At 67.3% G+C, this 103,647-nt stretch carries 107 protein-coding genes, 2 pseudogenes and 2 riboswitches; of the genes and pseudogenes, 70 read left to right on the top strand and 39 right to left on the bottom strand.

Annotated features, from left to right (window positions below):
• Positions 1-9: 9 nt before the first annotated feature.
• Entirely contained in the window at positions 10-1,008 is a 999-nt protein-coding gene (gene bhcB / locus EZM81_RS14840) for a beta-hydroxyaspartate dehydratase BhcB (protein WP_136646247.1), read from the bottom strand.
• Between the two features lie 13 nt (positions 1,009-1,021).
• Positions 1,022-2,212 carry an L-aspartate--glyoxylate aminotransferase BhcA gene (bhcA, locus tag EZM81_RS14845; protein WP_136646248.1) on the bottom strand — a complete coding sequence of 397 codons (1,191 nt, stop codon included), beginning with the start codon at positions 2,210-2,212 and terminating at the stop codon, positions 1,022-1,024.
• 150 nt (positions 2,213-2,362) lie between these two features.
• On the opposite strand from bhcA, the gene bhcR reads away from it, so the two are divergent.
• Positions 2,363-3,172, top strand: a complete 810-nt coding sequence (bhcR, locus tag EZM81_RS14850) for an HTH-type transcriptional regulator BhcR (RefSeq protein ID WP_136646249.1) — start codon at positions 2,363-2,365, stop codon at positions 3,170-3,172.
• Between the two features lie 69 nt (positions 3,173-3,241).
• On the opposite strand, the gene EZM81_RS14855 is transcribed toward bhcR, so the two are convergent.
• From EZM81_RS14855 to EZM81_RS14870, 4 genes are all read right to left on the bottom strand, one after another.
• Positions 3,242-3,925, bottom strand: coding sequence for a tellurite resistance TerB family protein (locus tag EZM81_RS14855; RefSeq protein WP_167850915.1), 684 nt, complete (start codon positions 3,923-3,925; stop codon positions 3,242-3,244).
• A 63-nt stretch (positions 3,926-3,988) separates the two neighbouring features.
• Positions 3,989-7,555: a hydantoinase B/oxoprolinase family protein gene (locus EZM81_RS14860; protein WP_136646251.1), complete on the bottom strand. Its 3,567-nt coding sequence runs from the start codon at positions 7,553-7,555 to the stop codon at positions 3,989-3,991.
• A gap of 110 nt (positions 7,556-7,665) precedes the next feature.
• Positions 7,666-11,112 carry a DNA polymerase III subunit alpha gene (gene dnaE, locus EZM81_RS14865; RefSeq protein ID WP_136646252.1) on the bottom strand — a complete coding sequence of 1,149 codons (3,447 nt, stop codon included), beginning with the start codon at positions 11,110-11,112 and terminating at the stop codon, positions 7,666-7,668.
• Positions 11,113-11,153: 41 nt separating this feature from the next.
• Complete coding sequence (locus tag EZM81_RS14870; RefSeq protein WP_135448426.1) at positions 11,154-11,690, bottom strand: DUF2269 family protein; 537 nt, start codon at positions 11,688-11,690, stop codon at positions 11,154-11,156.
• 294 nt (positions 11,691-11,984) lie between these two features.
• Here EZM81_RS14870 and xdhA point away from each other — a divergent pair, with 294 nt between their 5' ends.
• From xdhA to EZM81_RS14920, 10 genes are all read left to right on the top strand, one after another.
• Positions 11,985-13,376, top strand: a complete 1,392-nt coding sequence (gene xdhA, locus EZM81_RS14875) for a xanthine dehydrogenase small subunit (protein WP_136646253.1) — start codon at positions 11,985-11,987, stop codon at positions 13,374-13,376.
• On the top strand, positions 13,373-15,664 hold the full coding sequence (xdhB, locus tag EZM81_RS14880) for a xanthine dehydrogenase molybdopterin binding subunit (protein ID WP_136646254.1): 2,292 nt from the start codon (positions 13,373-13,375) through the stop codon (positions 15,662-15,664). The genes xdhA and xdhB overlap by 4 nt, the downstream gene beginning before the upstream one ends.
• Complete coding sequence (xdhC, locus tag EZM81_RS14885) at positions 15,657-16,691, top strand: xanthine dehydrogenase accessory protein XdhC (RefSeq protein ID WP_136646255.1); 1,035 nt, start codon at positions 15,657-15,659, stop codon at positions 16,689-16,691. Before xdhB ends, xdhC begins: the two co-directional genes overlap by 8 nt.
• On the top strand, positions 16,688-18,208 hold the full coding sequence (locus EZM81_RS14890; protein WP_136646256.1) for an ABC transporter ATP-binding protein: 1,521 nt from the start codon (positions 16,688-16,690) through the stop codon (positions 18,206-18,208). Before xdhC ends, EZM81_RS14890 begins: the two co-directional genes overlap by 4 nt.
• Before the next feature lie 93 nt (positions 18,209-18,301).
• Positions 18,302-19,387 carry an ABC transporter permease gene (locus EZM81_RS14895; protein WP_136646257.1) on the top strand — a complete coding sequence of 362 codons (1,086 nt, stop codon included), beginning with the start codon at positions 18,302-18,304 and terminating at the stop codon, positions 19,385-19,387.
• Complete coding sequence (locus EZM81_RS14900; protein WP_136646258.1) at positions 19,387-20,316, top strand: ABC transporter permease; 930 nt, start codon at positions 19,387-19,389, stop codon at positions 20,314-20,316. The genes EZM81_RS14895 and EZM81_RS14900 overlap by 1 nt, the downstream gene beginning before the upstream one ends.
• Positions 20,317-20,370: 54 nt before the next feature.
• The gene (locus EZM81_RS14905; RefSeq protein WP_135448410.1) at positions 20,371-21,462 is read left to right on the top strand and encodes a BMP family ABC transporter substrate-binding protein; all 1,092 of its coding nucleotides are present in this window, start codon (positions 20,371-20,373) and stop codon (positions 21,460-21,462) included.
• A gap of 104 nt (positions 21,463-21,566) precedes the next feature.
• Complete coding sequence (locus tag EZM81_RS14910; RefSeq protein WP_135448408.1) at positions 21,567-22,643, top strand: FAD-binding oxidoreductase; 1,077 nt, start codon at positions 21,567-21,569, stop codon at positions 22,641-22,643.
• 61 nt (positions 22,644-22,704) lie between these two features.
• Positions 22,705-23,055, top strand: a complete 351-nt coding sequence (locus EZM81_RS14915; RefSeq protein WP_136646259.1) for a carboxymuconolactone decarboxylase family protein — start codon at positions 22,705-22,707, stop codon at positions 23,053-23,055.
• A gap of 67 nt (positions 23,056-23,122) precedes the next feature.
• On the top strand, positions 23,123-23,911 hold the full coding sequence (locus tag EZM81_RS14920) for a GH25 family lysozyme (protein ID WP_136646260.1): 789 nt from the start codon (positions 23,123-23,125) through the stop codon (positions 23,909-23,911).
• On the opposite strand, the gene EZM81_RS14925 is transcribed toward EZM81_RS14920, so the two are convergent.
• The 4 genes from EZM81_RS14925 to EZM81_RS14940 all read right to left on the bottom strand — a co-directional run bounded on the left by EZM81_RS14925 (position 23,908) and on the right by EZM81_RS14940 (position 28,033).
• Positions 23,908-24,219, bottom strand: coding sequence for a hypothetical protein (locus EZM81_RS14925; RefSeq protein ID WP_135448401.1), 312 nt, complete (start codon positions 24,217-24,219; stop codon positions 23,908-23,910). The two genes, EZM81_RS14920 and EZM81_RS14925, sit on opposite strands and share 4 nt — an antisense overlap.
• Positions 24,220-24,277: 58 nt before the next feature.
• A complete protein-coding gene (locus EZM81_RS14930) occupies positions 24,278-24,595 on the bottom strand; it encodes a hypothetical protein (RefSeq protein ID WP_136646261.1) in 318 nt (105 codons plus the stop codon).
• A gap of 110 nt (positions 24,596-24,705) precedes the next feature.
• Positions 24,706-27,204, bottom strand: coding sequence for an FAD-dependent oxidoreductase (locus EZM81_RS14935; protein WP_136646262.1), 2,499 nt, complete (start codon positions 27,202-27,204; stop codon positions 24,706-24,708).
• 214 nt (positions 27,205-27,418) lie between these two features.
• Positions 27,419-28,033 carry a TetR/AcrR family transcriptional regulator gene (locus EZM81_RS14940; protein ID WP_136646263.1) on the bottom strand — a complete coding sequence of 205 codons (615 nt, stop codon included), beginning with the start codon at positions 28,031-28,033 and terminating at the stop codon, positions 27,419-27,421.
• 102 nt (positions 28,034-28,135) lie between these two features.
• Between EZM81_RS14940 and EZM81_RS14945 the strand changes: the two genes are divergently transcribed.
• The 7 genes from EZM81_RS14945 (at position 28,136) to speB (ending at position 34,334) form a co-directional block, all read left to right on the top strand.
• Complete coding sequence (locus EZM81_RS14945) at positions 28,136-29,182, top strand: extracellular solute-binding protein (RefSeq protein ID WP_205909955.1); 1,047 nt, start codon at positions 28,136-28,138, stop codon at positions 29,180-29,182.
• Positions 29,179-30,033 (top strand): ABC transporter permease, encoded by an 855-nt coding sequence (locus EZM81_RS14950; protein WP_240783950.1) that lies wholly within the window; start codon positions 29,179-29,181, stop codon positions 30,031-30,033. The genes EZM81_RS14945 and EZM81_RS14950 overlap by 4 nt, the downstream gene beginning before the upstream one ends.
• 190 nt (positions 30,034-30,223) lie before the next feature.
• Complete coding sequence (locus tag EZM81_RS14955; RefSeq protein ID WP_135448391.1) at positions 30,224-30,991, top strand: ABC transporter permease; 768 nt, start codon at positions 30,224-30,226, stop codon at positions 30,989-30,991.
• Positions 30,988-31,986, top strand: coding sequence for an ABC transporter ATP-binding protein (locus EZM81_RS18785; RefSeq protein WP_136646264.1), 999 nt, complete (start codon positions 30,988-30,990; stop codon positions 31,984-31,986). Before EZM81_RS14955 ends, EZM81_RS18785 begins: the two co-directional genes overlap by 4 nt.
• On the top strand, positions 31,983-32,708 hold the full coding sequence (locus EZM81_RS14965; RefSeq protein ID WP_136646265.1) for an MBL fold metallo-hydrolase: 726 nt from the start codon (positions 31,983-31,985) through the stop codon (positions 32,706-32,708). Before EZM81_RS18785 ends, EZM81_RS14965 begins: the two co-directional genes overlap by 4 nt.
• Positions 32,705-33,352 (top strand): phosphoribosyltransferase, encoded by a 648-nt coding sequence (locus EZM81_RS14970; protein WP_136646266.1) that lies wholly within the window; start codon positions 32,705-32,707, stop codon positions 33,350-33,352. Before EZM81_RS14965 ends, EZM81_RS14970 begins: the two co-directional genes overlap by 4 nt.
• A gap of 7 nt (positions 33,353-33,359) precedes the next feature.
• Positions 33,360-34,334, top strand: a complete 975-nt coding sequence (gene speB / locus EZM81_RS14975) for an agmatinase (RefSeq protein ID WP_136646267.1) — start codon at positions 33,360-33,362, stop codon at positions 34,332-34,334.
• Positions 34,335-34,484: 150 nt separating this feature from the next.
• On the opposite strand, the gene EZM81_RS14980 is transcribed toward speB, so the two are convergent.
• The 4 genes from EZM81_RS14980 to EZM81_RS14995 form a co-directional block, all read right to left on the bottom strand.
• The gene (locus EZM81_RS14980) at positions 34,485-35,438 is read right to left on the bottom strand and encodes a hypothetical protein (RefSeq protein WP_136646268.1); all 954 of its coding nucleotides are present in this window, start codon (positions 35,436-35,438) and stop codon (positions 34,485-34,487) included.
• 85 nt (positions 35,439-35,523) lie between these two features.
• Positions 35,524-36,306, bottom strand: coding sequence for a metal ABC transporter permease (locus EZM81_RS14985; protein ID WP_135448473.1), 783 nt, complete (start codon positions 36,304-36,306; stop codon positions 35,524-35,526).
• Positions 36,299-37,063, bottom strand: coding sequence for a metal ABC transporter ATP-binding protein (locus EZM81_RS14990; protein ID WP_136646269.1), 765 nt, complete (start codon positions 37,061-37,063; stop codon positions 36,299-36,301). The genes EZM81_RS14985 and EZM81_RS14990 overlap by 8 nt, the downstream gene beginning before the upstream one ends.
• Positions 37,060-37,563, bottom strand: a complete 504-nt coding sequence (locus tag EZM81_RS14995; protein ID WP_136646270.1) for a transcriptional repressor — start codon at positions 37,561-37,563, stop codon at positions 37,060-37,062. The genes EZM81_RS14990 and EZM81_RS14995 overlap by 4 nt, the downstream gene beginning before the upstream one ends.
• Before the next feature lie 65 nt (positions 37,564-37,628).
• Here EZM81_RS14995 and EZM81_RS15000 point away from each other — a divergent pair, with 65 nt between their 5' ends.
• Together EZM81_RS15000 and EZM81_RS15005 are read left to right on the top strand one after the other, a co-directional pair.
• A complete protein-coding gene (locus tag EZM81_RS15000) occupies positions 37,629-38,549 on the top strand; it encodes a zinc ABC transporter substrate-binding protein (RefSeq protein ID WP_136646271.1) in 921 nt (306 codons plus the stop codon).
• A gap of 288 nt (positions 38,550-38,837) precedes the next feature.
• Positions 38,838-39,089 (top strand): hypothetical protein, encoded by a 252-nt coding sequence (locus EZM81_RS15005; protein WP_169052387.1) that lies wholly within the window; start codon positions 38,838-38,840, stop codon positions 39,087-39,089.
• 65 nt (positions 39,090-39,154) lie between these two features.
• Here the strand turns inward: EZM81_RS15005 and gndA are convergent, their stop codons facing one another.
• Both gndA and EZM81_RS15015 read right to left on the bottom strand, forming a co-directional pair.
• The gene (gene gndA / locus EZM81_RS15010; RefSeq protein WP_136646273.1) at positions 39,155-40,555 is read right to left on the bottom strand and encodes an NADP-dependent phosphogluconate dehydrogenase; all 1,401 of its coding nucleotides are present in this window, start codon (positions 40,553-40,555) and stop codon (positions 39,155-39,157) included.
• Entirely contained in the window at positions 40,546-41,448 is a 903-nt protein-coding gene (locus tag EZM81_RS15015) for an SMP-30/gluconolactonase/LRE family protein (RefSeq protein ID WP_135448367.1), read from the bottom strand. The genes gndA and EZM81_RS15015 overlap by 10 nt, the downstream gene beginning before the upstream one ends.
• An 83-nt stretch (positions 41,449-41,531) precedes the next feature.
• Between EZM81_RS15015 and EZM81_RS15020 the strand changes: the two genes are divergently transcribed.
• From EZM81_RS15020 to EZM81_RS15030, 3 genes are all read left to right on the top strand, one after another.
• On the top strand, positions 41,532-42,287 hold the full coding sequence (locus EZM81_RS15020; protein ID WP_136646274.1) for an SDR family oxidoreductase: 756 nt from the start codon (positions 41,532-41,534) through the stop codon (positions 42,285-42,287).
• A complete protein-coding gene (locus tag EZM81_RS15025) occupies positions 42,284-42,769 on the top strand; it encodes a gluconokinase (protein ID WP_248298237.1) in 486 nt (161 codons plus the stop codon). Before EZM81_RS15020 ends, EZM81_RS15025 begins: the two co-directional genes overlap by 4 nt.
• Positions 42,770-42,852: 83 nt before the next feature.
• Positions 42,853-44,289, top strand: coding sequence for a cobyric acid synthase (locus tag EZM81_RS15030; protein WP_136646275.1), 1,437 nt, complete (start codon positions 42,853-42,855; stop codon positions 44,287-44,289).
• A gap of 339 nt (positions 44,290-44,628) precedes the next feature.
• Here EZM81_RS15030 and cobO read toward each other — a convergent pair whose 3' ends face one another.
• Positions 44,629-45,261 carry a cob(I)yrinic acid a,c-diamide adenosyltransferase gene (cobO, locus tag EZM81_RS15035; protein ID WP_136646276.1) on the bottom strand — a complete coding sequence of 211 codons (633 nt, stop codon included), beginning with the start codon at positions 45,259-45,261 and terminating at the stop codon, positions 44,629-44,631.
• A gap of 36 nt (positions 45,262-45,297) precedes the next feature.
• Positions 45,298-45,496: riboswitch (cobalamin riboswitch) on the top strand.
• Positions 45,497-45,586: 90 nt separating this feature from the next.
• On the opposite strand from cobO, the gene EZM81_RS15040 reads away from it, so the two are divergent.
• From EZM81_RS15040 to cobJ, 8 genes and pseudogenes are all read left to right on the top strand, one after another.
• Positions 45,587-45,952, top strand: coding sequence for a DUF1636 domain-containing protein (locus EZM81_RS15040; RefSeq protein WP_136646277.1), 366 nt, complete (start codon positions 45,587-45,589; stop codon positions 45,950-45,952).
• A complete protein-coding gene (gene cobW / locus EZM81_RS15045) occupies positions 45,949-46,983 on the top strand; it encodes a cobalamin biosynthesis protein CobW (protein WP_135448356.1) in 1,035 nt (344 codons plus the stop codon). Before EZM81_RS15040 ends, cobW begins: the two co-directional genes overlap by 4 nt.
• Before the next feature lie 106 nt (positions 46,984-47,089).
• Positions 47,090-47,675, top strand: a pseudogene (cobN, locus tag EZM81_RS15050) (cobaltochelatase subunit CobN); the annotation flags it as partial.
• A gap of 126 nt (positions 47,676-47,801) precedes the next feature.
• Positions 47,802-50,477 carry a cobaltochelatase subunit CobN gene (cobN, locus tag EZM81_RS15055; RefSeq protein WP_136646278.1) on the top strand — a complete coding sequence of 892 codons (2,676 nt, stop codon included), beginning with the start codon at positions 47,802-47,804 and terminating at the stop codon, positions 50,475-50,477.
• A gap of 142 nt (positions 50,478-50,619) precedes the next feature.
• Positions 50,620-51,906: a precorrin-3B synthase gene (locus EZM81_RS15060; protein WP_136646279.1), complete on the top strand. Its 1,287-nt coding sequence runs from the start codon at positions 50,620-50,622 to the stop codon at positions 51,904-51,906.
• The gene (locus EZM81_RS15065) at positions 51,890-52,519 is read left to right on the top strand and encodes a precorrin-8X methylmutase (protein WP_135448351.1); all 630 of its coding nucleotides are present in this window, start codon (positions 51,890-51,892) and stop codon (positions 52,517-52,519) included. The genes EZM81_RS15060 and EZM81_RS15065 overlap by 17 nt, the downstream gene beginning before the upstream one ends.
• A gap of 202 nt (positions 52,520-52,721) precedes the next feature.
• Positions 52,722-53,453 carry a precorrin-2 C(20)-methyltransferase gene (locus EZM81_RS15070; RefSeq protein WP_135448348.1) on the top strand — a complete coding sequence of 244 codons (732 nt, stop codon included), beginning with the start codon at positions 52,722-52,724 and terminating at the stop codon, positions 53,451-53,453.
• Positions 53,450-54,184: a precorrin-3B C(17)-methyltransferase gene (cobJ, locus tag EZM81_RS15075; RefSeq protein WP_136646280.1), complete on the top strand. Its 735-nt coding sequence runs from the start codon at positions 53,450-53,452 to the stop codon at positions 54,182-54,184. The genes EZM81_RS15070 and cobJ overlap by 4 nt, the downstream gene beginning before the upstream one ends.
• Positions 54,185-54,261: 77 nt before the next feature.
• On the opposite strand, the gene EZM81_RS15080 is transcribed toward cobJ, so the two are convergent.
• Positions 54,262-55,014 carry a cobalt-precorrin-6A reductase gene (locus EZM81_RS15080; RefSeq protein ID WP_136646281.1) on the bottom strand — a complete coding sequence of 251 codons (753 nt, stop codon included), beginning with the start codon at positions 55,012-55,014 and terminating at the stop codon, positions 54,262-54,264.
• On the opposite strand from EZM81_RS15080, the gene cbiE reads away from it, so the two are divergent.
• From cbiE to EZM81_RS15120, 8 genes are all read left to right on the top strand, one after another.
• Positions 55,013-56,182 carry a precorrin-6y C5,15-methyltransferase (decarboxylating) subunit CbiE gene (gene cbiE / locus EZM81_RS15085; protein WP_136646282.1) on the top strand — a complete coding sequence of 390 codons (1,170 nt, stop codon included), beginning with the start codon at positions 55,013-55,015 and terminating at the stop codon, positions 56,180-56,182. The two genes, EZM81_RS15080 and cbiE, sit on opposite strands and share 2 nt — an antisense overlap.
• On the top strand, positions 56,179-56,538 hold the full coding sequence (locus EZM81_RS15090) for a cobalamin biosynthesis protein (RefSeq protein ID WP_136646312.1): 360 nt from the start codon (positions 56,179-56,181) through the stop codon (positions 56,536-56,538). Before cbiE ends, EZM81_RS15090 begins: the two co-directional genes overlap by 4 nt.
• 145 nt (positions 56,539-56,683) lie before the next feature.
• Complete coding sequence (cobM, locus tag EZM81_RS15095; protein WP_135448340.1) at positions 56,684-57,466, top strand: precorrin-4 C(11)-methyltransferase; 783 nt, start codon at positions 56,684-56,686, stop codon at positions 57,464-57,466.
• Positions 57,463-58,782 (top strand): cobyrinate a,c-diamide synthase, encoded by a 1,320-nt coding sequence (locus tag EZM81_RS15100; protein WP_211195424.1) that lies wholly within the window; start codon positions 57,463-57,465, stop codon positions 58,780-58,782. The genes cobM and EZM81_RS15100 overlap by 4 nt, the downstream gene beginning before the upstream one ends.
• Positions 58,779-59,507, top strand: a complete 729-nt coding sequence (gene cobA / locus EZM81_RS15105; RefSeq protein ID WP_136646283.1) for a uroporphyrinogen-III C-methyltransferase — start codon at positions 58,779-58,781, stop codon at positions 59,505-59,507. Before EZM81_RS15100 ends, cobA begins: the two co-directional genes overlap by 4 nt.
• A gap of 44 nt (positions 59,508-59,551) precedes the next feature.
• A riboswitch (cobalamin riboswitch) is annotated at positions 59,552-59,774 on the top strand.
• A gap of 32 nt (positions 59,775-59,806) precedes the next feature.
• The gene (locus EZM81_RS15110) at positions 59,807-60,481 is read left to right on the top strand and encodes an energy-coupling factor ABC transporter permease (RefSeq protein WP_136646284.1); all 675 of its coding nucleotides are present in this window, start codon (positions 59,807-59,809) and stop codon (positions 60,479-60,481) included.
• 53 nt (positions 60,482-60,534) lie between these two features.
• Positions 60,535-61,278, top strand: a complete 744-nt coding sequence (cobF, locus tag EZM81_RS15115; RefSeq protein ID WP_136646285.1) for a precorrin-6A synthase (deacetylating) — start codon at positions 60,535-60,537, stop codon at positions 61,276-61,278.
• Positions 61,271-62,221: a phosphotransferase enzyme family protein gene (locus tag EZM81_RS15120; RefSeq protein ID WP_136646286.1), complete on the top strand. Its 951-nt coding sequence runs from the start codon at positions 61,271-61,273 to the stop codon at positions 62,219-62,221. The genes cobF and EZM81_RS15120 overlap by 8 nt, the downstream gene beginning before the upstream one ends.
• Before the next feature lie 7 nt (positions 62,222-62,228).
• Here EZM81_RS15120 and EZM81_RS15125 read toward each other — a convergent pair whose 3' ends face one another.
• The gene (locus EZM81_RS15125; protein WP_256371632.1) at positions 62,229-63,104 is read right to left on the bottom strand and encodes a DMT family transporter; all 876 of its coding nucleotides are present in this window, start codon (positions 63,102-63,104) and stop codon (positions 62,229-62,231) included.
• Positions 63,105-63,213: 109 nt separating this feature from the next.
• Positions 63,214-64,098 carry a LysR family transcriptional regulator gene (locus EZM81_RS15130; protein ID WP_135448330.1) on the bottom strand — a complete coding sequence of 295 codons (885 nt, stop codon included), beginning with the start codon at positions 64,096-64,098 and terminating at the stop codon, positions 63,214-63,216.
• A gap of 138 nt (positions 64,099-64,236) precedes the next feature.
• On the opposite strand from EZM81_RS15130, the gene EZM81_RS15135 reads away from it, so the two are divergent.
• The 12 genes from EZM81_RS15135 to EZM81_RS15185 all read left to right on the top strand — a co-directional run bounded on the left by EZM81_RS15135 (position 64,237) and on the right by EZM81_RS15185 (position 72,492).
• On the top strand, positions 64,237-64,734 hold the full coding sequence (locus EZM81_RS15135; protein WP_135448328.1) for a hypothetical protein: 498 nt from the start codon (positions 64,237-64,239) through the stop codon (positions 64,732-64,734).
• Between the two features lie 175 nt (positions 64,735-64,909).
• Positions 64,910-66,421: a signal recognition particle protein gene (gene ffh / locus EZM81_RS15140; protein ID WP_135448326.1), complete on the top strand. Its 1,512-nt coding sequence runs from the start codon at positions 64,910-64,912 to the stop codon at positions 66,419-66,421.
• Positions 66,422-66,512: 91 nt separating this feature from the next.
• Positions 66,513-66,809, top strand: coding sequence for a chorismate mutase (locus EZM81_RS15145; protein ID WP_135448324.1), 297 nt, complete (start codon positions 66,513-66,515; stop codon positions 66,807-66,809).
• A 43-nt stretch (positions 66,810-66,852) separates the two neighbouring features.
• Entirely contained in the window at positions 66,853-67,206 is a 354-nt protein-coding gene (gene rpsP, locus EZM81_RS15150; protein WP_135448322.1) for a 30S ribosomal protein S16, read from the top strand.
• A gap of 7 nt (positions 67,207-67,213) precedes the next feature.
• Positions 67,214-67,846 (top strand): 5,6-dimethylbenzimidazole synthase, encoded by a 633-nt coding sequence (gene bluB / locus EZM81_RS15155; RefSeq protein ID WP_135448462.1) that lies wholly within the window; start codon positions 67,214-67,216, stop codon positions 67,844-67,846.
• Complete coding sequence (rimM, locus tag EZM81_RS15160; RefSeq protein WP_135448320.1) at positions 67,846-68,349, top strand: ribosome maturation factor RimM; 504 nt, start codon at positions 67,846-67,848, stop codon at positions 68,347-68,349. The genes bluB and rimM overlap by 1 nt, the downstream gene beginning before the upstream one ends.
• A gap of 45 nt (positions 68,350-68,394) precedes the next feature.
• Positions 68,395-69,369 carry a hypothetical protein gene (locus EZM81_RS15165; protein WP_136646287.1) on the top strand — a complete coding sequence of 325 codons (975 nt, stop codon included), beginning with the start codon at positions 68,395-68,397 and terminating at the stop codon, positions 69,367-69,369.
• 45 nt (positions 69,370-69,414) lie between these two features.
• Positions 69,415-70,269, top strand: coding sequence for a tRNA (guanosine(37)-N1)-methyltransferase TrmD (gene trmD, locus EZM81_RS15170; protein ID WP_135448316.1), 855 nt, complete (start codon positions 69,415-69,417; stop codon positions 70,267-70,269).
• Between the two features lie 443 nt (positions 70,270-70,712).
• Entirely contained in the window at positions 70,713-71,087 is a 375-nt protein-coding gene (gene rplS, locus EZM81_RS15175) for a 50S ribosomal protein L19 (protein WP_135448313.1), read from the top strand.
• Between the two features lie 11 nt (positions 71,088-71,098).
• Positions 71,099-71,320, top strand: coding sequence for a 50S ribosomal protein L31 (gene rpmE / locus EZM81_RS15180; RefSeq protein WP_135448311.1), 222 nt, complete (start codon positions 71,099-71,101; stop codon positions 71,318-71,320).
• Positions 71,321-71,471: 151 nt separating this feature from the next.
• The gene (locus EZM81_RS18685) at positions 71,472-71,597 is read left to right on the top strand and encodes a hypothetical protein (protein ID WP_256371629.1); all 126 of its coding nucleotides are present in this window, start codon (positions 71,472-71,474) and stop codon (positions 71,595-71,597) included.
• A gap of 94 nt (positions 71,598-71,691) precedes the next feature.
• Positions 71,692-72,492 carry a division plane positioning ATPase MipZ gene (locus tag EZM81_RS15185; protein ID WP_136646288.1) on the top strand — a complete coding sequence of 267 codons (801 nt, stop codon included), beginning with the start codon at positions 71,692-71,694 and terminating at the stop codon, positions 72,490-72,492.
• Here the strand turns inward: EZM81_RS15185 and EZM81_RS18340 are convergent.
• Both EZM81_RS18340 and EZM81_RS15190 read right to left on the bottom strand, forming a co-directional pair.
• Positions 72,461-72,637 carry a hypothetical protein gene (locus EZM81_RS18340; RefSeq protein WP_167850914.1) on the bottom strand — a complete coding sequence of 59 codons (177 nt, stop codon included), beginning with the start codon at positions 72,635-72,637 and terminating at the stop codon, positions 72,461-72,463. The genes EZM81_RS15185 and EZM81_RS18340 overlap by 32 nt on opposite strands.
• A gap of 161 nt (positions 72,638-72,798) precedes the next feature.
• On the bottom strand, positions 72,799-73,131 hold the full coding sequence (locus EZM81_RS15190) for a metalloregulator ArsR/SmtB family transcription factor (protein WP_135448307.1): 333 nt from the start codon (positions 73,129-73,131) through the stop codon (positions 72,799-72,801).
• 192 nt (positions 73,132-73,323) lie between these two features.
• Here EZM81_RS15190 and EZM81_RS15195 point away from each other — a divergent pair, with 192 nt between their 5' ends.
• From EZM81_RS15195 to EZM81_RS15215, 5 genes are all read left to right on the top strand, one after another.
• Positions 73,324-73,653 (top strand): AtpZ/AtpI family protein, encoded by a 330-nt coding sequence (locus EZM81_RS15195; RefSeq protein ID WP_135448305.1) that lies wholly within the window; start codon positions 73,324-73,326, stop codon positions 73,651-73,653.
• A gap of 2 nt (positions 73,654-73,655) precedes the next feature.
• Complete coding sequence (locus EZM81_RS15200) at positions 73,656-74,411, top strand: F0F1 ATP synthase subunit A (protein WP_136646289.1); 756 nt, start codon at positions 73,656-73,658, stop codon at positions 74,409-74,411.
• Positions 74,412-74,457: 46 nt separating this feature from the next.
• Positions 74,458-74,694 (top strand): F0F1 ATP synthase subunit C, encoded by a 237-nt coding sequence (locus EZM81_RS15205; protein ID WP_135448301.1) that lies wholly within the window; start codon positions 74,458-74,460, stop codon positions 74,692-74,694.
• A gap of 68 nt (positions 74,695-74,762) precedes the next feature.
• Positions 74,763-75,287 carry a F0F1 ATP synthase subunit B' gene (locus tag EZM81_RS15210; RefSeq protein WP_135448298.1) on the top strand — a complete coding sequence of 175 codons (525 nt, stop codon included), beginning with the start codon at positions 74,763-74,765 and terminating at the stop codon, positions 75,285-75,287.
• A gap of 4 nt (positions 75,288-75,291) precedes the next feature.
• Complete coding sequence (locus EZM81_RS15215; RefSeq protein WP_136646290.1) at positions 75,292-75,846, top strand: F0F1 ATP synthase subunit B; 555 nt, start codon at positions 75,292-75,294, stop codon at positions 75,844-75,846.
• A 102-nt stretch (positions 75,847-75,948) separates the two neighbouring features.
• Here the strand turns inward: EZM81_RS15215 and EZM81_RS15220 are convergent, their stop codons facing one another.
• The 3 genes from EZM81_RS15220 to EZM81_RS15230 form a co-directional block, all read right to left on the bottom strand.
• Positions 75,949-76,716 carry an FCD domain-containing protein gene (locus EZM81_RS15220; RefSeq protein WP_136646291.1) on the bottom strand — a complete coding sequence of 256 codons (768 nt, stop codon included), beginning with the start codon at positions 76,714-76,716 and terminating at the stop codon, positions 75,949-75,951.
• A 103-nt stretch (positions 76,717-76,819) separates the two neighbouring features.
• Positions 76,820-77,476 (bottom strand): OmpA family protein, encoded by a 657-nt coding sequence (locus tag EZM81_RS15225; RefSeq protein WP_135448292.1) that lies wholly within the window; start codon positions 77,474-77,476, stop codon positions 76,820-76,822.
• Between the two features lie 102 nt (positions 77,477-77,578).
• Complete coding sequence (locus EZM81_RS15230; RefSeq protein ID WP_136646292.1) at positions 77,579-78,409, bottom strand: methylated-DNA--[protein]-cysteine S-methyltransferase; 831 nt, start codon at positions 78,407-78,409, stop codon at positions 77,579-77,581.
• A 167-nt stretch (positions 78,410-78,576) separates the two neighbouring features.
• Between EZM81_RS15230 and nth the strand changes: the two genes are divergently transcribed.
• Positions 78,577-79,221 carry an endonuclease III gene (nth, locus tag EZM81_RS15235; RefSeq protein WP_135448288.1) on the top strand — a complete coding sequence of 215 codons (645 nt, stop codon included), beginning with the start codon at positions 78,577-78,579 and terminating at the stop codon, positions 79,219-79,221.
• Complete coding sequence (locus tag EZM81_RS15240) at positions 79,218-80,201, top strand: adenosine kinase (protein WP_135448286.1); 984 nt, start codon at positions 79,218-79,220, stop codon at positions 80,199-80,201. The genes nth and EZM81_RS15240 overlap by 4 nt, the downstream gene beginning before the upstream one ends.
• 10 nt (positions 80,202-80,211) lie before the next feature.
• On the opposite strand, the gene argE is transcribed toward EZM81_RS15240, so the two are convergent.
• Positions 80,212-81,366, bottom strand: a complete 1,155-nt coding sequence (gene argE, locus EZM81_RS15245; RefSeq protein WP_136646293.1) for an acetylornithine deacetylase — start codon at positions 81,364-81,366, stop codon at positions 80,212-80,214.
• A 68-nt stretch (positions 81,367-81,434) separates the two neighbouring features.
• Positions 81,435-81,800 carry a hypothetical protein gene (locus EZM81_RS15250; RefSeq protein WP_136646294.1) on the bottom strand — a complete coding sequence of 122 codons (366 nt, stop codon included), beginning with the start codon at positions 81,798-81,800 and terminating at the stop codon, positions 81,435-81,437.
• A gap of 37 nt (positions 81,801-81,837) precedes the next feature.
• Here EZM81_RS15250 and EZM81_RS15255 point away from each other — a divergent pair, with 37 nt between their 5' ends.
• From EZM81_RS15255 to EZM81_RS15265, 3 genes are all read left to right on the top strand, one after another.
• A complete protein-coding gene (locus EZM81_RS15255; protein WP_169052388.1) occupies positions 81,838-82,203 on the top strand; it encodes a hypothetical protein in 366 nt (121 codons plus the stop codon).
• A 113-nt stretch (positions 82,204-82,316) separates the two neighbouring features.
• A complete protein-coding gene (locus EZM81_RS15260) occupies positions 82,317-82,991 on the top strand; it encodes a hypothetical protein (protein WP_136646296.1) in 675 nt (224 codons plus the stop codon).
• A 16-nt stretch (positions 82,992-83,007) separates the two neighbouring features.
• Complete coding sequence (locus EZM81_RS15265) at positions 83,008-83,826, top strand: hypothetical protein (RefSeq protein WP_136646297.1); 819 nt, start codon at positions 83,008-83,010, stop codon at positions 83,824-83,826.
• Positions 83,827-83,950: 124 nt separating this feature from the next.
• On the opposite strand, the pseudogene EZM81_RS15275 reads toward EZM81_RS15265, so the two are convergent.
• The 5 genes and pseudogenes from EZM81_RS15275 to EZM81_RS15295 all read right to left on the bottom strand — a co-directional run bounded on the left by EZM81_RS15275 (position 83,951) and on the right by EZM81_RS15295 (position 88,737).
• Positions 83,951-84,766 (bottom strand): annotated as a pseudogene (locus EZM81_RS15275) (serine protease).
• 61 nt (positions 84,767-84,827) lie between these two features.
• Complete coding sequence (locus EZM81_RS15280) at positions 84,828-85,565, bottom strand: hypothetical protein (protein WP_169052389.1); 738 nt, start codon at positions 85,563-85,565, stop codon at positions 84,828-84,830.
• Positions 85,502-86,215: a hypothetical protein gene (locus EZM81_RS15285; protein ID WP_136646301.1), complete on the bottom strand. Its 714-nt coding sequence runs from the start codon at positions 86,213-86,215 to the stop codon at positions 85,502-85,504. The genes EZM81_RS15280 and EZM81_RS15285 overlap by 64 nt, the downstream gene beginning before the upstream one ends.
• Positions 86,158-86,643, bottom strand: a complete 486-nt coding sequence (locus EZM81_RS15290; protein WP_169052390.1) for a caspase family protein — start codon at positions 86,641-86,643, stop codon at positions 86,158-86,160. The genes EZM81_RS15285 and EZM81_RS15290 overlap by 58 nt, the downstream gene beginning before the upstream one ends.
• A 159-nt stretch (positions 86,644-86,802) precedes the next feature.
• Positions 86,803-88,737 (bottom strand): lytic transglycosylase domain-containing protein, encoded by a 1,935-nt coding sequence (locus EZM81_RS15295; protein WP_248298238.1) that lies wholly within the window; start codon positions 88,735-88,737, stop codon positions 86,803-86,805.
• A gap of 136 nt (positions 88,738-88,873) precedes the next feature.
• On the opposite strand from EZM81_RS15295, the gene dapA reads away from it, so the two are divergent.
• Positions 88,874-89,746, top strand: coding sequence for a 4-hydroxy-tetrahydrodipicolinate synthase (dapA, locus tag EZM81_RS15300; protein WP_136646303.1), 873 nt, complete (start codon positions 88,874-88,876; stop codon positions 89,744-89,746).
• Positions 89,747-89,818: 72 nt separating this feature from the next.
• On the opposite strand, the gene EZM81_RS15305 is transcribed toward dapA, so the two are convergent.
• Genes EZM81_RS15305 through EZM81_RS15315 form a run of 3 tightly spaced genes read right to left on the bottom strand, consistent with a single transcriptional unit; the run spans position 89,819 to position 91,811 of the window.
• Entirely contained in the window at positions 89,819-91,024 is a 1,206-nt protein-coding gene (locus EZM81_RS15305) for an MFS transporter (RefSeq protein ID WP_248298239.1), read from the bottom strand.
• Positions 91,025-91,061: 37 nt separating this feature from the next.
• On the bottom strand, positions 91,062-91,253 hold the full coding sequence (locus EZM81_RS15310) for a DUF1127 domain-containing protein (protein WP_135448260.1): 192 nt from the start codon (positions 91,251-91,253) through the stop codon (positions 91,062-91,064).
• 15 nt (positions 91,254-91,268) lie between these two features.
• Complete coding sequence (locus EZM81_RS15315) at positions 91,269-91,811, bottom strand: Chromate resistance protein ChrB (protein WP_136646304.1); 543 nt, start codon at positions 91,809-91,811, stop codon at positions 91,269-91,271.
• Between the two features lie 214 nt (positions 91,812-92,025).
• Between EZM81_RS15315 and EZM81_RS15320 the strand changes: the two genes are divergently transcribed.
• Together EZM81_RS15320 and EZM81_RS15325 are read left to right on the top strand one after the other, a co-directional pair.
• The gene (locus tag EZM81_RS15320) at positions 92,026-93,054 is read left to right on the top strand and encodes a proline racemase family protein (protein ID WP_136646305.1); all 1,029 of its coding nucleotides are present in this window, start codon (positions 92,026-92,028) and stop codon (positions 93,052-93,054) included.
• Positions 93,055-93,136: 82 nt separating this feature from the next.
• Complete coding sequence (locus EZM81_RS15325) at positions 93,137-93,997, top strand: DMT family transporter (RefSeq protein WP_256371630.1); 861 nt, start codon at positions 93,137-93,139, stop codon at positions 93,995-93,997.
• A gap of 21 nt (positions 93,998-94,018) precedes the next feature.
• Here the strand turns inward: EZM81_RS15325 and rlmH are convergent, their stop codons facing one another.
• The 3 genes from rlmH to EZM81_RS15340 all read right to left on the bottom strand — a co-directional run bounded on the left by rlmH (position 94,019) and on the right by EZM81_RS15340 (position 95,661).
• Positions 94,019-94,489, bottom strand: a complete 471-nt coding sequence (gene rlmH, locus EZM81_RS15330) for a 23S rRNA (pseudouridine(1915)-N(3))-methyltransferase RlmH (RefSeq protein WP_136646306.1) — start codon at positions 94,487-94,489, stop codon at positions 94,019-94,021.
• Entirely contained in the window at positions 94,489-94,818 is a 330-nt protein-coding gene (rsfS, locus tag EZM81_RS15335) for a ribosome silencing factor (RefSeq protein WP_135448454.1), read from the bottom strand. Before rsfS ends, rlmH begins: the two co-directional genes overlap by 1 nt.
• A 261-nt stretch (positions 94,819-95,079) precedes the next feature.
• Complete coding sequence (locus EZM81_RS15340) at positions 95,080-95,661, bottom strand: heme-binding protein (RefSeq protein ID WP_136646307.1); 582 nt, start codon at positions 95,659-95,661, stop codon at positions 95,080-95,082.
• Positions 95,662-95,895: 234 nt separating this feature from the next.
• Between EZM81_RS15340 and leuC the strand changes: the two genes are divergently transcribed.
• The 5 genes from leuC to leuB all read left to right on the top strand — a co-directional run bounded on the left by leuC (position 95,896) and on the right by leuB (position 101,478).
• Positions 95,896-97,311, top strand: coding sequence for a 3-isopropylmalate dehydratase large subunit (gene leuC, locus EZM81_RS15345; RefSeq protein WP_136646308.1), 1,416 nt, complete (start codon positions 95,896-95,898; stop codon positions 97,309-97,311).
• A gap of 95 nt (positions 97,312-97,406) precedes the next feature.
• Positions 97,407-98,012 carry a 3-isopropylmalate dehydratase small subunit gene (gene leuD / locus EZM81_RS15350; RefSeq protein WP_135448247.1) on the top strand — a complete coding sequence of 202 codons (606 nt, stop codon included), beginning with the start codon at positions 97,407-97,409 and terminating at the stop codon, positions 98,010-98,012.
• 424 nt (positions 98,013-98,436) lie between these two features.
• A complete protein-coding gene (locus EZM81_RS15355; RefSeq protein ID WP_135448452.1) occupies positions 98,437-99,246 on the top strand; it encodes a hypothetical protein in 810 nt (269 codons plus the stop codon).
• An 8-nt stretch (positions 99,247-99,254) separates the two neighbouring features.
• Positions 99,255-100,313, top strand: a complete 1,059-nt coding sequence (locus tag EZM81_RS15360) for an endonuclease/exonuclease/phosphatase family protein (protein ID WP_371685760.1) — start codon at positions 99,255-99,257, stop codon at positions 100,311-100,313.
• A gap of 58 nt (positions 100,314-100,371) precedes the next feature.
• Positions 100,372-101,478, top strand: coding sequence for a 3-isopropylmalate dehydrogenase (gene leuB / locus EZM81_RS15365; RefSeq protein ID WP_136646309.1), 1,107 nt, complete (start codon positions 100,372-100,374; stop codon positions 101,476-101,478).
• 95 nt (positions 101,479-101,573) lie between these two features.
• Here leuB and EZM81_RS15370 read toward each other — a convergent pair whose 3' ends face one another.
• Positions 101,574-103,130 (bottom strand): Na/Pi cotransporter family protein, encoded by a 1,557-nt coding sequence (locus EZM81_RS15370; protein WP_136646310.1) that lies wholly within the window; start codon positions 103,128-103,130, stop codon positions 101,574-101,576.
• Between the two features lie 132 nt (positions 103,131-103,262).
• Here EZM81_RS15370 and EZM81_RS15375 point away from each other — a divergent pair.
• The coding region (locus tag EZM81_RS15375) for an EamA family transporter (RefSeq protein ID WP_371685761.1) at positions 103,263-103,647 on the top strand (385 nt) is incomplete at its 3' end.

Genomic DNA, 103,647 nt, shown 5'->3' on the forward strand with positions numbered 1-103,647 from the left:
AAGCAGAACTCACGACAAACGGGAATCCCCAAATGCAAACCGACCCTGGTCCTTCATCCAGGGCAGCTTGTCGGGGTCCACATTGCCGCCGGTGATGATGACGCCCACCCTGCGTCCCCTGAAGGCCGCGGGGTTGGCAAGGATGGTGGCCAGCGGCACGGCGCAGGAGGGTTCCAGCACGATCTTCATCCGCTTCCAGGTCAGCTTCATCGCCGCGATGATCTGCTCTTCGGTTGCGGTGAAGATGTCCGTGACGTGCCGGGAAACGAAGTGCCAGGTCAGATCCTTCAGCGGAACCTTCAATCCGTCAGCCACGGTTTCCGGCGCGTCGTCGGCGTGAATCCGGCCCGTACGGAAGCTACGAAAGGTGCCGTCAGCATCCTTCGGTTCTGTGGCAAAGATATCTACGCCGGGGGCGATGGATGACACGGCAAGGCAGGTGCTGCTGACCATCCCGCCATCCCTTATGGGGGCGATGATGGCATCGAGCCCGTCAACCTGTTCAAGAAGTTCGCGCGCACAGGTGGCCTGCCCGGCGATCACGCGCGGGTCGTTGTAGGGGTGCACGAATTCTGCACCCGTCTGCGCCTGAACCTTGGCAAAGATCGCCTCGCGGCTGCTGGTCGAGCGGTCGCATTCGGTGATCATGCCGCCATAGCCGCGCACGGCATCCTTCTTTGCCTGCGGCGCGGTGCGGGGCATCACGACGGGGCAGGGGATACCCCGGCGGGCCGCGGCATAGGACAGCGACAGCGCGTGGTTCCCCGAAGAGTGGGTGCAGACCCCTCGCTGGGCCTGTTCTGCGGTCAGCCCGAAGACGGCGTTGCACGCCCCGCGCACCTTGAAGGCCCCGGCCTTCTGGAAGTTCTCGCACTTGAAAAACAGTTCTGCCCCCGAAAGCTCGGCGAAATGGCTGCAGGTCAGAACCGGGGTACGGTGAACATGGGGCGCGATGCGGGCGTGGGAGGCCAGAACGTCGTCAAAGCCCGGCAGCCGTATCAAGGCCATGTCCTTCACCGTCCTACTCCGCCGCCAGTGCCAGTGCGGGTACGCTGCCGCGATAGAACTCCTGCGCCGCGGCAACGCCCGACCCCAGCTTCACCGGCCAGCCCAGATCGGCCATGCACATCTCGGCCACGGCAAGGCCTGACAGCACCATCGCCTCCGTCAGCATTCCCAGATGTCCGATGCGAAACACCTTTCCGGCCACCTCGCCCAGACCGACGCCAAAGGCCACGCCGTATTTCGCCGCGGCAAGCTGAACGAGCTCGGTGCCGTTGCATCCCGGCGGCACCCTGACTGCAGTCACGGTGTCGGAATAAAGATCCGGCGAGGCGGCAAAGGGTGTCATGCCCCAGGCCAGAACCGCGCGGCGCACGCCTTCGGCAAGGCGGGTGTGGCGGGCATGGACGTTGTCCAGCCCTTCGGCCTCGAGCAGGTCGATCGCATGGGCCAGGCCGGCGATCAGCCCGACTGCCGGCGTGTAGGGATAGCCACCCCCCGCATAGGATGTCAGCATATCGCCGAAGTCGAAGAAGGTCCGCGGCAGGCGTGCCGTCTTGGTCGCAGCGATGGCCTTGGGCGATATGCCGATGATCGCCAGACCCGCAGGAAGCATGAACCCCTTCTGGCTGCCCGCCACGGCGATATCGACGCCCCAATCGGCAAAGTCGAACGGCATCGAGGCGATGGAGGACACCCCGTCCACGAACAGCATGGCCGGGTGACCCGCAGCATCCAGCGCCCGGCGGATGCCGGCGATGTCGGATTTCACGCCCGTCGCCGTTTCGTTGTGGGTGGCCAGGACCGCCTTGATCGTGCCTTCCGCATCTGCCCGCAGCGCGGCCTCGATGGCGGCCAGCGGGGCGCCTTCGCCCCACGGGCTGTCGATGACCCGCACGTTCAGCCCATGGCGTTGGCAAAGGTCGATCCAGCGGTGGCTGAACATGCCGAATCGCGCCGCAAGCACCGTGTCGCCAGGTGAAAGCGTGTTGCTGATCGCCGACTCCCAGCCGCCGGTCCCGGTGGAGGGGATCAGGACCACCTCGCCCTCTGCCATCTTCAGCACGCGCCGCACGCCCTCGACCGCCGGACGGAACAGCCGTGCGAAGGCAGGGCTGCGGTGGTCAAGCGTGGGCATGTCGCAGGCCTTGCGGATGCTGTCGGGAATATTCGTCGGGCCGGGAATGAAGACCGGGTTCTGGAATGACATCTGGGGTTCTCCCTTGAGCGATGGTTTGACCCTACGCCGGCGGCCATTGCAGGACAATTTTTTCGAAATGATTTTTCATTTCATGAAGTCTGGGCTATTTTGCATGTGCTACAGACACTTGTGATTTTTCACCGGGAAAGGATCAGGCACATGGCGCAGAAGGCGCGTGGCCGGCCGAAGGCTTTTCACGACAAGACCGACCAGAACACCGTGCAGGCGCTGGACCGGGCGCTGCACATTCTGGAGCATCTCGCCCGCTCGCCGGGCCGCACCCTTTCGGACCTCGCAGAGGAAACCGGCCAGGCCGTGGCCACCACCTTTCGCGCCATGCAGACCTTGCAGGCCCACGGCATGGTCGAGGTCGAGGAGCCGGGCCAGCTCTGGCACATCGGGTCAGGCGCCTTCCGGATCGGGACCGCCTTCCTGAGGCGGACCAAGGTCGTGGAGCGGGCGCGTCAGCCGATGGATGCGCTGATGCGCGAAACCGGCGAGACGGCAAATCTCGGGGTGGAAGTGCGGGGCGAGGTGCTGTTCCTTGCGCAGGTCGAAACGCACGAGGCTATCCGCGCCTTCTTCCCGCCCGGCACCAAGGGTCCGATGCATTCCAGCGGCATCGGCAAGGCGCTTCTGGCCTGGTATCCAGAGGACCGGGTGCAGTCGATCATCCTGAGGCAAGGCCTGCAAAAATTCACGACCCTGACCATCACCAGCGAAACGGCGCTGATGCGTGATCTTGCCCGCACGCGCGAGCGCGGATTTGCCATTGACGATCAGGAACGCGCCGAAGGCATGCGCTGCATCGCGGCCCCGATCTTCAATGCGTACGGGGAACCCGTGGCGGGCCTTTCGGTATCGGGCCCGGCCTTCCGGGTGGGTCTGTCTGACGCTGCACGGATTGGCGCCCTTGTCATGGCCGCTGCCGACCGGGTCACCGAGGCAACAGGCGGCGTCAGGCCCTAGCGCCCGCTCATCCAGCGTTGCGGCGGTCTTCCCTGTCCCCACCGTGACGAACGCGGCCTGCTGGCCGGATCATTCCACCCGCGCCGCCTGGACATGCAGCCGTTCGACCAGCGCAGGGTCAAGCTTCAGTCGCGCGGCCAGCATCGCCAGATAGCCCTTTTCAGCCGGCGCCTCCGGGTCCACGGCCAGAAGAGAGGCAGCATAGATCTGTGCCGCCTCGGCCTCGCTGGTGGCAAGCGCGGCGATCCGGCCCACATCCAGTGGCGCGTCAAGTTCCGCCGCGATCAACGCCGCAGCTTCGCCCTCCAGTCCGAGGTTTTCCAGCTGCGCGTCGATCCTTGCCCGCTCTTCCGCTGTCACATGGCCGTCAGCCTTCGCGGCCGCGATCATCGCCTGCAAGAGATGCGTCGCCATCTCGTCGGCACGCGCGGCGTCGGACGGCAGAAAATCCGTCTGCTCCGGGGGGGGCAGGGCTGTAGCCCCCTGGTCCTTTTTCCAGTCCTCATAGGCCTTGTAGGCCAGACCGCCGATCGCAGCCATGCCGCCGATCTTCAGCCCCGTGCCCAGCAACCGCCGCCCGCCCGAGGTGAGCAAGACCCCAAGCAGGCCCCCGGCAATCGCGCCCTTGCCAAGGGCCGACTGGTTGTTCCAGGCCTCCTTTGCCTTGTCGGCAAGACCCCTGGCACCCTGGCCCCCGGCTGTCTGGTTCACGCCGGCCAGAAGGGAATCAAGCAATGACTTCGCGTTCAGCATCCTGCCCTCCATCCGCTGGACGCCTGATATGGGCATGCGCAGGTCACGGCGCAATGACGCAGGTCAACCCCAGCCGCCACCGCCGGGGGTTCGCATCTCGAACACGGCGCCCGGAGGCAGGTCGCGTTCGTCGTTGCCCTCCAGCCGTTCGACCCGCCCGTCCGGCCAGTGCACCAGGTTCTCGCCCACTGCGCCAGGGCGGCCCCCCTGCATGCCGAAGGGCGGAACACGACGGCTGCCACAAAGCGTGGTCACCGTGACCGGGGCAAGGAAGCGCAACCGCCGCACCGCGCCGTCTCCGCCGCGCCATCTGCCCGCGCCGCCCGAGCCCCGCCGGATCGAGAATTCCTCCAGCCGCACGGGAAAACGCTGCTCCAGCACCTCGGGGTCTGTCATCCGGGTGTTCGTCATGTGGCTTTGCACCGCGTCGCAGCCGTCGAAGCCGGGGCCCGCCCCGGTGCCGCCTGCAATCGTTTCATAGTTCTGGAACTGCGCGTTGCCCCAGATGAAGTTGTTCATCGTGCCCTGCGCCGCGGCGACCACACCCAGCGCACCGTAAAGCGCGTTGCAGGCCGATTGGCTGACCTCGGTATTGCCAGCGATCACCGCGGCGGGCGGGCGGGGGTTCAGAAGGCTGCCTTCGGGCACGATGATCGTCAGCGGCTTCAGGCAACCCTCGTTCAGGGGAATCGCCTTTCCGACCAGCGTGCGGAACACGTAGAGCACGACTGCCCGGGTGACGGCTTGCGGCGCATTGTAGTTGCCGGAATGCTGCGGGCTGGTGCCGGAAAAGTCGATGATGGCCGACCGGTTCCGCCGATCCACCCGGACACTGACGCGAATGATCGTTCCGATATCCATCTCATACGTGAACGCCCCATCGTTAAGCCGGTCGATGACGGCGCGCACGCTTTCCTCGGCGTTCTTCTGCACATGGGCCATGTAGGCCGCAACCACCTCTGCCCCGTGTACTGCGACGACCCGAAGCAATTCGCGCCGGCCGGTCTCGTTCGCGGCGACCTGCGCCGCAAGGTCGGCCATGTTCTGGTCGATGGATCTGCACGGCCAGCGACCGCCGGAAAGCAGCGCACGGGTTTCATCCTCGCGCAGGCGGCCCGCCTCGACAAGGTGGAACAGGTCGATCACCACCCCTTCCTCGTCGATCGTCCGGCTGTCCGGCGGGCCGGATCCCGGGGTACGGCCGCCGATATCCGCATGATGCCCGCGCGAGCCAAGCCAGAAGGTAGCCTTGCCCCCGACAAAGACCGGCGTGATGACCGTGACATCCGGCAGATGCGTTCCCCCGTTCCACGGGGAGTTCAGCATCCAGGCGTCGCCCTCGCGAGCTGTTGCCCCGACCGCAGCGATCACCGTCTTCACTGCGTGCGACATGCTGCCCAGATGCACCGGGACATGGGGCGCATTGGCGACAAGATCCCCGGCCGCGTCAAAGATGGCACAGGAAAAATCCAGCCTTTCCTTGATGTTGACCGACCATGCCGTATTCGCCAGTGTCGCGCCCATCTGGTCGGCAATCGACATGAAAAGGTTGTTGAACACCTCCAGCAGCACGGGGTCTGCCTGGGTTCCTGCCGCTGCCGGGCGGTCCAGGGCAATGATCCGCCGCATAACGAGATTGGCCTGCGCATCGACCTGTGCCTCCCAGCCCGGTTCGACGATGATCGTGCCGGTGGGCTCGGAAATGACCGCCGGGCCGACGATCCTGGTCTCGGTCCCGCAGGCTTCCCGCCGGAACAGGGGCACCTCGCGCCAGCCACCGGCCCACAGCCGCAGGGTCGCCGCAGGCCTGCCCGCATCCGTGCCGATCTGCACGCCGGCAAGCCCGGCACCGCCGCCCTCGGCCTCGACCGCCAGCATCTCGAACAGGACCGCCCGCCCCGGCATCGTGAACCCGAAGCGCGCCCGGTGGGCCGCGGTGAATGCCGCTGCCATTTCGGCCGCAGTTCCGAAGGGCACCGGCAGCGACTGGTGCGACCCCTCGTAACGCAGATAGGCGGTGCGCGTCAGTTTCGGGTTCGGCACGCCCTGCTCGGCAAGCTCGGCCGCAGCTTCCGCTGCCAGGGTTGCGATCCGCCGATCCGCTTCGGAAAGTTCCGACAGCGGCGCGTCGAACTGGGCCTCGCGAAGGGCCCGCAGGTCGGCAAGCCCCATGCCGAAGGCGGACAGAACCCCCGCGAAGGGGTGCAGGAATACCGTCCGCATGCCAAGGGCATCGGCCACGGCGCAGGCATGCTGACCGCCGGCTCCCCCGAAGCATTGAAGGGTGTAGCCGGTGACATCATGGCCACGCTGGACCGAGATCTTCCGGATCGCATTGGCCATGTTGTCGATGGCGATGCGCAGGAACCCCTCGGCCACCACCTCGGGCGGGTCAAGACGCCCCGTGACGGCGGCGATCTCGGCGGCCAGGGCTGCGAACTTGCGCCGAACCACCTCTGCATCCAGTGGAAGGTTGCCCTCGGGGCCGAAGACGGCAGGGAAATGATCCGGGGACAGGCGCCCCAGCATCACGTTGCAGTCGGTGATCGTCAGTGGTCCGCCGCGACGGTAGCAGGCTGGGCCGGGGTCGGCCCCAGCGCTTTCCGGCCCGACCTGGAAACGCCCGTCACGGAACGAACAGATCGAGCCTCCCCCTGCCGCGACCGTGTGGATGTCCATCATCGGGGCGCGCATCCGCACGCCAGCGACCTCTGTTTCGAACGATCGTTCATATACACCTGCGTAATGGCTGACATCCGTCGATGTTCCGCCCATGTCGAAGCCGATCAGCCGGTCGAACCCGGCCGCGCGCGCGGTCTGCACCATTCCGACGATGCCGCCTGCCGGCCCCGAAAGGATGGCATCCTTGCCCTGGAAGCGATGCGCCTCGGTCAGCCCGCCGTTCGACTGCATGAAAAGCAGCCGCCCAGTGGCCCGCCCGATGTCGAGAGCCTCTTCCACCTGGGCCACATAGCGCCGCAGAAGCGGAGAGAGATAGGCATCCACCACGGTGGTATCGCCACGGGGAACGATCTTCGCAAGCCGGCTTACCCGATGCGAAAGCGAGATCTGGGTGAAGCCCACCTGACGGGCAAGTTCGCCCAGGCGGGTCTCATGCGCGGGATTGGTATGGCCATGCATGAGGGCAATCGCTACGGCGCGGATGCCGTCGGCATGCGCCTGTCTTAGGGCTGCAAGTGCGACGGCCTCGTCCAGTGGATGGATCTCGCGGCCCTCTGCATCAAGGCGTCCTGGGATTTCGGCCACCCGCTCATAAAGCAGTTCGGGACGGCGGATGTCGAGCGCAAAGAGATCGGGGCGCGCCTGCGTGCCGATCCGCAGGATGTCTGCAAGGCCCTGAGTGACCAGAAGAAGCACCCTTTCGCCCTTGCGTTCCAGAAGGGCATTCGTTGCAACCGTCGTCCCCATCTTGACCGCAGCGATTGCGCCATCGGGAATGGGCTGGCCTGCCGTCAGGCCCAGACAATCGCGGATGCCCTGGATGGCGGCATCGCGATAGCGCTCTGGGTTCTCCGACAGGAGTTTGGCCGTCACAAGCACGCCGTCCGGGCGCCTGGCGACGACATCCGTGAAGGTGCCGCCGCGGTCGATCCAGAATTCCCAGGCCATAGATCCCCCTTCGGCGCGCAGACTAGATGAGGTGCCCGATGCTGTGAAGCGGGCCATTGCCGGTTCTGGCTTCGGACGATCGGCCGCATGGCGGGCCCGTTTCCGGCCGATCAGACTTCCTCGACGGCAAGAACGCCCTGGATCGCCTTGATCGCCCCCTTGATCTGCGGGGTTACCGGATAGGTGTCGGGCAGGGTCACATCCACCTCGCGTCCCTCGGCGTCGGTGATGCAAAGCGTGATCTGCGCACGCGACCTGCCTTCCACCCTTGCCAGGAGCGAGGCGAGCGATGGCACGGCCTCTGGCCGGGCCAGGTGGATGCGGAGATCCTGTGCGCCGGCGGTGGCGGCCACGCTGTCGATGGGCGCAACGGACTGGGCAAGAATCTTCAGCGTCTCGCCTTCCAGTTCGGCCTTTACCGTCAGCACGACGTTCTGCCCCGGTTCCAGAAGATCGCGCGAGGCCTCCAGCACTTCGGAGAAGCAGGTGACCTCGTAAAGCCCGGTCGGATCGGAAAGCTGCACGAATGCAAAGCGGTTGCCGCGCGCCGACTTGCGTTCCTGACGTGCCGAGACCGACCCGGCCAGCCTGGCGATGCAGGGGCCGCGTTCGGCCTTGGCCGTGACTTCGGCAAGCGTCTCGACACCCTTGCGCTTCAGGGCCGAAATGTAGTCGTCAAGCGGGTGGCCCGACAGATAGAAGCCGACGGCCTGATGTTCCTGGGCCAGCCGTTCTGTGGGCAGCCAGTCGTCGCGGAACGGCAGACGGGGTTCGGGAATGTCCGCGCCCGCGGATCCGAAAAGCGAGACCTGCGAAGACGCAGCGGCCTCGTGGATCGCGGCGGAATAGGCAACCAGCGCATCCAGCGCCTCGAACACGCGCGCGCGGTTGCGATCGAGCGCGTCGAAACAGCCCGCGCGGGCCAGCATTTCCAGCGGGCGCTTGCCGATCCGCTTCAGGTCCACCCTGCGGGCGAAGTCGAAGAGGCTGGCGAAGGGCCGATCACCCCGCGCCTTGACGATCAGGTCCATCGCCTCGACGCCGACGTTCTTCAGCGCGCCGAGGCCATAGACGATGGCGCCGTCGCGCACGGTGAAGGTGGCAAGGCTGGCATTGACGCAGGGTGCGACGGTCCTGATCCCCAGCTTGTCCACCTCGCGCTTGTAGATCGCAAGCTTGTCGGTCAGGTGGATGTCGCAGTTCATCACCGCCGCCATGAACTCGGCCGGGTAGTTGGCCTTCAGATAGGCGGTCTGGTAGCTGACCACGGCATAGGCGGCGGCGTGCGACTTGTTGAAGCCGTAGTTGGCGAATTTTTCCAGAAGGTCGAAAACCTCGCCCGCCTTCTTCGCGTCGATGCCATGGGTCTTTGCGCAGCCCTCGATGAACTTGGGCCGTTCCTTGGCCATTTCCTCGGGGATCTTCTTGCCCATCGCCCGCCGCAACAGGTCGGCGCCGCCCAGGCTGTAGCCCGCCATGACCTGGGCGATCTGCATCACCTGTTCCTGGTAGACGATGATGCCCTGTGTTTCCTTCAGGATGTGGTCGATCGTCGGGTGGATCGATTCAATCTCGCGCAGGCCGTTCTTGACCTCGCAATAGACCGGGATGTTTTCCATCGGGCCCGGGCGATAGAGCGCCACCAGAGCCACGATGTCCTCGATGCAGGTGGGTTTCATGCGCCGCAGCGCATCCATCATGCCCGAGCTTTCGACCTGGAACACCGCCACCGTGCGGGCCGAGGCGTAAAGCTCGAAGGTGGCCTTGTCGTCGAGCGGGATCAGGTTGATGTCGAACTCGATCCCCCGCAGCTTCAAGAGATCCATCGCGTTCTGGATCACGGTCAGGGTCTTGAGGCCGAGGAAGTCGAACTTCACCAGACCCGCGGCTTCGACCCATTTCATGTTGAACTGGGTTGCGGGCATGTCCGACCGCGGGTCGCGGTAGAGCGGCACCAGCTGGTCAAGCGGGCGGTCGCCGATCACGACGCCGGCAGCATGGGTGGAGGCGTTGCGATACAGCCCCTCGATCTTTGCGGCATAGTCAAGCAGGCGGCCGACGACTTCCTCTTTCGCGGCCTCGCGCAGGCGGGGCTCGTCCGCGAGTGCCTTGGTGACGCTGACCGGCTTCACCCCTTCGACCGGGATCATCTTGGACAGCTTGTCCACCTGCCCATAGGACAGTTGCAGCACGCGGCCCACGTCGCGAACTGCCGCCTTGGACAGAAGTGCGCCGAAGGTGATGATCTGCGCCACCCGGTCGCGGCCGTACTTCTGCTGGACATAGGCGATGACTTCCTCGCGCCGGTCCATGCAGAAGTCGATGTCGAAGTCGGGCATGCTGACCCGTTCGGGATTCAGGAAGCGTTCGAACAGCAGCTGATAGCGCAGGGGGTCGAGGTCGGTGATCGTCAGCGCGTAGGCCACCAGCGACCCCGCGCCTGAACCCCGGCCCGGACCGACGGGGATCCCGTGGTCCTTGGCCCATTTGATGAAATCCGACACGATCAGGAAATAGCCGGGAAAGCCCATCTTCTCGATGATTCCCAGCTCGAAGTCGAGCCGGGCCTGGTATTCCTCGGGTGTGGCGGAATGGGGAATGACGGCAAGGCGCTTCTGCAGGCCCTCGTTCGCCTGGCGGCGCAGTTCCTGCACCTCGTCATCGGCAAAGCGCGGCAGGATCGGCTTGCGCTTCGCGGCAGCATAGGCGCAGCGGCGGGCGATCTCGACGGTGTTGTCGAGCGCCTCTGGCAGGTCGGCGAACAGCGCGACCATCTCGGCCTCGGACTTGAAATAGTGCTGCGGGGTCAGGCGGCGGCGGGGCTGGCTCTGATCCACATAGGCGCCCTCGGCGATGCAGATCAGCGCATCATGCGCTTCGTACATGTCGGGCTTGGGGAAATAGACATCATTGGTCGCAACCAGCGGCAGCCCCATGTCATAGGCCAGCTCGACCGCGCCGCGTTCGGCCAGCGCTTCGGCTTCCGGCAGCGCGCCGCCCGGGCCGGGGTGACGTTGCAGCTCGACATAAAGGCGGTCGGGGTAGATCGCGGCGAGGCGTTCGAGAACGGCACGGGCCTTTGCCTGCTGGCCCGCGGCATGGAAGCGGCCCAGCGGGCCTTCCGGGCCGCCGCTGAGGCAGATCAGGCCTTCGGAATGGCGGGCAAGCTCGTCGAACGTCACCTGGGGCAAGTTGGCGGCCCCCGTCATCGCCCCGTCGATGTAGAGCCGCGAGTTCAGCGCCATCAGGTTCAGGTAGCCCTGTTCGTTCTGGGCCAGAAGGACGACGGGTGCGGGCGGTCGGGGTTTCTCGCCCGGCTGGGCGGGGTCATGGGCAACCGAGATCTGGCAGCCAATGATCGGCTGCACCCCGGCCCCCATGGCTGTGACGGAAAACTCCAGCGCGGCGAACATGTTGTTCGTGTCGGTCACGGCCACGGCGGGCATTCCTTGTGCCGTGCAGAGGCCGACAAGCTTCTTCACTGGCACCGCGCCTTCCAGAAGCGAGTGTTCGGTGTGGGTGCGCAGATGAATGAAACGGGGGGTCGCGCCGGGCATGGGATAGTGTTACCCGGCCCGGCGCGACGGGGGAAGCCCCCTCAGGCCGTGCGCGGCAGCGGGCGCAGCGTGGCGAGGGCCGCCAGCGCGACCACGACGGCCAGGCCTGCGAGGACGCCGACATCCTGCCAGCCGGGCTTGACCACCATCAGGAAGACGATCGCGAACTGGATGGCATAGTCGATCGCTGCCAGCCGCTGTATGCGGCGCAGCAGCGGCAGCGCGGCGTCGGGACCGGCGGTTTCCTCCAGTTTCAGCGCCCGCTCGCAGGAAGGGCCGAGGACAATCGCGCCGAAGCCTGCGGTGAACAGGACCCCGGCCAGGCCGAGGACGGTGAAGGGTTGCCAGCCCCAGCCAGCCAGGAACAGCAGCGCCACACCCGAGGCAAGCGTGAACACGCTGACCGGGACGAACAGGCGCGGGGCCATCAATACCGCGGCGCGCACGACCGCCATCTGCGCCTGGGCGCCGGCATGGCGGGCCATGAGGGTGGTGGCAAGGATCATGGAAAAACCGCCGCCGACCCAGAGGACGGCGGCAATGACATGCGAAAACTTCAGAAGAGCGACAAGGTCCATGAAAAAGTCCGATACGAAAGTTCAAGTGTGCGGCGTGTAGGATGCCGGCACCGCGTGTTGAAGTCAGGGAAGCCTTACCCTGCGTCAGGGCCACCACTGCGGCCAGAGGTCGCCCGAATTTTCGGCAGATCCTTACAACAGCTTCGCCTTTTGGCGAAGAGTTTGTTCTTGCCTTGAATCAGACGCCAACGCTTGATCAAAGACAATCAGAACAAGGGGCGCGTGGGCCGCTTTACGCCGCATCGGGCGGCCACGCAAAATGCCCTAAACGGGGAGACCGCGGCGGACTGACGGATGACTGTAGCGTTTCTGTTGAACGGAACGCCGGTGCGCATCGAGGGAGAGCCCCCGACGCGGACCCTGCTGGATTGGCTGCGCGAGAGCCGCCGCCTGACCGGCACGAAAGAGGGTTGCAACGAGGGCGACTGCGGCGCCTGCACGGTCATGGTCACAGACCACAGCGGCAGTCGCGCGCTCAATGCCTGCATCCTGTTCCTGCCGCAGCTCGACGGCAAGGCGGTACGGACGGTCGAGGGCATTTCTGGCCCGAAGGTCAAGATGCATCCCGTGCAGGCCGCAATGGTGGCGCATCACGGCAGCCAGTGCGGCTTCTGCACGCCGGGGTTCGTCGTCAGCATGGCCGTGGCACATCTGAACGGGGCCACGGACCATGACGACCAGCTGGCCGGGAACCTCTGCCGCTGCACCGGCTACGCGCCGATTGTCCGCGCCGCGAAGGCGGCTGAGGGCGCCCCGGTGCCGGACTGGATGAAGGCCGACCGCGCCTTCCTCTCTGCCCAAATATCCCGGGGGTCCGGGGGCAGCGCCCCCGGCGCCTTCCAGCCGCAAAACAGCGACGAACTGGCCGAATGGTATCTGGCCAATCCCGGGGCGACCTTGATTGCCGGGGCCACGGATGTCGGCCTATGGGTTACCAAGCAGCTGCGCGAGCTGCAACCGGTGGCCTTCCTGAACGGCGTAAGCGACCTGCAAGGGATCGAGGCGCGCGGCGGGAATTTGCATGTGGGCGCCTGCGTGACGATCAGCGCGTTGCGCGCGGCGGTGGCCGGGCGGCTGCCCTCCTTCGCCGAGCTTCTGCGGCGATATGCCAGCCAGCAGGTCCGCAACGCCGCCACCATCGGCGGGAATATCGCCAACGGATCCCCCATCGGCGACGGGCCACCGGCGCTGATCGCCTTGGGTGCCACACTGCATCTGCGCTGCGGCGACGAGATGCGGTCGATGGCTCTGGAGGACTTCTTCCTGGACTATCGCAAGCAGGACCGGCGCCCGGGGGAGTTCGTGGCCGGGGTGTCCTTCCCCGAACAGGCGCCGAACCTGCGCTGCTACAAGATCTCCAAGCGGTTCGATCAGGACATCAGCGCCGTCTGCGGCTGTTTCAACGTGGTCGTGGAAGGTGGCGTGGTGACATCGGCCCGGATCGCCTTTGGCGGCATGGCGGGGGTGCCGAAGCGGGCCGCGCTGGCCGAGGCGGCGCTGCTGGGCAGGCCCTGGACAGAGGCCACGGTCGAGGCGGCCGCCGAGGCCATGGCGGGCGACTTCACGCCCCTGACCGACATGCGGGCCAGTGCGGCCTACCGGATGCTGACGGCGCAGAACCTGCTGCGCCGCTATTTCCACGACCTGAACGGTCTGCCGGTCCATGTGCTGGAGGTCGCGCCATGAGCATGGGCAAACCCCTGCCGCACGACGCGGCACCGCTGCATGTGACGGGCCAGGCGCGCTATGTGGACGATCTGCCGATCGCCGGGGCGCTGCATCTGGCCTTCGGCCTGTCCACTGTCGCGCATGGCGAGATCACCGCGATGGACCTGTCGGCGGTCCGCGCCGCGCCGGGCGTCGTCGCGGTCCTTTCGGCCGAGGATCTGCCGGAGATGCCGGACTGCTCGCCTTCCGCGCATGACGAGCCGCTTCTGGCGGTGGGCAAGGTGCATTACGTCGGCCAGCCGGTCTTTCTGGTCATCGCCGAAAGCCATCTGGCCGCGCGCAAGGCAGCGCGGCTGGGCAAGGTAAGCTATCGCGAGTTGCCGGCCATTCTGACGGTGGACGATGCGCTGGCCGCAAACAGCCGATTCGAGCAGGGGCCGGTCATCTGGCAGAAGGGCGATGCGGCAGGGGCGATCGCATCGGCCCCGCGGGTCATCGAAGGCGCCTTCGAGGTCGGCGGGCAGGAGCATTTCTATCTGGAAGGCCAGGTCGCCGCCGCGATTCCGCAGGAAGGCGGGGACATGGTGATCCATTCCTCGACCCAGCATCCGACCGAGGTGCAGCACAAGGCGGCGCATGCGCTGGGTCTGCCGATGTCTTCGGTTCGGGTCGAGGTGCGGCGGATGGGCGGCGGCTTCGGCGGCAAGGAGAGCCAGGGCAATGCGCTGGCCATCGCCTGCGCGGTGGCGGCGCGGGCGACCGGGCGGCCCTGCCGGATGCGCTATGATCGGGATGACGACATGGTCATCACCGGCAAGCGGCACGACCTGCGCATCCTTTACCGCGCCGGGGTGGACGAGGCGGGCCGCATCCTGGGGCTGGAGTTCACCCATCTGTTCCGCTGCGGCTGGAGCCAGGATCTGAGCCTGCCGGTCGCCGACCGGGCGATGCTGCATGCCGACAATTGCTATCACCTGCCCCATGTCCGCATCGAAAGCCACCGGCTGAAGACCAACACCCAAAGCGCAACCGCCTTCCGAGGCTTTGGCGGGCCGCAGGGCATGGTGGGGATCGAGCGGGTGATGGACCATGTGGCCCATGTCCTCGGGCGCGACCCGCTGGACGTGCGGAAGCTGAACTTCTACGCCCCGCAGGGCGCGCGCCCAGTGCAGACCACGCCCTATCACATGGCCGTGGAGGATTTTATCGCGCATGACCTGGTGGCGGAACTGGAGCGGACCAGCGACTTCGCCGCCCGAAAGGCCGAGATCGCCGCATGGAACCGGCAAAGCCCGATCCTGAAGCGCGGCATCGCCCTGACGCCGGTCAAGTTCGGGATCAGCTTCACGCTCACCTGGCTCAATCAGGCGGGGGCCCTGGTGCATGTCTATCAGGACGGTTCCATCGCCCTGAACCACGGCGGGACCGAAATGGGCCAGGGACTGTTCCAGAAGGTCGCGCAGGTGACGGCCCATGTCTTCGGGCTGGAGGTGGAGAGGATCAAGATCACCGCGACCGATACCGCCAAGGTGCCGAACACCTCGGCCACGGCCGCCTCCTCGGGCAGCGACCTGAACGGGATGGCGGCCAAGGCCGCGGCCGAGACGATCCGCGCCCGGCTGGCCGAGTTCATCGCCGAAAAGCATCAGGTGAAGCCCGCCGCCGTGAAGTTCGCCGGCGGCGAGGTGCGCGTCGCGGGCGAGGTCTATTCCTGGGAACAGGTCGTCGCCTGGGCCTATCAGGCGCGGATCTCGCTGTCCTCTACCGGCTTCTATGCCACGCCCAAGATCGTCTGGGACCGCGTGCGCGGCACCGGGCGGCCGTTCTTCTATTTCGCCTATGGCGCTGCGGTGACCGAGGTGGTGATCGACCGGCTGACCGGCGAAAACCGCATCCTGCGCGCCGACATCCTGCACGACACCGGCACCAGCCTGAACCCGGCCATCGACATTGGCCAGGTCGAGGGCGCCTATGTCCAGGGCGCCGGCTGGCTGACGACCGAGGAACTTGTGTGGGATGGCAAGGGGCGCCTGATGACCCATGCGCCTTCGACCTACAAGATCCCGGCCTGTTCCGACCGCCCGCCTGTGTTCAACGTCGCCCTGTGGGGCAAGCCCAACCGCGAGGATGCGGTGGGCAAGTCGAAGGCCGTGGGCGAACCCCCGTTCATGCTGGGTATCTCCGCGCTGATGGCCTTGTCGGATGCGGTGGCGGCCTGCGGCGACGGGTCGGTCTACCCTGCGCTGGATGCACCAGCGACGGCCGAAAGGGTGCTGATGGCGGTGCGGAGGGTGGAAGGTGTTTGATCTGTCCGCCCTGTCCGCCGCGCTGGCTGCGCATGGCCGGGTCGCCCGGGTGGTGATCGCGGGGGTCGAGGGATCGAGCCCGCGCGAGGTGGGCGCGGCGATGCTGGTCTGGCCGGGCGGGCAGTCGGGCACCATCGGCGGCGGCGCGCTGGAGTATGAGGCGGCGGCAAGGGCGCGGGACTTGCTGGCCCGCCCCGCCACACCCTCCCTTCCCCACGATGGGGGGAGGGGGCCTGTTGGCCCTGTAATCCAGCAGAACGCATCCCGGTTTGCGCCTCCCTCCCCCCGCGTGGGGGAGGGATGGGGTGGGGGGGCCACGGTCAATCGCATCGCGCTCGGCCCCGCGCTTGGCCAGTGCTGCGGCGGGGCGGTGACACTGTGGACCGAAGTCTTCGACCGCCTTCCCGAACCGATGGCCGGGGTGATCGCCCGGGGCCCGGGCGCAATGCCGCTGGCGGTGAAGCGGGTTATGGCGGCGGCCCGGGGGCAAGGGGTGAAACCGGCGCCCGACCTGGTGCAGGGCTGGCTGGTTGAACCCGTGGCGGCCCCGGCGCGGCAGGTCTGGGTCTGGGGCGCGGGCCATGTGGGCCGTGCTTTGGTCGGCGTTCTGGCACCCCTGCCGGGCATCTCGGTCACCTGGATTGACGTGGCGCCCGAACGCTTTCCCGAGGTGGTGCTGGATAGCGTGACGGTACTGCCAGCCGCCGATCCGGCGCTGCTGGCCGACCATGCCCCGCCAGAGGCCGAGCATCTGGTGCTGACCTTTTCCCATGCGCTTGACCTGGAACTGTGCCACCGTCTGCTGCACCGCGGCTTCCAGTCCTGCGGGCTCATCGGTTCGGCGACGAAATGGGCACGATTCCGGTTGCGGCTGGCGGCGCTGGGGCACGACCCTGCAGCCATAGCCCGGATCAGGTGCCCGATCGGCGATCCGTCTCTGGGCAAGCATCCGCAGGCGATTGCGGTAGGTGTGGTGGCCGACCTTCTGCGCGCCCCGGCGTTGCAACGTGGAGAGATGCGGGCATGACGGAACTTCTGCGCGTCGAGGGATTGACCAAGGCCTATCCGGGGGTGGTGGCCAACAGCGACGTGTCCTTTGCCATATCGGAAGGCGAGGTTCACGCGCTTCTGGGCGAGAACGGCGCGGGCAAATCAACGCTGGTCAAGATGATCTATGGTCTCGTCCGCCCCGACAGCGGCTCGATGACGCTGCGCGGCCAGCCCTACCAGCCCGCCAAACCGGCCGAGGCGCGGCGGGCGGGCGTGGCGATGGTTTTCCAGCACTTCAGCCTTTTCGAGGCGCTGAACGTGGCCGAGAACGTGGCACTGGGCATGGAAAACCCGCCGCCGATGCGGGAACTGGCCAGCCGGATCAGGGCAGTCAGCGAGGAATACGGCCTGCCGCTCGACCCGGCACGGATGGTGGGCGACCTGTCCGCCGGGGAACGCCAACGGGTCGAGATCATCCGCTGCCTGCTGCAGGATCCGAAGCTTCTGATCATGGACGAGCCGACCAGCGTGCTGACCCCGCAGGAGGTGGACATCCTGTTCAAGACGCTGCGGCAGCTTTCCGGCGAAGGAACGGCCATCCTCTACATCTCTCACAAGCTGGAAGAGATCCGCGCGCTCTGTGACGAGGCGACGATCCTGCGGCGCGGCAAGGTGGTCGCGACCTGCATCCCACGCGAACAGACGGCGCGCGAGATGGCGGAACTGATGGTCGGCACGGTCCTGACCCCACCTGCGCGCAGCGGCCGGGCCAAGGGCGCGGTCGCGCTGGAGGTTCAGGGCCTGTCGGTCGCCTCGCCCATCCCCTTCGGCACCGCGCTGAAGGAGGTCAGCTTCGCCGTCCGCAAGGGCGAGGTGCTGGGCATCGCCGGGGTTGCCGGAAACGGGCAGGACGAACTGCTGCTGGCGCTGTCTGGAGAACTGAAATCCGCGCCCGGGGCAGTGAGGATCGACGGGGCAGAGATGGGCGACAAGGGGCCGAACGACCGCCGGCGTGCCGGTCTGGTGGCCGCGCCAGAGGAACGGCTGGGCCATGCGGCGGCCCCCGACATGAGCCTGGTGGAGAACGCGCTGCTTTCGGGCGTGGTGCGCAGGGGGCTGGCGCACCGCGGCTTCATCGACTGGGCTGCGGCCGAGGCCTTTGCCCGAGAGATCGTGCAGACCTTCGACGTGCGGACGCCCGGCGTCCATGTCGCGGCGCGGGCGCTGTCGGGGGGCAATCTGCAGAAATTCGTCGTCGGGCGCGAGCTGAGCCAGTCGCCTTCGGTCATCGTCATCAACCAGCCGACCTGGGGCGTGGATGCGGCAGCGGCCGCGGCGATACGGCAGGCGATCCTGGACCGCGCGGCGGCGGGGGCGGCAGTGGTGGTGATCAGCCAGGATCTGGATGAACTTCTGGAAATCGCCGACGACTTTGCCGCGCTGAACGGCGGCCGGCTGAGCCCGACACGGCCGGTCGAAGGGCTGACGGTGGACGAGATCGGGCTGATGATGGGCGGAACCCACGGCATGGAGGTGGCGCATCATGGCCATTGAGATACGACCCGGCGGTACCACCCATCCCTTCGCCACCGGGGGGAGGGCAGGCGCGGGTTGCTTCGGCGCGCCCGGTAGCGGAGGGGCCGCGCCATGCTGAGGCTGGAGAAGCGTCCCTCGCCCTCGGCCTTCTGGCAGAAGGCCTCGCCCTTCCTGGCAGTGATACTGACAATGATCGCGGGCGGGATCATGTTCTGGATCCTGGGCAAGAACCCGGTCGAGGCAATCCGCACGATCTTCTGGGATCCGCTGTTCAACGCGCAATTCGCCAGCTATTCGCGCCCGCAGCTTCTGGTAAAGGCGGCGCCGCTGATCCTGATCGCCATCGGCCTGTCACTGGGCTTTCGCGCCGGCGTGTGGAACATCGGTGCCGAGGGCCAGTACATCATGGGTGCGATCTTCGGGGCGGCTGCAGGGCTGGCCGTCTATCCGGTGGAAAGCCGGCTGATCTTCCCGGCCATGCTGATGGCAGGCGCCTTGGGCGGCTGGCTCTGGGCGATGATCCCGGCGGTCCTTAAGACCGTGTTCCGCACCAACGAGATCCTTGTCTCGCTTCTGCTGGTCTATGTCGCGCAGAACATCCTGGCGATGATGGCGCTGGGGGCGTTGCGCAATCCGGACGGCGGCGGGTTCCCAGGCAGCCGGAACCTGAGCCAGATCCCCGCCATGGCCAACCCCGAGATGGTTGCGGGCACGGGCATGCACTGGGGCGTTGTCGCGGCCTTCACGGCGGTGATTGCGGGCCATGTGCTGTTGCAGCGCCACCTTCTGGGTTTCCAGATCAAGCTGGCCGGCCAGGCTCCGCGCGCTGCGCGTTTTGCCGGTGTGTCTCCGGCGCGGCTGGTGATCTTCTGCCTTGGCGTCTCGGGCCTTCTGGCGGGTCTTGCAGGGGTGTTCGAGGTGACCGGACCGGCAGGCCAGATCAGCATCGACTTTGCCTCGGGCTACGGGTTCACCGCGATCATCGTGGCCTTTCTTGGTCGGCTGAATCCGGTGGGCATCCTGTTCGCGGGCCTTCTGATGGCGCTGACCTACATCGGCGGCGAACTGGCGCAGTTCATGCTGAGTCTGCCTTCGGCCGCGATCCAGGCCTTCCAGGGAATGCTGCTGTTCTTTCTTCTGGCCACCGACATCCTGACCAACTATCGCATCCGACTGTCCCAAAGGGAGGCCGCCTGATGTTCGGCAGCATTGATCCGGCCCTGCTGCTCGCGGCGCTGATGGTGAATTCGGTTCCGATCATGCTGGCAGCCACGGGAGAGCTGGTGACGGAAAAGGCGGGTGTCCTGAACCTGGGCGTCGAGGGGATGATGATCATGGGGGCGATCTGCGGCTTTGCGACCGCAGTCGTGACCGGCAGCCCCCTGCTCGGTTTCCTTGGCGGGGCGCTGGGTGCGCTGGCGCTGTCACTGGTCTTCGGCGTACTGACGCAGCTTCTGCTGACCAATCAGGTGGCGACCGGCCTGGCCCTGACCCTGTTCGGACTGGGGCTGTCCAGCCTGATCGGGCAGGGCTACGTCGGCATCAAGCCGCCCGCGACCGGAAAGCTGGATCTGGGCCCGCTGGCCGAGATTCCCTTCCTCGGGCGGGCACTCTTTGCGCATGACTGGATGGTCTATGTCTCGATCCTGCTGGTGGCGGGGGTCTGGTGGATGCTGACCCATAGCCGCGCCGGCCTGATCCTGCGCGCGGTGGGCGAAAGCCACGAGGCGGCGCATGCGCTGGGCTACAAGGTCACGCGCATCCGGTTTCTTGCGATCCTGTTCGGCGGGGCGATGGCCGGCCTGGGCGGGGCCTACATCAGTCTGGTCCGCGTGCCGCAATGGACCGACGGGATCACCGCAGGTGCGGGCTGGATTGCCCTGGCGATCGTGGTCTTCGCCAGCTGGCGGCCCTGGCGGGTGCTGGCCGGTGCCTATCTTTTCGGCGGGGTCACCGTATTGCAGCTGAACCTTCAGGCCGCGGGTTCCGCCATTCCGGTGCAATACTTGTCCATGGCGCCGTATCTGATAACCATCCTGGTGCTGGTGATCATGTCATCCGGGCGTGGCAAGGCCGCGCTGAACGCGCCTGCGTGCCTGGGTCAGAATTTCCACGCCTCGCGCTGAGGCCTGACAAATCCGGGGGCGCATGGGCCCCCGCACAACGGGGAGAACGGAAGGATGAAACGCAGAAACCTGCTTGCAACGGCCGCGCTGGGCCTTGGGCTTGCGCTGGGCGGCGGCGCCTTCGCTCAAGGGATGGACAAGGTGAAGGCCTGCTTCGTCTATGTCGGCCCGATCGGTGATGGCGGCTGGACCTTCCAGCACCATCAGGGCGCCCTGGCCGTTCAGGAAGCCTATGGCGACAAGGTGGAAATCGCCTGGCAGGAAAACGTGCCCGAAGGCGCCGATGCCGAACGTGTGCTGACACAGATGGCGCTGTCGGGGTGCAACATCATCTTCACCACCTCGTTCGGCTACATGGACGCGACCAATGCCGTCGCAGCCAAGTTCCCCGACATCAAGTTCGAACATGCCACCGGCTACAAGCGCGAGCATCCGAACGTCTCGACCTACAACGCGCGATTCTACGAAGGGCGCGCCGTGCAGGGCCATATCGCGGGGAAGATGACGAAGTCGAACAAGATCGGCTACATCGCCTCGTTCCCGATCCCCGAGGTGATCATGGGGATCAACAGCTACTATCTGCATGCGAAGAAGGCGAACCCGAACGTCGAGCTTTCGGTCGTCTGGGCCTTCACCTGGTTCGACCCGGCCAAGGAGGCCGACGCCGCCAAGGCGCTGATCGACCAGGGCGTTGACGTGATCGCCAGCCACACCGATTCGACCGCTCCGCTGGCCGAGGCCGCCAAGACCAACGGCGCGGTGATCGGGTTCGGTCAGGCCAGCGACATGGCGGAATACAAGGACGGGCCCCGCGTCAGCTCGATCATCGACAACTGGGCGCCCTACTACGTCAAGCGCGTCGGCCAGCTGATGGATGGCACCTACGAACAGATCGACGCCTGGGAAGGAATCGCCGGCGGCGAGGTCGAGATCGGCGAGATCACCGACAAGGTTCCGGCCGAGGTGAAGGCCGAGGCCGAGGCGATGCGCGACGCCATCGCTGCTGGCACCTATCACCCGTTCACCGGGCCGATCAACAAGCAGGACGGTTCGCCCTGGCTGGCCGAGGGCGAGACCGCGCCTGACGGCGACCTTCTGGGGATGAGCTTCTACGTCGAAGGGATCGTCGGCGACATTCCCAAGTGATACCGTTCGGACCGGGGGTTTCACACCCCCGGACCCCCGTGGGATATTTGTGAACGGAAGAAGGGCATGGTCTCGCCATGCCCTTTCTTGTGGAGAGGTGGATCATGGACGCGGATTTTCTGATCGTCGGCGGAGGGATCGCCGGCATCTCGGCGGCGGCGCGGCTGTCGGAAATGGGCTCGGTCATCGTGCTGGAGGGCGAGGATGCGCTGGCGCATCATGCCTCGGGCAGGTCGGCCGCGCTGTATGAGCCGCGTTACGGGGCGCCGGCGGTGGTGGCCCTGTCGATGGCATCCGAGGCGCATTTCCGCAGCCTGCCGGGGGTGCTGTCGCCGCGCGGGCTGCTGCTGGTGGCCAAGGCCGAGGCGCGCGAGGCCTACGAGCAGGATCTTGCCGCGATGGAGTTCGACCGGATCAGCGTCGAGGAGGCCCGCGCGATCGTGCCGATCCTCAACCCTGATACGGTGGCGTTGGCGGGGTATGCCGCCCATGCAGAGGATGTGGATACCGACCTTCTGTTGCAGGGCTTCGCGCGCGAGGCGAAGGGGCGGGGCGCGCGGATCCTGACCAGGGCGCGCGTGACTGCGATCACGAAACAGGGCACCGGCTGGCGCGTTGACAGTGCAGCAGGCAGCTTCACCGCGCGGATGATCGTGAACGCCGCCGGGGCCTGGGTGGACGAGGTCGCGAAACTGGCCGGGGTTCGGCCGCTGGGCTTTGCCCCCTTCCGCCGGTCGATGGCACGCATCCCCGCGCCCGGCGGGCAGGACATCAGCCGCTGGCCGATGATCTTCGGGCCGGGCGAGGACTGGTATGCCAAGCCCGATGCTGGCGCCCTGATCGTCAGTCCGGCCGAGGAGGATCTGATGGAGCCGCACGACGCCTGGGCCGATGACATGGTCCTTGCCGAGGGGCTGGCGCGGTATGAGGAGATGGTGACCGAACCGGTGACACGGCTGATTTCCAGCTGGGCAGGCTTGCGCACCTTTGCGCCCGACCGGGTGCTGGTGATCGGCCCGGATGCACGCGAGCCCGGCTTCTTCTGGCTGGCCGGGCAGGGGGGCTATGGTTTCCAGACCTGCCCGGCGGCCAGCCGTCTGGCGGCCGACCTGATCGGCGGCCGTACCCCGGAGATCGGGAACGATCTGGTGGCGGCGTTGTCTGCGGCGCGCTTCGGTTGACCTGCGTCAAGGCACGGACCGGGCGGGCCGTGCGATCCGGGGCCCAGGAATGGAGGCCCCGATGCCGGAAACGACCTATCACGAGAAGATCACCGGGATGCGCCGTGAATTGCGGGCGCTGAATGCGCTGGTGCCGGAAACGGCCAAGGGCTTCGGCGCCCTTTCGAAAGCGGTCAAGGACAATGGCCCGCTGAGCGCGAAGGAAAAGGAATACATCGCGCTTGGCATGTCCGTCGTCCTGCGCTGCGAGCCCTGCATCAACTTTCACGTCGAGGCGCTGATGAAGGCCGGAGCCACCCGCGAGGAACTGGGCGATGTCCTGGCCATGGCGGTCCAGATGGGCGGCGGGCCGGGGCTGATGTATGCCGGCCACGCCTTGGCCTGCTGGGACGAATTGGCCGCCAGGGGCTGAGGGGACTTTCCGCCACACCGGGAAATTCGGGGGTGACAGGGCCGGCGTAGCTTGGCAGCATCAGGGGATGATCCGCCTTCTGCACGTCGCCCTTGCCCTGACCCTGTCGGCCTGCGTCGGCACGCAGCGGGACCGTGCCCCGGACCCGCAGGACACGGTCACGGTCACGTCGTCGAACTTTTCGGATGAGAGGCCGGTGGCCTGGCCCGACCGGTCGCCCGATCGCTATCCGGTGCATGGAATCGACATCTCGCGCTATCAGACCAGCATCGACTGGCCCACGGCCCGGGCAAACGGGGTGAACTTCGCCTTCATTAAGGCGACCGAGGGCGGCGACATGCTGGATCCGATGTTCCATGCCCATTGGCAGGGCGCCGGCGCTGCCGGGGTGAAACGCGGGGCCTATCACTTCTTCTACCACTGCCGCCCGGCAGAGGAGCAGGCGCGCTGGTTCATCCGGCATGTCCCGCGCACGCCCGGCGCGCTGCCGCCCGTTCTGGACATGGAATGGACGCCCTTCAGCCCGACCTGCACCATCCGGCGCGACGGGGCGACCATCCGTGAAGAGGCGCGCATCTTCCTGGATCTTGTGGAACGGCACTATGGCCAGCGCCCCCTGATCTACACCACAGTCGATTTCTTCAACGACAGCCAGTTGTGGCGCATGGAGGGGGAAGAGTTCTGGCTGCGATCGGTCGCCGATCATCCGCATGGTGTCTATGACGGCCGGGCCTGGCGGTTCTGGCAATATACCTCGACCGGGGTGGTGCCCGGGATTGCCGGGCAGGTCGACATCAACGTCTTCGGCGGCACGAAACAGGCCTGGGCCGACTGGCTGCGCGCGCGCCGGCTTTAACCCCGCCGGTCGCGCCAGCGGCGCAGCCAGCGTTTCACGTTGTATCGGCCACGGATGACAAGCGCCGAAATCGGACCACGCAGATGCGGCAGGTCCACGGCCAGCAACAGCAGCCCCGCAGGCAGCATCCACAGGCCGAAGACCGGCAGGAACCACAGCAAGCCGCCGAAGGTGAACAGGATCGCCAGCGGAAATCGGACCGGGAACCAGCTGCCCCGCCTGAGCCGCGACATCGGCACACGCAGGGGCGGGATCAACCGCTCCAGCGCGTCGAACTGCCGGTGAAATCTGCGCTCGCGCCGTGTCATGGTTCTGGGTCCGGGGGGATGGATCGCACGATGGTGCGACAGGGATGCAACAGGCGGATCACGGTTTGCCGCGGCCGGCTCGCCAGTGGCGCCGCCAGCGACGGAACCGGCGCCGGGCCCGGATGATCGCGGCCGAGATCGGCTCGCGCAGAACCGGCAGATCGACGGCCAGGAGCAGCAGACCCAGCGGCAGCATCCACAGGCCGAGGAAGGGCAGAAACGACAGAAGACTGCCGGCAATCAGCAGCAAGGCCAGTGGAAAGCGCACGGGGAACCAGCTGTCGCGCCGCAGACGGGACATGGGTTCCCGCAACGGCGGGATCAGACGTGCCAGCACATCGAACTGTCTTTGGAACCTGCGCTCGCGTCGGGTCATCCGTCCACTCCCGGCACCACGAAATGGAGATGCCGGGGCCAGGGTTCAAGCCGGGCGGCGAAGACTTGCCGATGGCCGCAATCCGCACGGATTGCGGCGCTGCAATCCCCTTAGCCGTCCACGCGGATGCGCGCGTTGGCCGGGTCGTAGGGGCTGTCTTCGGTCACCACTGCGTCCCATTCCTTCAGCTGGATCTTCACCTTCAGCTTCTGGCCGGGGGTGGCCAGGTCGGGGTGGACATAGCCCATGCCGATCTGCTTGCCGAAGGCGACCGACCAGCCGCCCGAGGTCAGGCGACCGACCTTGACCCCGTCGTGGAAGATCGCCTCCTTGCCCCAGGGATCGGTGTCCTCCGGGCCGTCGATCAGAAGCGTCACGCATTTGAAGCGGATGCCGGTCTCCAGCATCTTCGCCTTGCCGCGGAAGTCCTTCGACAGGTCCACGAACCGGTCGAGCCCACCTTCCAGCGGGGTGGCGTCGCGGCCAAGTTCGGACCCGAAGGCGCGATAGCTCTTTTCCTGCCGCAGCCAGTTCTGCGCCCGGGCGCCGACGCCCTTCAGCCCGTGCTTTTCGCCCACCGACCAGAGCAGATCCCAGAGATAGCGGCCGAATTCGATCGGATGGTGCAGTTCCCAGCCGAGTTCCCCGGTATAGGCCACGCGGACGGCGCGGACCGGGCACATGCCGAGTTCGATGTCGCGGTAGGAAAGCCAGGGGAAGCGCTTGTTGCCCAGCACCGTGTCGGGATCGGCGTCCTTGACGATTTCCTTCAAAAGCGCGCGGGAGTTGGGGCCGGCCAGGGCAAAGACGCCCCATTGCGTGGTCACGTCGTGGATGTCGATGTGCCCGCCGCCCTGCGCCATCCAGTCCTCGGCCGATTTCAGCAGGAAATCCGCGTCATAGGCCGTCCAGGCCCCGGCGGAGATCAGGTAGTATTCGTCCTGTTTCAGCCGGACGATGGTGTATTCGGTGCGCGTCGTGCCGTGGTCGGTCAGCGCGTAGGTCAGGTTGATCCGGCCCACGTTCGGCAGCTTGTTGCAGGTGAAGTGGTCGAGGAAGGCCGTGGCGCCCGGGCCGCGCACCAGATGCTTGGTGAAGGCCGAGGCGTCGATGATGCCGACCGCATTGCGGATCGCCTTCGCCTCTTCCACCGCATAGGGCCACCAGGTGCCGCGGCGGAAGCTGCGCCCGTCGTGGTCGAAGGTCTCGGGCGCGTCCTTGGGCCCATAGTAGTTGGGCCGTTCCCAGCCGTTCACCTGGCCGAACTGGGCGCCCATCTCCTTCTGCCGGTCATAGGCCGGGGCGGTGCGCAGGGGGCGGCAGGCTTCGCGTTCCTCGTCCGGGTGGTGCAGGATGAAGACGTGGGCATAGCATTCCTCGTTCTTGCGCGAAGCGTATTCCGTGGTCATCCATGACCCGTAGCGCTTGGGGTCGAGGGAGGCCATGTCGATTTCCGCCTCGCCCTCCGTCATCAGCTGGGCGAGATAATAGCCCGTGCCGCCCGCGGCGGTAATGCCGAAGCTGAAGCCTTCGGCCAGCCACATGTTGCGCAGTCCGGGGGCCGGGCCGACCAGCGGGTTGCCGTCGGGGGTATAGCAGATCGGGCCGTTGTAATCGTCCTTCAGTCCCACGGTTTCCGAAGACGGGATCCGGTGGATGAAGGACATGTATTCCTGCTCGATCCGTTCCAGGTCGAGCGGGAAGAGATCGGCGCGGAAGCTGTCGGGGACGCCGTACTGGAAGCGCGCGGGGGCGCCCTTTTCGTAGGGGCCAAGGATCCAGCCGCCGCGTTCCTCGCGCACATACCACTTGGCGTCGGCGTCGCGCAGGACCGGATGCTGGGGATTGGACTTGCGCCATTCGACAAGGGCCGGGTCGGGCTCGGTTACGATATACTGGTGTTCGACCGGGATCGCGGGGATCTTGATCCCGAGCAGCCGCGCGGTGCGCTGGGCATGGTTGCCGGTGGCGGTGACGACATGTTCGGCGCGGATCTCGAAGCGGTCGTCGGTCGGGATCAGCATCCCGCCCTTGTCTTCCAGCCGCGTGCAGGAGACGATCCATTCGCTGCCGGTCCAGCGGTAGCCATCGACCTGGATCTTGCGTTCGATCGTGGCACCCAACTGGCGCGCGCCCTTGGCCATGGCCTGCGTCACGTCGGCCGGGTTGATGTAGCCGTCCTGCGGGTGGTAGAGCGCGCCGACCAGATCCTCTGTCCTCACCAGCGGCCAGCGGTCCTTGATCTCTTTCGGCGTCAGGAATTCGTGATAGACCCCGGCGGTTTCAGCGACCGACGAATACAGCATGTATTCGTCCATCCGCGCCTGGGTCTGGGCCATGCGCAGGTTGCCGACGACATAGAAGCCGGGGTTCAGCCCGGTCTCGGCCTCAAGCCCCTTGTAGAAATCCACCGAATACTTGTGGATGTGGGTCGTAGCGTAGGACATGTTGAACAAAGGCAGCAGCCCGGCGGCATGCCAGGTGGAGCCCGCGGTCAGCTCGTCGCGTTCGACCAGCATGGTGTCCCAGCCGGCCTTGGCGAGGTGATAGGCGATCCCGGTGCCGACTGCGCCGCCGCCGACGACAAGGGCTTTGACATGGGTTTTCATTGGACGGACTCCCCAGAAGGTTTGCCCCTATCTGCCAGAGCGACGGGATTCCGGGCAAGTCCACCCGACCTTTGGCGTCAGAAAACGACATGGGGGCGGATTGCGACCTTTGCCCGCGCGACGAACGCGACGAAAGTGAAGGGCCGGGCCGCCCATGCCGTCGCCCTTCCCGCCAGCTGCGCGGGATGTGCGCAAGACCGGATGGCGGCCGGCGCTACCGTCGCATCAGCATGGCAAGAGCTGCAGTCTGGGCCGCGCTTGACCGGTGCAGGTCGGAAAGTGCCATCTCGTCCTGCTTGACGAATTCCATGAACAGCTGGTTCAGGCTACTGAAGATGATCTGCCCCATGGCCTGAACATCGAAATCCTCTCTTGCCAGGCCGCGCTGACGCAGCGCCGCGATCAGGGCGCAGACCTGCCCGGCCAGCAGACCGTCAAGCGCCGTATAGCGCTGCGAAAAGGGCGTGCCGGGCGCCCCGATCGACAGGGCCATGGCCGTGCGCCACATCGCCTTTGACAAGTAGTGCAGCGAATGGTTGTAATAGATGCGGATCAGCGCATCCAGCGCCTGCGCGATGTCGGGCGGCGGATCGGCGACAACGCTTTCTCCGGCTTCGACCACCTCTTCCACCTCCATCGAGACGATGGCCAGCAGGATGTCGCCCTTTGTCGAGAAGTAGTTGTAGCAGGTGCCGGACGATACCTCTGCCGCTGCCGCTATGTCCTCGATCCTGACGGCGTCATAGCCCTGCGCACGGAACAGCGTCGATGCCGCCTCGAGGATCCGGCGCGTGCGGTCAGCCTTCTGTCTTTCGCGCAGTCCGGTCATGTAACGTCCAGGATGCCCATAATTTGATGTTGACTTCAAAATTGAACGAACTCACTTCTTTTCTCAAGTGCCCGCGAGAGGCCCCCAGACATGGAGATGACAATGGCCCGCAATCTTCCCGCCACCTGCCTTGCCCTGCTTATGACCGCCACGCCCGGCCTGGCGCAGGAACTGAACGCGCTTGTGTGGTGTGACCACACCGACCCGGCCCTGATCAGGCCTTTCGAGGAAAAGTTCGGCGTCAAGGTAAACCTGAAGGAATACGAAGGCACCGCGGCGGGCCTTGCGATCCTGGAGCAGTCGCGCCCCGGCGACTGGGATGTGCTGGTGATCGACGCTGTCGACGTGAAGCGCGCGGTCGAGGCCGGGCATCTGGCCGAACTTCCCGCTGACCAGTTGCCGACGGCCGATTTCTTCCCCGAGCTGGTCATGGCCGAAAACAACGTGGTGGACGGCAAGACCTACGCGGTCACCGAGAAGTTCGGCTACAACACCATCTCCTACGACAAGTCGAAGGTCGATCCGGCCGACATGGAAGACATGGCAAGCCTGACTTCGGGCAAGTATGACGGGCGGATAGCGATCTACGACTATTATCTGCCGGTGCTGGGCCTGGTGGCGCTTGGCCAGGGGGTGAATACGGCCGATATCACTGCCGATACACTTGCCACGCTGCGCGAACCGCTGATGGCTTTGCGCAAGGCGTCGAAGCAGGTGTCCGAGGTGGTTGCGGCGCAGACGGCGCTTGCCACCGGAGAGGTCGATATCGTCGTGGGTGGCGGCGAATGGTTGACGGCTGTGCTGGCCTCGGAAAATCCGAACCTCGACTGGACGATCCCGAAACAGGGTGCGCTGCGCTGGGCGCAGTCGATCGGGGTGGTGGCGGGCTCGTCCCAGCCCGACCTCGCGCTGGAATTCGTGAAATACATCGTGTCGCCCGAAGGCCAGGCGGCGCTGGCGACCAGTTCGTGCTATTGGGGCATGCCGGCGAATGCCAAGGCCGGCGACCTGCTGGACGATGAGGCAAAGGCGATCCTGCGCTGGGACCGGCAGCCGGAATACCTGTCGCGTGCCCAGCTTTACCCGATCCCCGATGCCGCGCTTGACACCGCGATGCAGGATCTTTGGACAGAGATGCTGAACCAGTGAGCCTCGCCGCCCGTGACCGCCGCCTTGCCTGGGGCCTTCTGGCCCCGGCGCTGCTCTGGACGGCGGCCTTCTTCATCCTGCCGTTCCTCGGGATGGTTGCCCTTTCCTTCGCGCACATGGAAGGGCGGCAGATCGTGCACGGCTTTGATGCAGGCAACTATGTCCGCATCTTCACCGACTGGACGATGCTCAAGGCGCTGATCAACAGCCTCGAGATCACGGCGGTCGTGACGGTGATATCCATCGTTCTCGCCTATCCGCTTGCGGCAATCATCGCCTTCCGGGTGCCGGTCCGTTGGCAGAGACTGGCGCTTCTGCTGGCAGTCCTGCCGTTCTGGACCTCCTACGTCGTGCGGTCCTATTCCTGGCTTCTGGTGCTGGGGCAGAACGGGGTGGTGAATCAGACCTTGCTGGGCCTGGGGCTGATTGCAGAGCCATTGCAGATCGCATCAACCCGGGCCGCCACGGTGATCGGCTTCGTGCATTTCTTCGTCATGCTGCTGACGCTGACCATCTATGCGAACCTGATCCAGCTGTCGCCCAACTATGCCCGTGCCGCGCAGGACCTGGGGGCCGGTCGCTGGCAGACCTTTGCCCATGTCATCCTGCCGCTGACCCTGCCGGGGGTGGTGACCGGTGCCTTCCTGACCTTCGTGCTGTGCATCGGCGACTACATCACCCCGCAGATCCTGGGGGGTAACGCGGAACTGACCCTGCCGCAGCTGATCATGCTGCAACTGGGCCGCAGCGGGAACTTCCCGCTGGCTTCGGCCCTGTCCGTCATCCTGATGGCGGTGGTGACACTGGCCTATGTCACGAGCAGCCGCTGGTTGCGGCTGGACCGGGTATGATGGGCCATCCTGTCCATTCCCTCAACCCCATCCCCTCCCCACGCGGTGGAGGGGAGCCACATGTCTTTCCGGCCCTCCGCCCGCTGCCCGACACCACTGGTCTGTCAAGCTGTTGCTGTCCGCGCCTCCCCTCCACCTTCGTGGGGAGGGGATGGGGTTGGGGGGCACCCGGTCGGATGGGAGGATCGTGATGCGCCATCTCGCCTGGGCCTATCTCGCCGCGGCCTATGTGTTCGTGTTCCTGCCCGTCGTGGTGCTGGTCGTGTTCAGTTTTCAGGACGGTCGCCTGCCGGTTCCGCCGTTCCGGGGCGTTACGCTCGACTGGTATGCCAAGGTTCTTGCCGATGGCAAACTTATGGCCGCGCTGTGGAACTCGCTGGTGGTCGCGGTTGTCTCTTCGACAGTCGCCCTGATCCTCGGCTTCCTTGCCGCCCACGCGCTGGCCCGCGTCCGGTTGCCGGGTTCGGCCCTGATGCGCGGTGTCCTGATCGCGCCGCTGACCGTCAGCTATCTGATCATCGCGCTGGGCCTTCTGAACCTGTATACCCAGACCGGCATCCGTCTGTCACTCTGGACGGCCGGGATCGGCCATGTCGTCATCAACCTTCCGCTGTGCTTTGCCATCACCTACGCCGCGATGGGCGACCACCAGAAGGCCGCCGAACGCGCGGCCCGCGACCTTGGCGCGCCGGAATGGAAGGTGCTGCTGCTGATCTCTGCCCCCATGCTCTCTGCCCCCCTGGCCGCGGCCTTCTTCCTGTCGGTCACCTTCAGCTGGGACGAATTCATCATCGCCTTCCTCCTGACCCGCTTCGATGTCACCCTGCCGGTCGAGATCTGGTCGATGCTGCGATCCGGCCTTTCGCCGGCCACCAATGCCGTGGGCTCACTGGTGTTCCTCGTCTCGGTGACGCTGGTGATCCTTCTCGAACTGCTTGTCTTCAGAAGGGCCAAATGACCGCTTCCGTCTCGATCCAGTCCGTGTCGCAACGCTATGGCGCGGCGCTTGCCCTGAACGATGTCAGCCTGGAGATCGCGGCAGGCGAGTTCGTCGTGCTGCTGGGGCCGTCCGGCTGCGGCAAGACCACGCTTCTGAACATAATTGGCGGCTTTGCCGAGCCGACCTCGGGTCGCGTCCTGATCGGCGGGCGCGACATGACGGGCGCGGCGCCGAAGGACCGGCCCACGACGACCGTGTTCCAGGACTATGCGCTGTTTCCGCACATGAGCCTGCGCGACAACGTGGCCTTTGGTCTGCGCATGCGCGGCGTGCCCCGCGCTGATCGGGCGCGGAAGGCCGACGCCATGCTGGCGCTGGTCGGGCTAGAGGGGCGCGGCGATCGACGCCCGCATGAACTGTCGGGCGGGCAGCGGCAGCGTGTGGCACTTGCCCGTGCGCTGGCGGTGGAGCCGGACGTGCTGCTTCTGGACGAGCCGCTGGGTGCGCTGGACCTGAAGTTGCGCCGCCAGATGCAGGACGAGCTGAAGGCGATCCAGCGTCGGGTCGGGACGACCTTTGTCCATGTCACCCATGACCAGGAAGAGGCCATGGCCATCGCCGACCGGATCGTTGTGATGAACGGCGGTCGGATCGAGGATCACGGCCCCCCGCGCGAGGTCTATCTGCATCCGAAAACCCTGTTCACCGCCGGCTTCATGGGGGAAATCAACCGGATTCCCGTTCGTAACGGCCGCGCACCCTTTGGGCCCGTTCCTGTGGCCGACGGCATCCTGTGCATCCGACCCGAGGCGATGACCCCAACGGGTTCGCTGCATGTCGGGCCCTGCACGGTGCGGGACGCCGCCTTCTTCGGCACTCACGTCCGCGCCCATGTCAGCCCGCTTGCTGCGCCGGACTTGCGGCTGGTGGTACATCTGCCGCAATCTCAAATTGTCGAGGAGGGCAGGGTGCTCGACCTTGGCGCCGATAGTCATGTGGTGCTGACGGAATGAGGGCGAGGCCGGAAGACTGGTGGCGCGTGCGGTCGGTGGGTGATGGCGTCACCCATATCGACGAACCCCACATCCGCGAATTCTATCGCTGCAACGTCTGGCACGTTCGGGGCCGCGACAGCGACATGCTGGTTGACAGCGGCATGGGCGTGGTCAGCTTGCGCGACCAGGTCCCGCTGGTCACCGAACGCCCGCTTCAGGCAGTGGCCAGCCATACGCATTTCGACCATGTCGGCCTGCACCACGAATTTCCCTGCCGGCTGTGCCACGCCGCCGAGGCCCATCTTCTGCGTGCCCCCACACGGGAGAACACCTTGGCCGACAAGTATGTGACCGACGACATCTTCACGGCACTGCCGCCCGAACCCTACCGGTCGGAAACCTACACGGTTCAGGCCGCGCCGGTGAGCCGCATCCTGTGGGATGGTGACGTGATCGACCTGGGCGACCGGCAGTTCGAGGTGATCCACACCCCCGGCCATTCCCCCGGCGGGATTGCCTTGTGGGAGGCGGCGACGGGCATCCTGTTCTCGGGCGACATCGTCTATGACGGCGAGCTGATCGAGGGCACGAGCGACCTTGAACGCTGGCAGTACATCACCTCGATGGAGCGCCTTCTGCGTCTGCCGGTGCGCGTGGTGCATGGCGGACATTTCCCCAGCTATTCCGGCGAACGGCACCAAGAGATCATCACCGCCTGGCTGAAGGAAAAGGGACGATGACTGCCTTCGCCGACCGCCGCGCCGCAGGCCGCGCACTGGCCGAACGGCTGGCGCCCCTGGCCGGAACGGATGTGGTCGTCCTAGCCCTGCCGCGCGGTGGCCTGCCCGTCGCCGACGAGGTCGCCCGGGCGCTTGGGGCGCCGCTTGACCTCGTGCTGGTGCGCAAGATCGGCATGCCGGGCAACCCGGAACTGGCGCTGGGCGCGATTGCCGGGCCTGGCGGGCAGACGATGGTGCTGAACGAAGAACTGGTCGCAGCCTTCGGCATTGACCGCGACACGATCGAGGCGCAGGCCGCCCCGCAGCGGGTGGAACTGGAACGGCGGCGCAAGCTTTGGGGCGGGCGGCTCGCCCCCGGCGCGCTGAGGGGCAAGACCGTGGTGCTGGTCGATGACGGCATCGCAACCGGCGCCACGATGCGCGCGGCCATTGCGGCGGTCCGGGCGGACAAGCCCGCACAGGTGATCGTCGCCGCGCCAGTCGCGCCGCCCGATGTGGTTGCGGCGATGGAAACGCTGGCCGATCAGGTGGTGTGCCTGTACATGCCACGCGAATTCACCGCGGTCGGTCTGCACTATGCAAGCTTCCCGCAGCTTGATGATGAAGAGGTGCGCCGGATTCTGGCCGCTGCACCCAGGACGTGAGGACAGGATGACCCGCTTCAACCAACCCCTTGGCGGCAACGAGATGCCGCGCTTCGGCGGCCCGGCAACGATGATGCGCCTGCCAGCCGCGACCAGCGCGGAAGGGCTGGATGTGGCCTTCATCGGCGTGCCCATGGATCATGGCACATCGAACCGCCCCGGCACGCGGCTTGGCCCCCGTCAGATCCGCGACGAATCCCGCATGCTGCGCCCCTACAACATGGCCACCGGCGCGGCCCCCTTCGATCATCTGCAAGTCGCCGATCTGGGCGATGTGGCCATCAACACCTTCGATCTGAAGAAATCGGTCGACATCATCACTGCCCATTACCGCGGGGTCCTTTCGCACGGCGCCATCCCGCTGACGCTGGGCGGGGACCACACGCTGACCTGGCCGATCCTGCGCGCGATGAAGGAACGTCACGGCCCCGTCGCGCTGATCCACATCGATGCCCACGCCGACATCAACGAAACCATGTTCGGCGAAACCGTGGCCCACGGCTGCCCCTTCCGCCGCGCATGGGAGGACGGCTGCCTTCTGAACGACAAGGTGTTCCAGATCGGCCTGCGCGGCACCGGCTACGCGCCAGAGGATTTCGACTGGGCGCGCGGTCAGGGCTGGACAGTGGTGCAGGCCGAGGAATGTTGGCACAAATCCCTCACCCCCCTGATGCAGATCGTGCGGGAAAGGATCGGTGATGCGCCGGTCTACATTTCCTATGACATCGACAGCCTCGATTCCGCCTTCGCCCCAGGCACCGGTACGGTGGAACCGGGCGGGCTGACCACCTGGCAGGCGCTGGAGATCATCCGGGGCTGCGCTGGGCTGAACATTGTCGGCGGCGATCTGGTCGAGGTCTCGCCGCCATACGATCCCAGTGGCAACACCGCGCTGATCGGGGCGAACATCCTGTATGAAATGCTCTGTGTGCTGCCAGGGGTGCCGCAGAACCCGTCGCGCTTTTCAGGGCTGACCTTCTAGCTCTGCGGCCCGCATCTGCCGTGGGCCGCCAAGGTGAAACGCCGCCTTCCTTGCGGGGCGGCGGCTTCGGCGCATGACGACGTGATCGAAGATCGGGGGGCGGACCCGCGGGCGTGTCAGGCCGCCCCGGCAGGATGCCGTCTGCGCCCGCTAGTCGCCCGAGGCGACGCTGCACCGCTTGATGCCGCCCGCGCCCTTGGTGCAGTCGGCAGCAAAGCCTTCTGTCGGTTTGGCGGCCGGTTTCCTGACTGACCCGGCCCTTGCGGCATCTGCCTCGCGCAGGCTGCGGGCCAGCATCACCGCTTCCTCCGACCGCCGGGCGCGGTCGGCCTCGTAGGCTTCGCGTTCGTTGGCCTTCATCGCCGAGACCAGCAGGATCACCGGCACCTCCCCCAGCCCCTCCACCTTGTCGACGACCGCGGCATTCATCGCCTGCACATGCAGCGTTTCGAAGAAGGGGATCAGCTCCTTGTCCTTCATGCGCTTGGTCGCAAGTACCCGGATCTGGATCTGTCCGCCGACATTGGCCGAGAAGTAGCGGGCCCGGATTCCCTCGCCCGGGAATTCCTCGGCGATATCAAGGCCGCGAACCGTCATGAACGGGCGGCCGCGACGCTCTGCCGCTTCGATGCGCAGGCGGAACCTTTCTTCGGCGGCATCGGGATCGGTGAAGATCCGGTCGGGGTAGCGGATCGCCTGGATCACGACCCGGCGATCACCGCGCTCGTAGGTGCGGATCACGACCTCGGCGCCGTTCACGGCCTTCGTGCTGCCGACGGCGGCAACCTGATCGCGCGCCTTCCTGTCGACCTTCGCCCCCTTCTTCGGAAGGAAGTCGGCCAGATCCTCGGTGGCGGCGGCGCGGACGGTCCAGCCGTCGGGCGCAGCCGGCAGCATCTGTTCCAGCGAGCGCGACATGCCGGCGACCCCGGCGAGGGCCGTTGCGTTGCCGATGCGATCGGTGACCGTTTCCAGATATGCCGCAAGGGTCAACGCCTGGTCGCCCCGGGCCGCCGCGGCATTGCGGGCATTGTTGTAGTCGATGAACAACAGCCCCCCGCCGCCCACCGCCACGAACAGCAGAAAACCCAACAGCCGAAGCACCGGACATCCCCTTGCATCACCTTCGTCCGGGCCTAACCGGGAAATGCGGCAGGCTTCGGGCAGTCGGGGGGAAAATTTCTGCCGGTCAGGCCCGGCGGACCAGGGCCCCGACCGCAAACAGCCCTGTCGCCATCACCACGATCGATGGCCCGGTCGGTGTGTCCTGCCACAGCGAAAGCCCCAGGCCACCCAGCCCGGCGATTGCGCCGATCAGGACGGCAAGGCCCGCCATCGCCTCGGGCGTGCGGGCCAGGCTGCGGGCGGCGGCGGCAGGGATGATCAGCATGGCCGCGATCAGCAACGCGCCGACGATCTTCAGCGCGACGGCCACGACCAGGGCCAGCGCCACGACCAGGACCAGACGCTCTCGGTCGGGGCGCAGGCCGGCGGCATGGGCGAGGTCTTCGGAAAGCGTGCTGGTCAGAAGCGCCGACCAGCGCCAGACCAGCAGGGCCAGCACCGCCAGCGACCCCAGCCAGACGAGGCCCAGTTCCGCCTTGCTGACCGCCAGGATGTCGCCGAACAGGTAGGCCGACAGATCGGTACGCACCGTAGGAAAGAAGCTGACCGCAACCAGACCGAAGGCCAGCGCCGAATGCGCAAGCACGCCGAGCGTCGTGTCCATCGCCCAGCCTCGCGCCGAAAGCCCCGCCACTGTGACCGCCATCGCCAGCGCCACAACCAGCGTACCCAGCCCGATGGGCAGGTCGATCGCCAGGGCCAGAGCCACGCCCAGCACGGCGGCATGGGCGGTCGCGTCGCCGAAATAGGCCATCCGCCGCCACACGACGAAGGCGCCCAGCGGGCCGGTCGCCAGCGACAGACCCACCGCAGCAAGCCCTGCCCGAACCAGGAAATCGTCAAGCATGGTGATGGCCGTGGTCGTGGGGGTGATGGTGGTGGCCGTCCTCGGGCCGGTGTTCGTGATCGTGTTCGTGGCGATAGAGCGCAAGCGCCCCCTGTGTGCCCAACCCGAACAGTGCCCGGTATTCCGGCGCGGTGGACACGACGCGCGGCGCACCTTCGCAGCAGATATGGCCGTTCAGGCAGATTACGCGGTCGCTGGCAGCCATCACCACATGCAGGTCATGGCTGACCATCAGCACCGCGGCACCAGTCTCGCGGCGGACCTGCTCGATCAGCCGGTAGAAGGCGGCTTCGCCCGGCTGGTCCAGACCCTGCGTGGGTTCGTCCAGCATCAGGACCTGTGGCTTGCCCAGCAGGGCACGGGCCAGAAGCACCCGTTGCAACTGCCCGCCTGACAGCGCGATCATCTGGTCCTGTCCATGCCCGGCCATGCCCACGCGCACCAGGGCGGCATCTGCCTCGGCATCCGTCACCCGCACCGGCAGCGACAGGAAACGGCGCACGGTGATCGGCATGGTCCGGTCGATGGTCAGCCGTTGCGGCACATAGCCCACGCGCAGCCCAGCCTGCCGAAGGATGCGCCCCTCGGCCACCGGAACAATACCCAGAAGCGCCCGCAAAAGCGTGGACTTGCCCGACCCGTTTGGCCCGAGAATCGTCACGATCTCGCCCGGAGAGATCTGGAGGCTGACATCATGCAGCACCTCGTCCTCGCCAAAGCGGACACAGATACGATCTGCGGCGATCAGGCTGCTCATGCTGCGGCACTCCGGCAGGCTGGGCAGAGGCCCAGTGCCTCGATGGTGGACATTTCGACGACAAAGCCCTGTTCGTCGGCCGCCGCGTCCAGTGCGGTGCGGATCGCGCCGGCGGCGGCCTCGGCCACGGTCGAACAGCTGCGGCAGATCAGGAAGGCGGGCGAATGCGCCTTGCCGATATGGGTGCAGGCGGTAAAGGCGTTCAGCCGCTGGATGCGGTGGGCAAGCCCATGTGCGACAAGGAATTCCAGCGCGCGATAGGCGACGGGGGGCTGGTTGCCGAAGCCTTCCCCAGCCAGCCGGTTCAGCACGTCATAGGCGCCCAGCGCACGGTGGTCTTCGAGCAGGATCTCAAGCGCCCGGCGGCGCACGGGCGTCAGCCGCGCTCCGGCCGCCGTGGTGATCGCCTCGGCCCGGGCCAGCGCATCGCGCGAACAATGGCCGTGGTCATGGGCCGCAAAGGCGTGAAGGGGGTCGGCGGGTTTCCGGGCAAGGGCCATGATCGGGGTTGACCTGTTATAATATAACATACATAGAGGCGGCCAGACGAAGTGAAAGGCCCGACATGCGTTATATCATGACATTCGCCTTGGCCAGCGCCCCGGCCCTTGCCGAAGTGCCGTCGGTGGTGACCGACATACCACCCGTTCATGCTCTGGTGGCCCAGGTCATGGGCGAGCTCGGGCAGCCTGAGCTTCTTCTGGCGCGTGGCGCGGATGAACACGATTTCCAGTTGCGCCCCAGTCAGGCGGCGTCGGTGGCGGGCGCCGATCTGGTGGTGTGGATCGGGCCGGAGCTGACACCGTGGCTGGACAGTGCCCTGATGACCCGGCCCGAGGGCGCGGCGGTTCTGGGCCTGCTTGACGCGCCGGGCACCTTTGCCCGCGCATACGGCGATCCGGCTGGGGGACATGATCATGGGCATGACCACGATCACGATGATCACGGCCATGCCCATGACGGCATCGACCCGCATGCCTGGCTGGATCCCGCCAACGGGCGGCACTGGCTGGGCCTTATCGCGGAGGACCTGTCGCGGCTGGACCCCGGCAACGCCGCGACCTATGCCGCGAATGCGTCGGCCGCGGCAGAGCAGATCGTCGCGCTGGATGCCGAGGTTGCCGCGATCCTCGCGCCGGTGAAGGACCGCCCCATCGTGACCTTTCACGCGGCATACGACTATTTTGCCGATCATTACGGGCTTGCCCTGGCTGGCAGCATTGCGCTGGGTGACGCGGCCTCGCCAGGGGCGCAGCGGCTGAAGCAGTTGCGCGCCACACTGGAGGCGGGCGGCGCGCTGTGCATCTTCCCCGAGGCGCAGCATGACCCCGCGCTGGTGACGCAGATGGCCGAGGGGACGGGCGTGCGTGTGGGGGGGGCGCTCGATCCCGTGGGTTCGACCCTGGAGCCGGGGCCGGATGCCTATGCCGCCCTGTTGCGCGGCATGGCCGAAACCATCGCCGACTGCCTGTCCGAAGGATCCTGATCCGGCCGCAGCCCGTGACAGGACCCTGCGCCGCGCGTTGTGTCGGGGTTGTCACGGCCAGGGCGGACCGCGTGCCGATCAACCGCGGCATCGTGGGCGGGGACTTGCGCCGGGGTATGCTGATGGCGGCGCGGGAACCGGGCCAGAACCGCATCCTGCCTGCCAGTCACCTGCGGACCCATGAAGTTCTGGCCCGGGCGGAACGTCCCTTCGTGGCCCGGATGGCAGTGGAAATTCCGGCGTCTGGTGCGACTTCCGGACAGCTGGATCGCCATTCAGCGCATCCTGATGAACGACGGCACCCCCGCCGCCATCGGTGCCGCCACGCGACGCTTGCCCCTTGGTGCGGTGATCATGGGCGCCCCGGACGCCCCCCTTATCCAAGCGTCGCTTGCCGACCTCGCCTGCGGCGGGCGCCCGGTCGTGACCATCCTTCCCGATGTGCCGGGTGTGGCCCGCCTGGCCTGCGACGGCAGCGACCACCTGGCCCGAGGTCGTGCGGGCAAGCGCGGCGTGATGGGAGGACGAAGGCAGACCTGATACCAGCCCCGGCGATGGTGCCCTACGGGCCCGAGAACCTGCCCGGCATCCCGCCAGAACAGGGTTCAGCCTTCCGCCCAGGGGCCGTGCGGGCGGTCCAGGCCGTCGCGCCGCTGGAAGCCATGCAGACCGAAGTAATCTCGTTGGGCCTGGATCATGTCGGCGGTGCCGCGCGCCGTGCGCATCATGTCGAACCAGGCCAGACCTGCCGAAAGGGCAGGCAGGCCCTGGCCATGCAGCGCGCCGGCTGCAACGACACGGCGCAGGGCCGGCAGGCCGCGGCGCAGGGTGTTGGCGAAGAAGGGTGCCAGGATCAGGTTGCGACCGGGGTCTTCGGCCAGGGCTTCGGCCATGTCGTTCAGCATGGCCGAGCGGATGATGCAGCCAGCGCGCCAGACCCGGGCGATCGCCGGCATGTCCAGCGCCCAGCCGAAGCTTTCCGCCGCCGCCCGCATCATGGCAAAGCCCTGCGCATAACACAGGATCTTGCCGGCGATCAGTGCCTGTTCCAGATCCTCCAGCGGCACGACCGCCGGTTCGGGTGCGGGGCCGTAAAGCGCCTCGCCCACCGCCCGCTCGGCCCGGCGGGCCGAGACGTTGCGCGCCATGACGGCGGCCTCGATCACCGGGATCGGGGCGCCCAGATGCTGGGCCTCGATCGCGGTCCACCGCCCGGTGCCCTTCTGCCCCGCCGCGTCCACGATCATGTCCAGCATCGGCCCGCCCGTGACCGGATCGCGCGCCGCCGCGACCGCGGCCGAGATCTCGACCAGATAGGACCGCAGCACCCCTTCGTTCCAGCGGGCAAAGACCGGCGCGATTTCGGGCGCAGCCATTGCCAGGCCGTCGCGCATGATGCCGTAGACCTCGGCGATCATCTGCATGTCGGCATATTCTATGCCGTTGTGTACCATCTTGACGAAATGGCCCGCGCCCCCTTCGCCCATGTGATCGGCGCAGGGTGTGCCGTCCTCGGCCCTTGCAGCAATCGCCCGCAGCACCGGTGCCATTCGCGCCCAGTCCTCGGGCTTGCCCCCGGCCATGATCGCCGGCCCGTGGCGCGCGCCTGCCTCGCCGCCCGATACGCCGATGCCCATGAAGCGGAAGGGCCATCCCGCCGCGGCGCGGCGGTCGGTATCGTGGAAATTCGCATTGCCTGCGTCGATGACCAGATCCTGCGGACCCAGAAGCGGGGCCAGGGCGGAAAGCTGGGCATCGACGGTTTCTCCGGCGGGAACCATCAGGATGATTGCCCTTGGCGCGGCCATTGCGGCGACCAGATCGGCCAGGGTCTCGGCCGGCACGATCCGTTCTGCCAGCGCCCCCGCCGCAGAATGGAAGCGGCGCGTCACGCTGGCAGTGCGGTTCCAGACTGCGATCGGAAAGCCCTTTTCGGCGATGTTCAGCGCCAGGGCCGCACCCATGGTGCCAAGGCCGATCAGGCCGAGCTGCGGTTTCACGGCCATTGAACCCCCCTGCGGTTCAGCACGACCGAGTAGAGCCCGGTCGTCGCGGTGATGAACAGCCGATGCTTCGCCCGGCCCCCGAAGCAGAGGTTCGACACGGTCTCGGGCACGAGGATCCTGCCCATCAGATGCCCGTCCGGGTGGATGCAATGCACCCCGTCCCGGGCCGAGGACCAGAGGTTGCCATCCGAATCAACCCGGATGCCGTCGGCGCAGCCCGGCTCGATCTTGTGGAACACCCGCCCGCCCCGCGGTCGCCCCGACGACATGTCGAACACCAGGATGTGCTGCGGATCGCCGCTGAACGCACGACCGGTATCGGCGACGTAAAGCAGGCCTTCGTCCGGGCTGAACGCCAGCCCGTTCGGGCAGGCCATGTCGGTGATCACCGCCTCGATGCTGCCGTCGGGATCGACGCGATAGACCGAACAGGGCAGTTCCTGTTCGCCCCGGAAGCCTTCGTAATCGGTGATGATCCCGTAATGCGGGTCTGTGAACCAGATCGCCCCGTCGCGGGCCACGACCACATCGTTCGGGCTGTTCAGCGGCTTGCCCCGGTAGCTGTCGGCGATGACGGTGATGGAACCATCCCATTCGGTCCGCGTCACGCGCCGCAGCCCGTGCTCGCAGGAAATCAGACGCCCTTCGCGGTCGCGCGTATGGCCATTGGCGTAATTCGACGGCGCGCGGAAGGTGGTCAGGCCGCCCTCGCTCCAGCGCAGGATGCGGTTGTTCGGGATGTCAGAGAACAACAGACACTGGTGATCGCCGAACCAGACCGGACCTTCCGCCCAGTCGAAGCCCTCGGCCAGCTTCTTCAGGGGGGCGTTGAACAGCACATAGGACGAAAAGACCGGATCAACGGCCTGATACCAGCTTGGGCTTGCGGTCATGGGGCACCTCCGTTAGCGCTAGCTTCATCCTGACAGCGCCCCGGTCAAGCCGAAACCTGGCGCTGACCATGCCCGGAGGCACCATGTCCCATCCGCTGTTCGATCTGACTGGCTGCCGCGCCCTGGTAACCGGGGCATCGCAAGGGATCGGCTTTGCCCTGGCACAGGGTCTTGCCGAGGCCGGGGCGCAGGTTGTGATCAACGGACGCGATCCAGACCGCGCACGGGCTGCGGCCGCGCGCCTTCCGGGGGCCGAGGCTCTGGTCTTCGATGTGACCGACCATGCCGCCGTGCGCGCGGCGGTGGACGGATTCGAGGCCGCAGGAAAGCCCATTGACATTCTGGTAAACAACGCTGGCATCCAGCACCGCGCGCCGCTGGAGGATTTCCCGCCCGAGGCCTTTGAGCGGCTGATGCAGACGAACATCGCCTCTGTCTTTTATGTCGGACAAGCCGTCGCCAGGCACATGATCGCGCGCGGGCGGGGACGGATCATCAACATCGCATCCGTGCAGACCGCGCTGGCACGGCCAGGAATTGCACCCTACACCGCAACCAAGGGGGCCGTGGGCAACCTGACCAAGGGCATGGCGACCGACTGGGCGCGGCACGGCCTGACCTGCAATGCCATCGCCCCAGGCTATTTCGACACGCCGCTCAATGCCGCGCTGGTGGCCGACCCGGCGTTTTCCGACTGGCTGGTGAAGCGCACCCCTGCCGGACGCTGGGGCAGGGTGGAAGAGCTGAAGGGTGCCTGCATCTTCCTGGCGTCGGATGCGGCAAGCTTCGTCAACGGCCACATCCTTTATGTCGATGGCGGGATATCGGTGTCGCTGTGAGGCGAATCGTCATCATGGGTGTTTCGGGCTGCGGCAAGACCTCGGTCGGAAGGGCGTTGGCGGCCCGGTTGGGCATGCCCTACCGCGACGGGGATGACCTGCATCCCCAGCAAAACGTGGACAGGATGCGCGCCGGCATTCCGCTGACCGATGCCGACCGCTGGCCCTGGCTGGATCGGGTGACCGCGGTGCTGCGACATCAGGCACCGGTGATCGTGGGTTGCTCTGCCCTGAAACGGGCCTATCGCGACCGGATCCGCGCAGGGGCGGGCGGGCCGGTAACCTTTGTCCATCTGACGGGCGATCCCGACCTGATAGCCGCGCGAATGGCAGCCCGGACTGGCCATTACATGCCGCCCGCGCTGCTCGACAGCCAGTTCGCCGCGTTGGAGCCGCCCGGACCCGACGAGGCGATCACGCTGGACATCGCCGGCCCCGTCGAAGATCTGGTGGCGCAGGCGGCCGCACGCATCGCGCCTTGACCTTTCCGCAGCACGCGCCGAAGCATCGCCGGGTCATGGAGTGACCGAAAGTGCAGGACATCCGGAAGCGATCCGCGCGGATCATGATTCAGGGGGCAGGCTCGAACGTGGGCAAGTCGCTTCTTGTCGCCGGGCTGTGTCGCCATTTCACCCGCCAGGGCCTGACCGTGCGGCCCTTCAAGCCGCAGAACATGTCGAACAACGCCGCCGTTGCGGTTGGGGGCGAGATCGGCCGCGCCCAGGCCCTGCAGGCCCGCGCCTGCGGGGTCCGCCCCCATGTGGACATGAACCCGGTCCTCCTGAAGCCCGAATCGGAGACCGGCGCCCAGGTCATCGTGCAGGGTCGCCGCCTGACCACGGTCAAGGCGCGCGACTATGCCGCGCTGAAGCCGCAGCTGATGGCCCCGGTGCTGGACAGCTTCAACCGCCTGCAGGCCGAGGCTGACCTCGTGATCGTCGAAGGCGCTGGCAGCCCGGCCGAAGTCAACCTGCGCGCGGGCGACATCGCCAACATGGGCTTTGCCCGCGCCGCCGACGTGCCGGTGGTGCTGGCCGGCGACATCGACCGCGGTGGCGTCATCGCCCAGCTTGTGGGCACCCAGGCCGTGCTCGACCCCGCCGATGCCGCGATGATCCGGGGCTTTCTGATCAACAAGTTCCGTGGCGACCCGCGGCTCTTCGACGACGGCTACCGCCTGATCGAGACCCGCACCGGCTGGCCCGGCCTGGGTGTCGTGCCCTGGTTCCCGGATGCCCACCGCCTGCCCGCCGAGGACGCCGCGGATCTGGGCGGAACACGGGGAAGCGGCGACTTTCTCATCGCCGTCCCGCATCTCAACCGCATTGCCAATTTCGACGACCTCGACCCGCTGGCGCAGGAGCCCGGCGTCACCCTGCGGATCGTCAGTCCCGGCCAGCCCCTTCCGGTCGAGGCCGACCTGATCATCCTGCCCGGATCGAAGGCCACCATCGCCGACCTGACCCATTTCCGTTCTCAAGGCTGGGACATCGACCTTGCCGCCGCCCTGCGCCGGGGGGCACGGGTGCTGGGTCTTTGCGGCGGCTATCAGATGCTGGGGCGCGAAATCGCCGACCCCGAGGGCATCGAGGGCAAACCGGCGTGCGTTGCGGGCCTGGGACTTCTGGATGTGACGACCACCATGACCCCAGACAAGCGCGTCACGGAAACCGCTGCGGTCCACCCCGCTTCGGGCACCGAGGTGCGGGGCTATGAAATCCACCTGGGCTGTACCGAGGGGCCCGACCGTGCCCGGCCCATGTTCACTGTGCAGGGCCAACCTGAAGGTGCCATGCGCGCCGACGGCAGGGTAATGGGCAGTTACCTGCACGGGATGTTCAGCGCCGACGCCTTCCGTCGCGCATTTCTTGCCAGCCTCGGCGCGGTGCCAGGGGGGGGCAGCTATGACCAGAACCTCGCAGAGACGCTTGATGCGCTCGCAGACCACCTTGCGGCGCATCTGGATTGTGCGGCCCTGCTGCGGCTGGCCGGCTCGCGCTAGCCCGGCGCATTGCCTGCGATCGACAGCGCAGGGGGGCCGTCTGCCCCCTCGGCGCTGCGCGCCTCACCCCCCGAGGATATTTGTGCAGAGAGGAAGACCTTGGCATTGATGGTCCGTTTATCCGAATCGGCAATTGCCTTTCCTGCGGTACAGGCGGGGACGCCGATGACCGTCAGAGGGGAAGACACCCCACCGGCAGGATAGCCTGGCAGTGGGGTTTCCGACCTGCCTTCTGCTTCCTGTCTGCACAACTATCGCCGGGGGTTCGGGGGCAGGTGGCCCCCGGTCCGCAACGCGGATGCCCGCGATCGGCATCCGTTCCCACAATGACGACCGCGGCTAGAACTCCACTCCCGGCTGGCCCTTGATGCCCGCCCGGAACGGATGCTTGACCAAGGTCATTTCCGTTACCAGGTCGGCGGCCTCGATCAGTTCGTCCGTCGCGTTGCGTCCGGTCAGGACCACATGGGTCAGCGGCGGCTTCTCCGTCCTCAGGAACTCCAGCACCTCGCCGATGTCCAGGTAATCATAGCGCAGCGCGATGTTTATCTCGTCCAGCAGGACCATGCGGATCTTCGGGTCGCGGATCAGCTCCTTCGCCTTGTCCCACCCTGCCCGGGCCGCCGCGATGTCCCGCGCCTTGTCCTGGGTTTCCCAGGTGAAGCCCTCACCCATCGCGTGGAACTGGCAGAGGTCGGAGAAATGCGTCGTCAGGAGCCGCCGTTCGCCCGTGTCCCAGGCGCCCTTGATGAACTGCACGACCGCGCAGGGCATCCCGTGCGCGATGCAGCGCAGGATCATCCCGAAGCCGCTGGATGACTTGCCCTTCCCCGCCCCGGTATGGACGATGATCAGCCCCTTTTCGCCTGCCTTTCCTGCCATCATCCGGTCGCGCGCGGCCTTCTTCTTGGCCATCTTCTGCGCGTGGCGGGCAAGCTCGTCAGCCGCGGGTGTCGCATCAGCTTCGGTCATGGTCGGTCGTGTCCTTGACATTGGGGGCCCATCTGCCACAGGTGGACGGGCGCTGGTTCCTGTCTATGACAGGCGAAGAGGGAATGCGACAGGTCGGAAGCGACCCAGGCAGCCGCCCCCGCGACCGTGACCGGAGAGGTTCCATGGCCACTGGCGATCAGCCGGGAAGGCGGGGACCGCTGGGGAAACCCTGTATCCGCAAGCCGGGAGACCTGCCAGCGCGGGAAGGTAACCGGCGGACGGGGTGTTCCGCGACCGGTGATTGGCGGTCCCAGGTTCGGGGTCGCCCCTCGCTGGCCCACCCCATTCGCCTGAAGGACGGGCAATGACGGGCGCGACCCTTTACGTCTGCACCACCTGCAAGGCCGGGGAACCGGTGCCCGAGGGCGCCCCCCGCCCCGGATCGCGGCTTCATGCCGCGCTTCTGGCTGCCGGTGCGCCCGAGGGCGTGCGCATCGTCGCGGTCGAATGTCTTTCGGCCTGCGACAACGGCTGTACCGTTTCGCTCAGCAAGCCCGGCGCCTGGTCCTACGTCTATGGCCGCCTGGCCCTTGACGATGTGCCTGCAATCCTGGAAGGCGCCCGCAGATATGCCGCCACCGCCGATGGAATCGTGCCCTGGCGCGACCGCCCAACCGTGTTTCGCAAGCAGAGCATCGCCCGCATCCCGCCTCTGGAGCCCAATCCATGACCGACCTTACCAAGATTCCCGTCACCGTGATCACCGGCTTCCTTGGCGCGGGGAAGACCACGCTGATCCGCCACCTGATGCAGAACCCGCAAGGCAGGCGGCTGGCGATCCTGGTGAACGAATTCGGCACCGTGGGCGTGGACGGGGACATCCTGAAATCCTGCGCGGATGAGATGTGCCCGGCGGAAAACATTGTCGAGCTTGCCAACGGCTGCATCTGCTGCACCGTCGCCGACGACTTCATCCCGACGATCGAGCAGCTGATGGCCCTGCCGCAGCGGCCCGACCACATCCTGATCGAGACCTCGGGCCTTGCCCTGCCCAAGCCCCTGCTGAAGGCCTTCGACTGGCCCGCGATCCGCAGCCGCATCACGGTGGACGGGGTCATCGCCCTTGCCGATGCCGAGGCGGTGGCCGCCGGGCGCTTTGCTCCTGATGTCGCGGCGGTCGAGGCCCAGCGCGCCGCCGATCCCAGCCTCGACCACGAAACGCCCTTGTCCGAAGTCTTCGAGGACCAGATCCTTTGTGCTGACCTGATCCTTTTGTCCAAGGCCGACCTGGCCGGAGAAGCGGGGCTTGCCGCGGCGAAAGAGGTGATCGCGGCGGAACTGAACCGCCCGGTACCGATGCTGCCGATGACCGAAGGCGTTATCGACCCGCGTGTTGTGCTGGGCCTGAACGCTGCGGCCGAAGACGACCTGGCCGCCCGCCCGTCGCATCATGATGGCGCCGACGATCACGAACACGAGGATTTCGACAGCGTGGTGATCGACCTGCCGGAGATCGCCGACCCCGAGGCCATGGCCGCCGCGATCCGCCGCCTGGCCGAGGAGCTGAACATCCTGCGCGTCAAGGGCCATGTCGCGGTGGCCGGCAAACCCTTGCGCCTTCTGGTGCAGGCCGTCGGCGCCCGCGTTCGCCTGCAATACGACCGCCCCTGGGGCGATGCGCCCCGCCGGTCGCAGCTGGTGGTGATCGCCGAGCATGACGACATTGACGAAGCCGCGATCCGCAGGGTTCTGGGGGCCTGACACTATGGATCGCCCTATCCCATGCCTCGGGCACCTGGCAGCTCCCTCCCCCTGCCGTGTGGGAGGCGCAGGGTGGGGGGGCTCGCCCCTATCGGAGGCCTGAGCGATGCATGTCGTCTTCCGCGAAAGCCACGGGCTGGAGGAAACCGAGACGCCCTTCGACCTTGGCCAGGAACCGGCCGATCTGGTGGTGCTGTCCTTCTCCGACAGCGACCTCGGCGCCTTCGCGGCGGGCTATGAACGCATGTCGCGCGCGGGCGACGCGCCTTCGGTGCGGCTGGCCAACCTTGTCGCGCTGAAACATCCCGTCTCGGTCGATACCTACGCCGAACGCACGCTGTCCGGCGCGAAGGCGGTGCTGGTGCGCCTGATCGGGGGCGAGGCCTACTGGTCCTATGGACTGGCTACGTTGCAGGATCTGGCCCGCCGCAACGGCATGGCGCTGGCGGTTCTGCCCGCCGACGGCCGCCTCGACCCGCGCCTGGACGAACTGTCCACCCTGCCCGTATCGACCCTGCGCCGGCTGCAGGCGCTCTGCGACGAGGGGGGCGCCGTCGCCGCCCATGCCGCGCTGGCTCAACTGGCGCTGGCCGCCGGCATCTACGCCGCCCCGGTGATGGGCGACAAGACCGTGCCGCAGATGGGGTTCTACGATCCCGAGCGCGGGGTCATTCCCGCGCCGGAGGCCCCCCACCCCCATCCCCTCCCCACAGAGGGGGAGGGGAGGCACCAGGCCGCCGACGCTCCTCCCCAGACGCCGCCACAGGACCATCGCGACACCGCCATCCGCGGCTTTCTCCCCCCCGCGTTCGGGCGGGATGGGGAGGGGGGGGGGGCCTGCCAAAGGCTCCGTCCTCGTCACCTTCTACCGCAGCTATCTGACCGCGGGTGACACCGGCCCGGTGGATGCGCTGATCCGGGCCTTCCGCGAGGCAGGCTTTGCCGCCCTCGGCGCCTTCGTCCCCAGCCTGAAGGCGCCCGGCGTGGCCGACTGGCTGTCGGCGCATCTGTCGCAATGCGCGCCTGTGGCGATCGTGAACGCCACGGCCTTTTCGGCCCGCGACGATGCGGGCCGCACGCCCTTCGACGCGGCATCCTGCCCGGTGTTCCAGGTTGCCCTGTCCACCGCCCGCCGCCGCGACTGGGCCGCATCCGAGCGGGGCCTGTCGCCCGCCGATCTGGCGATGCATGTGGTGCTGCCCGAAGTCGATGGCCGGCTGTTCGCCGGGATCGTCAGCCACAAGAGCCCGGGCAAGCGCCACCCGGCGCTTCAGTTCTCGCGCTTTGCCCACCGTGCCGATGCCGGCCGCATCAGTGCGGTGGTGGACCGGGTGACGCATTGGCACCGCCTGGCCGCCACCCCCGCTGCCGACCGGCAGCTGGCGATCATCCTGTCCACCTACCCCGGCCGGGCGCATCAGATGGCCCATGCGGTGGGCCTCGACGCGCTGGCCTCGACCGAGCGGGTGCTGGAAACACTGGCCGCGCATGGCTATGCCACCGCCCCCGGCGCCCCGCTGCCGCAGGCGCTGGGCGAGACGCTGTCCTGGCCGCTGGTCGATTACCTGGCGTCGCTGCAAAGCCTGCCCGAATCGCTGCGCGACGACCTGCATCGCGCCTGGGGCGACCCCGCCGCCGACCCCTTGGTCCGTGATGGCGCCTTCCACTTCGCTGCGACCCGCCGCGGTCACGTGCTTGTGGGCCTGCAACCCGAACGCGGCGAGGTCGCGACGCGGGACAGCGACTATCACGACCTCTCGCGCACGCCGCGCCACGGTTATGTCGCCTTCTATCTCTGGCTGCGGTCGGAGCGCCTGCATGCCCTGATCCATATGGGCGCGCATGGCACGCTGGAATGGCTGCCGGGCAAGTCCGTCGCGCTGTCCGACACGTGCTGGCCCGAGGCGCTGCTTGGACCCACCCCGGTCATCTACCCGTTCATCGTCAACGACCCCGGCGAGGCCGCGCAGGCGAAACGCCGGATCGGCGCCGTCACGCTGGGCCACCTGCCGCCGTCGCTGGCACAGTCCTGCCTGCCACCGGAACTGCATCGGCTGGAGCGGCTGCTGGATGAGTATTCCACCGCCGACGGGCTGGATCCCGCCCGGCGCAACCGTTTGATCTCGGCAATCCGCGATGAGGCTGCGGCCTCCGGTGTTGCGGCCGACCTCGGCCTGCCGGTCCACGCTACCCCGGCCGAGGCGATCACCCGAATCGACCGCTTCGTCTGCGACCTGAAGGAAAGCCAGTACGGTGCAGGCCTGCATGTCTTCGGCAAGGGAGAGGGCGAAATCGAAGGATTGCTCGCATCTCTCGACGGGCGTCGCGTGGCTCCTGGTCCGGCGGGCTCTCCCTGGCGTGGGCGACAGGATGTGCTGCCCACCGGGCGCAACCTGTTCAGTGTCGATCCCCGCGCCGTGCCCAGCCGCAACGCCCATGCCCAGGGCGTCAAGCTGGCCGAAGAACTGATCCGACGCCACCTGCAGGACCACGGCGACTATCCGCGCGGGCTGGTCGTCGACCTCTGGGGCAGCGCCACCATGCGCACGGCGGGCGAGGAATTCGCGATGGCCCTGCACCTCGCGGGCCTCGCGCCCAGATGGGACGACGGCTCGGCCAGGGTCTCGGGCTTCGAGGTGATTCCCCTGGCGCTGCTCGGCCGGCCGAGGATCGACGTGACCCTCCGCGTCTCCGGCCTCTTCCGCGACGTCTTCCCCGGCCTCGCGCAACTCTTCGAAGCCGGCGCCGAGGCCCTTTCCGGCCGCGACGAACCGCCGGAGGACAACCCCTACATCACCCGCACCGCGCGGGTCTTCGGCCCGAAGCCCGGCCTCTACGGCCTGGGCATGGGCACCGCCGCCGACACCTTCACCGACGAGGCCCGCGCCGCTGCGGGCGAAGCCTGGCTCACCGCGTCCTCCTGGGCCATCGGTCCCGACGGCCAGTCCCATGAGGCCCGCGCCGCGCTCGAAGCCCGCGTCCTCGCCGCCGACAGCTTCGTCCATGCCCAGGATCTGCCCGAAACCGATGTCCTGATCGCCGCCGACTACGCCGCGCACGAGGCCGGCTTCGCGGCCGCCGTGGCCAGGCTGGGCGGCGCGAAACCCACCCTCTACCACATCGACGCGACCCGTCCTGACACGCCGCAAGCCCGCACCCTCACCGAGGAAATCGCGCGGGTCGTGCGCGCCCGCGCCGCCAATCCGCACTGGGCGGAAGGCATGATGCACCACGGCTTCCGGGGCGGCGCTGAGATCGCCGCCACCCTCGACCACATGGCGGCCTTCGCGCATCTGGCCCAAGTCGTCCCCCCGCACCTCTTCGACCTCTACCACGACGCCACCCTGGGCCGCGACGAGGTCCGCGACTTCCTCCAGCGCGAGAACCCCGCGGCACTTGCCGCCATGGAGGACCTCTTCCGCCGCCTGCGCGATGCGGGTCTATGGCAGACGCGCCGCAACTCCATCGCTGCCCGGCTGGATGGTGCCGCATGACCCCGGCATTTCTTCCGTTCGCAAATATCCCCGCCGGAGGCCACCCGAGCCGGTTGCGCGCCCTTCGCGCGCAGAGGCGAGACAAAAGGCGCGCGCGGAACGCGCTCCTTTCAACAACTGCCCGAACCCGAGGGGCCGCCGCATGACCGCCTGGGAGATCAAGGGCTGGTGCCCCGGGGCCCTCCGCCCGATGCAATCCGGCGACGGCCTCGTCGTGCGCATCCGTCCGCCTATGGGCCGCCTGACCCCGGAGCAAGCCGCAGCCATAGCGACAGCGTCCGAAACCCACGGCAACGGCATCACCGACCTCTCTGCCCGCGCCAACCTGCAACTGCGCGGCGTGACCGAGGCCTCGCACCCGCACCTCATCGACGACCTCCGCGCCCAGGGCCTGATCGACCCCGACGTCGAGACCGAAACCCTCCGCAACCTCATCGTCACGCCCTTCCGGACCAGCCCCCCCTCCCCATACCTCCCTCCCCACGCGGGGGAGGGGAGCCATCCGGCCAGACAGGTCTGCGCAACGCCCGCCCCGGGGGCCTCCCTCCCCCCAGGGTGGAGGAGGGATGGGGAGGGGGGGCACCCGTCCGGATCAGAAGCCGACACCGACAGCCTTGCGACAACCCTGACGGCCGCCCTTGCCCGTATGCCGAAACTGCCCGGCAAGTTCGGTTTCGCGCTGGACACCGGCCCGCGCCCCGTCCTGACGGGTGCCTCCGCCGACATCCGCGTCGAGCGCAGCGCAGACGGCAGCCTGATCCTCCGCCCCGAAGGCCATCCCTTGGGCCAACCGGTCACCGACCTCGCCCGGGACGCGATCGAGATGGCCGAATGGTTCGTGCGGAAAGGCGGGATCACGGGCGGACGTGGCCGGATGTCCGCCCTCATCGCCAAGGGCTGCATCCCGCCCGACTGCACCATCGCCCCCGCCGAACCCGTGCCGACGCCCGGCCCGGGCCTCCACCCCGAAGGAACCCTTGTCGCTTTTGCCTTCGGCCAGATGCAGGCCGAAACCCTTCGCGCCCTCGCCGCCCTTGGCCACGAGATCCGCCCGACGCCCTGGCGCATGCTCCTGATCGCCGGCGCGACCGAACTTCCGGCCGTCCCCGGCCTCATCACCGACACCTCGGAACCGCTCTTGCGGATCACTGCCTGCACCGGCGCCCCGGCCTGCCCGCAGGCGCTGGGCGATACCCGCACCCTCGCCCGCCAGCTCGCCCCACATCTTGCGCCCGGCCAGACCCTGCACATCTCCGGCTGCGCCAAGGGTTGCGCCCATCCCGGCCCCGCGCCCCTGACCCTCACCGCCACCGGCCAGGGCTACGACCTGATCCGGAACGGCACCGCCCATGACACGCCCAGCCTGCGCAACCTTCCTGCGCAGGCGATCCCAGACCACCTGAAGGCCACCCATGCCCCACGTCTATGAAACCGATGGCGCCGCAATCTATCTTCAAAGCTTCGCCATGATCCGGGCCGAGGCCGACCTCGCCCGCTTCACACCCGAGGAAGAGGTGGTCGCCGTCCGCATGATCCACGCCGCCGGGATGGTTGAACTTGCCCCGCACATCCGCTTCACCCCCGGCATGGCCATCGCCGCCCGGGCCGCGCTTGAAGACGGCGCGCCGATCCTTTGCGACGCGCGCATGGTCAGCGAGGGCATCACCCGCGCCCGCCTTCCAAAGGACAACCCGGTGATCTGCACCCTGCACGACCCCAAGGTTCCCACGCTGGCGAAAGAGATGCAGAACACCCGCTCCGCCGCCGCCCTGGAACTGTGGCGACCGCATCTGGCCGGGGCGGTGGTCGCCATCGGCAATGCGCCCACCGCGCTGTTCCACCTTCTGAACATGCTGGAAGACCCCGCCTGCCCCCGCCCCGCCGCGATCATCGGCTGCCCCGTGGGCTTCGTCGGCGCCGCCGAGTCGAAGGATGCGCTGATGGCGGCCCCTCCGGCCCCCAGCCTCATCGTCAAGGGCCGCCTCGGTGGCAGCGCGATCACCGTGGCGGCCGTCAATGCCTTGGCATCGAGAAAGGAATGACCATGGCCGTCATGCCTGATCCATGCCGTGCCCCCCACCCCTCTCCCCTCCCCACGGGGGGGAGGGGAAATGCCCCGGGCAACCCGCGCGCACAAACCCGATCGTCCATGGCCCGGACTTCGCCGACTCCGCGCCTCCCCTCCCCCCTGTGGGGAGGGGATGGGGGTGGGGGGCTCAACCGCGCTCGGAAAGGGGGCCGCACATGGGCCGCGTGATCTGTGCGGGCCTCGGCCCCGGCGACCCGGAGCTGATGAGCCTCAAGGCCGCCCGCACCATCGGCGCGGCGAAACATGTCGCCTATTTCCGCAAGGAAGGCCGCGCCGGTCAGGCGCGCCGGATCGTCGAGGGGATGCTCCCCCCCGATGCCATCGAATACCCGATGGAATACCCCGTCACCACGGAACTTCCCTTCGACAGCCCCGGCTACATCGAGGCGCTGGCGCATTTCTACGACGACTGGGCGAACCGCCTCGCCGCGCTGGCAGAGACCGAGGATGTCGTCGTGCTCTGCGAGGGTGATCCGTTCTTCTACGGCAGCTTCATGCACCTCCATTCGCGCCTGCAGGGCCGGGTGCCGGTCGAGGTGATCCCCGGCATCACCGGCATGACCGGCTGCTGGACCGCCACCGACACGCCGATCACCTGGGGTGACGATGTGCTGACGGTCCTGATGGGCACGCTGCCCGAAGACGACCTCGTCCGCCACATGGAACAGGCCGATGCGCTGGTCATCATGAAGACCGGCCGCAACCTGCCCCGCGTCCGCCGCGCGCTGGAACGGGCGGGCCGGCTGCACGCCGCCTGGCTGGTGGAACGCGGCACCATGCCGAACCAGCGCGTCGCGCGGCTTGCCGAGGTCGATCCCGCCGACTGTCCCTATTTCGCTATCGTGATCGTCCACGGCCACGGCCGCCGCCCGGAGCTGCCGGAATGAGCGGCTGGCTGGCCATCGCGGGCCTCGGCCCCGGGGATGACAGGCTGGTGACGCCCGAAGTCTCGGCCGCCCTGGCCGAAGCGACGGATGTGGTCGGCTACATTCCCTACGTCGCCCGTGTCGCCCCGCGTGCGGGGCTGACGCTGCATCCCTCCGACAATCGCGTCGAACTTGACCGCGCCCGCGCCGCGCTGGCGATGGCCGCCGAAGGCCGCCGCGTCGTCGTCGTTTCCTCCGGCGATCCCGGCGTCTTCGCCATGGCCTCGGCCGTGTTCGAGGCGCTGGAGGGCCGGGCGGACTGGCAGGCGCTCGACATCCGCGTCCTGCCCGGGATCACCGCGATGCTGGCCGCCGCCGCCGCTGCCGGGGCCCCCCTGGGCCACGATTTCTGCTGCATCAACCTGTCCGACAACCTGAAACCCTGGGAGGTGATCGAGACCCGCCTCCGCCACGCCGCCCGCGCCGATTTCGCCATGGCCTTCTACAACCCCCGTTCGGCCAGCCGCCCGGAGGGGTTCGTGAAGGCTCTCGCCACCCTGCGCGAGGAATGCGGGCCGAACCGCCTCATCACCTTCGCCCGCGCCGTCTCCACCCCCGACCAGCGCCTGACCACCGTCACCCTGGGCGAAGCGACGCCCGAGATGGCCGACATGCGCACCGTGGTGATCCTCGGCAATTCCGCCACCCGCCGCGTCGGGCCGTGGGTCTATTCGCCGCGGAGCGCGAAATGACCCGCGAAATCCTCGTCGTGCCCTTCGGTTCCTACTCGGAGCCCACTCGCGAGGAGTGCCCGAAGGGCTCGACGAGCCTACCCCTGGAGACCCAGCCAGCCCATGACCTCGGCCACGGTCCGTGCCACCCGGCGATCCGGCACCGCTGGCCGGTCGATCAGGATGACCGGCAGGCCCAGGTCACGCGCCGCGATCAGCTTGGCCTCTGCCCCCGCGCCGCCCGCGTTCTTGGCGACGATCATCTCGATCCGGTGGTCCGCAAGCAACGCGCGGTCGCTCGCCACCGTGAAGGGCCCCCGCGCGATCACCGCCTGGGCCCGGGGCAGGGGCAGCGGTTCGGTCGGCGGGTCCACCAGCCGCAAGAGGTAATGGTGCTGCGGAGCCGCCGCGAAGGCGTCGAGGGTCTGGCGGCCGATGGCGAGGAACACCCGTCGCGGGGCCTGTCCGAGGGCCGCAACCGCCCCGGCGACATCGGGGACATGGGTCCAGCGGTCGCCCTCGCCAGCCTGCCAGGGCTCACGCTCCAGCGCGATCAGCGGGGTTTGCGTGGCCGCGCAGGCTTCCGCCGCGTTCCGGCTCATCCGCGCGGCGAAGGGATGGGTGGCGTCGATGAGATGCGTGATCCGCTCGGCCCGAAGATAGGCCGCCAGCCCCTCGGCCCCGCCGAAGCCGCCGATGCGGACGGGCAGGGGCTGCGCCACGGGGGCCTCGGTCCGTCCGGCGTAGGAATAGACCGCCTCCACCCCGGCCTCGGCGAGCGCGCGCGCCATGGCGGCGGCCTCGGTGGTGCCGCCGAGGAGAAGGACGCGCGGCGGAAGGAGGGGGGGCATGGCTGATCCCTGGCTGACGATCATCGGTCTGGGCGAGGATGGACCGGACAGCCTGTTGCCCGCAAGCCGTGCCGCCCTGGCGGCGGCCGAGGTCGTGTTCGGCGGCCCGCGGCATCTGGCGCTGGTCGGGGCGGGGGACAGGGGCCGCCCCTGGCCCGTGCCCTTCGACGTCGCCCCCGTGCTGGAGCATTGCGGGCGTCGGGTGGTCGTCCTCGCCTCGGGCGATCCGTTCTGGTTCGGCGCCGGTGGCAGCCTGATGGCGCATCTGTCGCCCGGCGAGTGGGTTTCGCATCCCGCGCCTTCCAGCTTCCAGCTGGCGGCGAACCGGCTGGGCTGGCGGCTGGAGGAGGTGCAGTGCCTTGGCCTGCATGCGGCGCCCTTCGACCGGCTGCGCCCGGTGCTGGGGCGGGGGGTGCGGGTGATCTGCACCCTGCGCGACGGGGCGGCGGTGGCGGAGCTGGCGGCCTGGCTGGCGGCGAACGGCCATCCGAACGCCCGGCTGACCGTGCTGGAACGGCTGGGCGGCCCGCTGGAACGGATCACGCAGGGGCTGCCGAAGGGCCCGGTCGGGGCCCCGGTCTCGGCGGCCATCGAGGCCACCGATCCCGGGCTGCCGCGGGCCGGCGGCCTGCCCGATGCGTTTTTTGCCCATGACGGCCAGATTACCAAGCGCCCGGTCCGCGCGCTGACGCTGTCCGCCCTGGCGCCGCGGGCCGGCGAGCTGCTCTGGGACATCGGGGCGGGGTCGGGGTCGGTCGGCATCGAATGGCTGCTGGCCGGGGGCGCGCGGGTCGAGGCGCTGGAGGCCGATCCGGCGCGGGCCGAACGCGCCCGGGGCAATGCCGCGGCCTTCGGCCTGTCGCACCGCCACCGGCTGACCGAGGCCCGTGCGCCCGAGGGGCTGGAACGCCTGCCGCCGCCCGATGCGGTCTTTGTCGGCGGCGGGGCGTCGGAGGCCTTGCTGGCGCGGCTGTGGGAGATGATGCCCGAAGGTGCCCGGCTGGTCCTGAACGCAGTGACGCTGGAGACCGAGGCGCTGGTGCTGGACTGGTCGGCGCGGGTGGGCGGCAGCCTGTTGCGGATCGAACTGTCCGAGCCCGCCGCCATCGGTCGCAAGCGCGGCTGGCGCGCGGCGCTGCCGATCCTGCAATGGAGCGTCGTGCGATGATCGTGGCGGGCTTCGGGTTCCGGTCGGGGGTGACGCTGGCCGCCCTGCGCGACGCGCTTTCCGGCGCTGGGGGGCCTGCGGGCGTGACGCATCTTGCGACAGTGGAGGGCAAGGCCGGGGGGCTGGCGGATCTGGGCCGGGAGCTGGGGCTGCCCGTGGTCGCCGTGCCGGAGGAGGCGCTGCTTGGCCTGGCGACGGTCACGCGGTCGCAGCGGGTGGCGGCACGGTTCGGGACGGGCTCGCTGGCCGAGGCGGCGGCGCTGGCGGCGGCAGGGCCGGGCGCGCGGCTGCGCGGGCCGCGGGCGGTGTCCGCAGACGGGATGGCGACGGCGGCGATCGCCGAGGGTGGGGCATGAGGCAGGGGGGCAGAATGGAGCACCTTGCGGCGCAAGCCCATGTCTCGCCTCTGCGCGGCCCGGGGGCCGCGCAACCGGCTCGGACCTGCCTCCGGCGGGAGTATTTGGGAAAAGGGCAAATGCCGGGACACGCGAGGGGTTTGAAATGACCGTCCATTTCATCGGGGCGGGGCCGGGGGCGGCGGATCTGCTGACGATCCGGGGGCGCGACCTGATCGCGGCCTCGCCCGTCTGTCTTTATGCCGGGTCGCTGGTGCCGGAAGGCGTGCTGGCGCATTGTCCGCCCGGCTGCCGGATCGTGAACACCGCGCCGATGAGCCTGGACGAGATCATGGCCGAGATCGCCGCGGCGCATGCGGCGGGTCTGGACGTGGCGCGGCTGCATTCGGGCGATCTGTCGGTCTGGTCGGCGATGGGCGAGCAGCTGCGGCGCTTGCGCGCGCTGGGCATCCCTTATGACGTGACGCCGGGGGTGCCGTCCTTTGCCGCCGCTGCCGCCGCGCTGGGGGCAGAGCTGACCCTGCCGGGGCTGGCGCAATCGGTGGTGCTGACCCGCACCTCGGGCCGGGCCTCGCCCATGCCCGAGGGCGAGAGTCTGGAGGCCTTCGCCCGCACGGGGGCGACGCTGGCGATCCATCTGTCGGTGCATGTGCTGGGCGACGTGGTGGCGCGGCTGATGCCCTTCTACGGGCCGGACTGTCCGGTGGCGGTGGTGTTCCGCGCCTCATGGCCCGAGGAGAGGGTGCTGCGGGCGACGCTGGCCACGCTAGATGCCTCGATCGGCAAGGGCGAGCGGACGGCGCTGATCCTGGTCGGGCGGGCGCTGGCGCAGGAGGGGTTCGCGGAAAGCCGGCTTTACGCGGGCGACTACGACCGGCGCTATCGCCCGGTGGGCACCGATCCGCGATTCCCGGAGACGGGGCGATGATTCCCGGCCTGATGGTCTCGGCCCCGGCCAGCGGCACGGGCAAGACCACGGTGATGCTGGGCCTTCTGGCCGCGCTGCGGGAGCGCGGGCTGGTGGTCCAGCCGTTCAAGAACGGGCCGGATTACATCGATCCGGCCTTTCACCGCGCGGCCTCGGGGCGGGAATCGGTGAACCTTGACAGCTGGGCCATGCCGGGGGCGATGCTGGACGGGCTGGTGGGGCTGGCCGAGGGCGCCGACCTGGTGCTGGCCGAGGGGTCGATGGGCCTTTACGACGGGGTGGCGGCGCCGGGGGCCTGCGGCAATGGCGCGGCGGCGGACCTGGCCCTGCGCATGGGTTGGCCGGTGGTGCTGGTGATCGACGCGAGCGGTCAGGCGCAGACGGCGGCGGCGGTGGCGCAGGGGCTGGCACGCTTCCGGCCGGGGCTGCGGCTGGCGGGGGTGATCCTGAACCGCGTCGCCTCGCCCCGACACGAGGCGCTGTTGCGCTCCGGGATGGAGGAGGCAGGCCTGCCGGTCCTGGGTGCCCTGCCCAAGCGCGGGGTGATCGCGATGCCGGAGCGGCATCTGGGCCTGGTGCAGGCCGAGGAGCTGCCCGCGCTGACCGACCTGCTGCGCGCGGTGGGCGATCTGGTGCGCGAGGCTGTGGACCTCGACGCCCTGATCGCCGCGGCCGACAGTGCCGTGCGTCCGGCCCCGCCCCTGCCGATCCCCCCGCCTGGCCAGCGCATCGCCCTGGCGCGGGATGCGGCCTTCAGCTTTGTCTATCCGCATCTTCTCGACGCCTGGCGCCGGGCGGGGGCCGAGGTGCTGCCCTTTTCACCGCTGGCCGATCAGGCCCCGGACCCTTCGGCCGATGTGTGCTGGCTGCCGGGCGGCTACCCGGAGCTGCACGGGGCCACGCTGGCCGGGGCCACGCGCTTTCGCGAGGAGCTGCGCGGCTTTGCCGACCGCAAGCCCGTGCATGGCGAATGCGGCGGCTACATGGCCATGGGCGAGGCGATCATCGACAAGGACGGCGCCCGCTGGCCGATGGCGGGGCTTCTGGGTCTGGTCACCAGTTTCGAGAAACGCCGGATGCATCTGGGCTATCGCCTCGCACGGCTGGCGCAGGGCATCCCCGGCCATGCACCGGGCAGCACCCTGCGCGGGCACGAGTTCCACTATTCCACCATCCTCGCCCAGCCCGATGCGCCGCTGGGCGAGGTGACCGACGCCACCGGCGCCCCGGTCGAGGAGACCGGGAGCACTCGACTCCAGCCCGGCGGCGGGCTATCGACCGGCACCTTCTTTCACCTGATCGCACCTGCCCAATGACCGGATTTGTCCATTTCGTCTCTGCCGGACCCGGCGACCCAGACCTGTTGACCGTCAAGGCGGTCAGGGCGCTCGAGGCAGCGGATGCGGTGCTGTTCGACGACCTGTCCTCGGGTCCGATCCTTGCGTTGGCCAAGCCGGGGGCGGATATGGTCGGTGTGGGCAAGCGGGCCGGGCGGGCCTCGCCCAAGCAGGACCACGTCAGCCGGCTTCTGGTGGACTATGCCCGGACCGGCGCCCGGGTGGTGCGGCTGAAATCGGGCGATTCGGGCATCTTCGGCCGGCTGGAGGAAGAGCTGGCCGCCGTCCGCGCCGCCGGCATCCCCTGCGAGATCATTCCGGGCGTCACCTCCGCTTCGGCGGCGGCGGCGGCGGCGGGGATCCCGCTGACCCGGCGCCAGCACGCCCAGCGCATCCAGTTCATCACCGCCGCCGATGTCACCGGGAACCTGCCGCCGGGGCTGAACCTGCCCGCGCTGGCCGATCCCGGCGCCACCACCGTGGTCTATATGGGCAAGCGCACCTTCCCCGCGCTCGCTGCGGCGCTGATCGCCCACGGCCTGCCGCCCGACACGCCCGCGCTTCTGGCCGAAGCCGTCAGCACCCCGGACCAGCGCCTGCACCGGACCACCGTCGCAGCCCTGGCCGAGGCCCTGGCCAGCGACCGCTCGCCCCTGCCCGGCCTGATCCTCTATGGCCGGCTGGCCGAAGGCGTCGCGGATTGATCGCGGCCGGTCGCCTTCTTCCTTGACCGAAACGCAGCAGAGGCGCAGACAGGAAGCTGCAAGGTGTCCCACAAGGCGCAAAGCGCCGGGACTGAAACGGGAATGAGGAGCGGGCCTACCCAACAGGGGGTCCGTGACATCAGCCGCCCCCGCGACTGTCAGCGGTGAGCGGGTTCCGAGTACGCCACTGCCCCCGAGGGGACGGGAAGGCAAGGAACCCGCCGCGATCCGCCAGCCAGGAGACCGGCCCTGCACGGAAGCAACAACCGCCGTCGGGTGTGACGGCAGGAGGGACAGACATGCATATCGAACCGGGCCTCGTCGATGGGGCCAAGATCGCGCTGGGCTACGCCACCGCCGCCGCTGCGGGCGGCACGGCGCTCTACCATGTGGCAAAGGCTACCCGCGAAAGCGGCATCGCCTCGGTCGCGCTGCGGTCGCTGGTGGCGACCGTTGGCGTCTTTACCTTCTTCGAGATCCTGCCGCATTTCCCGGTGGGCGTGTCGGAGGTCCACTTCATCCTCGGCTCGACCCTCTTCCTGATCCTCGGCGCGGGGCCGGCGGCGATCGGGCTGGCCATGGGCCTTCTGATCCAGGGCCTGTTCTTCGCGCCCTTCGACCTGCCGCAATACGGCATGAACCTGACCACGCTCCTCGTGCCGCTCTTCGCCCTGCACGAGATGGCCAGGCGCGTCATCGCCCCCGGCACCGCCTACGTCGATCTGGAATACCGGCAGGTCCTGGCGCTTTCGACCGTCTATCAGGGCGGCGTCGTGGCCTGGGTGGCCTTCTGGGCGATCTACGGCCAGGGCTTCGGGGCCGAGAACCTGGGCTCGATCCTGTCCTTCGGCGCGGCCTACATGCTGGTCGTGCTGATCGAGCCCATCGCCGACCTGGCCGTGCTGGCCACGGCCAAGGCGCTGCGGGGGCAGGGCTCGGCCCTGGTGACGCCGCGGCTCTATTCCGCCGCCTGACGCGATGCGGCGCGGCCTTGCAGAGGGCCGCGCCCACCCGTAAAGCCCGGGCCATGACCACGCTTTCCCTGATCGGCATCGGCACCGGCAATCCCGACCATGTGACCGGACAGGCCATCCGCGCGCTGAACGCGGCGGACCTGATCCTGATCCCGCGCAAGGGGCAGGCCAAGTCCGACCTGGCCGACCTGCGCCGCCAGATCCTGACGCAGGTTCTGACCCGCCCCGTTCCCGTCGCCGAATACGACGTGCCCCAGCGCGCCGATCAGGACGACTACCTCGGCGCCGTGAACGACTGGCACGACGCCATCGCCCGGGTCTGGGCCGAGTGCATCGCCGCCCATCCCGGCGCCCGCGATGTCGCGCTGATGGTCTGGGGCGACCCCTCGCTTTACGACAGCACGCTGCGCATCGCGGCCCGGCTTCCGGGCGTGACCGTCAGGGTCGTGCCCGGCATCACCTCGCTTCAGGCGCTGACGGCGGCGCATGCGATCCCGCTGAACACGCTGGCCGCCCCCGTCACCATCACCACCGGCCGCCAGCTGCGCGATCACGGCTGGCCCGAGGGCGCGACGACCCTGGCCGTGATGCTGGACAAGGGCGGCGCCTTCACCGCGATCGACCCCGAGGGTGTGACGATTTGGTGGGGCGCCTATGTCGGGATGCCCGAGGAATGCCTGATCCACGGCCCCCTTGCCGAGGTGGCCGAGAAGATCCTTGCCACCCGCGCCCGGCTGCGGGCCGAGCATGGCTGGATCATGGACATCTACCTTCTGCGCCGGGGCGGCGATGTCTGACCTGATCGCCCGCGCGCTGCCGCTTTACGGGCTGCCGCCCGACACGCCGCTGACCCTGCTGAACCGGTCCGAGAACGAGACCTGGGCCGCCGGCGATCTGGTCCTGCGGCTGCACCGCGCGGGCTATCACACGAAGGCCGAGATCGCCTCGGAACTCGCCTGGCTGGGCGCGCTGCAGGATCTGCCGGGGCTGAACGCCGTCCGCCCCGTTCCGGGCCGGCAGGGTCTCGTCAGCGAGATCGACGGCCGACTCCTCGTCGCCTTCGCCCGCCTGCCGGGGCAGGAGTTGCAGCCCGGCGACGACCTTTCGCGCTGGTTCGCGCCTCTGGGAGAGATCACCGCCCGCCTGCACCTCCACGCCCGCGCCTGGACCCCGCCGCCCGGCTTCACCCGCAAGCGGTGGGATGTGGAGACCATCCTCGGGCCCCGGCCGCATTGGGGCCACTGGCGGCAGGCGCAGGGGCTGGACGGCCCGGGCGAGGCGCTGCTCGCGCGCGCCACCGACGCCCTGGCCACGCGGCTGGCCGCCTATGGCACGGGGCCGGAGCGTTTCGGCCTGATCCATGCCGATCTGCGGCTGGCGAACCTGATGGTGTCGGGCGAGAGCCTGACCGCCATCGACTTCGACGACTGCGGCTTCGGCTGGTGGGCCTATGACCTGGCCGCCGCCCTTTCGTTCATCGAGACCGACCCGCGCTTGCCCGACCTGATCGCCCGCTGGCTGGAGGGCTATGCCCGCGTGAGCCCCCTGGGGCGCGAGGACCGGGCGATGATCCCCTCGCTGATCTTCCTGCGTCGGGTGCTCTTGACCGCCTGGCTGGCCACCCGTGCCGACAGCGACACCGCGCAAGGTTTCGGCGGGCCGGGTTACACGGCCGGAACATTGGAGCTGGCCGAAGGCTATCTGACCAACGGTCTGAGATGTTTCGTCGAAAAAGCCTAGATTTGCGCTATTCCTTCAGCAACAGCCCCAGGGCCAGTATGGTCAGCCCCACGCCCACCAGCACCAGACCGGGTGGCACGGCGCCGTGCAGCGCGACTTCCCACAGGATCACCCAACTGGGCACCAGGTAGGTATAGGCCATGACCTTGGCAGCCGGCAGCCGCAGGGTGGCGTATTGCAGTAGGACGAAGGTCAGCGCGCTGGCCGCAACCGCCACATAGGCCAGCGTCACCCAGACAATCCCCGGCAGGGCCGCCCAGTCGGTCGCCATAAGCGCGGGCCAGGCCCAAAGCGTCAGAACCGCCGTTCCCGCCACCATCATCCCGAAGGTGAAGACCACCGCAGGCTCGCCCCGGTTCAGCCTGCGCACCATCGGGGTGTATAGTGCATGGGCCACACAGCCCCAGAAATAGGTCACTTCGCCCGGGCCGATCCGCAACGCCATGAGAGCGGCCAGGTCGGCCCGGAAGATCACCCACAGGGCGCCTGCCGCACCGATTGTCAGCGCCAGCGCCATCCGCCCGGTCAGACGCTGGCGCAGCAGCAGCCAGCCGAACCCCGCTGCCATCACGGGTGTCAGCGTGAAGACCGCCGCAGCCGGAACCGGGTCGGCCGTCTTCAGGCCCTCGAACATCAGCACGAAATAGGCTGCAAGCAGCGCCCCCAGCACCAGATAGCGCCAAGGCGCGACCCAGGCACTGCGCGGCAGGCCCGTGGTTGTCAGCGCCGCGATACCGACCAGAAGACCCGCCAGCAGGAAGCGCAGTGCCGAAAGCGCGCCCGGATCGACGAAAGGTGCCGCCAGCGCGCCCAGCGAGAACGACCCCGCCACCAGCGCCGAGAAGGCCAGCATCGCCAGATGCCCGCGATGCGACTGGCTCAGGCGCACGATCCACCCGACCGGATCGAATCCGCCCCTGGCGCCTCCTCTCCCCCTCGGGGGGTGGGGATGGGGGTTGGGTGCTTCCGCAGAGGACCGGCTGCTTCCGGCATCAGCCGCAGAACTTCCACGACTTCGCTGCCTCTTTCAGGTGGGTGAGAAAGGCCTGCACCTTCAGCGTCCGGTGCAGATCGACATGGGTTACGATGCGCAGGGGGGTCTCCCATTCCGCCCGCGGGGGCAGGATTTCGATCAGATCCGCGTCGTTCGCCGCGCGATGCACCGCCATGAACCCGATGCCGGCCCCCTGCTTCACGGCATCTTCCAGCGCGGCGGGCTCGGTCGCGGCATAGACCACCTGCTCGGGCTGGACCATCGACCGCAGCCAGCGATGGAAGGGGGCCTTTGTCGTTTCGGCATCGGTGCAGACGAAGCGGTGGCCCTGAAAGCCGGCTTCGCTGCCAGGGTGGCCATGGCGGTCCACATAGGCCCGGGTGGCGTAAAGCGCCCAGCGGATCCGGGTCAGGGGCTGCACCACGTTGTCCGGCTCCTCTGGCCCCGTGCCGGCGCGGATCGCCACATGCGCCTCGCCATAGTCCAGCCGGAACACCCGCATGTCGGTCAGAAACCGCACTCGCACCTCGGGCCAGGCATCCTGAAAGCTGACCATGACCGGGGTCAGCAGGTCCGAAACCCCCGCGATCGAGGTCACCACCAGCTCTCCCGAGACCGTCTCGCCCTGACCCTTGATGCGGCTGGCAAGGTGGGCGAACTGTTCTTCGGTTGTCTGGGCCACCGCCAGCAGGTCGCGCCCCGCCTCGGTTGCCGTATAACCCCGCGCGTGGCGCTGGAACAGCTTGGCCCCCAGCCGCTTTTCCAGCGCGTCGATATGGCGGATCACCGTCGCATGATGCACGCCCAGCACCTCGGCCGCGCCCGAGACGGTGCCGAGGCGGGCCACCTGATAGGCCGTGCGGATCTCGTCCCAGTTTTCCATGCTGCGCCCTTTTCTCGCTGTGCAGGGATGCACAGAAAACGCCGGCCGCGCCGCCAATGCAAGGGGCTTGGCCGTATCGCTTGACGCAGTGGGCGACAGGTCCAACACTGGCCCGGTAGCCTTGCCGGACCAATTCCGATGCGCATCGCCGAGATCACGCCTGACCGCCTGACGCTCGACTCCCGCCCCTGGGCGCTGGGACTGATCCTGATCCTCGCCATCCTTTTCTTCCTTGGCGTGGCCCTGTTCACCCTGCGGGATGAGCCCTGGCTTGCATTCGGCATGACCCTTGGCGCGGCATTGATGGGGGTCATGTTCGTCATCTTCGTCCGCCGGGTGCTGGTGATCTTCGACCGCCCCACCGGTGTTGTGGTGATCCGTACCGCCACCCTGCTGGGCCGGGCCCACCGCAGCCTTCGTCTGGCCGACATCATGGCGGCCGGTGTCGAGACGACGCTCAGCCACTCCAGCACTGACGCGAGTTCGGGATCGACTGCCACTTACACCCACCGTCCCATCCTGAAGACCACGACTGGCGATGTGCCGCTGACCCAGATCCATTCCAGCGGCGACGGCGCTGCCCGCACGGCCGAGGCGATCAACCGCTGGCTGGCCGGAGCGGGCGGCACGGCTTGACTCGGGCGGGCGATGGGCGTATCCGCCCCCAATCCCCGGAGGCCAAGGCTTCCGGTCCCTAGGGCATGGCCCGGGATCGCCATCCGTCAGCGCGTTGCGCCCACGGGTGCCGTTCCGCTTTGCATCAGGGTTCCGCCGCCCCATATCGGGGCAGACGCAACGAAAGGGTGACGCGATGTTCGAAAGCCTGTCAGAACGCCTTGGCGGCGTGTTCGATCGTCTCACCAAGCAGGGGGCGCTGACCGAGGCCGACGTGACCACCGCGCTGCGCGAGGTTCGTGTCGCGCTGCTGGAGGCCGACGTCTCGCTGCCCGTCGTGCGCGATTTCATCAGGCGCGTGACTGAAAAGGCCACCGGCGCGGCCGTCACCAAGTCGGTCACCCCCGGCCAGATGGTGGTGAAGATCGTCCATGACGAGCTGATCCGCGTGCTGTCCGGCGACGGCCCGGCCGAGGCGCTGAAGATCGACAACCCGCCTGCGACCATCCTGATGGTCGGCCTTCAGGGTTCGGGCAAGACCACGACCACCGCAAAGCTTGCCAAGCGGCTGAAGGAGAAGAACGGCAAGAAGGTTCTGCTGGCTTCTCTCGACACCAACCGCCCTGCGGCGATGGAGCAGCTGGCGATCCTGGGCGCGCAGATCGGTGTCGATACGCTGCCCATCGTCAAGGGCGAGACGGCGGTGCAGATCGCGAAGCGTGCCAAGACCCAGGCATCCCTGGGCGGCTATGACGTGCTGTTCCTCGACACCGCCGGGCGGCTGCACATCGACGAAGTCCTGATGGACGAGGTCAAGGCCGTGCGCGACATCGCCCAACCGCGCGAGACGCTCCTTGTGGTCGACGGCCTGACCGGCCAGGACGCGGTGAACGTCGCCACCGAATTCGACGGCAAGGTGGGGATCACCGGCGTGGTCCTGACCCGGATGGACGGTGACGGCCGCGGCGGTGCTGCGCTGTCGATGCGGGCGATCACCGGCAAGCCGATCCGCTTTGTCGGCCTCGGCGAGAAAATGGACGCGATCGAGCCCTTCGAGGCCGAACGTGTCGCCGGCCGCATCCTGGGCATGGGCGACATCGTGGCGCTGGTCGAGAAGGCGCAGGAGACCTTCGAGGCCGAACAGGCCGAACGCATGGCCAAGCGTTTTGCCAAGGGTCTGTTCAACATGAACGACCTGAAGATGCAGCTGGAACAGATGCTGAAGATGGGCGGGATGCAGGGCCTCATGGGCATGATGCCCGGGATGTCCAAGATGCAGGCCCAGGCCGAGGCGGCAGGGCTGAACGACCAGATGCTGCGCCGCCAGATCGCGCTGATCAACTCGATGACCAAGAAGGAACGCGCGAACCCCGACCTTCTGCAGGCCAGCCGCAAGAAGCGCATCGCGGCCGGGGCCGGGCTGGATGTGGCCGACCTGAACCGGCTTCTGAAACAGCATCGGCAGATGGCCGACATGATGAAGAAGATGGGCAAGGGCGGCATGATGAAGCAGATGATCCGCCAGTTCCTCGGCAAGGGCGGCATGCCCGATCCGTCGAAGATGTCGCCCGAAGAACTGGCTGAGCTGGCCAGGGGCATGCAGCAGGGCGCGGGTGGGGCAGGCGGCGCGCTGCCGCCCGGCATCGGCGGTCTGCCGCGCGGCATCACCCTGCCTGCGGGCCTTTCGGGGCTGATGCGGAAGAAATGATGATCCGCCACGCCCGCCAGATCGCCCTGCACCATACCCGGTTCGCTGCGCTGGACCGCTGCCCCCGCCACCCTGCATCGGAGCTGGTCGCATGACCGACGCCACCACCCGCGCAGCCAGTCTGCTGAAAGAGCATCGACAATCGATCGACCGGCTGGATGCGATTCTGGTCTACACCCTGGCCGAACGCTTCAAGCACACCCAGGCCGTGGGGCGGCTGAAGGCAGAACATGGCCTGCCGCCTTCTGACCCCGACCGCGAGGCACGGCAGATGGCGCGGCTGGACCAGCTGGCGAAAGAGGCCGACCTCGACCCCGACCTCGCGAAGAAATTCCTGGCCTTCATCATCGGTGAAGTCATCAGGCACCACGAGAAGCTTCAGAAATGACCGGGGCTTGCCCCGTTACCAGCCATCGAGAAGGAGATACACCATGGCTATGAAAATCCGTCTGGCGCGCGGCGGTTCCAAGAAGCGCCCGTTCTATTCGATCGTTGCCGCCGATTCGCGCATGCCGCGCGACGGCCGCTTCATCGAGAAGCTCGGCACCTACAACCCGCTTCTGGCCAAGGACGACGAAAAGCGCGTCGTGATGAACATGGACCGCGTGCAGCACTGGCTGAGCCAGGGCGCCCAGCCCACCGACCGCATCGCGCGCTTCCTCGAGGCCGCTGGTGCCCTGCCGAAGAAGGCGCGCAACAACCCCAAGGCCGGCGTTCCCGGCAAGGCGATGGCCGAGCGTGCCGCCAAGAAGGCCGCCCGCGCCGCCGAACCCGCCGCCGAGTGATCCGGTGCTGCCGGGCCGGTTCAGCCCCGATTTCCGGGAAGATCTGGCCCGGCTCATGCGGTGGCGGCGCGATGTGCGCCGCTTCCGTACAGACCCGGTGGACGAGGCGATCCTCGCCCGCTGTCTGAAAGCCTTTTCCCTGGCCCCTTCCGTCGGCCTGTCCGAGCCCTGGCGCCTGATCCGGGTGAAGGGGGCTGTGGCCCGTGCCGCCTGTCTTGACAACTTCCGCTGTGCCAATGCCGCCGCACTGGCCGGCCAACAGGGCGATCGGGCGCGCGATTATGGCCGGCTGAAATTGTCGGGGATGGCCGAGGCGCCGGTCCAGCTGGCCGTCTTCTGCGACGACGCGACGCCCAAGGGCCATGGCCTGGGCGCCGCAACCATGCCGGAAACCCGCGCCTATTCCGTCGTCGGCGCGATCACGCTGTTCTGGCTGGCACTGCGCGCCGAGGGCCTTGGCCTCGGCTGGGTCTCGATCCTTGATCCGGGCCGGCTCATGCGTGATCTTGACGCGCCGGCCCACTGGCGTTTCATCGGCTATCTCTGCATCGGCTGGCCTGAGGACGAGGACGACATGCCCGAACTGGAACGTGAAGGCTGGGAAACCCGCTCCCCCGATCTTCACCTGGAGACGCGCTGATGGCGGATCTCATCTGCATCGGCGCGATTGCAGGCGCCTTCGGCGTGAACGGCGAGGTGCGGCTGAAAAGCTTCTGCTCGGTGCCGACCGACATCGCCTCCTACGGCCCGCTTCTGACCGAGGACGGCAGCCGCAGCTTTCGTGTCACCCTTACCCGTCCGATAGCCGGCGGACTTGGTGCCCGCCTGTCGGGTGTTGCCTCCCGCGAGCAGGCCGAGGCACTGCGCGGCACGGGGCTTTTCGTCCCGCGCGACCGGCTGCCTGCCCTGCCGGACGATGAATTCTACCATGCCGACCTGATCGGGCTGTCTGCCTACGACACCGGGGGCCAACTTCTGGGAAAGGTCACCGCCATACACAATCACGGGGCGGGCGACATCATCGAAATATCTCCTGCCAGTCACAAATCGGCCCTGCTTTTGCCCTTTACCAAGGCAATCGTGCCCAATGTTGACCTGACTGCTGGTCGTTTGATTGTCGATTTGCCCGAGGATGTCGAATAGGGGCTGCCGCTGCTGTCATGGCGGGCCCCGGGGAAGGCACATGAGATGACAACCCGACTTCGCCTGCTGAAAGTTGCAGCAGTGCTGTTGTACAGCGGGCCACTGTTCGCCGGACTCAGCGGGTTCGGGTGGGGGACCGTGGCCCCCTTCGTGGCCATGTTCGTCGTCTGGCTGATAATGCTCAGACCTGAACAGTGGCCTTCGACAGCGCAGGAATGGGCAACGCCGGCGGCCTGGCTTTCGGCCCTGATCCAGGTTCTGTCGCAGGTTCTGCTTGTCGTCATCCTCATGGCGACCGGCCGCGGAATCGGCGCCCTTGCGGGCTTTCTGCCGGTTTTGAACCCGATCTTCCCGCTTGCGGTCTCGTTCATGGCGCTCCCGCTCTGCCGGATGCTCTGGAATGCGTACGAGGCGGCTGATCGGGGCATCTTCCTGGATGACGAGGCAGAGGCCGCCCAGGCACCCCGTGCCGCAGCCCAGGCGGCAGCCGCCATCGTGCCGCTGCTCAACCTGCCGGACACTGCGCCCGATGCAGAGGTGGCTGCCCTTGTGAACCGGGTCATGCAGGTGCCCGGCGCCGCGCTGCGGCTGAAGGCGCTGACCGCCGCACTTGCGAGACCCGACCGCAGCCATGCTGCCCTGCGCCGCGCCCTTGTCGTGTGGGCCTCCGAGCCCGAGGTCGTTGCGCCGGGCCTGGTGCCCGATTCCATGCGCCGGGCCTTTTCCATTGCCGATGGCAACGCGGATCTGCTGCGGCTTTACCTGCCGCGTGCGGTGGCACTGATCGCAGCTTTTCCCGACAGAGCCCCCGATTTTCCGACGCCAGAGCGCCTGCGCGAGGCGGCTGAACAGGATCTTGGCGCTGACCCCGCGTCTGATCTGCCTGCCCACCTGCGCGCCGATCTGCGCGACGGTCTGCGCGCCCTGGCGCAAGCGGTCGAGACGGCGCTGAGACCGGGTGCCGCCCCGGCCGAGGCGCATGCCGGGGCGATGGCGGCACCCTCTGCCCGCATTGCCTGAGTGTCGGGGCTTCCGCCCCACGGCGTTTGCCTGTAATTCCGCCGCATGTCCGAACCCAAGACCCCGAAAAGCCACGGTCGCCTGGCGATCCGCGCCAGCCTGACACCGCGCGACCTGATGGAGGAGCCGCGGGTGGTTTCGGGGGCGTGGACGGCAAGGGTCATCACCCTCTTCCCCGAGGCATTCCCGGGCACGCTTGGCCTGTCTCTGACCGGCAAGGCGCTGGATTTCGGGCTGTGGCAGCTTGAGACCATCGACCTGCGGGCCTTCGGCCAGGGTAGGCACCGCAATGTGGACGACACGCCCGCAGGCGGCGGTGCGGGCATGGTCCTGCGCCCGGATGTCGTGGATGCGGCCATCCGCCAGGCCCGCATCGGCACGCCTGTCGACCGTGCGCGGTGGCCGGTGATCTATTTGTCGCCGCGTGGCCGCCCCTTCACGCAGGCTGCGGCCCGGCGCCTGGCGGGCTGTGCGGGTGTGACCCTGCTTTGCGGCCGTTTCGAAGGGGTGGACCAGCGCGTGCTGGATCACCACCAGGTGGAAGAGATCAGCCTTGGCGATTTCATCCTGACCGGGGGCGAGATCGCCGCGCAGGCCGTGCTGGACGCCACAGTACGGCTTTTGCCCGGCGTTCTGGGCAATGCCGCCTCGACCGAGGAAGAAAGCTTTTCCGACGGCCTGCTGGAGCATCCGCATTACACCCGGCCGGCTGTCTGGGAAGGTCACGAGATCCCGGCGGTCCTGCAATCCGGAAACCATGCCGAGATCGCCCGCTGGCGCCGGGCAGAGGCCGAGCGCCTGACCCGAGAGCGTCGGCCGGATCTGTGGGCAAGGCGCGGCAGCCGGGCGGACGGACCCGCCGCGGATGGCGCTGACGATCCGGCAGGCACCGATTCGTGACGGCGGGCCGACCGCAGGCTGCCCTTGCGTGGGCAGAGCCGGAAGAAAGACGCATGACAGGCGGGCCGGTATCCTGCGGATCGAAGGATCAAGTCAGCGAATGCAATGACTTGCGGCAACATCGCCCCGTTGTGCCGGCCCTCGCCATTTCCGGTTCCCCCATCCTGACTGCATCGCTTTGCCTTCGCCGATCAGCCGCCCCCTTGACCGGACCGCGCCTTCCCCCTATACGCGCTCGGTCCGGGGCGATGCGCCCGTCGGACGCTTTTTCCTTTGCCTGCCTGCCTTCTTCCGCAGGGCCATCGCAAGGGAAAAGGCCCACAAGAAGCAGGCGCCACCTGCGGCGGGCTCTCTGGCCATCAGGGGGGACCCGGGCGAAGACCGGAAGCTCTGGCGCGGCATCACCTCTGCGGATCCACCGCAGGCAAATGGAGACGAAGCGCATGAACCTCATCGCGCAACTTGAGGCCGAGCAGATCGCTGCGCTCGGCAAGAAGATCCCGGATTTCAAGGCCGGCGACACGATCCGTGTCGGCTACAAGGTGACCGAAGGCTCGCGTTCGCGCGTGCAGGCCTATGAAGGCGTCTGCATCGGGCGCAAGGGTGGGCTGACGCTGGGTGCCTCGTTCACCGTGCGCAAGATCTCGTTCGGCGAAGGCGTCGAGCGGGTGTTCCCCCTTTATTCGACCAATATCGACTCGATCGAGGTCGTCCGCCGTGGCCGTGTCCGCCGCGCCAAGCTGTATTATCTGCGCGCGCGCCGCGGCAAGTCGGCCCGGATCGCGGAAGTCGCGAACTACAAAGAGAAATCGGAATAAGGACCGGGACGATGAAAGCCGATATCCACCCCGATTACCACACGATCACCATCAAGATGACGGACGGGACGACCTACACCACCCGTTCGACCTGGGGCAAGGAAGGCGACACCATGTCGCTGGACATCGACCCGCTGGCGCACCCGGCCTGGACCGGGCAGCAGGCCAAGCTGATGGACACCGGCGGTCGCGTGTCGAAGTTCAAGAACAAATACGCCGGCCTCGGGTTCTGATACCCGCCACCTTGCAGGCCTTGTGGGGCGCGCAGCGATGCGCGCCCTTTTGCTTGCGGGCGCGGCCGCATTGCCAGTGCCTTGGCAGACCGGCAGGCTGGCATGTTGCCACCCGCTCAAGGGCCTGTTGGGCCTTGAACGGGTCGGGGTCATGACCTGCGCGGCATCTCCCGTGCGGATCGGCCTGTCCGATCACGGGCGCATCTACTTCCGGCATGACGCAGGTGATCGGGACGACCGCAGCCGCCCTGATCTTGGCGGCGACCCGGCCGGCTGATGGCCTGCCTGATTTCCCGGCCCGACCTTCCCTTCCGTCTTCCCCCTCGCGGCGACTGCGCATATGAGATGCCCGGCAAGCGGAAGGGGCGGCCATGGCGCACATCATCGTTGTTGGAAACGAAAAGGGCGGTTCGGGCAAATCGACCACCTGCATGCATGTGGCGACGGCACTGGCGCGCCTGGGTCACCGGGTCGGCGCGCTGGACCTTGACCTGCGCCAGCGGTCCTTCGGCCGCTATATCGAGAACCGCCGCGCCTACATGGCGCAGGCCGGCCTGGCCCTGCCCACCCCCGACTATCGCGACCTGCCCGCTGTTCCCGTGACGAACGGCGAGAATGCCCAGGACGAACGCCTGGCCAGTGCGATCGAGGCGATGCATGGCGAGAAGGATTTCATCGTCATCGACTGCCCCGGTAGCCACACCCGGTTAAGCCAGGTGGCCCATACCCTGGCCGATACACTGATCACGCCGATGAACGACAGCTTCGTGGACTTCGATCTGCTGGCCCGCGTAGATCCGATGACCGGCAAGGTCAGGGGGCCGTCAATCTATGCCGAAATGGTCTGGGCGGCGCGGCAGATGCGGGCACAGGCCGGGCTGAAGCCGATCGACTGGATCGTGGTGCGCAACCGCCTGGGCGCCCAGCAGATGCACAACAAGAAAAAGGTCGGCGCGGCGCTAGAGGATCTTTCGCGCCGCATCGGCTTTCGTGTGCTGCCAGGCTTTTCCGAAAGGGTGATCTTCCGCGAGCTGTTCCCGCGTGGCCTGACACTGCTTGACCTGAAGGATACCGGCGTCGACCAGCTGAACCTGTCCAACATCGCCGCGCGCCAGGAATTGCGCGACCTGATGACCGGGCTCAGGCTTCCGGCTCTGACGGTCGGCTTCTGAACACCGGGCCACCCAGACCCTGCTGGTTCACCAGTCTTGCCCGGTTGACCTTCTTCAGGCGCCGTTCGAACTGGGTAAGTGCCTCTGCATCGGTCTTGCGCCGAAGCAGGCCAAACTTTTGCAGGAGCGCGAGTGTTTTCTTCATTTTCCGCCAGTCCCTTTCCGCTTTAGCCACGATCCCCGGCAAGCAGGGCAGGACTGTGGCGCACTGCGGGTGGCCTTGCGGCGGCGCGACAGGGCGACCTGGACAGACTGTTTCAGATTGCGGAACGCTTGCCGCAATCCTGCCCTGACCGTCTGGCGCGATCAGCCCGCCTCGTCCTGAAGTTCGCGTTCCAGAAATCGCTCGAAGGCGTCCAGGTCCACCGGCTCGAACTGGCCGAAGCCCTGCATCCAGACCGATGCGGCGCGCAGGGCGTCGGGTTCCAGCTTGCACCAGATCACCCGGCCGCGCCTTTCTCGGCTGATCAGTCCGGCATCGGCCAGCACGCTCAGGTGCTTCGAGATGGCGGCCAGGCTCATCGCGAAGGGTTCGGCAACGTCGGTCACGGCCATGTCGTCTTCCAGAAGCATCGTCAGGATCGCCCGGCGGGTCGGGTCGGCAAGGGCGGCAAAGACGGCATCCAGACGATCATGCATGGGCCGCTTATCCCGCGCATGGCGGCAATCGTCAACCGCGGGGTTGAATATGCCTGCGGGTGCTCAGCACCCGCCACCTGCCAGAAGCGCGCAGAAAAAACCATATTAGTCAATAGCTTGCAAGAAATGCCTACGGCTTGACTCTCTCGCGCCCGATCCGTAGGTTCCGCCCGACTGTATAGGGGTCTTGTCATGGCGTCCGATCCCGATCCCGACCGGCTACGTGCGCTGGAGGCGCGGCTTGAACAGGTGAAGGGGGCGCCGAAGGCAGAGGACTCTGCCACGGCAAAGGGTTTCTCGCAGGGCGAGGTGGCCTGGAGGATGGTGATCGAGCTGGCGACCGGCATCGTGCTGGGGTCTGCCATCGGTTACGGGATCGACGTGCTGGCCGGCACGCTGCCCATCTTCCTGATCGTCTTCTCGCTCTTCGGCTTCGCCGCCGGCATCCGCACGATGCTGGGCACGGCGAAGGAATTGGGACGGAAAAGCGCGGCCGCTGCCGCGAGGGACGAAGGAAGCTGAGGATGGCGACGGAAGGGCACGGCGGCGGGTTGCAGATCCACCCGATGGATCAGTTCATCGTCAAGCCGCTGTTCGGCGATGGCCCGATCGAATGGTACACACCGACCAATGTCACGCTCTGGATGGCGATCGCGATCCTGGCGATGACGGCGCTTCTGGTCCTGTCCACCCGTCGCAGGGCCATCGTGCCGTCGCGCGGGCAGTCGGTGGCCGAACTGTTCTACGGCTTCATTCACAAGATGGTCGAGGACGTGGCTGGCCACGAGGGGCTGAAATTCTTCCCCTACATCATGACGTTGTTCATGTTCGTCTTCCTGTCTAACATCCTGGGTCTGATCCCGATGTCTTTCACCACCACCTCGCACATTGCGGTGACGGCGGTGCTGGCGCTGCTGGTCTTCCTGACGGTCACGCTGGTGGGCTTTTACCGGAAGGGGATCGGTTTCCTTGCGATGTTCTGGGTCTCGTCGGCGCCGCTGGTGCTGCGGCCGATCCTGGCCGTGATCGAACTGATCTCCTACTTCGTGCGTCCGCTCAGCCATTCGATCCGTCTTGGCGGCAACCTGATGGCTGGCCATGCCGTGATCAAGGTGTTTGCCGGCTTCGCCGGCGCCATGGGGATCGCCTCGGTCGTGCCGATTGCCGCCATCGTGGCGATCTACGGGCTGGAACTGCTGGTTGCCAGCGTTCAGGCCTATGTCTTCACCATTCTGACCTGCGTGTATCTGCGCGACGCCGTTGGCGACGCCCACCACTAGGGTCTGGACAACCAATCAACAGCATTCCATCCATAGGAGAGACATCATGGAAGGCGAACTCGCTCTGCTCGGCAAATACATCGGTGCCGGTCTGGCCACCATCGGCCTCGGCGGCGCCGGTATCGGCGTGGGCCACATCGCCGGCAACTTCCTGGCCGGCGCGCTGCGCAACCCGTCGGCCGCCCCCGGCCAGATGGCCAACCTCTTCGTCGGCATCGCCTTTGCGGAAGCTCTCGGGATCTTCTCGTTCCTGATCGCTCTTCTGCTGATGTTCGCCGTCTGATCTTTCGAACCTGATGTCCGGGCCAGGCTGGCGCCTGGCCCTGGTTCCAAGGATTTGGGAGAGACGACATGGCAACCGAAGCACATGGCGGGGCGGGACAGGCGGCTGGGATGCCCCAGCTCGACTTCTCTACCTGGCCGAACCAGATCTTCTGGCTTCTGGTCACGCTGGTCGTGATCTATCTCATTCTTTCGCGCGTAGCCCTGCCCCGCATCGGCGCAGTGCTGGCCGACCGGAAGAGCACGATCACCAACGACCTTGCCGCAGCCGAAGAGCTGAAGCAGAAGGCAGTGGCAGCCGAAAAGGCCTATAACGAGGCGCTGGCCAATGCCCGTGCCGAGGCGGCCAAGATCATCGCCCAGGCGAAGGCCGAGATCCAGAAGGATCTGGACGCCGCAACCGCCAGGGCCGATGCCGAGATTGCCGCGAAGACGGCCGAGTCGGAAAAGACGATCGCTGCGATCCGTGACGGTGCCGCCGCTGCGGTTGCCGAAGTGGCCCGCGATACGGCGGCCGAACTCGTGGCCGCGCTTGGCGGGACCGCAGATGCCAGGACCGTAAGCGAGGCCGTGGCCGCGCGGCTGAAAGGATAAGACGATGACACGCCTTTCCCTCCTTCTGTCGCTACTGGCCAGCCCCGCGCTGGCGGCCTCGGGCCCGTTCTTTTCGCTGCAGAACACCGATTTCGTGGTGCTGCTTGGCTTTCTGGCCTTCGTGGGTCTGCTGGTCTATCTGAAGGTTCCGGCCAAGCTGACCGGCATGCTTGATGCGCGTGCCGCAGCCATCAAGGCCGAACTCGACGAGGCGCGTGCCTTGCGCGAAGAGGCCAAGTCGATCCTTGCGACCTACGAGCGCCGCCAGAAGGAAGTGCAGGAACAGGCCGAACGGATCGTGACCTCGGCCCGCGACGAAGCCTTGGCCGCGGCCGAACAGGCAAAGGCCGAACTTCAGCGATCGATTGCGCGGCGCATGGCCGCCGCGACGGAACAGATCGCCTCGGCGGAAGCGGCAGCGATCCGTCAGGTCCGCGAGCAGGCGATTTCCGTGGCGGTCGCTGCGGCTGGCGACGTGCTTGCCAGCCAGATGACGGCGGATGCTGCGGCAAAGTCGATCGACGAGGCCATCGATCAGGTCGCGGCGCGGCTGCACTGATCGGAAAGTCCACCGAAATCAGGAACCGGCGGCCCGGAACGGCCGCCGGTTCTGCCTTTCTTCGGATGCCCCCGCAAGCCCCGAACGGCCAGAAAAAGCCCGTTACCGGCTTGCTTCGTGTTCCAGCCGCTGACGCGCGATGGTTTCGTGCTTTTCCGCGCGCATCTGATCGACATAGGCCTGTTCGACAAAGCTGAGATGCGCCTCGACCGCAGCCCGCGCAGCCACCGGATCGCGGGCCTGGATCGCCGTGTTCATCGCTCGGTGCTGGTCCAGAAGCTGGCCGCGCGTCATCCGATTCCGGAACATCACCTGACGGTTATAGAACACCCCCTGCCGCAGCAGATCGAACATCGACCGCAACATGTGCAGCATGATCACGTTGTGGCTGGCCTCAATGATCGACATGTGAAATTCGGCGTCCAGCTGCGCCTCGTCCGAAGGGTCGCGCTTCTGATGCGCGGCCTCCATCTTGCGAAAGATCGTGTCGATCAGCCGCAGGTCGGTTTCGGATCCCAGACGCGCGGCACGTTCGGCGGCAAGACCCTCCATGTCGCGACGGAAGGCGATATAGTCGAAGACCGCCTCGTCATGCGTGGCAAACAGCTGGATCAGCGCCGGGGAAAAGGCCGAACCCAATACCTCGGCCACGAAGACGCCAGAGCCCGCGCGGCTGACCAACAGGCCCCGTTCTGCCAGTTCGCTGATGGCATCGCGCAACGAGGGGCGGGATACATCCAGCTTTTCGGCCAGATCGCGTTCCGAAGGAAGGCGTTCCCCCGGTCGAAGGATACCGCGAAGGATCAGCTGCTCGATCTGCCGGACGACAGATTGCGACAGCTTTTCGGGTGTTACCTTCTGAAACGGCATATTCCGATCCGTCAATTGGTCGGAAATTATGACCAATGCCTGTGCCGCGCAACGAAAAAAGGGCCGGAGACGATCCGGCCCCTGTTCCTTGCGGCTGACGCTCTCAGCGCGTCGGGCGGATGATGATTTCGACCCGGCGGTTCTTGGCGCGGCCTTCCGGTGTCAGGTTCGAGGCGATGGGCTGGTCCTCGCCACGGCCGATGGCAACGATCCGCGATGCGGGAACGCCGTTCTCGCGCAGGATATTCGCCACGGCGACGGCACGGCGCTGCGAAAGATCCTGGTTGTAGGCGGCGGCGCCGGTGTTGTCGGTATGGCCGATCACCTCGATCCGGCTGTTGGGGTATTTCAGCAGGCTGGACGACACGGCCTGCAGGTCGCGGCGCAGGTCGGGGCGCACGGCGGCGCTGTCCACAGCGAACAGCAGATCCTGCGGCATGTTGACGATCAGGTATTCGCCCGTGTTGGTCACCGAAATGTTCGAGTTCAGCGAACTGCGCAGCTCGGCGGCCTGACGGTCAAGGTCGGCCCCAATGATCGCGCCGGTGCCTGCGCCCAGCACGCCACCGACGATCGCGCCCTTCAGACGGTCGCTGTCCGAGGAAACCGCCGCGCCTGCAATCGCGCCGGTAACACCGCCGATGATCGCACCCTGCCGCTGGCGGGCGTTCGGGTCATCAGGATAGGCGTTCGGGTCCACGCAGGCCGTCAGGGCCAAGGTGCTGGCGACGGCCAGGATCAGTGGGGTTTTCGTCATCATGTGCTCTGCCTCGTTACTGGGCCCGTTCAGGGCTCAGGCGATCTTATATCAGCCTGCGGCGAAGACTTACAGTCCTGCGTCCGCTCGGCAGGGTTTTGCCCATCAAAGTCCCGTGCGTGCCGATTCCCAGGCCAGCATGGCGCGCTTGCGCGGCAGACCCCAGTGATATCCGCCAAGGCCGCCATCGCGCCGCAGCGCACGATGGCAGGGGATCAGGAACGAGATCGGGTTGCGCCCGACCGCCGTGCCGACGGCCCGGTAGGACGAAGGGTGGCCGATCGCGCCTGCGATGTCGGCATAAGTGGTCACATGGCCTGTCGGGATTGCCAGAAGCGCCTCCCAGACCTTGATCTGGAAGGGCGCGCCGATCAGGTGCAGCGCGGTTGCACGCCCCCCGAACGCACCCTCGACCAGGGAGCCCAGCGCGGCCGGATCCTCGATGAATGTGGCACGAGGCCAGCGAACGGCCAGATCCTTCAGCGCTGCCTCTTCGCCCCCTTCATCAGCAAAGGCCATCCCGCAGATGCCCCTGCCGGTCGCCATCACAACGGCCGGGCCGAAGGGGCTGCCGAACCGGCCCCAGCGAATTTCCAGCCCTTCGCCGCCCTTCGCATAATCGCCGGGCGACATCGCCTCCCAGGTCAGGAACAGGTCGTGCAGCCGCCCGGTGCCCGAAAGGCCGGTCTCTAGCGCCGTGCCAAGCAGCGTGCGCCGCTCTGCCAGCAGCCGCCGGGCATGGCCCAGCGTCAGGTATTGCTGGTATCGTTTCGGGCTGACCCCGACCCACTGGCTGAAGACCCGCTGGAAATGCGACGGGCTCATCTGCATCCGTGCGGCCAGGATCTCCAGCGACAGGCAGGGGCCTTCGGCGTCAATGATCTGCAGCGCGCGGGCAATCACCTGGTAATGATAGGCGGGGGACTGGTCGGTCATGTGGCTTCCTCGGGTCGGATCCTCCGGCGACGGCGCCTTCTCCTGGCCGGGTCGGCAAGAAGTGACGAAGTCATCGACGCGCCATTCCGATGTAATCGCCCCTGTCCGCCGCCGCGACCCGATTCCTGCGGCTTGTCGCGGGGCGGCTTTCGTGCTGCAACAGGCGCATGGTCCAGCAGCTTCCCTACGCCACCCTGAAGCGGATCTTCGCGCGCTTCGCCGAGATCGAGCCCCATCCGAGGGGCGAGCTTGAACACGTAAATGCCTTCACCCTGCTGGTCGCCGTGGCCCTGTCGGCACAGGCGACGGATGCGGGTGTGAACAAGGCCACGCGCCGGCTGTTCCAGATCGCCGACACACCGGAAAAGATGCTGGCCCTGGGCGAAGAGGGACTGATCGAACACATCAAGACGATCGGCCTTTACCGGAACAAGGCGAAGAACATCATGCGCCTGTCCCGCCTGCTGATCGAGAACTTCGGCGGCGAGGTGCCGTCCTCGCGCGCGGCGCTGACCACATTGCCGGGTGTAGGCCGCAAGACGGCGAACGTGGTGCTGAACATGTGGTTCCACCACCCCGCTCAGGCCGTGGATACGCATATCTTCCGAGTCGGAAACCGCACAGGCATCTGCCCCGGAAAGGATGAATTGGCCGTCGAACGCGCGATCGAGGACAACGTGCCGGTCGAATACCAGGCCCATGCCCACCACTGGCTGATCCTGCACGGGCGGTATATCTGCACAGCGCGCAAGCCGAAATGCGGCATCTGTCCGATCCGCGACTGGTGCCAATACGAGGAAAAGACTGAATGAAAACCTATCAGGTCGTGGGCATCGGCAACGCCATCGTCGATGTGTTCTGTTCTGCAGATGACAGTTTTCTGGACCTGATGGGCATTCAGAAGGGCATCATGCAGCTGGTCGAACGCGAGAGGGGCGAACTTCTTTACGGCGCGATGACCAACCGCCAGCAGGCGCCCGGCGGGTCGGTGGCCAACACGCTGGCCGGTCTTGGCAACCTTGGCCTGACCACCGCCTTTATCGGCCGCGTCCACGACGATGCCCTGGGCCGTTTCTACGCCCGCACCATGGCCGAGGAGGGCACGGATTTCGTCAACCCGCCCGTGCCGGGCGGGGAACTGCCCACTTCGCGCAGCATGATCTTCGTCAGCCCCGACGGCGAGCGGTCGATGAACACCTATCTCGGCATCTCCTCCGAACTCGGCCCCGAGGATGTGTCGGACGAGGTGGCCGGCCGGGCCGAGATCCTGTTCCTGGAAGGCTATCTTTATGACAAGCCCAAGGGAAAGCAGGCCTTCGAACGCGCGGTGCAGCTTTGCCGCGCTGGCGGCGGCAAGGCCGGCATCGCACTCAGCGACCCGTTCTGCGTCGATCGCCACCGCGACGATTTTCGCCGCCTGGTCAGGACGCTGGATTATGTGATCGGCAACGAACACGAATGGTGTTCGCTGTATCAGGCCGATCTGTCCACCGCCCTGGAACAGGCCGCAGCAGATGCCGGGCTGGTCGTCTGCACCAGGTCCGGCCACGATGTCATCGTTGTGCGCGGGGATGAGGAAGCCGTGGTGCCGGTCAACCGCGTGGTGCCGGTCGATGCAACCGGCGCGGGCGACCAGTTCGCCGCCGGCTTCCTTTATGGCCTGGCCACCGGGCAGTCGCTGGCCACGGCCGGCCGGATGGGCTGTGTCGCCGCCGCCGAGGTCATCAGCCATTTCGGCGCCCGACCAGAGACTGACCTGAAGGCGCTGTTCAGGAAAGAGGGCCTCATCTGACCGTTTCGGGTCAGATGCCCGCCTCAAGCCGTCCGATCAGGGTGCCCAGCATCGCCCGACAGCGATCAAGCTGTTCCATTGTCACGAATTCGTCGGGCTTGTGACCCTGCGCCATCGAGCCGGGCCCGCAGATCACCGTGGGGATACCAAGGCGCTGGTCGAAAAGCCCGCCTTCGGTGCCGAAGGCCACCTTGATCGTGCCGTTCGCCCCGGTCAGCCCCTTGACGAAATTGACCACCGCCGCATCCGAGGGCGTGCCGAGGCCGGGGTAATCCCAAAGCCGCTCGATCCGGATCGCGGCCTCGGGGAAGTCGGCCCGCAGGGGCGCGACGATCGCTTCGGCCTCGGCCTCCAGCCGGGCAATCAGCGCGCCCACGTCCTCTCCCGCCAGAGACCGGATCTCGAAATCCAGTGTGGCTTGGTTCGGCACGATGTTCACCTGCACGCCACCCGCCATCTTGCCGACATGCAGGGTCGTGTAGGGCACGTCATAGTCGCCATCGCGCAGGCCCGTCGCCGCCACCTCGGCCTGCACCCGCCGCACCGCGCCCAGGAAATCCGCCGCCAGATGCAGCGCGTTCAAGGCCAGCGGCGCCAGCGCCGAATGCCCCTCGCGCCCCGTGCAAGTAGCCCGCAGGGCGACCTTGCCCTTGTGGCCGGTGGCGACCTGCATCCCCGTCGGCTCGCCCACGATGCAGAACCGGGGCTTCACCGGCGCCGCCGCCAGCATGTCGATCAGGCTGCGCACGCCCATGCAGCCGATTTCCTCGTCATATGACAGGGCCAGATGCAGCGGCACCTTCAGCGGGCGCTTCGCGGCCAGAAGCATCGCCTCTACCGCGCAGGCAACGAATCCCTTCATGTCCGCAGTGCCGCGCCCGTAAAGCCGGCCGTTGGCCTCGGTCAGGGCGAAGGGCGGATGCGTCCACGCCTGACCCTCGACCGGGACCACGTCGGTATGACCCGACAGCATCACGCCACCCATTCCCTCTGGCCCCACGGTGGCATGAAGATTCGCCTTCCCGCCCAAGGCATCGGGGATCAGAACGGCCGGCACACCCGCCCCGGCCAGCAGATCCTTCACATAGCCCATCAGCGCCATGTTGGGCTTCGCGCTTACCGTGTCGAAGCCGATCAGTCGGTCGAGGATATCTTTGCTTTGCATGGGCGCCTCCTGTGCCCTGCTAGCGCGAAGTCCCCTGCGACGGAAGGGGCAGGAGGCTTGCCCGGCCGCTACCCGGGACAAACCGATCCCGGCAACATGCCGTCAGTGTCATTGCCAAGCAGTCTGTTTCGATGCCCGATTTCCCGCAGCTGGCCATTGCACTTCCGGCAGCCATGCCGATCATGCTGCCTGCCCCGGCACATGCCGAAGACCCTGCCATGCCCGGCCCCGTGGCGACGGTTGACCTTGCGACACGGCTTCATGCCCATGCGTTTGCTGCCGATGACGCGCTTGCGGTCGTGGTGGTCTTCCACCTTGCGCAGGCCGTCGCTTTGCGGGAGGCCCCCGATTGGCACCGCACCACCGAGGATGCCGACGGCACCCAGACAGTCTTTGCCCGACTGCCACCCGCAAAGCAGCACGAGATCGCGCAAGACGCGAGCCGCCCCTGGAAAGCCGAATTTTCGCTGATTGATCTCTGGAGTCTGGACGGGCAGCATCGAGACTTTCGCCTGCGATCTTGCCGGCGATGGCCCCCTCTTGCCGGTTCTGATCAGCGGCGCCTTGGCAGAAGCCACGCGGGGCAGGATCGGCGGGTCGAACCGGCACGTCGTGAGGATCGGTCCGCCAAGGCATGATATCTGGCGGATTCCCTTCGCCGGGCAGGCGCGCGCCGAGGTCGGAGCGTTCGGCGACGGCATGGGCGCGCTGGTCTGGAAGGTGACCGATGCCGAGGGCTTCCCGATCTGCATGGACATCTTGTCGGAAGGTCCGCTCCACTGCGGTTTTGACCTGCCAGAGGATGCCCTCCATTTCGGCACGGTGATTGCAGGGTGAACATGGAAAGCGGCTATCTTCTTGTCACGAACCGACATCCTGGTGCCTGAAAATTCCAGGCAGGCGGCGTTCCCGCCTTGCCGCCGTGCGCCCGCTTTGCGACAGTCGCGACCATGCCGCGCCGCCTCTTTCCTGTCCTTCTGCTTCTGGCCCAACCTGCGCTTGCCGAGGGGCCGAACCTCTCGTCCGCTGCGCAGGGCGAACCGGGCAGTGCTGCGCAACTGGTGCTGGCGCAGCGCCTGCATGACCATGCCATGCAGCATGGCGATGTTCTGGCCCTGATCGCCGCGATCCGGCTTGCGCGGGGGGTAAGCCTGCGCCCCGCGACCGGCTGGGAAATGGCCCCCGCCCCCGAGATTGCGCCCGATGCCCCACAGGGTGCTCTGGCGGCGCCGGATCCGGGTGGAGAGGCCGCCTTGAGCATCGCGCGCAACCTGGCGATCGACGATCCGGATTTGCAGGATCTGGTCTATGACCTCGATGCCCAGTTGCCGCGGGCCGCGCCACATACGGCCGTCGAGGCGCGCGCCAACCTTGGCCCCGGTCAGACGCAGGACTGGCGCCTGCCCCTGTTCGGAGAAGTTGCAGCCGAAATCGCGCTGATCGGTGACGGCGATGGCGTGCTGTCGCTGACCATCGCAGACGAAGACGGCGCCACGGTCTGCGTTTATCCCCCGAGCCATGAGCCGCTGCTCTGCCGCCTGACCCCAGCGCGCAACGGGTTCTTCACCGCCACCATTCGCAACGCCGGCGACACGGTGAACAGCTACCGGCTTGTCGGGAACTGAAGCGCGTGACGCAAAGATGACACTGAAATTCCTTTACGCTGCCCTTGCCGCCACCGCGCTTGTCGCGCTGGCCGTGCCAACGATCGCCCAGGACAAGACCGGCACGAACGCCGGTCCGGCCGCCGAAGGCGCCGTCCCCGGCGCTGCTGCCACAATGGCCCTTGCGCAGGAGCTCTATGTCGTTGGCGTCGCACAGGGCGACGCAGTGACCGTGCTTGCCGCGGCAAAGCTCGCTGCCTCGGTGGAGGTGACAACTACAGAGGCCGGCACCCTTGACCCTGCCGCCATCACTTTCCGCGAGGGTGATCAGAGCACCTTCCGCAAGAAGGCCGCGCCCGCCGCCCCGGCCGCCCCGGCGCCGATGATGAACGACGAGATGCGCCGCGCGGCCAAGGCCAGCTTCTTCAGCGCCACCACCGATGATGACGGCGCCGCCGATGCCCCGGTGACCGCCGATGCCATGTTCGCCAAGGCCAGGGCACTCGCCGGCGACGACGAGGCGATGCAGCGCCTGATCGATGCCGCCATGGCCGAGGGCTCGCGCGGGCGGATCGGCGGGGCGGTGCAGTGGCTGTCGCGCCTGCCCGCTGGCATGACCGATGTCTGGGAGATTCCGTTCTATGGCAATTCCTACGCCGAGGTGGCGGTCGTGGGCGATGGCGATGCGAACCTCGATGTGGCGATCACCGACGAGAACGGCAACGTGATCTGCTATGATGTCAGCTGGTCTGACAAGCTTTACTGCGACTGGACGCCGGCCTGGGACGGGTATTTCTACATCACCGTCCAGAACGGCGGCCGGGTGCGCAACAGCTATTACCTGATGACGAACTGATCAGCCCCGCCGTGCTTGGCGCGCTGCCCTCAGGCGGGCGGGTCGGGGGTTCGCTGCGATCACCTCGTTCAGCCGGGACACGAACTTCGATACGTCCGTATAGGCCGACAACAGCGCCGTCTCGTCACAGCCGCGGCCGGTTGCGGCGGTCAGGCCCCAGCTGACGATCCCGGCCTGGATGTAGTACCCATCCTCCAGCGGGAACGAACAGCGGGCCTCCGGAATCGCCGCTGCAGCTGGTCCTGCCGCCTTCGAACGTGCCCAAGCAGATCAGGTTCTCGCTCATCGGTTAAGGGGCTTGCGCCAGCAGTTCGTCCCAGACCGCATAGGCATCGTCCTCGCCCACACCAAGGGTCTGTGCGGCGAAGGCAAAGCCGCCCGTCGCTTCCTCGGCCCTCGCCTCCAGCAGGGCCGCATTGCAGAGGTTGCGGTGCAGGATCTGGATCTGCGCCTGCCGCAGCTCGGGCGAGGGGCGGGCACCCTCCTGCAGGCCCCAGCCGGTGACGATGGTCGTCACGCCCTGCCGGTTCAGCAGGCTGCCATATTCGGCATCTGGCACCTCGATGGTCTTGTCGGGCACGCCGGGCGCCCGGGCCAGCTTGATCAGCGCGATGTCGAAGTCGAATATGTCCGGCGCATACGAGGGATGGCGGAACTCCGCCTCGACCGGAATCGGATCGCCCTTGCCGGGCGCCAGTGCGCTGGTGCCGGCAAGCACAGAAAACTCGTCCGGCCGCAGGTCGGAAAAACCTCCGTCTCGTTCCTGAATGTGGATGCAATGGGCAGCGGTCAGCACCCACTGGTCCAGCACCAGGCTGCCGCCGCAGAACTGGCTTTCCGCCCCGACCGCGTCGGCGACGATCAGCGCCACCTGCCAGGGCCAGGCGCCTTCGGCTGCCACTTCGCCGCCGATCACCTTGGCGCCGGAAGCGTCCTGCATCGTTGCGCGCGTCGCCTTGCCGCCTTACTTTGCAAAGGCATAGGGCGAGACAGTCACGTCTTCATCCGGCGACGGGAAGGGCGCGTCCCCGGCCCGGAGTGCGGTTGCGGTTGTCGGGTTCCAGCCGATCCTCCAGCCACAGTGTCAGGGCGTCGGCACCGGCAAGGTCGCGCGTCGCGCCGGGCGCGGCCAGATGCGTCAGGTCAACGCGCGGGGCATCGGGATCGACCGGGACAGCCAGAACCCAGATCTCCTCGAGCCCCGGGGTGCTGCCGGGTTCGATCATCAGGCTGACGCGGCAGCTTTCGCCGGGGGCCAGACGGTTGACCGGATTGCGCACCGGCCAGATCGGTCGCACCAAGAAGTCGGCAGAGAAATAGAGTACCGTCACGTCCTGTGCCTTGCCGCCGGTGTTGGTCAGCGTCAGCCACAGCTGGTCGCAGGGTGCCACGCCCTGTGCCGGGTCGTGCGGGGTGGGGGCGGCAACCGTGCCGCAGTCGCCTGCATCCGCGCGGCGTTCGATGGCAGTGGTCACCGGCACCGTTCCGGTCAGGCTGCGGCCGGCAGCCCCGCCCAGCAGCTTTCGCAGGCGCAACCCGTGCGCAGCCCGATCCTGCATCCGCGCCATGGCTTGTGCCGGGGTTTCGCCATCCAGCGCTACCATCCGGGGGGACGATCCCGCCCTGGCCGGGTCCAGCACGCCATCGGCCCCGGCCAGGGCAACGGCGCCCCCGGTCAGGATCGGCACCAGGTCGGGCGCAGGCCCCGGGGAGATGGTGCGGCGACAAGATCGGTCCATAGGGCGCCCTCCGGCGCCTCACCCGTCAGCCGGGCTGCGCGGGCCGAGACCCCGGTCACCAACATCACCGCCAGCGGCTTTCCCCCCGCCGGGCCAGCGTAAAGCGCGACCTCGGCACCCTCGGCCAACCCGTCCAGCAGGTCTGCGGCCAGTGCATCGCCCGCGCCCCTCCATCGCGCAGCGCCCAGCCCCTGGCCGAAGACCTGCGCTTCCAGCAGCGGGCCCTCGCCTTCGGGCATCTGCCGGGCCGGTCTCCGCACCATCCCCTCGCGCGTGGCGGCCAGCACCTGGGCCCAGCTGGCCTCGGGCACCTCGCGCAGGGTTCGGGCCAGTTGCAGGGTGAACTCGCCATGCCAGGTGACGCCATCTGCCAGCGGGTATTCGTAAGACCGCTGGTCGGATTGCGATGAGTCAAGGACGCCGAACTCTCCGCTCAGCGGTGGCAGGGGTCGGCCGGGTGCGGGCACTGCATCGTCCGGGATGCCAAGCTGCGCCTCGTCAACAAACCGCGTCACACCCGCACCGCCGACGGCCCGAAAGCCGGTGCCCGAATGGCGCGCGTCGATCAGGCCGATGACCCGCACCCCCTGGCTCAGCGCGGCCTGTGCCCAGGTCTGCAACTCGTCGTCCAGAATCGCGTTTTCGACCATGCCGAGCGCCCCCTTCCAGCCCGCGGCGTCAGCGGACAGCAGGATCTTTCAGGGCCGCCGCCTTCGTCACCCGACATGTCTGGCGCCTGGGCGCCGTGGCCCGAGAAATGGAAGACCAGCGTATCACCCGGGCCGGATTCGGCAGCAGCGGCATCGAGTGCGGCCATGATCTCAGACCTGGTTGCCGCGCCGACCACTTCGCCCCGGGGCAGGCCGGTCGGATCGGTGGGCAGCATACGTGTCGCCCCCGGGGCGACGCCGCGCGCGATCAGTGTCTCGGCCATCAGGCGCACATCATTGGGTGGGCCCCGCAGATCGGCATCGAGCAGGGCATGGTCGCCAACCCCGGACAGCACCGCGCGTATCTCGGCAAGGGCCGGAGAGGCCAGAAACAAGGGCAGGATCAGGCCGGTTGCGCGCGCCAACATGGCTGGGCAGGGTAGCCCTGCGGCCCCACCCCGCATACCCTGCGATGCGGATGGCTGAATTTGTCGGGCCTGCGCCCTGAACGCGGAATTCTGGAAGAATTCCGCCCGGAGCCTGCACAGGCTCCAGCCCGATTTCTTCGAAGAAATCGGCGCCCGGCCCTAGCCTTTCAGTTCGGACGTGATCCTGACCGGCCCGACCGCGCCCTTCAGCTTGGCGCGGTAGATGACCACGCCTTCGGCCACCCGCATCACATAGGTCCGCGTCTCGGCGAAGGGGATCGACTCCACCCAGTCGACCACATCGACATCCGGCCTGCGGGGATCGCCGAATTCCTGGATCCAGCGGCGCGGGCGGCCAGGACCGGCATTGTAGCCCGCAGCGATCAGGGCAATCGACGGCCCGAACTCGGCCACCATCTCGGCCAGATATGCCGCGCCCACAGTCACGTTGTAGGCCGGATCGCTGGTAAGCTTGCCGTCCTTGTGTTCCAGCCCCAGCTTTCCGGCCATCAGCCTGGCGGTGCCGGGCAGCACCTGCATCAACCCCCGCGCATCGGCGGCGGACCGCGCCAGAGGGTCGAACTCGCTTTCCCGCCGCGCGATTGCCAGTGCCAGTGCCCGGCTGACCTTCAGCCCGTCGGGCACGAAGGCCGGAATGGGGTAATAGGCGCGTGGCAGGATCAGCCCGCGTTCCGCGGCCGCCTTGCCGACCAGCACCGCAAGATGCGGCTCGCCCCAGTCGGTTACCATGTCGGCCATCTGCGCCAGCCCCGTGGCGTCCTGGCTTTCGGCAAGATGCAGCAGGAACCGCTTGGCAAGGCCCAGCTCGCCCGCCTTGCGCAAGAGCTCGGCCGCCTCCATGACCGAGGACTTGCGGAACCCGGCTTCATTCCAGTCGGGTGCGCGGCCATTTGACAACAGGCCCGCATCAAGGCTGAGCCCCAGCCGTTCCGCCGCCAGAAGCCCGTAATAGGCCGTCTGATGCGCCGCAGCCGCACGGTAGCTCGCGCTGCCGTCCTGTCCTGCGGCCTCTTTGGCGCGACCGATCCAGTAATGCGCGCGGGCCAGGCTGATCGGGGTCTTCACGCCCGCCAGAAGATGTTCGAAATGCCGCAGCGCGGTTTCGGGGTCGTTCAGCCTGCGCAGCGCGATGAAGCCCGACAGGAATTCCAGGTCGGCATAGGCCGAACTGCCCGCCCCCTGCGGCAGCCAGTGGCGCGAGGCCACCTTGTAGGCCTCGGCCGGGCGGCCCTGCCGCATCAGCCAGCGCGTCAGGATCGCGCGGCGTTCGGCCCAGGCTTCGGGGCGACCCAGGGCCTCGGCACTTGCCGAGCGTTCCAGGATCAGCGGCAGCGCGTCATCGTAAAGGTCTCGCTTCATCCGCCAGATGAAGCGGTCGAAGGCCAGTCCCGCGTCGCCCTTTCGCGCGGCGGGCACGGCCTCGATCACCTGCGTCACACCTGGCGTTTCTGCCTGAAGCGCGATCCGTGCCCTTGCCAGTGCCTGCAGATCCTTGCCAACGCGGGGCAGCATCCGTTCCGCCTCGCCCCGCCTGCCCGCCCACAGCAGGTTGTCCAGCCGCAACTCATGCGTGAAGCCCACCGCTTCGGGTGCAAGGGCCAGCAGTGCGGCCTCGTCCTCGGCCGAAAAGGGCAGCTCTGCCCAGGCGCGCATCGCCTCGGTCTCGGCATCGGCCATCCGGCCCTGCGACTGGAGCGCGCGCACATAGGCCAGCGCGCCCTTGCCGGTGCGGGGCGGGTTCCCCTTGAACCAGCCGATCACACGGCCAGCGTCCTGGGACCGCGCCACGGCCTCTTCGCCCTTCTCGCGCAGCAGCGCGAGGCCGGGCCAGTCCGGCCGGCGGGCCAGGAAATCCTCATACTCGCCCAGTCGCCCTTCGCCTGCGCGCAGCCTCTGCCACAGGATCACGTCGCGCCCGACGCCCAAGGGCGCCACGGCCAGCGCGCCGTCCCAGTCCTTGCTTGCGGCGACCTGCAAGGCGGTGCGCATGGCCTGCACGCTGTCGGCTTGCGCCGGCATGGCCAGAAGCGCCAGCGCCAGAAGCGCCGCGCCAAGGTGTTTCTTGCCTGTCATGGTCTGGAATCTGCCTGATCGGGCCGCAGCCGACAACCCACGACTGCGTCAGCGGGCGGAGTCTTGGCTTTGACCCGGCCAGCGGCTATGAGTCGCGCGCAGTCGGGCAATTCCGCCCCATCACAGGAGAAGCGTCATGATCAGAGGGTCCCTTCCAGCCCTGGTGACGCCGTTCAAGAACGGCGAACTCGATCTGGTGACGCTGAAGAAACTGGTGGACTGGCACATTGCCGAAGGGTCGCACGGGATCGTTCCGGTGGGAACCACGGGGGAAAGCCCGACGCTCAGCCATGCCGAGCACCAGAAGGTGATCGAGGAAGTCGTGGCTGCCGTTGCCGGCCGGGTGCCAGTGATCGCGGGGGCGGGGTCGAACAACACGGTGGAAGGGATCAGCCTGATCCGCCATGCCGAGAAGGTGGGCGCCGATGCGGCCCTGGTTGTCACGCCCTATTACAACAAGCCCACCCAGGCCGGCCTGATTGCGCATTACACCGCGCTGCATGATTGCTGCACCCTGCCCATCATCATCTACAACATCCCCGGCCGGTCGGTCATCGACATGACACCCGAGACGATGGGCCAGCTGGCGAAGCTGCCGCGGATCATCGGCGTCAAGGATGCGACCGGCAAGATCGAGCGCGTCAGCCAGCAGCGCGCCGCCTGTGGCAAGGACTTCATCCAGCTGTCGGGCGAGGACGCGACCGCGCTGGGATTCAACGCCCATGGCGGGGTGGGCTGCATCAGCGTCACCGCGAACGTGGCTCCGAAACTCTGCGCCGAGTTCCAGGAGGCGACGCTGCGTGGGGACTATGCCAAGGCGCTGGAATACCAGGACCGGCTGATGCCGCTGCACGAGGCGATCTTCATCGAACCCGGTCTTGTCGGCGCGAAATATGCGCTGTCGGTGCTGGGGCTGTGCAGCGAAGAGGTGCGCCTGCCGCTTGTGGGCCTGACCGACGGGACCAAGGCGAAGATCAAGGCCGCGATGAAGCACGCCGGGCTGATCTGACCTGTCGCCGGCAGTGCCCGGTCAGCCTTCGCCTGTCGCGCGTCTGTCGGGCATCTGCGGGCGCAGTCAGGGTCAGTGCAGCCTGTTGCGCAGGGGAACAAGGCCAAGCGCGGCGATCAGGGCGAAGGCCGCGCCCGCAAGGAAGGTAGCCTCTGATCCCAGGCCCTGCCACAAGGCCCCCGCGATCACGCTGGCCATAAGCAGCGCGCCACCGGTGATCAGATTGAACAGGCCGTAGGCCGTGCCGCGCAGTTCGGCCGGAACGGCCTCGGCCACCAGCGCCGACAGCAGCCCCTGCGTCAGCCCCATGTGCAGCCCCCAAAGCGCAATGCCCAGACTAAGGGCCACAAAGCCGGAAGCCAGCGCCAGAACCAGATCGGCCGCGATCAGCAGGGCAAGCCCTGCCATCAGCAGGGTCGGACGGCTCATCCGGTCCGACAGAACCCCGGCCGGCCAGGCCGACAGTGCATAGACCGCGTTCATCCCGACCAGAACCAGCGGAATCAGCATCAGCGACAGACCCAGTTCTTCCGCCCGCAGAATCAGGAATGCCTCGGAAAATCGCGCCAGGGTGAAGACCGTCGCCACCGCGACGACCGCCCAGTACATCCCGCCCAGAAGCCGCAATTCGGCCCGCGAAAGGGGGTTGCGCACCTTGCGCAGCCCTTCGGGCCGCGCAGGCTCCTGCACGGCAAACAGGATCAGGCCAAGCGCCAGGAAGGCCGGAACCACCGCCACCCAGAAGACGGACTGGAAGTCGTTGGCAAAGACCCACATCAGGGCGATGGCCAGAAGCGGGCCCAGAAAGGCGCCAAGCGTATCCAGAGATTGGCGCAGGCCGAAGGCGGCCCCGCGGCGTCCTTCCGGCGCCAGGTCGGCCACCAGCGCATCGCGCGGCGCCCCTCGGATGCCCTTGCCCACGCGGTCGATGAACCGGGCCGCCACCACCCAGCCGATCGAGGGCGCAAGGGGAAAGACCGGCTTGGTCACGGCGGCCAGACCGTATCCGATCGCTGCCAGTTCCTTGCGGCGGCCGATGCGATCGGACAGGGCGCCGGAAAATACCTTGGTGATTGCCGCCGTCGCCTCGGCGATGCCTTCGATCACCCCCACCGTCAACGCCGTCGCGCCAAGGCCCACGGTCAGATAGACCGGAAGAAGCGCGTGGATCATCTCGGACGAGACATCCATGAGCAGCGACACGAAGCCCAGGGCCCAGATGCCCGCCGGCAACCCCCGCCAGGGAGAGGGGGACTTGTCTGCCATCGTCTCTGCCATTGCGGCCTCCTGCGTCTGGATGTCCCGCCGGGGAAGATCAGTTATGCCGCCGGGCTTCTGCCTCGGCGCGGCTTACGCCGATATCTGCGAGCATCCGGTCTTCCAGCCGGGCCAACGCCGCCCGCTGGCGCTGGCGGTCGGCCCAGGCCAGCAGGCCGGATGGCACAGGCTTGAACAGCTCTGGCGGAAAATGCGGAAAGAAGGCACCGGGGGATCTGGTCGTCTGCATGCCCATCTTCCTTCGTCAGCCGTTTTCGCCCTTCGCGTCGAAGACACGCCGGGCATAGTCGTCCAGCGCCGCTTCGCAGCCTTTCAGCCGTGCGGCTGCCTCTTCGGCGCGCGCGGCCCCGTAGAAATCAAGCTTCGCGATCTTCTCGAGCCAGCCCTGAAGCTTTTTCAGATCGACGTCATTTTCTTCCAGTTCGGCATAGCTGTAGTGGCCGGCAGCTATTTCCTTGGCCACCTCGCGCTCGAAGTCGTCGCACTTGTCGATGAATTCGGCATAGGCTTCGTCGCGTTCGGCCCTGAAGCGCGCCACGACCTTTGCCTCTTGCGCGTGGTCCAGGGCCGCAGTCTGCAGGATCACGCTTTCGCCCCCGGCTTCGGCGATGTCGTTCTCGACAATCTTCAGCCGACGGACATGATCATCTGTGCGCGGCAGGACGCAGACACCGTTCTGAAGATATACCGCGCCCATTCCCTTCAGCTTCCGCCAGATCGCGATCCGCCTTGCCGAGGGTTCGGCGGGAACCTTGTAGGTCATCAGGAGCCAGGTGATCGCATTCATGCGCACGTTCATAATGTAGCGATGGTTACAAAGCAAGAGTGCGCCTTGACTGCCACGATCCAGACCCGCTTCCCTTGCCGGTCAGGCAGAGGAACCGGCGGCCCGGGCCACGGCAGCGCCGCTTGCGATATATGATGGCGCATCGCAGGCAACGTGCCGGTGCTTGCGAATTCCGCCCCGCCCGCGCACCTTGTGCGCCACCAAGGGGGGCACCATGCGCAGCAGCAAGACGATTCACGTGATTTCGGCCCATGCCGAGGGCGAGGTCGGCGATGTCATCGTGGGCGGTGTCGCCCCGCCGGCTGGCGCGACGCTATGGGAAATGCGCGAAGCGCTGTGGCGCGACCAGAGCCTGCGCAACTTCGTTCTGAACGAACCGCGCGGCGGGGTGTTCCGGCATGTGAACCTTCTGGTGCCACCAAAGGATCCGCGCGCGCAGATGGGCTTCATCATCATGGAACCCGAGGACAACCCGCCCATGTCAGGGTCCAACTCCATCTGCGTCTCCACGGTGCTTCTTGACAGCGGCATCCTGCCGATGACCGAGCCTGTGGCGCACATCACGCTGGAGGCGCCGGGCGGCCTTGTCACCGTCCGCGCCGATTGCCGGAACGGCAAGGCCGAACGAATCCATGTCCGCAACCTGCCGTCCTTTGCCGACCGGCTGGGCGTGCCGCTGGAGGTGCCGGGCCTGGGCCGGCTGACGGTGGACACCGCCTATGGTGGCGACAGTTTCGTGGTCGTGGACGCGGCCGCGCTTGGCTTTTCCCATGCGCCCGAGGAAGCCCATGCCATGGCGAAACTGGGGGTAGAGATCACCCGGGCCGCCGACGCGCAGCTTGGCTTCTGCCACCCCGAGAACCCGGACTGGCGGCATTTCTCCTTCTGCCTGTTCGCCGGACCTCTGACCCGCGTTGCCGATGGGTGGGAGACGAGCCATGCCGTCTCGATCCGGCCGGGCAAGATCGACCGCTCGCCCACCGGGACGGCGGTTTCGGCGCGGCTGGCGATCCTGGCCGCGCGCGGGCAGATCGGGGCGGGAGAGGTCTTGCGCGCGCGCTCGCTGATCGGCGGGCAGTTCGAGGGGCGAATCGTCGGCGCGGCGAAGGTCGGCGATCTGGACGCCATCCTGCCCGAGATTTCGGGCCGCGCCTGGATCACGGGGACACACCAGCACATGCTGGATCCCGCAGACCCCTGGCCTGAAGGCTATCGGCTGTCCGACACCTGGGGCGCGCGGTGACCTCGTCGGCAAGGCGAGCCGAATCCGTCATCTACCAGTTGCATGCCGCCGACGGGGGCAGGCCGCGTCCAAGGGGGTGTCCTTGCCTCTGACCGACAATCAGCGCGGCGCACTGTTCATGACGGCCTCGATGGCGGGTTTCGCCGTCGAGGACGTCTTCGTGAAGGCTGCCGCGCAAAGCCTGCCGCTGGGCCAGGTTCTGCTGACCATGGGTCTTGCGGGCATGGTCGTCTTCGCGGCCATGGCCCGGCTCCAGGGCGAGACGTTTCTGCCGCGGGCCTTCCTGTCGCGCGCGATGCTGATCCGTTCGGCCTTCGAGGTGACGGGGCGGCTGTTCTACGGCCTTGCGATCACGCTGACGGCTCTTTCGACCACCTCTGCCATCCTGCAGGCCGCGCCGCTTGTGGTGGTTGCAGGGGCTGCACTGTTCTTTGGTGAAAGGGTGGGCTGGCAGCGCTGGGTTGCGGTGCTGACCGGCTTTGCCGGTGTGCTGATCATCCTGCGGCCGGGAACCGGCTTCTCGGCCCTCTCCCTTCTGGCGGTGGTCGGGCTTCTGGGGTTTGCCGGGCGCGACCTTGCCACGCGGGCAGCCCCCAGGGGATTGTCAAACCGCCAGCTTGGCGCGCTGGGCTTTGCCATGCTCGCGGTGGCAGGCGCAGTCCTGCTGGCGATTTCGGGCGGGGCAAGGTTGCCCGACCCGGCAACGGCCGGGCAACTGGCTGCGGGCTCTGCCTTCGGCGTCCTCGGCTACCATGCCCTGACCCACGCCATGCGCACCGGCGAGGTATCCGCCGTCACGCCCTTCCGCTACACGCGCCTTGTCTTCGCCATGCTGCTGTCCATGGCCCTGTTTGGTGAACGCCCCGACCTTGCCACATGGGTCGGCACGGGGCTGGTCGTGGGCTCGGGCCTGTTTGCGCTGGCCCGCAGGCAGGGGGCCTAGGTCGGACAGCCTGCGCCAGTTTCACGCCCGGTGATAGGGAAGCCCCGCCATAATTGTGGCCGCCCGATACAGCTGCTCTGCCAGCATCACGCGGACCAGCATGTGCGGCCAGACCATGCGACCAAAGCTGATCACAAGGTCCGCGCGTGTGCGAAGCGCAGGGTCCACGCCGTCCGCCCCGCCGATCACGAAGGCCACGTCCTGCCGCCCGCCATCGCGCCAGCTGGCAAGTGCCTGCGCGAACTCCGGACTGGAGAGCAGCTTCCCGCGCTCGTCCAGCACGCAGAGGGCGGCTCCATCGGGAATCGCCCGGGCCAGAAGCGTCGCCTCTGCCGCCATGCCGCCGCCGCGCCTGTCCTCCACCTCGTGCTCGGCGACCGGCCCAAGTCCCAGGGGGCGGCCCGTGCGCTCCAGCCGTTCCACGTAATCGTCGACCAGACTACGCTCTGGCCCCGTCCGCAGACGGCCCACGGCGCAAAGGTGCAGCTTCATCAGGCCTGCGCGCTGCGGGTGGCGCCGGCGGGCAGCCACATCTTTTCCAGCTGGTAGAACTCGCGCACTTCGGGGCGGAAGACATGGACGATCACGTCGCCCGCATCGATCAGCACCCAGTCGCCTGTCTCTTTCCCTTCCATGCGGACGGAAATCCGCATTTCCTGCTTCAGCCGGTCGGCCAGCTTTTCGGAGATCGAGGCCACCTGACGCGAGGACCGGCCCGAACAGATTACCATGTAGTCGGCCACATCGGACCGGCCGCGCAGATCGATCTGCACGATGTCTTCGGCCTTGTCGTCGTCAACGGATTTCAGGACCAGGGCCAGCACGTCTTCGGATGCTGGCCTTTCGGCGGCAGGCGGGGCGGCGGGCGCCGGGCGCGGGCCGACCGGCAGGCCGGTGGCAGGATCGGAATGCGACAGGACAGGGTCCTCCAGAATGCGCGCGGTCCATCAGGCCCCCGCGCCGGGCCATGGCAAAAGACTAGCACCGCAAGGGCGCAATCTCAACCGAAGGCGCGCGCCTACGCCCTATTCCGCCGCAGCGCAAGGCCCTTTGCCGCTTTCCGCCCCGATCGGGAGTCTGGGTCAGCGGATGGTGAAGGCCACCTCGTTCCGCCGCTTCCACGGCAGGGTCATGGGCGCGTCGTAGAAATAGTAGTGCGGCCCGGCCAGGATGGTGAGGCCCGCGCCCTCGATCCAGGCCCGCAGCGCCTTGGCCCGGGCGGCAAGGTCGTCGGTGCCGGGCACGCCCGAGAACCGTTCCACCACCTGCCTTGACGGCCCGGCCTGCACGAAGCGGATCCGGTCGTCGCGCGGCGCAGGCAGGGTGTCCGCCGTGAAGCGTGCGGGCATCATGAAGCTGACCACCCAGTGGTCGGTCTCGGGCTTCTGCGCCACCGGCACGGTCATGGCGATCTTCTCGCCCGACGCATTCCCGCCGAAGATGTAGCCAGCCAGGATGCGAAAGCCAGTCTGGATCGCCCCCTGCCGTCCACCCGCCACGCGGACCTCGGCCAAAAGATGCGGGCCATAGACGCGGATTTCCCGCGTGCCAGCCACCTGTTCGACCCGATAGGGCGGCATCTCATGGCCCTTGTGGGTCTGTTCGGCCCTCGCCGTTGTTCCCATCGCACTCCCCAGAACCAGGGCCAACACCGCCAGTCGCATCGCCGCACCTTCGCTTTCGCGGGAACCTAGCTTGCCTGAAACGGATTTCGAGGGTATAGGGCGCCCATGTCCGGGTTCATCTACTTCAACATCACCGATCATGCGCGGCTTCCGGCCCGCTTCTTCGGCATGACCCGCTCGATCCTCGCCCGGCTTTGACCCCGGCCCGTGGCGCGTGAACGACCGCGCCGATCTGCGACCTTCCGACCGCCATCCCAAGAACAGGTGAGAGCCATGGCTCCTCGTACGCTTTACGACAAGATCTGGGACGACCATGTCGTCCATCAGGCCGAGGATGGCACCTGCCTCCTCTACATCGACCGCCACCTCGTCCATGAAGTGACCAGCCCCCAGGCCTTCGAGGGTCTGCGCATGGCCGGGCGCAAGGTCCGCGCGCCGGAAAAGACCATCGCGGTGCCCGACCACAACGTGCCCACGACGCTCGGTCGGGAAAACCCCGACCAGATGCCCGAGGAAAGCCGCATCCAGGTGGCGGCACTCGACAAGAACGCCAAGGACTTCGGGATCAACTACTATCCCGTGACCGACATCCGCCAGGGCATCGTCCACATCGTCGGCCCCGAACAGGGCTGGACCTTGCCGGGCATGACCGTGGTCTGCGGTGACAGCCATACCGCGACGCACGGGGCCTTCGGGGCGCTCGCCCACGGGATCGGCACCTCCGAGGTGGAACATGTGCTGGCCACCCAGACGCTGATCCAGAAGAAATCCAAGAACATGAAGGTCGAGATCACCGGGTCGCTGCGCCCCGGCGTCACGGCCAAGGACATCACCCTGTCGATCATCGGCCATACCGGCACGGCGGGCGGCACCGGCTATGTCATCGAATACTGTGGCCAGGCGATCCGCGAGCTGTCGATGGAAGGCCGGATGACCGTCTGCAACATGGCGATCGAGGGTGGCGCCCGCGCGGGCCTGATCGCGCCGGACGAAAAGACCTTCGAATACATTAAGGGCCGGCCCCATGCGCCCAAGGGGGCGAAGTGGGAAGCCGCGCTCGCCTACTGGAAGACGCTCTACACCGACGAAGGCGCGCATTTCGACAAGGTGGTGACCATCCGCGGCGAGGACATCGCCCCGGTCGTCACCTGGGGTACCTCGCCCGAGGACGTGCTGCCGATCACCGGCGTCGTGCCGGACCCCGAAAGCTTCACCGGCGGCAAGGTCGAGGCCGCTCGGCGGTCGCTGGACTACATGGGCCTCAAGCCCGGCATGAAGCTGACCGACATCGAGATCGACACGGTGTTCATCGGGTCCTGCACCAACGGCCGGATCGAGGACCTGCGCGCGGCGGCCGAAATCCTGAAGGGCCGCAAGATCAAGGTGAAACGGGCGATGGTCGTCCCCGGCTCGGGTCTGGTGCGGGCCCAGGCCGAGGAAGAGGGCCTGGCGCAGATCTTCATCGACGCGGGCTTCGAATGGCGGCTTGCGGGTTGTTCCATGTGCCTGGCGATGAACCCCGACCAGCTTGCCCCCGGCGAACGCTGCGCGGCGACCTCGAACCGCAACTTCGAGGGCCGGCAGGGCCGCGGCGGGCGCACGCACCTCATGAGCCCCGCGATGGCTGCGGCGGCGGCCGTCACGGGCCGTCTGACCGACGTGCGCGAACTGATGGGCGAGATGGTCTGACCGGTGGCTCCTCTGCCCTGTGCGGTCCTTCCCGCCGTGCCGGGCAAGGACCGCACGGGAGGGGCAAGCGGTCTCTGACCCTAAGGATTGGAAAAATGGACAAATTCACCACCCTGACCGGCATCGCGGCGCCCATGCCGCTGGTCAACATCGACACCGACATGATCATTCCCAAGCAGTTCCTGAAGACCATCCAGCGGTCGGGACTTGGCAAGAACTTGTTCGACGAGATGCGCTATACCCCAGACGGCAAGGAAATCCCTGATTTCGTGCTGAACCAGCCGGCCTATCGCAAGGCGCAGATCCTTGTGGCGGGTGACAACTTCGGGTGCGGATCCAGCCGTGAACATGCCCCCTGGGCGCTGCTGGATTTCGGCATCCGCTGCGTCATCTCGACCAGTTTTGCCGACATCTTCTACAATAACTGCTTCAAGAACGGGATCCTGCCGGTGGTGCTGCCCCCCGAGGCGGTCGCGCATCTGATGGAGGACGCAAGGAAGGGCGAGAACGCCCGGATCACCGTTGATCTGGAAGCGCAGACCGTGACGGCCTCGGATGGGACCACCTTTCATTTCGATGTCGACCCGTTCAAGAAGCACTGCCTGCTGAACGGCCTGGACGACATCGGCCTGACCCTTGAAAAGGCCGCCGCCATCGACGCCTACGAGGCAAAGGCCGCAACATTGCGTCCCTGGGTCTGACGCCTGACACTGATCGTGCAGGGAAGGGCCCTGCACGATTCGCAGATGATTCTACAGGCGGGCTGATACACCAGACCGCACCATGGCGCAGGGCAAGCCTTGGCCGACCCTGTTCGCATGGCAGTGGGCGGTCGCGCTGCGGATCATTCTGCGGCCCGGATGCAACTGATCCTGATGTCAGAAAAAGTCGGCAAAGAGTTGCTGATTGACCCAGAAATGGCCACAAAGCATTGGTTTCCTCTAGCAAACACGTTCCGAATCGGCTGTGGCAGGGGGAAGCTTGATCAGGATCGAGACACTGCGGGAAAACATGCGCGGCGCAGCGGATGCCAGGCTCCGGCTGCGCTTCGTGTCATCGATCGAAGGCGCGGCGCGCACCTGGCTGAACCGGGCAACCGGGGCCGCGGTTCGTGCGTTCCTTGTCATGGTCGTCATCGTGATGCCGTCGGTCGTGCTGCCCGGCGTCGGCACCGACACGAAGCAGATCGTCGCGCTGATGGCTCTTTTTGCCGGAACGCTGGTCTTCATCGAATACAATGCGGTCTATCCCAGTCTGGTCGAATTCCGCGACGGCGCGCCGTTCAACCGCATCCGCTATCTGATGCTTTTCGCCATCATCCTGTTCCTGTCGATCATCGTTGCTGACCGCGAGGATCCGACGACGGTGTCCAGGCTCTTCCACGCATTGGGCATGGTGATTGGCGAGGCGCTCGATTTTCCCTATTCCCCGGTGCGTCTGGCAACCTACATGCTTGCAGACAACGCAACGGTCGAGCAGGTGACGCAGGTGCGCACCGCTGCCGGCACGGCCTATCTGGTTTCGTTGATCTCGCTGGCGATATTCGTGATCGTTCTGAAGATCGCGGGATGGCCCAGAACCAAGAGCGCTTTCAACGTCTGGGTCAACCTGCCCACCTTCGAGCCGACGGCCGGTGGCGATGTGGTTGACAGGCTGGAGCGGGACGCGCGGGTAAATCTTGCGATCGGCTTCCTTCTGCCGTTCCTGGTGCCCGCACTGATTGCTGTCCTGTCGTCGGGGCTTCCGGCAAGCACGATCACCTCGCCACAGACGCTGATCTGGACGATGGCCGCCTGGGCTTTCCTGCCCGCAAGCCTTCTGATGCGCGGGGTCGCCATGGCAAGGGTTGCCGACATGATCCGGGTGAAGCGCGACCTGAAGATGGCCGCTCAGGGAACCGACGGCGTGGATGCCGACGACGAAGGCGACCTCTGACGCCTGTGGTGCGTGCCTTCCTTTTCGCGATTCTTCTGTCCGTTCCTGCCGGAGCAGAGACCCTTAGGATCGCCACCTGGAATGTCGGGCTGGACCGCAAGGGTCCGGGACTTCTGGTTCAGGATATTGTGCGCGGCGAAGATCCGCAGATTGCGGCCGTGGTGCAGGTTCTCGCCGCGCTGAACGCCGATGTCATCCTGCTCACCTCGATCGATTACGATCGGGGCGGCGTGGCGCTGAACCTGCTGGCTGACCGTCTGGACGCCGCAGGCGCCCCCTATCCGCACCGATTTGCGCTTCGCCCCAATACCGGCATGCAGACCGGATTCGATGTCGATGGCAATGGCCGGCCTGGTGATCCCCGCGATGCGCAAGGCTTCGGCCAGTTCTCGGGCCAGGGCGGCATGGCCATCCTGTCGCGTCTTCCGGTCGATGCGGGGAATGCCCGCGACCATTCGGCCTTCCTTTGGCGCGATCTGCCCGACGCCCTGCTTCCCGACGCGGCCGACCCGGACCTGCTGGCGGTGCAGCGTCTGGCGACGACCGGGTTCTGGGATGTGCCGGTCCTGACCGATATGGGCCCGCTTCACCTGCTTGCCTTTCATGCAACGCCACCGGCCTTTGACGGACCCGAGGGCCGGAACCGCCGCCGCAACCATGACGAGGCCGCCTTCTGGCGCCACTATCTGACGGGTGGGTTGCCGATGGCCCCGCCCGAGGCGCCCTTCGTTCTGCTTGGCGACGCCAACCTCGACCCGGCCGATGGCGACGGCCTGCACGAGGGCATCCAGGCGCTGCTGGACCACCCGGCGGTTCAGGACCCGCAGCCCAGGGGCAATCATGGCAGGATCGAGCCCGAACACCATGGCGATCCGGCGTTGGATACCGCGATCTATGCCAGCCTGGGCGGGCTGAGGCTCGACTATGTGCTGCCGTCGGCCGGGCTGGCCATCGCCGGGTCCGGCGTTCTCTGGCCGGCTGATGACGAGCCGGTGGCCCACGTGCTGCGCGCGGCCTCGCACCACTACCCCGTCTGGGTGGATATCGTCGTGCCCGTGGAACCTTGACCCCGCCCTGCCCTTTGGCTAGGCCACGCGCGACCCAGTCCACGCAGTGAGCCGCATCATGTCCAACCCCTCTCTCCTCATTCTTGCCGGCGACGGCATCGGCCCCGAAGTCATGGCCGAGGTGAAGAAGATCATCGGCTGGATGGGTGACAGGCGCGGCATCCGCTTCGATGTCAGCGAGGATCTGGTCGGTGGCTGCGCCTATGATGCGCATGGCGTGCCCCTGACAGATGCCACGATGGCCAAGGCGCAAGCGGTGGATGCGGTGCTGCTGGGCGCGGTGGGTGGGCCGAAGTACGACAAGCTGGACTTTTCCATGAAGCCCGAGCGCGGCCTTCTGCGCCTGCGCAAGGAGATGGACCTGTATTCCAACCTGCGGCCCGCGCAATGCTTCGACGCGCTGGCCGATTTCTCGTCGCTGAAGCGCGAGGTGGTGGCGGGCCTCGACATCGTCATCGTGCGCGAGCTGACCTCGGGCGTCTATTTCGGCGAGCCGCGCGGGATCTTCAAGGAAGGCAACGAGCGGGTGGGCATCAATACCCAGCGTTACACCGAAAGCGAGATTGCCCGCGTGGCGCGGTCTGCCTTCGAGCTTGCGCGCAAACGGCGGAACAAGGTCTGCTCGATGGAGAAGGCCAACGTGATGGAATCCGGCATCCTGTGGCGCGAGGTGGTGCAGGAGGTGCACGACCGCGACTATCGGGATGTAGAGCTGTCGCACATGTATGCCGACAACGGTGCGATGCAGCTGGTGCGCTGGCCCAAGCAGTTCGACGTGATCGTGACCGACAACCTGTTCGGCGACATCCTGTCGGACTGCGCGGCGATGCTGACCGGATCCCTGGGCATGTTGCCCTCGGCCTCGCTGGGCGCTCCGATGGCAAACGGCCGGCCTAAGGCGCTGTATGAACCCGTGCATGGCTCGGCCCCCGACATCGCCGGCCAGGGCAAGGCCAACCCGATCGCCTGCATCCTGAGCTTCGCCATGGCGCTGCGCTACAGCTTTGACCTGGGCGACGAAGCGACCCGCGTCGAGAAGGCGGTGGAAAAGGTGCTGGCCGACGGCGTCCGCACGGCTGATCTGATGGGCCCCGAGGGCGGCACCCCGGTATCCACGTCCCAGATGGGCGACGCCATCGTCGCGGCACTGGACGCAAGCCTCTGAGGCAGACATAGGGCAGGCGGGGGCGCCTCCCCGCTGCCCTGTGTGCAGTTTCCGGGCAAGGGCCTGCGAGCGGATCACGAAGTTCCCGATCAGTCTCAGGTGGTCGGGCCCTCTGCGATTTCCCGGTAATGTGCGATGCGCTCGGCGTGATCAGCGACCCGATCCAGCCAGCGCAGGGCGTCGGTTTCGCGAAAGACGCCGGGAAGGTCGATGATCCCTGCATGTTCGCGAAGCATGGCCCCGCGCCGGTGCTGGCGGGCAAAGCCCTGCACGCGTTCCACCAGTCGCTGGGCCTGCCCGGGCCGCGGCCGCTTGCGCAGCGCCGCCGCCACCGCCCGCGCCGGCCGCGCCAGACGCGGACTGTCGGCCAGGTGGGCGATCCGCTCGTATTCGCGCGCGCGGGCGGACAGACGGGCAAGATGGTCGATCAGATGCATGAGCGCGGCCATGCGCGCCATCGCCTCGGGGCGGTCGGCGGGTATGCGCAGTTGCGAGATCCACCGTTCCAGGGCCTGCCTCGCCGGGTCCAGCTGCCCGGGCAGGGCTGCCAGCGGCCGAAGGTCGCGCCTGTCCGGCGGGGCAAGGGCCGCGCCTAGTGCCGCGCCTACGGCCTCGGCCATGGCGCCTGCGGTCCGTGCCGCGGCGTCCAGCGCCGTGCCGGTATCGGTCAGCAGTGCCGGATCCAGCGCCGCGGCAAGCGTCACCGGACGGTCCGGCACCAGCCGCTGCATGAGCGCGGCGAAGTGTTTGGTCAGGGGCAGGAAGACCAGCGTTCCGGTCAGATTGAAGGCCGTATGAAACAGGACCAGCGCCGTCTGGTCGTCACGGCCGATCAGCGTGGCGTGAAGCAGGGGCGAGATCATGTCCAGCAGCGGAAAGGCAATCAGCGCGGTGCCGGTATTGAACAGAAGATTTGCCAGCGCCGTCCGCCGCATCTCGACCCCGCCGCCAAGGCTGGCCAGAACCCCGGTCAGGGTCGAGCCGATGTTCATCCCGATCACCATCGCCGCAGCTTGCGCAAAGCTGATCGCGCCCGAACCTAGCAGAACCAGGGTCAGCGCCACCCCGGCGGAGGAGCTTTGCATGATGGCCGTCAGGCCAAGGCCAAGCGCCACCAGCATCAGTCGCCCACCCCAGCCATCATCCGGCAGGCGGTCGGGGGTGATCATTCCTTCCATTCCCGCCATCGAGGCCTGCATCAGGTCCAGCCCGATGAACAGCAGCGACAGCCCTGCCAGCATCCGCCCCCAACGCGCCAGCCTTCCCTCGCCGAAGATGCCGGTCAGCGCGGCAAGGAACAGTACCGGCAGCGCCAGAGTACCCAGCTTCATCTTGAAGCCGACCATGGCGACGATCCAGCCCGTCGCGGTGGTGCCGATATTTGCGCCGTAAAGGATGCCCAGCGACTGGGAAAAGCTCAGAAGCCCCGCGCCGACAAAGCCGATCGCCATCACCGTCACTGCGCTGGAGGACTGCACCAGACCGGTGATCGCCGCCCCGGTCAACACGCCGCGCAATGGCGTGCGGGTGATCCGCAGAAGCCATCGGCGAAGACGTTCTCCGGCCAGATCGCGCAGGGCGGCGGTCATCGTTTCCATCCCGAAAAGGAACAGACCGATACCGCCAAGAAAACCCAGGATTCCCCCTGTCATGGCGCGAAGGTGACTGAAGCGCGTGCGCAAGGCAAGCCATCCGGGCTTGAGGCACCCGGCCTATTCTGCCACAACCGGCGATAGCGCGAACGGCCCATCCGGCAAGGGTGCGGCAGCAACGGAAGTTCCGGCATGTCCGACAATCTGAAGGGCGCGGCCCTTTCTCTGGCCGCCTTCGGGGCCTATGCCACGCATGACGTGGTGGTGAAGCTTCTGGGCGAGGATTACACCGCCTTTCAGATCATGTTCTTTTCCGGCCTGATGGGCTTTCCGCTGGTCACGATGATGCTGATGGGTGACCGGCGGGACGGGACGCTGATCCCCCGCCATCCCTGGTGGTCGATCTTGCGGTCGGTTTCGGCGGTAGTGACGGGGGTAATGGGGTTTTTCGCCTTCTCGCAGCTGCCGATGGCCACCTGCTATGCGATCTTCTTCGCCATGCCGCTGCTCATCACGTTGATGGCCATTCCGATGCTGGGCGAGATGGGGTGGATGCCGCTCTCCCCTGACGGCATCG

This window comes from Tabrizicola sp. YIM 78059 (genome assembly GCF_004959785.1).
Taxonomy (GTDB): Bacteria; Pseudomonadota; Alphaproteobacteria; order Rhodobacterales; family Rhodobacteraceae; genus Tabrizicola; species Tabrizicola caldifontis.

Coding starts and splice junctions, on each gene's coding strand:
- EZM81_RS14860 (WP_136646251.1), bottom strand. CDS start 7,555: ATGGCCTGGGAATTCTGGATCGACCGCGGCGGCACCTTCACGGATGTC.
- EZM81_RS15220 (WP_136646291.1), bottom strand. CDS start 76,716: ATGCCGTTTCAGAAGGTAACACCCGAAAAGCTGTCGCAATCTGTCGTC.
- EZM81_RS15230 (WP_136646292.1), bottom strand. CDS start 78,409: ATGACCGACCAGTCCCCCGCCTATCATTACCAGGTGATTGCCCGCGCG.
- EZM81_RS15310 (WP_135448260.1), bottom strand. CDS start 91,253: ATGCAGACGACCAGATCCCCCGGTGCCTTCTTTCCGCATTTTCCGCCA.
- EZM81_RS15015 (WP_135448367.1), bottom strand. CDS start 41,448: ATGACCGCAAGCCCAAGCTGGTATCAGGCCGTTGATCCGGTCTTTTCG.
- EZM81_RS15195 (WP_135448305.1), top strand. CDS start 73,324: ATGGCGTCCGATCCCGATCCCGACCGGCTACGTGCGCTGGAGGCGCGG.
- EZM81_RS14855 (WP_167850915.1), bottom strand. CDS start 3,925: ATGCTGAACGCGAAGTCATTGCTTGATTCCCTTCTGGCCGGCGTGAAC.
- cobF (WP_136646285.1), top strand. CDS start 60,535: ATGACCACGCTTTCCCTGATCGGCATCGGCACCGGCAATCCCGACCAT.
- EZM81_RS15295 (WP_248298238.1), bottom strand. CDS start 88,737: ATGACAGGCAAGAAACACCTTGGCGCGGCGCTTCTGGCGCTGGCGCTT.
- dnaE (WP_136646252.1), bottom strand. CDS start 11,112: ATGCCCGGCGCGACCCCCCGTTTCATTCATCTGCGCACCCACACCGAA.
- EZM81_RS14985 (WP_135448473.1), bottom strand. CDS start 36,306: ATGCTTGACGATTTCCTGGTTCGGGCAGGGCTTGCTGCGGTGGGTCTG.
- EZM81_RS14940 (WP_136646263.1), bottom strand. CDS start 28,033: ATGACCGGACTGCGCGAAAGACAGAAGGCTGACCGCACGCGCCGGATC.
- EZM81_RS15165 (WP_136646287.1), top strand. CDS start 68,395: ATGACAACCCGACTTCGCCTGCTGAAAGTTGCAGCAGTGCTGTTGTAC.
- EZM81_RS15020 (WP_136646274.1), top strand. CDS start 41,532: ATGTCCCATCCGCTGTTCGATCTGACTGGCTGCCGCGCCCTGGTAACC.
- EZM81_RS18340 (WP_167850914.1), bottom strand. CDS start 72,637: ATGAAGAAAACACTCGCGCTCCTGCAAAAGTTTGGCCTGCTTCGGCGC.
- leuC (WP_136646308.1), top strand. CDS start 95,896: ATGGCTCCTCGTACGCTTTACGACAAGATCTGGGACGACCATGTCGTC.
- rplS (WP_135448313.1), top strand. CDS start 70,713: ATGAACCTCATCGCGCAACTTGAGGCCGAGCAGATCGCTGCGCTCGGC.
- EZM81_RS15120 (WP_136646286.1), top strand. CDS start 61,271: ATGTCTGACCTGATCGCCCGCGCGCTGCCGCTTTACGGGCTGCCGCCC.
- EZM81_RS15315 (WP_136646304.1), bottom strand. CDS start 91,811: ATGAATGCGATCACCTGGCTCCTGATGACCTACAAGGTTCCCGCCGAA.
- EZM81_RS14920 (WP_136646260.1), top strand. CDS start 23,123: ATGATCCGCCTTCTGCACGTCGCCCTTGCCCTGACCCTGTCGGCCTGC.
- EZM81_RS14990 (WP_136646269.1), bottom strand. CDS start 37,063: ATGAGCAGCCTGATCGCCGCAGATCGTATCTGTGTCCGCTTTGGCGAG.
- EZM81_RS15070 (WP_135448348.1), top strand. CDS start 52,722: ATGGGCCGCGTGATCTGTGCGGGCCTCGGCCCCGGCGACCCGGAGCTG.
- ffh (WP_135448326.1), top strand. CDS start 64,910: ATGTTCGAAAGCCTGTCAGAACGCCTTGGCGGCGTGTTCGATCGTCTC.
- EZM81_RS15340 (WP_136646307.1), bottom strand. CDS start 95,661: ATGCGACTGGCGGTGTTGGCCCTGGTTCTGGGGAGTGCGATGGGAACA.
- EZM81_RS14910 (WP_135448408.1), top strand. CDS start 21,567: ATGGACGCGGATTTTCTGATCGTCGGCGGAGGGATCGCCGGCATCTCG.
- EZM81_RS14965 (WP_136646265.1), top strand. CDS start 31,983: ATGAGGGCGAGGCCGGAAGACTGGTGGCGCGTGCGGTCGGTGGGTGAT.
- EZM81_RS14995 (WP_136646270.1), bottom strand. CDS start 37,563: ATGGCCCTTGCCCGGAAACCCGCCGACCCCCTTCACGCCTTTGCGGCC.
- leuD (WP_135448247.1), top strand. CDS start 97,407: ATGGACAAATTCACCACCCTGACCGGCATCGCGGCGCCCATGCCGCTG.
- EZM81_RS14915 (WP_136646259.1), top strand. CDS start 22,705: ATGCCGGAAACGACCTATCACGAGAAGATCACCGGGATGCGCCGTGAA.
- EZM81_RS15280 (WP_169052389.1), bottom strand. CDS start 85,565: ATGGACCGATCTTGTCGCCGCACCATCTCCCCGGGGCCTGCGCCCGAC.
- EZM81_RS15200 (WP_136646289.1), top strand. CDS start 73,656: ATGGCGACGGAAGGGCACGGCGGCGGGTTGCAGATCCACCCGATGGAT.
- EZM81_RS15100 (WP_211195424.1), top strand. CDS start 57,463: ATGATTCCCGGCCTGATGGTCTCGGCCCCGGCCAGCGGCACGGGCAAG.
- EZM81_RS14935 (WP_136646262.1), bottom strand. CDS start 27,204: ATGAAAACCCATGTCAAAGCCCTTGTCGTCGGCGGCGGCGCAGTCGGC.
- EZM81_RS15240 (WP_135448286.1), top strand. CDS start 79,218: ATGAAAACCTATCAGGTCGTGGGCATCGGCAACGCCATCGTCGATGTG.
- EZM81_RS15225 (WP_135448292.1), bottom strand. CDS start 77,476: ATGATGACGAAAACCCCACTGATCCTGGCCGTCGCCAGCACCTTGGCC.
- EZM81_RS15305 (WP_248298239.1), bottom strand. CDS start 91,024: ATGGCAGAGACGATGGCAGACAAGTCCCCCTCTCCCTGGCGGGGGTTG.
- rlmH (WP_136646306.1), bottom strand. CDS start 94,489: ATGAAGCTGCACCTTTGCGCCGTGGGCCGTCTGCGGACGGGGCCAGAG.
- EZM81_RS15080 (WP_136646281.1), bottom strand. CDS start 55,014: ATGCCCCCCCTCCTTCCGCCGCGCGTCCTTCTCCTCGGCGGCACCACC.
- argE (WP_136646293.1), bottom strand. CDS start 81,366: ATGCAAAGCAAAGATATCCTCGACCGACTGATCGGCTTCGACACGGTA.
- EZM81_RS14925 (WP_135448401.1), bottom strand. CDS start 24,219: ATGACACGGCGCGAGCGCAGATTTCACCGGCAGTTCGACGCGCTGGAG.
- EZM81_RS15260 (WP_136646296.1), top strand. CDS start 82,317: ATGCCGCGCCGCCTCTTTCCTGTCCTTCTGCTTCTGGCCCAACCTGCG.
- bhcB (WP_136646247.1), bottom strand. CDS start 1,008: ATGGCCTTGATACGGCTGCCGGGCTTTGACGACGTTCTGGCCTCCCAC.
- rimM (WP_135448320.1), top strand. CDS start 67,846: ATGGCGGATCTCATCTGCATCGGCGCGATTGCAGGCGCCTTCGGCGTG.
- EZM81_RS15285 (WP_136646301.1), bottom strand. CDS start 86,215: ATGGTCGAAAACGCGATTCTGGACGACGAGTTGCAGACCTGGGCACAG.
- cobM (WP_135448340.1), top strand. CDS start 56,684: ATGACCGTCCATTTCATCGGGGCGGGGCCGGGGGCGGCGGATCTGCTG.
- EZM81_RS15145 (WP_135448324.1), top strand. CDS start 66,513: ATGACCGACGCCACCACCCGCGCAGCCAGTCTGCTGAAAGAGCATCGA.
- EZM81_RS18685 (WP_256371629.1), top strand. CDS start 71,472: ATGACCTGCGCGGCATCTCCCGTGCGGATCGGCCTGTCCGATCACGGG.
- EZM81_RS14890 (WP_136646256.1), top strand. CDS start 16,688: ATGACGGAACTTCTGCGCGTCGAGGGATTGACCAAGGCCTATCCGGGG.
- bhcR (WP_136646249.1), top strand. CDS start 2,363: ATGGCGCAGAAGGCGCGTGGCCGGCCGAAGGCTTTTCACGACAAGACC.
- EZM81_RS15005 (WP_169052387.1), top strand. CDS start 38,838: ATGAACGACGGCACCCCCGCCGCCATCGGTGCCGCCACGCGACGCTTG.
- cobA (WP_136646283.1), top strand. CDS start 58,779: ATGACCGGATTTGTCCATTTCGTCTCTGCCGGACCCGGCGACCCAGAC.
- gndA (WP_136646273.1), bottom strand. CDS start 40,555: ATGGCCGTGAAACCGCAGCTCGGCCTGATCGGCCTTGGCACCATGGGT.
- EZM81_RS15290 (WP_169052390.1), bottom strand. CDS start 86,643: ATGTTGGCGCGCGCAACCGGCCTGATCCTGCCCTTGTTTCTGGCCTCT.
- speB (WP_136646267.1), top strand. CDS start 33,360: ATGACCCGCTTCAACCAACCCCTTGGCGGCAACGAGATGCCGCGCTTC.
- EZM81_RS15265 (WP_136646297.1), top strand. CDS start 83,008: ATGACACTGAAATTCCTTTACGCTGCCCTTGCCGCCACCGCGCTTGTC.
- xdhA (WP_136646253.1), top strand. CDS start 11,985: ATGACTGTAGCGTTTCTGTTGAACGGAACGCCGGTGCGCATCGAGGGA.
- EZM81_RS15205 (WP_135448301.1), top strand. CDS start 74,458: ATGGAAGGCGAACTCGCTCTGCTCGGCAAATACATCGGTGCCGGTCTG.
- EZM81_RS15030 (WP_136646275.1), top strand. CDS start 42,853: ATGATTCAGGGGGCAGGCTCGAACGTGGGCAAGTCGCTTCTTGTCGCC.
- EZM81_RS15130 (WP_135448330.1), bottom strand. CDS start 64,098: ATGGAAAACTGGGACGAGATCCGCACGGCCTATCAGGTGGCCCGCCTC.
- EZM81_RS15110 (WP_136646284.1), top strand. CDS start 59,807: ATGCATATCGAACCGGGCCTCGTCGATGGGGCCAAGATCGCGCTGGGC.
- rpmE (WP_135448311.1), top strand. CDS start 71,099: ATGAAAGCCGATATCCACCCCGATTACCACACGATCACCATCAAGATG.
- EZM81_RS14945 (WP_205909955.1), top strand. CDS start 28,136: ATGGCCCGCAATCTTCCCGCCACCTGCCTTGCCCTGCTTATGACCGCC.
- EZM81_RS15060 (WP_136646279.1), top strand. CDS start 50,620: ATGACCGCCTGGGAGATCAAGGGCTGGTGCCCCGGGGCCCTCCGCCCG.
- EZM81_RS15135 (WP_135448328.1), top strand. CDS start 64,237: ATGCGCATCGCCGAGATCACGCCTGACCGCCTGACGCTCGACTCCCGC.
- EZM81_RS14900 (WP_136646258.1), top strand. CDS start 19,387: ATGTTCGGCAGCATTGATCCGGCCCTGCTGCTCGCGGCGCTGATGGTG.
- EZM81_RS15090 (WP_136646312.1), top strand. CDS start 56,179: ATGATCGTGGCGGGCTTCGGGTTCCGGTCGGGGGTGACGCTGGCCGCC.
- EZM81_RS14895 (WP_136646257.1), top strand. CDS start 18,302: ATGCTGAGGCTGGAGAAGCGTCCCTCGCCCTCGGCCTTCTGGCAGAAG.
- EZM81_RS14955 (WP_135448391.1), top strand. CDS start 30,224: ATGCGCCATCTCGCCTGGGCCTATCTCGCCGCGGCCTATGTGTTCGTG.
- xdhB (WP_136646254.1), top strand. CDS start 13,373: ATGAGCATGGGCAAACCCCTGCCGCACGACGCGGCACCGCTGCATGTG.
- leuB (WP_136646309.1), top strand. CDS start 100,372: ATGTCCAACCCCTCTCTCCTCATTCTTGCCGGCGACGGCATCGGCCCC.
- EZM81_RS15320 (WP_136646305.1), top strand. CDS start 92,026: ATGCGCAGCAGCAAGACGATTCACGTGATTTCGGCCCATGCCGAGGGC.
- EZM81_RS15065 (WP_135448351.1), top strand. CDS start 51,890: ATGCCCCACGTCTATGAAACCGATGGCGCCGCAATCTATCTTCAAAGC.
- EZM81_RS15355 (WP_135448452.1), top strand. CDS start 98,437: ATGGTCGTCATCGTGATGCCGTCGGTCGTGCTGCCCGGCGTCGGCACC.
- trmD (WP_135448316.1), top strand. CDS start 69,415: ATGTCCGAACCCAAGACCCCGAAAAGCCACGGTCGCCTGGCGATCCGC.
- cobJ (WP_136646280.1), top strand. CDS start 53,450: ATGAGCGGCTGGCTGGCCATCGCGGGCCTCGGCCCCGGGGATGACAGG.
- cbiE (WP_136646282.1), top strand. CDS start 55,013: ATGGCTGATCCCTGGCTGACGATCATCGGTCTGGGCGAGGATGGACCG.
- EZM81_RS15040 (WP_136646277.1), top strand. CDS start 45,587: ATGACGGGCGCGACCCTTTACGTCTGCACCACCTGCAAGGCCGGGGAA.
- EZM81_RS14870 (WP_135448426.1), bottom strand. CDS start 11,690: ATGGACCTTGTCGCTCTTCTGAAGTTTTCGCATGTCATTGCCGCCGTC.
- EZM81_RS15370 (WP_136646310.1), bottom strand. CDS start 103,130: ATGACAGGGGGAATCCTGGGTTTTCTTGGCGGTATCGGTCTGTTCCTT.
- bhcA (WP_136646248.1), bottom strand. CDS start 2,212: ATGTCATTCCAGAACCCGGTCTTCATTCCCGGCCCGACGAATATTCCC.
- EZM81_RS15185 (WP_136646288.1), top strand. CDS start 71,692: ATGGCGCACATCATCGTTGTTGGAAACGAAAAGGGCGGTTCGGGCAAA.
- rpsP (WP_135448322.1), top strand. CDS start 66,853: ATGGCTATGAAAATCCGTCTGGCGCGCGGCGGTTCCAAGAAGCGCCCG.
- EZM81_RS15190 (WP_135448307.1), bottom strand. CDS start 73,131: ATGCATGATCGTCTGGATGCCGTCTTTGCCGCCCTTGCCGACCCGACC.
- EZM81_RS14930 (WP_136646261.1), bottom strand. CDS start 24,595: ATGACCCGACGCGAGCGCAGGTTCCAAAGACAGTTCGATGTGCTGGCA.
- EZM81_RS14905 (WP_135448410.1), top strand. CDS start 20,371: ATGAAACGCAGAAACCTGCTTGCAACGGCCGCGCTGGGCCTTGGGCTT.
- cobN (WP_136646278.1), top strand. CDS start 47,802: ATGGGGAGGGGGGGGGGGCCTGCCAAAGGCTCCGTCCTCGTCACCTTC.
- EZM81_RS15000 (WP_136646271.1), top strand. CDS start 37,629: ATGCGTTATATCATGACATTCGCCTTGGCCAGCGCCCCGGCCCTTGCC.
- nth (WP_135448288.1), top strand. CDS start 78,577: ATGGTCCAGCAGCTTCCCTACGCCACCCTGAAGCGGATCTTCGCGCGC.
- EZM81_RS15210 (WP_135448298.1), top strand. CDS start 74,763: ATGGCAACCGAAGCACATGGCGGGGCGGGACAGGCGGCTGGGATGCCC.
- EZM81_RS14970 (WP_136646266.1), top strand. CDS start 32,705: ATGACTGCCTTCGCCGACCGCCGCGCCGCAGGCCGCGCACTGGCCGAA.
- cobW (WP_135448356.1), top strand. CDS start 45,949: ATGACCGACCTTACCAAGATTCCCGTCACCGTGATCACCGGCTTCCTT.
- EZM81_RS15215 (WP_136646290.1), top strand. CDS start 75,292: ATGACACGCCTTTCCCTCCTTCTGTCGCTACTGGCCAGCCCCGCGCTG.
- cobO (WP_136646276.1), bottom strand. CDS start 45,261: ATGACCGAAGCTGATGCGACACCCGCGGCTGACGAGCTTGCCCGCCAC.
- dapA (WP_136646303.1), top strand. CDS start 88,874: ATGATCAGAGGGTCCCTTCCAGCCCTGGTGACGCCGTTCAAGAACGGC.
- EZM81_RS18785 (WP_136646264.1), top strand. CDS start 30,988: ATGACCGCTTCCGTCTCGATCCAGTCCGTGTCGCAACGCTATGGCGCG.